Source organism: Paenibacillus ferrarius (assembly GCF_002027705.1).
In the GTDB taxonomy this organism is placed as follows: Bacteria; Bacillota; Bacilli; order Paenibacillales; family NBRC-103111; genus Paenibacillus_E; species Paenibacillus_E ferrarius.
Genome location: NZ_MBTG01000027.1, coordinates 1 through 92,563 on the forward strand (window position 1 = coordinate 1; position 92,563 = coordinate 92,563).

Below are 92,563 nucleotides of genomic sequence, written 5' to 3' on the forward strand. Positions count from 1 at the left end.
TGGCCGCCGTCTAGTGACCTGAAGCGTGAACCTAAGAATCACCGGAAGTCCGGCGGAAAAAAGGGAGGACCTGTCGGCCATAAAGGGCATACCCTTTCTTGCATAGACGATCCCACTACAACCATTATTCATCCGGTTTTAGTCTGTGAGAACTGTGCGGTCTCACTTGAGGACGTCGCATGTCTAGGGTATGAGCGTCGACAGGTTTTTGACATCCCTGTTCCTGTCATGGAGGTGACGGAGCACCGAGCCGAGAAGAAAAAGTGCCCATGTTGCCACACCTTGCAGAAAGGCATCTTCCCTAAAGGCGTCCATGCACGTGCCCAATACGGTGAGCGGTTCACTGCTGTAGCCGCTTATTTGCATACGCACCAAATGCTCCCGCTTGCTCGCACAACCGATCTTCTTCATGTGTTGACGGGGTGTCGGCCAAGTCAGGCAACACTTCTTTCAAGTATCCGTAAAATGGCTGAAAGCTTACTTCCCTACGAAGAGGTCATTCGTCATAATCTCCTTGCCAGTCCCGTAATCCATGCCGATGAAACGGGCGTGCATGTAGACAAAGAGGGACACTGGGTTCATGTGAACAGTACGAAGAACTGGACCTTGCTTGGTGTCCATTCTAGCCGCGGAACCGCGGGGATGAAGTCGCTAAACGTACTGCCTTCCTATACGGGTACAGTGATCCACGACTTTTATGGGCCGTATTTTAAACAGGATAAAGACTTTACCTTCAAACATGCCTTATGCAATGCCCATTTATCTCGGGAGTGCAAAGGGATTGAGGAATATGACGGGCATCGATGGGCCAGCGCTATGCTCACACTGCTGCATACAAGCTGGTCCATCACCCGCAAGACCAGAAAATTAGGTAGGCCACTTACCGAAACAGCCATCGGCAACTACGAACGACGGTATGAGATGATTCTAGAGATGGGAAAGGTCGAGCTCGAAAAGGAGCCCCTGCTCCAATCAGGGCGCAGGGGAAAACCGCGTAAGAGTAAGGCCGCAAATCTTTGGGCACGATTCCGTGACCACAAGGAAAGTATCTTGGGGTATCTTCGAGATGCCAATATTCCCTTTGATAATAACCAAGCCGAACGTGATCTTCGCATGATTGCCGTTAAGCGGAAAATATCCGGCTGTTTTCGTTCGGAAACGACCCCGGGCTTCTTTGCGACCATCCGAAGCTTTATCTCCACGTTGATTAAACAAAATCATCCTATTCTTACATCACTGAAATTGGCTTACGTTGGTGATTTCAGCTTTTTTACTCGGAGTCCTGAGTAGTAACCAATTATGCAGGCTTTTTAAGCTTTTCCATCCTAGAATCGAAAAAAGCTCTCAAAAGGATGTATAATCGCAGGCTTTTCTCCATTTTGCGTATTCCCATGACGAAAAGGATGCATATTTGCAGGCTTTAATTTAACGCTATTATTCGAAGAGTTTCTCCAGAAACCCCTTTTTTCTCTTTCGAATTTTGCTGTAGCTCCGCACTCTGGAGTAGGTTGGCTGCGTGTCCTCAGCGGTTTGTTCCTCTGATTTTATCACTTGCAAAGAGAGCTCGGAGGAATCCTCTTCCTCCAGGTTCTCTTCTTGAATTGCAGACTGCTGTTGTACCACAATGGTGCGGATCAAATCCTCATGGAGCTTGTTCTCGAGCTGGTGCTTGAACTGCCGAAGAAACTGCTCCTGCTGCCTGCTCTGGAGTTCAAAATGCTCATGAAGCTGCAACTGAAGCTCCTCCACCTGCTTGGAAAGAAGCACAACTGCTTTTTGCAAAGAAGTCAGATGCTGGGCCCCGATCGGTTCATTGAATTCAAACTCCTCGGAATGCTCCCCATTCTCAGCTAGCAGGGCATGTAATTCCGCTGGCGTAATGAGATCTTCTTCTTCTTTCTTCATGTGCTTCCTCCATTCCCCGTACATCATGCAGCCTGGACCTAATCTGCTTCTTCATCTTATTGTACATGAAGTTCGGGAAATGTTCACGTTTATCTATTCTAATGAGGCAAACCAGCAGATGGGCTTATTTGTAATCAATCTTCTATCCCCCTTGTTAATCACCCGCGTGGCATACCAAAAGGAGCAGTGTCACTGGGACACGGCTCTCTCCAAAGCTTTATTTCTTTACAACACGCGTACCAGCCATACGGTCATGTAGACTGCGTTTTTCCGAATCAATTCCAGCCATGATATAACCAATACACAAAATGATTGCCGAAACGATCTTCCCTATAATTTCTCGCAACAATATGGAACCCCACGTATTGGGCAATCCATCTTTACGTACGACGCGAATTCCCATAATCATCTTCCCAAGTGTTTGACCAAGAAGAACTGTCAAGATTACAAAATAAGACCAGCTTATCGCATACTGCAGTACAGACATGCCAAAAGATGGCTTGAACGGACTAGAATTCATAATAAAGCTAAGCAACACAAAGACAGCCTGAATTGCAACCCCATCTAATAAAACCGCAACAAAACGAATCCAAAAGCCCGCATACTGCAGCTCCGTGTTGGTCCTAATCTCTGAACTCACACTTCCACCCTTACCTTGGTTTACTTCTATGTTGTGTTCCATATTACTTCCTCCTCTATTATGGTTGAAATAAATATAACAAACGAGGTCCCGCAGTAGATGCAGCCGGCAATACTTGCTCCATCACCTGTGCTGCAGGAGACTTCATCTTTTGGCTAAGCCCGTCCAACACAGAGAACAAAGATAACTTCTGCGAATACTTAATAACTTTCACATCTTCCAATCCTAACTTTTGCTTGGCATACTCCCTAGCATCGTCCAATGTACCAAATTCATCAATAAGCCCCAATGTTTTAGCTTGTTGACCCGAATATACTCGCCCATCTGCCACTTTCAAGACCTCATCACGAGATAATTTGCGGCCTTTTTCAATAACCGATACGAATTGTTGGTAGCTCTCATTTACCAAAGATTGAAAGATATCCTTTTCCGTTGATGTTAACTCACGAAGAGGACTTCCAATGTCCTTAAATTCGCCGCTTTTGATAATGTTTTGCTTATACCCGAGCCATTCTGCAGTTTTCTCATAATTAGGCAGCGCAAAGATAACGCCAAGACTTCCTGTAAGCGTTGAGCGATTGGCAAAAATATAATCTGCTGGCGCGGATATATAATATCCTCCGGAAGCAGCTACGGCTCCCATGCTGATAACTACGATTTTCCCAGCCTTCTTCACATGCTCTATGCGCTGGTGAATTTCATCCGATGCAACCACTTCGCCTCCAGGACTATCAACTCTTATTACCAGTGCCTTTACGTTGGGATCTTTGCTGACTTGTTCTAATTGGGAGAGAAAAGCGCCAGTACTGAAGCTGCTAGAAAAACTAGGCTTCCCAGCAATAACACCCTCCACATCTAATTGAACAAGCTTATTCTTCCCTTTGCCTGAGATAACTTCTTCTTGCCATTTGTTCTTTTCAGTACTAACCGCTTCATTCCAATCTTGTGTTTTAAAAACCAGAATAAGGACCATAATTATTAGCAGAGCACCTACAATTATCAAAGCCCAACCCCTCTTACCCATAAAGCTCCTCCTGTGAACTGCACATTCATTACGTGCCTTCAAATAAACTTTACTACAGTATACTTTCACCTCATTAAATCCAGTAGTTCCAAATTTTATAGTACCTATTGAATTGAAAAGGTAACTTATTCAAAAAACCTCCTACTCTTTACCTTCTCAATAGCTTCCTTAGAACTGCGCACATTAAACTTCTTCAAAATACGGTTGACTTGATTCTTTATCGTACTGCTTGATTTATATAACTTTTTTTCAATTTGAGACTGTGTGAACCCTTGTTCGATAAGACCGAAAACCTCTTTTTCAGCCTGAGTCAGCGCCGCTAGTTGCCCTTCCTTCCTCAATCGCAAATAATCACTCATCAAGGTCTGGATTGGCGTTATCTCACACATCGCAGCTCTGATTACGCTTGGCAATTTCTTATAATCACTCTTTGCCACATAACTCACTGCTCCAGCAGCAAATGAATTTATAATCATTTCTTTTTCAGTAAAAGAAGTGAGCATAATAATCTTCGTTTCCATGAACGTTTTTATTTCGAGCACGGCATCAATACCGTCAAACTTTCCATCAGAAAAATGAATATCCATAAGAACGACATCAGGACATACTTCTCTGCATATCTGAATGGCTTCTTCTTTGTTAGAGGCTCTGTGACACCCCTTCATGTCAGTCTCTCTCTCCAAATAATCACAGATGCACATGAGCCATATTGGATCATCTTCCACAACTAGAATTTTTAGACTTGCCATGTTTTCCCCTTTCTTGCATTCAAAATATTAAGATAAAGGAAGGCTTACCTTTACTGTTGTCCCTTTTTCAAGTTCACTGAAAATTTCAATCTTCCCACCGTGTTTTCGAATGACATTGAGCAATAAGATAATCCTAGTCCAAAATTATTCTTATTCAATTTAGTGGTGTAAAATGGATCAAAAATATGTTCAAGGTGGCTTTTAGAGATGCCTATTCCGCAATCCTTAACTAGGATATATACCTGATTTCTTAATTCAAAAGTTTCAACTCTCATCAATCCACCAGTACTCATCGAATCAATTGCATTAGCTAACAAATTATTAATTACTTCCTTCAAATGAAAGCTGTCATATTCAATTTCCCTTGAAAGAGCATACTGCTCTTCGACGTTGATACTTTTTTTGCTCAAAAGCGCTTGATTCATAGCTACGCATTCATGCAAAAGAGCTGATAAATTATTTCTTTCTTTTCTCAATAAAATATCCTGAATTTGGTGTTGAATGCGATTTATCATTTCTAGCAAATGATCCGTCGATGCAAGAATATGAGACACATTGTCGATAACTTCCTTGTTTTTAAAATCGAAAGTTAAATGTTGAATATTTTCGGCTAATATGTTGATTTTTCCAACTTCATTCTTAATTGCATGGTTGAGAAAACTCGTGCCAGAAGTCACTGCTTTTAAAGTGCTGTCTATTCTGCGCCGTTCAAATCTAAGTTTCACCCTAAAGAAATCGAATTTTATCATCAAAAATATAAACAGTACCAGTAAGAAAAACATCATTATTGCATTGAGTCTCCATACTTCGTCAAAGCGGAAAAAGCGTAAGGTGTAATTGGATACTAATTGAAAGAGGACGGTTGGGAGGGCGATCATATTCGTAAATAGTCTGCTTTTTTTTAGAAGAGGATTCTTTTCTTTATAATAACTGTATATCAACAATCCACTCCCAATAAGTATATAGGGGGCAACCCATATGATAGTTGGGTGATAATTGCGAATGAGCTCAGGTAGTATGAGAGTAATAGAGAACATTAAGATGACGGGTCCCATCAATATAGCTTTTAATAACATTTTTCTTCTTCTTCCAAACAAGTCCGAACTACAAAGACAAAATATTAGATAGCCATAAGGCAGGCAGTAGGTATTGATAAACGATCCTATATTATAAATACTTTGGCATATAGATTCGAGTTCCGCATCCATCCATTGATGCAAAGATAAAAAGTGTGAAAAATCCTCAATTAATGCTCGCGCGAATCCATCGGCGCCCCCGCAAAATATCACAAAGGCCGCCCAGCGGGTAGATTCATTGTGAGGATTATTGATGATAAGAATAATTGCAATTAGCCATAGTACAATGAAGGTAAATATCACCGGTTGCTCGAATCTCCTCTCCTACTTCAAATCTTCACCCCTTGTTCGATCATGTTGGGCTAATAAATTGTAGACAAAGTACGTGCTTTTAGTTTACAAATATTGTACATTCAATATTTGGGAATAACTGTCGAATCATGTCGAAGAATTGTAAAAATTACCTAAAAAAAGATTAATTCTCACTAAGAGATCAAAAAAAAATGAAGGAACCCCATGAGGTTCCTTCATTTTTCTGCAAGTCTATGGCAAATTCGACGATCCCATCAAGTAACGATCAACTTCTCGTGCAGCAGCGCGACCTTCGTTGATTGCCCACACAACCAGGCTTTGACCACGACGCATATCGCCGGCAGAGAAGACACCTTCTACGTTGGTGGCAAACTTGCCGTAATCGGCTTTGGCATTGGAGCGCTCGTCTTTGGCTACGCCAAGCTGATCCAGCACCGTGTTCTCCGGTCCGGTAAAGCCCATCGCGATGAGCACCAGCTGAGCTGGGTAGATTTTCTCACTGCCAGGTACTTCAACTGGCACGAACTGGCCCTTCTCGTTTTTCTGCCACTCAATTAGAACGGTGTGCAGTTCTTTCAGGTTGCCATGCTCATCACCCACGAATTTCTTCGTGTTGATCAAATAGGTGCGCGGATCTTCCCCTTGAAGGGCTGCGGCTTCCTGTTGACCGTAGTCCACTTTGTGGACTTTGGGCCATTCCGGCCAAGGATTGTTGGCTGGACGTGTATCCGGCGATTTTGGCATAATCTCGAATTGCGTGACACTCTTGCACTTGTGGCGCAAGGAGGTGCCTACGCAGTCGGTCCCCGTGTCCCCGCCGCCGATAACAATAACATCTTTGCCTTCGGCGGAGATAAAAGCCCCGTCCGCATGCCCAGAATCCAGCAAGCTTCTCGTATTCTTGCCGAGGAATTCCATCGCCAAGTGAACGCCGTTCAGCTCGCGTCCTTCAATCGGAAGATCCCGGCCCTTGGTTGCTCCGCCGCAAAGCACGATGGCATCGAACTCTTCTTGCAGCTTCTCGATCGGATAATTCACACCAACATGAGCATTCGTTATGAACGTTACACCTTCAGCTTCCAACAGATCCACACGACGCTGAACGTATTTCTTATCCAGCTTCATGTTCGGAATCCCGTACATGAGCAGTCCGCCCACACGATCTGCCCTTTCAAATACGGTGACCCAGTGTCCGGCTTTATTCAGCTGGGCAGCGGCCGCGAGTCCGGATGGACCCGAGCCGACCACAGCAACCTTTTTGCCTGTGCGAGCCTCTGGGGTTTGCGGCGTAATCCAGCCTTCCTCGAAGCCTTTATCGATAATCGCTTTCTCAATACTTTTGATCGTAACCGGCGTGTCCTTCAGACCTACCGTACAAGAACCCTCGCACGGCGCCGGACATACCCGGCCGGTAAACTCAGGGAAGTTGTTCGTCTTATGCAGACGATCCAGCGCTTCTCGCCATTGCCCACGGTAGACCAAGTCATTCCATTCCGGAATTAGGTTGTTCACCGGGCAGCCCGCAGCCATTCCGCTAATCAGCGAGCCCGTGTGGCAGAATGGAATCCCGCAGTCCATACATCTGGAGCCTTGTGTCTGCAATTTATCTTCTGTCAGCGGCGTCGCGAACTCTTTCCAATGGCCGATTCGGACCAGCGGGGAAGCTTCAGACGCGACTTCGCGACGATGTTCTATAAAACCAGTTGGTTTACCCATGACGGATTAATTCCTCCTAAGAGTTTTGCTTCAGCAAAACTTACTTCGTAAGCATCTGCGCTAATTTGTTAGTTTCCACCGACACGTGAAACATCCTTCATATTTGCCTCAAAAGCGACCATGATGGCTTCCTGTTGGCTTAATCCAGATCGTTTTACTTGCTCAATGGCATCAAACATCCGTTTGTAGTCCTTCGGTATCACCTTCACGAACTTCCAAACGTACTCATCCCAGTGCTGAATAACCCGGTGGGCAACGCTGCTATCCGTAAATGTAGCATGATGCTGAATCATCGTTTTCAATTCGTTTATTTCAAACGTTTCCTCAACCTGCTCGAGATACACCATTTCTTTGTTCACTTTGCTGACGAACTCGCCTGACTCATCAAGCACGTAAGCGATCCCGCCAGACATCCCAGCGGCGAAGTTGCGGCCTGTAGGACCAAGTACAACAACACGGCCACCCGTCATATATTCACAGCCGTGATCGCCAACACCCTCGACGACAGCACGCACGCCGCTGTTTCTTACGCAGAAACGCTCGCCTGCCATACCACGAATGTAAGCATCCCCGTCTGTTGCGCCATAGAAAGCGGTATTTCCGATAATTACGTTCTTCTCTGGTTCAAAACCGGACTTGCCGGAAGGGAATATCGCCAGCTTGCCGCCGGACAATCCTTTACCCACATAATCATTGGCGTCGCCTTCTAATGAAAGCGTAATGCCTTTGGGGACGAAAGCGCCAAAGCTTTGACCGGCGGAGCCGTTAAAGTGCAAGCGAATCGTATCGTGCGGCAAGCCGTCCACACCATGACGGCGGGTTACTTCGCTGCCAACAATCGTGCCCACAACACGATTCACGTTTCTAATCGGCAGGATCGCATGCACATGCTCTTTGCGTTCGATAGCCGGCTCGCAGATTTCGAGCAGCTTCGTAACGTCCAAAGAGCGGTCTAAGCCATGATCCTGCGCCATTTGGCAGAAGCGGCCTACGTCTTCGCCCATGTCCGGTTGATGCAGCAGCGGCGTTAAATCGACGCCTTTGGCTTTCCAATGGTCGACTGCTTGCTTCGACTCGAGAATATCTGTGCGGCCGACCATCTCTTCGATGGTGCGGAAGCCAAGCTCTGCCATCATCTCACGTACATCCTGCGCGATGAAAGTCATGAAGTTGACCACATGCTGCGGGTCCCCGGCAAATTTCTTGCGAAGCTCCGGATTTTGCGTAGCAACCCCAACCGGGCACGTATCCAGATGGCAGACGCGCATCATCACGCAGCCGATCGTAATCAGCGGTGTTGTCGCGAAGCCGAACTCTTCTGCACCAAGCAGCGCAGCTACGACAACGTCGCGCCCTGTCATCAGCTTGCCGTCCGTTTCGACGACGATACGGCTGCGCAGGTTGTTCAGCACAAGCGTCTGATGCGTCTCCGCCAGACCAAGCTCCCACGGCAGTCCCGCGTGACGAATACTCGTCTGCGGCGACGCGCCCGTTCCTCCATCGTAGCCGGAGATAAGGACAACGTCCGCTTTCCCTTTGGCTACGCCGGCAGCGATCGTGCCAACGCCAACTTCGGATACCAGCTTCACGCTGATCCGCGCCCGCGGGTTGGCATTCTTGAGATCGTGGATCAGCTCAGCCAGATCCTCGATCGAATAAATATCATGATGCGGCGGCGGCGAAATCAAGCCTACGCCTGGCGTCACACCACGAACCTCGGCTACCCAAGGGTACACCTTGGTTCCCGGAAGCTGACCACCCTCGCCAGGCTTCGCGCCCTGCGCCATCTTGATCTGAATCTCGTCAGCATTGACGAGATAGTGGCTCGTCACGCCGAAGCGGCCGGAGGCCACCTGCTTGATCGCGCTGCGGCGAAGATCGCCGTTCGCATCCGGCGTGAAACGCTCCGGATGCTCGCCGCCCTCGCCGGTATTGCTCTTCCCGCCGATGCGGTTCATCGCAATCGCAATCGTCTCATGCGCTTCTTTACTGATGGAGCCATAGGACATGGCTCCGGTCTTGAAGCGCTTAAAGATGGACTCGATCGGCTCCACCTCTTCGATCGGGATCGGCTGGCGGCCTGCTTGGAAGCTTAGAAGCCCGCGCAGTGCCATATATTTCTCATCTTCCCGTTGGATGAGCTTCGAGAAGTTCTTATACATCGCATAGCTGTTCGTGCGTACGGCTGATTGCAGAGCATGCACTGTCTCCGGCGTATAAAGATGGTCTTCCCCATCCCGGCGCCACTGCAGATCACCGCCGGTATCAAGCACCTTGTCGCGCCCCTCTTGTTCAGAGAAAGCACGGTTGTGGCGCATTAGCGCTTCTTTGGCCACGATATCAATGCCAATGCCGCCAACTGGCGTATGCGTCCACGTAAAATACGTATCAACAAGCTCTTGGCTAAGCCCAATCGCTTCGAAAATTTGCGCCCCACGATAGCTTTGGATCGTAGAGATGCCCATTTTCGCCAGAACTTTAACTACGCCCTTCGTAACAGCCTTGATATAGTTGTACGTCGCTTTCTCGCTATTCACACCAACAAGCTGATTCCGCCGGATCATATCGTCCAAAGTCTCTAGTGCTAGATACGGATTGATAGCACCTGCCCCGTAACCAAGCAGCAGAGCGAAGTGATGCACTTCACGTGGTTCGCCAGACTCAACGAGCAAGCTGACTTTGGTGCGCGTACCTTCGCGAATCAGATGATGATGAAGCCCGGAAGTCGCAAGCAGTGCCGGAATCGGTGCGTTGCGTTCGTCAACGCCACGATCGGAGAGTATGAGCAGCGAAGCACCTTCTGCAATCGCTTGATCAGCGGCTGCATAGAGGGCATGCATCGCGCTTTGCAAGCCTTCCATTCCTTTGGAAGCTTCGAACAAGGTAGGCAATGTAACGGTTTTGAAGCCTTCACGCTGAATATGACGCAGCTTAGCCAGCTCTTCATTCGTTAAAAAAGGTGACTTCAAACGAATCTGACGGCAGCTTTCCGGTTCAGGGTTAATCAAATTGCGCTCAGGTCCAATGGTCGTTCCCTGCGCCGTAATAATTTCTTCAAAGTTCGCATCGATGGGTGGATTGGTTACCTGTGCGAATAATTGTTTGAAATAGTTATACAACAGCTGTGGACGATCGGAAAGCACAGCAAGCGGAGCATCCGTACCCATGGAACCAATCGGATCTACACCCGTTTTGCCCATCGGCTCGAGGGTTTTACGCAGCTGCTCAAAGGTGTACCCGAATGCCTGCTGACGCTGAAGAACTGTGTCATAATCAGAGCCAAGCACGATTGGCGCATCTTCCAGATCTTCCAGGGACACCAGATGCTCATTCAGCCAGTCGCGGTAAGGCTGTTCCCCGGCGATAAGGCTTTTGATCTCTTCGTCAGCCACAATGCGGCCTTCGACAGTGTCCACGAGCAGCATGCGGCCTGGCCTTAGCCGATCTTTGTACAGAATTCGCTCAGGCTCGATGTCCAGAACGCCAACCTCCGAAGCCAGAACGATGAAATCATCCGTCGTTACATAGTAACGTGAAGGACGCAAGCCATTGCGGTCAAGAATCGCGCCGATTTGACTGCCGTCCGTGAAAGCAATCGCAGCAGGTCCATCCCACGGCTCCATCAATGTGCTGTGATATTCGTAGAAAGCTTTCTTCTCATCATCCATCGTCTCATGCTTCGACCAAGGCTCAGGAACCATCATCATTGCGGCATGAGGCAGGGAGCGTCCGGAAAGCATCAGAAACTCAAGCGTATTATCGAACATTTGCGAGTCCGAACCATCTGTGTCAATAATAGGCAGAATCCGTTTGAAATCCTCGCCAAATAAATCAGAATCGCACATCGCCTGCCGTGCATGCATCCAGTTCACATTCCCGCGAAGCGTATTGATCTCCCCGTTATGAATTAAATAGCGGTAAGGATGCGCACGTTCCCAACTTGGGAATGTATTCGTACTGAATCTGGAATGAACAAGCGCAAGCGCAGAATCCACTTTCTCGTCCTGAAGCTCAAGATAATAAGCATCTACCTGCTCAGGCGTCAGCATGCCTTTATAAACAATAGTTCTGCTAGAAAGACTGGAATAATAAAATTGCGACTCGCTTCGAGCATTTTTGACAGCGTTTTCAGAAATCCTGCGAATGATGTATAATTTCCGTTCGAAATCGAGATTGCTTGTCACGCTGGCACTTTGTCCGATAAATACTTGGCGTACGAAAGGTTCCGCTGACTTCGCTGAGTCTCCCAGAGAGCTGTTATCCGTTGGTACGGTTCGCCAGCCTAAGAATTGCTGACCTTCCCTACTCACAATGCGCTCGATCATGTTCTCACATGCTTGACGCGCCTCCAAATCCTGAGGCAAGTAGACCATCCCTACACCATACTGTCCAGCTGCAGGAAGCTTGATATTGTCTGCAGCGCAAGCATCTTGCAGGTACGCATCGGGAATTTGCATTAAAATCCCTGCTCCGTCTCCCGTATTCTGCTCACAGCCTTGACCTCCGCGATGGTCCAAATTGCAAAGCACACGCAGTGCTTGCTTGACGATGTCATGCGATTTAACACCTTTAATATTCGCTACAAAGCCAATACCGCAGGCGTCACGCTCGAACTGAGGATCGTACAATCCTTGCTTGGGAGGTAACCCTTTTTTGGTCATGTTGTGCAACCTTTCTTTTCTGGTTTTTGGATACACTTTTCTCGAGGTACGCTTTAAAGTATTAAATTGTCGAAACGTAGCAGCTCGTATTCCGCTCATTGAAGAAGAATACAAATTGACCAAATAGTCTCAATATTTGTTATATTATATTAACACTTGAATTCGCTTTGTTCAATTGAAATTATTGTAAGGAATAGGTTTTCATTTTAATAGGAAACTGTGTCCGAGCAGCCCTTTTATTGGAACCCCCAGCACCTGCAATAACAAGGCATAGACTGGTTTCCCATGGCATTATTTCCAAGTAAAGTTAACTGCCAAGTGTGATCAAAGCTCTGTTTGGAGTTTCTTTTTCAATTGCGCATGATAGCAAACTTTCTATGTTTCATGCTATGATAGCTAATGCGCTGCAATGTAACATACACCCAGATTCCACAGCCTAGGAGGAACTCTGCTTTGAGTCTACAGCATACTTTTTCGAGTGGGATGATTTGGGAGCCTTTGTACCAGTGGCATATACAGGCCCAACCGGTTGAAGCCGAGCTTTTCAGATCGCAGCCGGTTCGCCGCTTGAAGTTTCTGCACCACTTTGGCGCATCGGCACTATTCTCGCCAATGACCCACTCCAGGTTAGAGCACACGATTGGCGTGTGGTCCCTGATGGCCCATTTTTTCCCGAACGATCTTCATCTTCGCCTTGCTGCACTATTGCATGATATTGGGCACTTGCCCTTTTCGCATGCCGTCGAGAATACACTTGGATACGATCATCATCGACATACAGAGCAATTGATCCTGCATGGAACGGTTGCCGATATTTTAACCAAGCATGGCATTCCGCCAGCTTCGATCGTCGCTATTTTAAACCAAGACAGCCCTTTAACGAACAAAACGTCCATCATGGGACTGGATCATCTAGACAGCTTCCTGCGAGATACGTACTATGCCGGGCAGCAGTTGATGCCGCCTTCCGAGCTTGTCAGAAAGCTGCGCCTGCGCGGTCACTACTTAGAAACGGATGAGGAAACAGCTGCTGCGCTTGTGCATGCGGTTGTAGAAGATCATCGCATCTTCCTTGCACCATCCTTTCTAGCCATGGATGCTCTTCTAGCCAAAGCGGCTGCGCATCACTGCGAATCGACCCCGGGAATGAAGGAGCGTCTTCCTTCTCTTCTCGATCACGAGCTCATTCAGGAGCTGCTGCAGAGCAAGAATCCAACGTCAAGCAGCATTATGCACGTCTTAATGTACGAGCCTCACCGCATTCAAGTTACTGATGAACCGCTGCCCGGCAGTATTGAAGTCAATATTCGTAAAATTTATAAAAAACAGCCGCTTATCGGTGATAAGCCCGCTTCCGAAACAAGCTTCCAAGCCGCTGTCAAACTAGCGGAATTAGATGCCCTGACTGCTACGTATTTTTTTACCATATAAGAGAGATTACGGTTTGTTTAACCGACAACACTTTCTTATTCGCGCTGAAACCTATATCTAAACGGGGTCGCTTATCTTCCAATGGCCTCGATTGGGGTTTTCTCAGTATATAGATATCTTGATTGGATCTTACAACTTCAGAGGGGACTGGCCCAGTTTGGCAAAATTATATTTCCGTTACGGCACAATGAATAGTGGTAAATCCATTGAAGTCCTGCGCGTCGCACACAATTACGAGGAGCAAGGCAAGAAAGCTCTGCTGCTGACATCCGTTGTCGATGACCGTTTTGGGGTGGGCAAAGTCGTCTCCAGAATTGGCATGCAAAAGAACGCGCTCGTCGTAGACGATAAGCTGGATATGGTTGAACTGGCGAAAACCGAGCAGCCCAACTGTATTTTGGTGGACGAAGCCCAGTTTCTAAGCAAAGAACAAGTCGCGCAATTAATCGTGATTGTCGATGATTTGAACATTCCCGTCATTGCCTACGGCCTGCGGGCTGATTTCATGGGACAATTATTCGAGGGAAGCAACGCACTGATTGCCGCCGCGGACACGATCGAAGAAATCAAAACGGTTTGCTGGTACTGCGACAAAAAAGCAATTATGAACATGCGCTGCAAGGACGGAGAGCCTATTTTCCATGGTGAACAGATCCAAATCGGCGGCAATGAAAGCTATGTGCCGGTCTGCCGCAAGTGTTATGCTTCAAAGCGCAAATCTTCTTTGAATGCCTGATGCAGGATTTTACGGCGAATAACGTCTAATCGATCAAGATGGTTACAAAAGAAAGGTGAGTTCCTTGCGAAAAAAACGGATTCTGCTCTTATCCGAGGGCTTCGGGAAAGGTCATACACAAGCCGCTCACGCACTCTCCGTAGAGCTTCGTCAAAGCTCATCGGAAGTCATTACACGTGTTATTGAGCTCGGCGCATTCTTGCATCCTACCATTGCACCTTGGATCTTCTCGGCATACCGCCGCACGGTTACATCACAACCCAAACTTTATGGTATGCTTTACCGCAATCAATATGAAAAATCTTTAAATCGCTTTGCCGGACTTTTCCTGCATCGGATGTTCTACTCGCAAACCAAAGCGATTATCAAGCAATTGAAGCCGGATATTATCATCTGCACGCATCCCTTTCCGAGCATTATTGTTTCTCGGTTGAAACGCGCGGGACTCGCAGTCCCCCTCTTCACCGTCATCACCGACTATGATGTGCATGGCACCTGGATTGATTCTGCTGTGGACAAATATCTGGTCTCCACCCCTTTGGTCAGGGAACGCTTACTGGGGCGCGGGGTGCCGGAGGCGAATGTAGAGGTCACAGGGATTCCTGTGCATCCTAATTTCCGTTTGGAACACAGCAAAGAGCAAACCCGCCAGCAGTTCGGGCTTAACGCCATGCCTACGGTGATGGTCATGGGCGGGGGCTGGGGTGTTTTTAAAAAGGAAGAAAAGGAAGAGCTCCTAACTTACCTAGCCAGCTGGAGCCAAGATATTCAGCTTCTCATCTGTTTGGGTACGAATGAGAAAGCACGTCATCAACTGCTTGAGGAAGAAGTTTTCCGGCGGCCAAATGTGCATCTGATCGGCTATACGAATGAGATTAACAAGCTCATGGATATCTCTGACCTGCTGATTACGAAGCCAGGCGGGATGACCTGTACGGAAGCGATGGCCAAAGGCATTCCCATGCTGTTCTACAGTCCCATTCCAGGACAAGAAGAGCGGAACTGTGAATATTTTCAGGAGCAAGGCTACGGTCAGAAGATTACCTCTATCGCGATGATTGATCATTGGTTCAAGCTGCTGCTTGAGCAGTATCCCGAGCTGTCGAAGCGTCGAACGACGATACGCAACCATCAGAAATACAGTGCTCAGGCCTGTTCCGCAACGATTATGCAATATTTGAAGTTATCCGCCAAACGCCCGTACATACAGGCATCAACAACTGCACCGCTCATACAATGGTATTAACCATGTATAGGGCGGTGTTTTATTTATGGACCCCATTCACCGATTCGGCAAACAGTTCATTTTTGTGTACTTGCTCATCTGGTTCGTTGGCAGTCTGTGGATGATGGCGCTGCTTGGCAGCGGGACGATTCAAGGAAAGCTGCTAGGTGTTGACGTAACTCTGTATCATGAGTATGCTTGCTTCGGATTTGCCGGGGCTTTAGGCGGCTCGCTTTACGGATTGCGGATGTTCCACGAGCATTATCATGATCTCACCACGCAGTGGGTGTACTGGTACCTCATGCGGCCCGTACTCTGCTTCGGCTCAGCCATTATTACTATTATCCTGTTCCAAAGCGGCATTCTGCTGCTTCAGGTGGGCGATTCTATGGCGGCGCGTATCAGCGTTGCGTTCTTGACTGGCTTTGGCTACGGCAAATTTATGGAGAAGATTCGTGCATTAACGACGACTTTTTTCAGTGGCAGTGGGAACAACAGCGGAAATGGCAATGGGAACGGAGATAAACCACAACCTTGAATGCAATTTTTCATGGACATCCAGATTTATCCTGAATTGGTTTTTCATAATTGGAGACCCTAATTTTGCAGTCACAACATCCAAGGAGACCCCATGAAAATTTTTGCAGCTTTGTGTTTAAGTTTACTTTTGATGCAGCCGAGCACGAGTGTCAGTGCAGCCCCGAAAAAAGACCGTGCCTATTATGAAGCACGCGGTGAAATCGTTTGGGAAATAAGGACGGATGAGAAAGTGCTTGCCCTCACATTCGATGATGGCCCTCATCCCGCGTACACCGATCAAATACTAGAGCTTCTCAAACAGTATGAGGCGAAAGCTACCTTTTTCGTTGTAGGCAATAAAATCAAGCTGTATCCTGACGTCCTGAGCCGAACACTCAGTGAAGGCCACGAGATCGCCAACCACACTTACAGCCATGCTTATCTCAGCCAAAGAAACGATATCAAAAAGGAACTGAAGGATACGGAAGCTCTCATATATGCCACGACAGGCCAGAGATCCCAGCTATTCCGCCCACCCGGAGGTTTCTATAATGAAAGGCTTGTTCATATCGTTCGAAATGAAGGCTACAAGATGATCATGTGGAGCTGGCAGCTGGATACGAAGGATTGGGATACACCTGGGGTAAATAAGATTGTAAATCGTGTCCTGAAAAATGCGAAAAACGGCAACATCGTCCTTTTTCATGACTATATTGAGGGGCCTACACAGACGATTGCTGCTTTGAAAATCATTTTGCCAGAGCTGAAAAATCGCGGCTACCGGTTGGTCACCGTGTCGGAGCTGCTCAATTATAATACGGCCATTCCGGCGAAAATTAATTAGAGACTCCGGCTTGTTTGGATGCAGCATGGCAGTGGTCGCGAGCCTGTCTGCTTGTGCGGCAGACTTGTTTGGATATTCGGGGCTGCAGCGGCTGAAGCCCTTAGGATTCGGAAATGCCTGCGTTTGTGCAGGCTTTTTGCGTAAAATCACTTGAAAATAGGAAATGCCTGCGTTTCTGCAGGCTTTTTCTGTAAAATCACTTGAAAATAGGAAATGCCTGCGATTCTGCAGGCTTTTTCTGCTTTTCCCTCGTAAAATTCGATTTGCTGCCAAAAAGCCTGCACTTTTGCAGGCATATATCGGATGAGGGGGATTCGAGGTTGAAAAAGATGCACAATTGCACAATTGCAGGCTTTCTCTGTTGCGCGACGGACTTTAGGCAGCCACCTCCGATTGCCGAGTTTCTCTGTCGCGCAACGGACTCTAAACAGCCACTTCCGATTGTCGAGTTTCTCTGTCGCGCAACGGACTCTAAACAGCCACTTCCGATTGTCGAGTTTCTCTATCCCGCAACGGACTCGAGGCAGCCACCTCCGATTGCCGGGTTTCACCGCCGCCGCCATATCGTCGGCGCAGCAACGCGCGCCCACGATTCGCGCGTGAAGAAACGCCAGATTGCTCCTGACTCTCATCGTCAGGAGCGGCTGAATCCCTCAAGATTCGGAAATGCCTGCGATTGCGCAGGATTTTTTCTGTAAAATCACTTAAAAATAGGAAATGCCTGCGATTGTGCAGGCTTTTTGCGTAAAATCACTTGAAAATAGGAAATGCCTGCGTTTATGCAGGCTTTTTCTGCTTTTCCCTCGTAAAATCCGATTTGCTGCCAAAAAGCCTGCACTTTTGCAGGCATATATCGGATGAGGGGGATTCGAGGTTGAAAAAGATGCACAATCGCAGGCTTTCTCTGTCGCGCGACGGACTTTAGGCAGCCATCTCCAATTGTCGAGTTTCCCTGTCGCGCAACGGACTCTAGGCAGCCGCCTCCGATTGCAGAGTTTCCCTGTCGCACAACGGACTCTAGGCAGCCGCCTCCGATTGCCGAGTTTCCCTGTCGCACAACGACTCGAGGCAGCAACTCCGATTGTCGAGTTTCTCTGTCGCGCAACGACTCTAGGCAGCCACCTCCGATTGCCGGGTTTCACCACCGCCGCCATATCGTCGGCGCAGCAACGCGCGCTCAGGATTCGCGCGTGAAGAAACCCCAGCTCCTGACTCTCATCGTCAGGTCAGCTCCTACACCCGTTCACTCCCGAAGCCGAGTGAACGGAACGAGAAAAAAGCGCCCCACCGGGGCGCTCAGTTTTCATTTCGGTGCATCGAAGGTATGCACCTTGTTCCAGTTCACACCACCGCTTGCGGTGGTGTACATCACACTCGGCTGCTCGCTGTCATTCGTCAGCAGCCAGCCTTGGCTGCCGTCTGCCATAGCCAGCAGCAGCTCGCCATAGCCAGTGAACGTTTCCTTCCCGTTCACCCAGGTTTTGCCGCCGTCCTTCGTTGAACCGACGGAGTTTGGCTTGTCGCAGCTCGGGCACTGCCCACCCATGAAAGCTACGTCGGGACTGACGACGTAGAGAGGTCCGGGCTTCGTGCCCGTATTTTTGGGCCCTGTGTTATCGCCCACCGGGAAACCAGGAGCAGGTCCCCCACCGGCGGTGCTGTTCGCCAGCACCGTCTGCCAGTTCTTCCCGCCGTCTTTGGTGTGAAACAAGGAATAGGAGGTCTGGGTCATCCCTGACTCGCCAATCAGCTCAACCCAAGCATCGTTAGCGCCTGCCGAGCGAATAACAGCGCCAGTTGGCACTACGGCGGATTTACGCGACATAACGCTTTTCCATGTTTTGCCGCCGTCTTGCGTTCGATCAATTTCGATGGAATCTTTCTCCCCTTTGACAACCCAGCCATTATTCGCATCGTGGAAATAAGCATCTCCTACGATACCTTTGGGTACTGGCAAGGTCGTCCATTTGATGCCGCCATCTACGGTATGCGCATTGCCGCTAAAGGCTTCCTGCTTCGTTGTGAAATGCAAAAAAGCAGCATTCGGCACTTGCCCAACAGAACTCCAATGCTGGCCGCCATCCTTGGTATTCAGCAGCTTGGCGTCATCCCCTACCGTTGCCCACGCTTCTTGCCCGTTCAAGGCAAATATTTGCTTGACGTCACCCGCGGCTTTGTATTGAACTTGCCATTTGGCCCCGCCATCATTGGTATGAGCGATAAAGCCTTGCCCACCGATCCAGCCTGATTTGGCATCGGCAAGACGAACAGCGGTTACCCCTTTCATCGGCACGTTAGCAGGTGCATTCGCATTCGTGTTAGGCGCAGTTGTGGCAGCAGCAGTTGGTGTGCCTGCAGGAATTGCTGGCTCGGCGGAAACCGCTGGAGAGGAGGCTGGCGTTGCCGTAGCATTCGCAGCCCCGCTTGTCCCTTCCGAGGCCCCGCAGCCTGTAAGCGCGAAAACGGAAATCGCCAAAATGGGCATATATTTTTTGAACATCATCTTAACTCCTTTCAAATCTGCAATATCTGCAAGTAATCGTTCTATCCTTATAGACGTTGGCATTCGAGCAAAAGTTGACTCGGCGGAAATTTGGACTTTTGGCAAAATTAGTATGTCCCATAATCAGGGAAGACTATTTAACTTATTTGGCGAGATGAGAAAATAGGCATGACTCATCCCCATCGTGAATACAATCCAATCAAGGAGGGGCACTTTGTTACGGAAAGGAAGAGGATCGGTTGAAATTCATCTGGGGTAAAAAAGAGTTCACCTTAATGATCATTCCGGGCGCCAACCGCCGTACCGTAAGATTCAAGCTTCCGCACAGTAGTATTTATATTGTGCCCAGCGTGATCCTGCTTGTGCTGATTGGTTTTTTTGTCACGATTTACTTAATGAATACCCACTCCTATCGAACGAGAAACAACATGCAGCAAGCTTTCGATGGACAAGAGCGTCAACTGGTCGATCAAATTACTCTTAAAAATAGTGAACTGGAACAGCTTCAAGCCAATTTGATTGACTTATCCCAGCAAGCCAATGATTTTAAATTGAAGTTGGAAGAAATTAAGAAAATCGATCACGTGATCGAATTGATGAGCGAAACAGATGGCACAAAGGGAACAAAAGGGACAAGCAAAAAAACCTCTGCAATAAACACTCAGCAGCCTAACGGGAAAAACTCAGATATCGGAGGCAGCGATGTCGCTGTTACTTCGCAAGATGTCTCTCTTTTGGTGAACAGCACCAAGGAAGGACTTTTTTCGTTAGTCGGAGATATTAACGCCCTGCTCCTGCATCTGAATGAATCGGAAGCCAAGTTGAAGGAAGCTCAATATTTGCGCAGCATCACCCCTACTCTATGGCCCACTGTAACACACAGCATCACTTCCGGCTTCGGCGTGCGAATCGATCCATTCACCTCTAAACCGTCGATGCACACAGGCTTTGATCTTGATGGCGAGATGAATGATGACGTCTATGCGACTGCGGACGGCAAGGTCATTGAAGCCAGCTTTGACAACGAACATGGCAATCATCTAATTATCGATCATACCCGCGGCATCCAAACCGAGTACATGCATCTGAATAAAATGCTGGTCAAACGCGGAGAATCAGTAACGAAAGGTCAAAAAATCGGCCTCATCGGTACGACCGGACGAAGCACAGGCTCTCATCTGCATTACGAAGTACAGAAAAATGGCAAACCGATTGACCCCGCTCCTTACCTGATTACCGATAGAAAGGATGAGCTCAAATGATTGGAAGCTCCAAAACAAGGCGCATTGACGCTAAAACAACGGATACCTTGATCGGTGGAAGTACGATCTGTGAAGGCAAAATTATGTCCGAGGCCAGCCTCCGCATCGAAGGCCAACTCAATGGTGACATTGAATGCGCCGGAGATATCACCATTGGCGAGAATGCCGTGGTGCAGTCCAACATCCAAGCCCGTGATGTCATCGTTGCCGGCAAGGTCAAAGGCAACATCCACACCAAAGGCAAGCTCATCGTCACCAGCTCCGGTGTGCTGGTGGGGAATATTGATGTGCGCTCCTTTATTATTCAGGAGGGCGGCATTTTTCAAGGCAGCAGCGCGATGAACATCGCTGCTGGGGGTGAGAAAGGCAGCGCCAAGGTCATCGACGCCAAAGCACACAAGCAGCAGAAAAGCGAGCAGCAGGCTGCTTCCGGTGGAAACTAGACGATGCCCTTCACTTCATAGGCATTCTGATCCAACAAAAACTGCCTATTATCTGGTCTTGTGGGCCAGGTAATAGGCAGTTTTTATTGGTTTTGACCCATGGGCGACGACCGAGTACGTACAAGCTGCGCGAGCAGGCGTGCCCCGTAGCCAGTCGCACCTATCGAATGCCAGCCTTGTGCAGATGACACATCCTTCAATGAAGCCATATCGATATGCGCCCAACGAAGGGAGGAATCAACGAACTTGCGCAGAAATAAGGCAGCGGTCGTAGCGCCTGCTTCTCCTACCCTGCTGACGTTGCATAGATCTGCAAAGTCACTGTGCAGGTAAGCCTCATACTCATCAACAAGCGGAAGCTGCCATACTTGCTCATCTACCAGCTTCCCGGCTTGTGTGATCTCAGCCACCAACGCGTCCTGTCCCCATATTCCGGCATACTTGGAACCCAGCGCAGCCCCGCAGGAATAGGTCAAGGTCGCAATATCGATGGCTTCCGCTGCCCCGAGACGATGCGCATGAATCAGTGCGTCCGCCAGTACCAAGCGGCCTTCCGAATCCGTATTGCCTACCTGCACAGATACGCCGTTCGGGTATTGCAGCAGCTCCCCTGGCAGCAGAGCCCCTCCGTCCGGCATATTCTCGGCAGCAGCGATAAGCCCAACGACATTCGCCTGCACGTTCCCAGCTGCAAGAATATCAAGTGCGCCAATCACGGCTGCCGCGCCAGCCATATCCATTCGCATATCGCTAATATCGAAGTCCTTTTTCAAACTGATTCCACCTGTGTCAAAAGTAATGCCTTTGCCAATGAGGGCCGAAAGCGGCAACGTATCATCCGTGCAATACCGCAGCTCTAGAAGTGCTGGAGGATGCTTGCTGCCTTTGCCCACGGCGATCAAGCCAACCATGCTGTTCTGCTCCAGTCGCTCCCCTTCGTAAACGATCGCCTCGACCTGCGTACCGGCAAAATGATCGACTGCCCGTTCGATGAGCGTTAGAGGACGCAGTTTATTTGGTGGTTCATTCGCCAAATTACGGGCGAGAATGGCCCCATCGGCATAAATGCGTCCCCATCGTATCGCATCGTTCAGCGCAGCCTTTGCTTCCACTTTCTCCTCTGCTTCAGTTACGGTGAGAAACTGCAAGCTTGCTTCAAATGGCTTAGTCTGTTTCGCGCGGTAAATCTCGAACGCATAGGTTCCGAGCAGCCAGCCCTCCACCCAAGCGCTGACGGCTTTCTCTTCGCTAATCGGAGGCGCATGCACACAGCGCTTCAGCAGCTCGCCCAAGTTTATGCCTACTTGCTCCTTCTTATGCTTCTCCGCCGCACGCCCAGCACTGCCTGCCGCTTCGCGGATTCGTTCCGTGCTCAGCCGCGAAGCCTCCCCACAACCGACCAATAGCGCATCCCTCTCTCCAATACGGCCATGAAACCAAGTCAACGCCCCTGGCTCTCCCATATGGGGCAGGAGTGAGTACGCTTGCAGCCATGCCGGGAGCCGAGCGCCTCCCTTCACTCCGATTTCGTCCAAGCAGATGGGGAAGATGAGAGTCTCAATCGGGCTTTCTCCTCCAACCGTGAACATCATCGTAAGATACTCCCATCTTCCAGACGCTGCCAAGTCTCAAAGCTAAGCTCTCCTTCTTGCAGACGAATGACACGAGCCCCTCGCGGCAAGCCTCCATAGGTGTTATAGCCTGTCACTCGGCCGAAACAAAGCCGAATCTCATGCAGTGTTCCACAGAAATCATTGTCATGATCATGACCAACAAAGGTCCCCATGACATCGCCCATTTCCGCCATTGCAGCAAACAGTCCGCTATTGAGCTTGGGGCAGCATACATCTTCGTTCTTGATGCCGCTTACTTTCCCCACCTTCCATACGTCGTTATACTCCGGCAGCGGAATATGAAAAAAAGCGAGGCCGGGAAGGATGGCATCACTGCGCTCACGAAGTGCTAGTGATTGCTGCTTATACCAATGAATCTGATCAGCCTGAATCCACGCATAGCCGCCGACTGAATCCGGCGCCATGGAACCGGAATCGAGAAAATAAAGTACAGCTGCAGGTTCCCCGGACTGCGTGCCTTGTATGGTAAGCGTGTAATTGCCAACCCCACTAAGCTCCTCAGGTCCTGCTTGCGAATAGCAAGCGCTATGCTTAAGCGCAGCCGCCATCAATTCCTCGCGCGTCACATTCTCCTCTGCATCGTGATTGCCAAATACGTGCGCCCAAGGTAAGCCGGATTCAACGGCAGGCGCAATCGCCCGGCGAAAAGATGCCAAAGGATCGGCTGCGCCATAGCTTGAAATCAGATCTCCCGTATATACGATGAAATCCGGCTTTTCCTCCACAAGCAGTGCTCTGACCAAAGCAAGCGTCCGTAAATCCGCTTCATTGTCCTTGTCGCCGCCGATATGCAAATCCGTCAATTGCACAATGGTAAAGGTCCCGTCCTCCCGGAACTTAAGATTGTCAGCCATGCTTTTCCCCCTTTCACATCGCTGGTCACAGGCTTTGTTACGCCCATTCCCCGTTCAAAAAGCTCGGCATGAATCCTCATTTTGCCTAATGAAAGCAGACAGCCCTTCACAATCCGGTGTACCTGTACTCCCGCCGTAAGAGCCAACAGACATAGCTCCGCAGACGTTGCCGTACAGCAAACACGATTCAACACTTTGTCCCGTCAAATAACCGTACAAGTAACCAGCATTGAACGAATCTCCTGCTCCAGTCGTATCTACGACATCGACCACGAATCCGGAATGAGCCAGTTGCAAGCCGTCTTTCATCGTAATGGCGCCTTTGGGTCCAAGCTTGATGACGACATGACGACAGAAGCCGCCCATATATCTTAAACTATCATCTATATGCTCGATGCCCGTGTAATGGAACGCTTCCGTTTCATTCATCAGAAAAACATCGATATAACCCATCAACTCAAACACACCGGAATGCCATTCTCCCGTATCATCCCAACCTACATCGCAGGAAACGGTGACTCCTGTCTTTTTTAGCTTCTTGACCATAGCGACGAATTCATCATGATTGCGCCGCCCGCGATAGCCGGTTACGTGAACATGTCTGCCTAACGCTACTTGCGCGATATCCAGATCGCCTGCTTGCAGCTCCGAATTTGATCCTGCATACGTAATAAATGAACGATCCAGCTCCGGATTAATCGCTATCGTGATGCCGGTATGGCTTGTTGGGCTAGTCCGAATCAAACTGGTATCGATACCATATCGAGCGAACTGCTCTCGGATATAATGACCATAAAGATCATCTCCAAGAACACCGTTGAAGGCTGTATGCAGTCCCAGCTTGGCTAATGAGATCGTGAATAAAGCCGCACCACCGCCAACATGCATCCGTATATTTTCAACAAAAATTTCTTGCCCTGGCTGAGGAATCTGATTACAGCCCACCACTACTAGATCTATATTGACATCTCCGATGACAACTGCATCAAATTTTTTCATTCCGCGCTCCCTCTCCCGCACTGTTCTCTGTCTAATTCTCTACTGGATAGACCTGCAGCTGTCGCGCACGACAAGCTTATGTCCCAATATCAAATCTTCCCTCGGACTGAATGCAGGATCTGAAATTAACTCGATCAACGTATTCACCGTAATTTTCCCCATATCCTGAATAGGCTGCTCCATGGAAGACAAACGCGGACGAACGAGCTCCGTTAATTGGCTTCCGTCGAATCCGATAATGGATATATCGTCCGGAACTTTGAGCTGGTGGTCATGAATGCAGTTCATAGCACCCACCGCCATGTCGTCGCTTACGGCGAATAAAGCCGTAGGGCGAGGTTCACAGGCCAGTAGTTCCTTCATCAAATTGTAACCGCTTTGCGTTTTGTAGTCGCCGAACCGGATATAGTCGTTCACAATGGGCACCCGCTGATCTTTGAGCGCATTGCGATAGCCTACATAACGGTTCTGCCCTGAGGTGATATCTCTCATATCCCCGCCAATAAAGGCAATTCGTTCATGCCCAAGATCAACCAAATAACGGGTAGCATCATAAGCCGCCTCGTAATCGTCGATGATGACAGAAACGAACTTATGATCGACAGGCCTCACACTTGAGAAAATGACCGGAGTGTCCAATTTATTAATGAAATTGCGAATTTCGTCATTTAATTTCTCATGCATAATAATAATGCCGTCTACCCGCATCTCTTTAAACACGTTCAAATATTTCAGCTCTTTATCCGTATCCTCGATAATGTTGCAAACCAGTAAGTTGTAATCGTTCAAGCTCGCCGTTTCCTCGATACTGCTTAATATAGTGGAATAAAAGCTGGAGGTCAGATCGGGAACAATGACGCCAATCAGGTTCGTTTTCTTCCGCACCAAGCTCCTCGCAATATGGCTTGGGGCATAACCCAGCTCGTCAATCACGCGTTTTACTTTGGCCTTCAGATCGTCCTTCACGTATTTTTCTCCGTTCAACACTCTGGACACTGTGGTTACGGATACTCCCGCTTTTTTGGCTACATCTTTAATTTTGGGCGCCATGATTATCATCCTTCCTTACTTGCAACACGAACATTTCCTCTATTATTCGACAAACAATGGCTGGGAGAATGCCCCGAATCCGCCTTCTAAATAGACAGCTATGCGGATATAGCCTTCATCTCCATCATAAGCATACTTCACCTGCTTCATTCTTCCTGTTTCCTCATGAAGTATGCGGCCTTCCTTGCCGATCAGTGTCACATATTTATACATTTTATCATACAATGGGCTTGATCGAAGATCATAAATAATTTGACCTTCTTCAACACGGATTCCATCAAACCCATAGCCCGTAGAAACGTAGAAGCTGCCCTCGCGAATCGCGGCTAAAATGGCCTCGTTCGTCTTCTCTTTCGCCAATACCATATTCCAAGCCCGTTTTTCCTGCCCATAGACGTGAAAGTCATCATTTCCGAAGCCCCATATTTTGCGTCCAGCAGACAAGAGGTAATCCCATTTATCGAAAGCAATATCGTATTCTGGATTCCCATCCCCATTTACAACCTCAATGCCATTGTACCGCTGCATACTGAGCATATCCTCATGCCGCCAATAATGGGAAAAAAAACGATTCGGATGGGCCAGTATAGAAAGACCTCCGTTCTCAACACAGGCATCAGAAAGCCGCTGATAATTGGCGATCGAAAATTCATTCGAATAGCCCTCCATGAGCGTGCTCGGGGGATGGACAAGCAGCATGTGTGTTTGCGAACTGCTCACCTCAACAGCTTCGAATAAAGTCCCAATGGTGTGCTCTCCCTCATGCACAGTAATCCGATCATGATCGGATATGCCTAGAAAATCATAGTCATGATACATGCGGTACACCGTAGAAAGCGGATGATGTCCGTCACTGCACGTCGTGTGATTATGAAAGCTGCCCCGCAGCCAGATGCCTTGCTTATCGTAGGGATTATGGATGTGTGTCACTTACGAATTCCTCCCTTGCTCTTATTCTTTCACTGAACCAATCATAGCTCCCTTAGCAAAATACTTCTGAATAAAGGGGTATACGCAAATAATGGGAGCAACGACCACGATAATAGTTGCCATCTTCAAAGAATCGCCTGTAATTTGAATGCGCTGGAGCATTTGCATTTGCGACGATCCCGCCATCTGCATTAATGACTCCCGAATTGCATCCTGCCTCGTCAGCATTTCTTGGAGCAGCGTAGATAAGGGTCTAATGGAAGCCGTTCTCACAAAAAACGAACCTGTAAACCAATCATTCCAGTGACCAACCGCTGTGAATAGGGAAATCGTTGCCAGTACGGGCTTGCTCAGCGGTAAAATAATCCGCATAAAAATGCCAAAATCGCTGCAGCCGTCCAACTTCGCCGACTCTTCGAGGCTAATGCTGATTTGCTGGAAAAAGGTGCGCAAGATGATGAGGTTCCACGCACTGTAAAGTCCCGGAATAACGTAGACCCATATGGTATTGGTCAGATGCAAGCTTTTCAACAGCATGTAATAAGGAATAATGCCTCCTGAGAAAAGCATGGTGAAGAAGATCATAAGGGTAAAAAAGCGCACCCCTGGCATCGTTTTGCTTTTTAGCGTATAGGCCGCCATCGCGGACAGAAACACGCCTGCCACCGTGCCAAGAACCGTCCGAAATATGGAAATGGCGAATGCTCTGCCAATATTGGCGGAAGTAAACACTTCATGATAATTCTCTAGCGTCCATACGCGGGGCCAGAAGTAAATCCCGCCTCTTTCCGCGTCCTTCCCTGCGTTGAAGGAAAGAGCGAGAATATTCAGAAAGGGAAGTACGATGGACAGACACAATAGAATGATCAGTGCATAATTAACAACCTTAAATATCTTTTCCCCTGCTGAGAGCTTATAGAATTCATTTCCCACGTTCATCTCTCCCCGTACTAAGAAGTGCGCTCCCGTCTGAACTGATCCTTATTCGAAGTGAGCGCTCCCGCCTAATTCATACGATTAATTCAAAATGACCTTCGTTTTGGGATCCTTGTCTTTCTGCTGCAGCAGTTCTTCGAATTTGTCTAATCCGGCAGCTTGCAGCTGCTTTTTGGAGGAATCCAGAATTTTCTGGGCTTCTTCGCTGCTCTTCGCATAGAAGGCACGAATTACACTGTCATTGTAATTATCAAGTGCTGTTTTCAATTGAACGCCATTCGCGAATTCGTTGATAAAGGAAAGCGGTTGGTAACCGTCTGTGAACAAGGCATTTTTCATCTTGTCGGCATATCCCCAGTACTCCGCAATTTTGTTCGCACCCGCATTGGCTTCAGGCGAGACCGCATCGGCATAAGAGCTTTCGCCAAAATCGGCCAATCTGTTTATATCCGTGCTGCCCAAATAACTGCCCCAACTATTTCCTGCGCCATCAAATCCCAGCGCTTTCGCTGCTTTTGGATCTTTGTTTTTCAAATCAAGCACTTCTTTCTTCACTTGAGGGTTCCCTTTGGCATCCAGCGTGTAATCTCTTCCTTCCAGACCATATTGCCAGAGCAGCTTGCCTTCCCGACTAGCTAAGAAATCGGCCAAATTGACGATATCTTGCGGATTTTTCGTTGATTTCGGGACCGACCAAATCATGGACCCCGTTTTATAAGGAACTACCTTTCTGTAAGGTCCATCCACAGCATTGATAGGACCCAGCGGAAGGTAATGCACATCTTTGTTGAAATCCAAATAACTGTGCATGTCGCTAATAATGCCGAAGCTGCCGTTTAGCGCACCCTCTGTCGCCTTGTTTTCCTGCATAGCATAGAAATCAGGAGACATGAGCTTCTCTTTCAGCAGCTTTTGAGTAAGCTCAATGCGTTTCATGACATAATCTGTCTGACTTTCGTGGATGATTTTCCCGTCTTTGTCTTTATAAAACCTCTGATCCGTCGCACCCCAAGTCAGATCGCTGAACAAGAGTCCATTCTCGTGATTCCCGTTCCCCCAGTATCTAGGCCCGATCGGGATAATCTCTTTACCATTGGTATCCTTGAAGTTGCCCGCTTTGATTTTTTGAGCCAGTTCATACACTTGATCGCTTGTTTTTATCGTGCGGGGATCTATGTTTAACGCATCGGCAATATCCTTGCGGATATAAGGCCCTCCAACATATTTGTATTCGTCATAGCCGGCTTCTCTGGGGATATTCATATGAATAAAATAACTTTCGCCATTAAATTCCGGACGAAACATGACGCCATATTTCGTATCGAGCGGCAAATATTTATCATCTAAGTATTTGCTGTAAATCTTTGTGTTTTTAATCAAAGGCGTCAGGTTCGTAAACATGCCTTCTTTGGCGCCTTTGGCAAGTACCGGCATTTCCTTGCGCCCGCTGTTATTCAGATAAGAAACGATAAAATCAGGCAGATCATTGGAAGCAAGTCCCGCATTCAAGCCATCAATCGCATGCTCCGAATTTACACCTTCAAGCTGAAGTGTAATTCCTGTCATTTCTTTGAGCTTTTTAGCAATTTCGGGATTGATTTCTGCGGATAAGTCGTCGTTGTCAATAAACAGAAGCCCTTTTAGCGTCCGATTGGCAACCCAGGTTGCAGGCTTGCCGCTGCTGGACGCAGTTGTTGCAGGCGTTGGATTACTGTCTTCACCCGCCGTTGGATTGGCACTACTTTCGCAGCCAGCAAGCAGTAAGCTTGCTGCCAGAGGCATAGACAACCATTTGACCCATCTTTTGCTCATACTCGACTCCTCATCTCATTCAATTTTTATGAATAACACCTGCTGGTGCTCTTCAACATAGGGAATGCGGTAAACTGGTATCGCTACCATATTGATTCGTCAAAGAACTTTTTCGATGCTCGATTCGCTGTAATGACAAGTACCAAACCAATAACACTCTGCATCAAACCAACAGCGGTGGCATAGCCGTATTGCCCGTTTTGAAGTCCTACTCGAATGATATACGTATCGAGAATATCCGCTAACTCCATATTCCCCGGTGTTCTCATGAGATAAATCTGGTCAAATCCAGCCTGCAGGATGCTGCCCAGCGATAAAATAAACAGAATAGAAATCGTAAGCCTTATGCCCGGCAGCGTGATGTGCCAAATTTCATGCCATTTGTTAGCACCATCCATTTTGGCGGCTTCATGCAGCTCCGGATTGATGCTGGCCATCGCAGCCAAATAAATAATAGAATCCCAGCCTATGCTTTGCCAAATATGGCTTCCGAACATGAGTGAATAGAAGTATTTGCTTTCCATCATGAAAAAAGTGCTGCCGTCTCCCCCGAAGAAACGTATTGCTTCGTTCAGCAGTCCCGTATCAGGAGCCAAAACCCGCTGCATCAAGCCAACGACGATAACCCATGAAAGAAAATGCGGCAAATACGAAATACTTTGCATCATTCCCCGAAATTTCCGATGCTTGATCTCATTGAACATAAGCGCCAGCAGAATGGGAAAAGGAAGTCCCAGAAACACTTTGATACTGCTGATAGCAAGTGTATTCCTGATCAGCTTCCCGCTTTGGTAATCGCTGAAAAAGGCTTTAAAATACGTCAATCCCACCCACGGGCTTGCCATAATGCCCTTGTTGAATTGATAGTTCTTGAAGGCAAGAATAAGTCCGCCCATTGGGATATACGAGAAAATGACGAAGAATACAAGACAAGGAAGGAGCATGAGATACAATTGCTTGTGTTGTAAGATTCTTTTCCCTAAATAGGCATTCTTCTTCTTTGCCGCAACTCCAATTCTGGCTTGCGACAGATCCGTTTCCATGTGACAACCACCTTCCTAAGGTATTTTACATGTTTTTCTGGTATCGCTTCCATATTGCAAAACATAAATGACTTGAATAGCACAACTCCACGCATGTATTTTATGGAATCGCTTTCATGGCGGAATGATTTTAGTATAAATGCTTTGGAATCATTTGACAATACCTTTTTAGCGTTGCAAATCTAAATTTTCTGTTAATTCAAACTTACCTCTTAATGCATGGAAAAAAGCCTGCTTCGTCCAAGATTGGACTCGAAACAGGCTTCCACACTTCATGACTTACTTCCCGCTTTTCACTTCCTCCAGCATCGACAGATCGACGAACTTACGAAGATCAAGTTCCTCTTTATTAATGCCCTTAATATATCGGGCGTCAATGGAGACCTTCGCCATCGTCTCCATCACCTTAACGTCAACGTCTGTCGTGAGCTTCAGCCTGCCTATAGAGGCTTTGATTAAGCTTTTGTCCATCCCTTTGCCGCTGTATTTTTTCAGCTGGTTGTTGATGAGTTCATAAGCTTGCTCTGGGCTGTTCTGGATGAATGCGATGCCATCCATATTGGCTTTGATTGCGCCCTTCACCATATCACGATGGTGGGCGATGAATTTGTCGCTGGCGACCATAATAACCGTCGGGTAATCGCCGTTGTTCGGCGGAATTGCCTGCCAGTCCACGACGACCTTGCCGAGTCCAGCCTTCTCGATCTGTGTTCCCCACGGCTCGGGGACGAGCGCTGCATCAATTTCCTTCTGACGGAAGGAAATTAGCGCATCCGACGGGGAGCGCACGATGAGGTGCGCGCTCTCTGCGCCCCGGCCTAGGCTCACGCCTTCTTGCTGCAGCAGCAGCCGCAGCGAAATTTCATTCGTATTCCCTTTTGCCGGGATGGCGACTGTTTTATCTACTAAATCTTTCACGGCATTAATGCCTGATCCGTTTCGAGCAACCAATACGGCGCCGCCGTTATTGGAGCCTGAGACGACGCGGTAGTTTCCGCTTTTCAAGAAGAAAGTTGTCGCTGGCCCCGGACCTACGAAGCCCACATCAATATCTCCGGTGGCCATTGCGATGGATAAATCCGACCCGTTATCGAAGGCGGTGACTTCAATCTTCACCTCATCCCCCCACTCGCGGGCGAAATAGCCCTTCTCGAGCGCGATATAAGCCGCGGCATGGGTGACGTTTTTGAATACACCAACCCGAACAATCTGCGCCTTTCCTGAAGAAGTCAGTTTCTCCCCGCAAGCCCCAAGCGTAGCGGCAGCGACCACAAGCAGCATAAGCACCCATAAGCGTTTTCTCATCCGATCCGCTCCCTGCTCAAGACTTCGAGCCAGCGAGGCCGTAGCGCTCTAGCACTTTGTCTTCGAGTTTCTTGAAACAGAAGTGGTCGGATACCGTACCAAGCACTGCGATAATGATGACGATACACAGCATCAGCGACGTATCGCCCAGATTCCGGCCATCCTGCAGAAGCTGACCAAGTCCGGCCCCTTTGGCAATCAGCTCCCCGGCAACCAGCGCACGCCATGCGAAAGCCCAAGCGGTCCGCACGCCGTTGATTAAATGAGGGAATGCGGCGGGAATCATCACCTGCACGAACATGTTAAACCCATTTCCTGTGCCCATCGTCTGCGCTGCGCGCAAATAGATTGGCGGAATGTTTTTGATTCCGGTCCGGCTGGCTAACGCCATCGTCCATGTAGCTCCAAGCGTCGTAATAAAAATAACCGAGGATTCGTTAAGACCGAACCAAATGATAGCAAAAGGCAGCCAAGCAATACTTGGAATCGTTTGCAACGATACGACGAGAAACCCAAGCGTATCATCAAGCAGCCGATAGCGGGCGAATAAGAAGCCTAATGTCGTCCCAATCGCCAAAGATAGCGCAAAGGACACCAATAATCGGATCATGCTGGCGAAAGTTGCTTGCAGCAATTCACCGTGGACTAATCCGTCGTAGAACGCTTGCAAGGTTTGTGTGACAGAAGGGAACCTCCAGCCCCATCCAAACAGTCTAAATCCCGCCTCCCAAGCTATCAGAAGCAGTACCAGAAAAATCGTTCTTCTTAATGCGGTACTCATCGCCCGTCTCCTCCCTTACCACTTTCTCCAGCTCATCCGCCAGCGCGTCCATGATTGAATTCTCCACATGATGGAGCAGCGGATCTGCCATATCCCGAGGTCTCGCTGCCTGTACAGCGAACTCCTTTTTAATCGTCCCAGGACGGGTGGACATCACAAGAACGCGATCTGAAAGAATCACCGCTTCGCGGATGTTATGGGTAATGAAGAGAATCGTTTTGCGCGTACGCATCCATATTTCTTCCAATTCCTTATGCAAAATAAGGCGTGTCTGCTCATCGAGCGCGGCAAAAGGCTCATCCATCAGCAAAATCTCCGGGTCCATCGCCAGCGCTCTGGCAATCGCTGCACGCTGCTTCATGCCTCCGGACAGCTCATGCGGGTACCGATCGGCGAAACGACTCAGATGCACAGCTTTGATCTGTTCCATCGCCAGCTCATGGCGCTCTTTTTTGGCCATACCTTTCTGCTTGAGCCCAAAAGCGACATTATCCAGCACGGTCAGCCACGGGAACAGACCATGTTCTTGAAAAACAACAACACGGTCTGCTCCTGCGCCGTTCACCTTTTTCCCAGCAATCTCAATCGTGCCTTCACTTTGTGTATCAAAACCTGCTACCAGGTTCAGCACCGTGGATTTCCCGCAGCCGGATGGTCCTAGCAAAGAAACGAATTCACCTTTTTTAATCGTTAATGTGATATTGTCCAGCGCTTGATAACTGCCGCCGATTCGCTGAACGAACGTCTTGCTGACTCCCTTTATCTCGATCAAAATGCTTACCTCCACTCGGGTATGTCCCGTTGTCGTTCACGCCTTAAAACAACATTTTTAATCCTGCCAAGCCAAGTCCGATGATAAATCCGCAGATGGCCCCGTTCACCCGAATCCATTGCAGATCTTGTCCCAGCTTGTCTTCCATCAATTGGGTCAGCTTCTCATTCGTCAGTTTATCCAGATTCTCTCGAACAAGCTGACCGATTTTACTGTGATTTTGCTCCAAATATGCCGCGATTTGATCTTGGATGAAGTGCTCGCCACGCTGCAGCATATCTGCATTCTCTTTCACAGAGGCAAGCATTTTACGAATAACTGGAACAACATACTGTGGTGCAAAATCGGGCTGATCCACGAAATCCTCTGCCTTGGCCTTCAATCGCTCCAGCAGCCCCGCAAGCTTCTCATCGAGATCCAGAATGCCAGGCAGCTTCGCCTTCAAGCCATCCAATTCAGCCAAAAGCTTCGGATTTCTCTCCAGCTTGTTCAGTTCATTGCGAATAAAAGCGAGAACGGTTTCTCTGCGCGGGTGATTCTTGGTCCGCATTTGCTCGATGTAAGAAAGGACGAAGTTCTGAATAATGCCCCCGATCTTCTCCTCATTAACCATGCCAAGGAACGCATTCACGGCAAAAGCCATGAACCCATTGGATTGCAGCCCCTCGAACGCTTTGATTGCCATCGCACCCAGCTGATCGCGCGTATCCGACTTGATCGCCCATGCCTCTACTTTGTCGATGACGAAGTCGAACGTTTTGCCGTCGTAGCCGCCCTCGACAACCGTATCTACAATTGTACGAACGAGCTTGCTCGTATCTACTTCCTGAAGCGCTTTATGAATTTCATCCGCAAGCAGCGGTGTCAGTTTCTCCAAATCAATCATGCTTAGCGCTTGTTTAGCAAGCGTAGTCAGCCCTTTGTGCAGCGCTGCGTTATCCAAATGGGTCTGTGCAATCTCCAGCCCACGCTCAAGAAAACGAATTTGCTGCAAACGTGCTTTAATTGTCTCTTTGGAAAGCAGTTCATTCTCAACCGTAGAAACAAGCGCTTTCGTAATTTTCTCCCGATTCTTCGGCAAGAGCGCTGTATGCGGAATTGGAATGCCTAACGGATGACGAAATAGGGCACTGACAGCAAACCAATCGGCCAAGCCGCCAACAACCCCCGCTTCAAAACCGCCTTGCAAGAAACCTCCCCAAAGGGTCGAAGAGACGGGCAGCGTGGCCAAAAAGCCTGCTCCCATCACCCCTAAAGAGACCGTCGCTATATACTTTGCTTCTTTTTTCATGGTCATAACATCTCTCTCTGCTCGGATTTGTGAACTCATTCCTTCTATTTTACCACAAAATACGACGAAAGCTGTTCTCGATCCCAGATCTCCTGAATACACATCGGTAATGCGCATATCGGTGGATACTCTGCGAAGTTTTAACGTATAGGAGGAGTCTGAACCATGAGCCTAAATGGGAACATCACACCTTGGCAGGAGCATTTATTTTGGGTGGAAATCTTGCAGGATCACGCCATCTTTGTGGACGAGGCGCTTGCCAACGAAGAAGTGCAATGGATTGCCATTGCCAAACGGTATATCGCTGCCTTCACGGAGCTCCGCAATCGCATCCTGATGACCGATCCCTCCCTGCCTGTTTCCTCGCAAACGATGATTCAGCTCTCTAAGGATGTTTACCCCGTTGTTCACGGTTACTATCAGTTCGAGGGTTATATGCAGCATTTGCGCATTCAAAATAAAGTCGTCATTTCCTTAACGCCTGTTTATTTTAACGGAACCTTGCTCGAAAACGGTGAATATATTCGCATTTTACACTATTGGATGAACGGAGTTCCTTATGAGCCCCTGCCCCTCGTGACATTAATGGAAATGTGGCTGGAGGATCAACTCGGTCACGCTGTGCTCCTCGGCAATCATCTCGATCCTACAGAAATGGAGCTTGTCAAAAGCACCCAAGCCTATGCACAGCTGTTCAGCTCGCATATTGTCAAAAATACAGCCATACGCGGCTTTCTTCGCTTCACTGCGCCCAATTTCCCTGCCCAGCAGAAATTTGCAAGGCAAGTTGCCGAAACCGTTATCGGCTTTTACCATGTCGTCGAAGGCGTCATTCAAGAATACCAACATACCGAGCTGCTCAGCCGGTTAACCCTGCGGTTTCTCGAGCATCATTTGCCAGAGACCTGCTACTTTTTGCGAAAGCTTGCGACCTATGATGTAGAAATTCTGACGTTGCCGAATTGTCCGTTGACGAAGCCTTCTTTTGAATAGTAAAAAGAAGCGGAATTTTTCAGGGCATCAGCTAGATGCCTTAGCCAATATCCAACTAATTTCATATGTTGATAGAACACTTGATATATGGAGGCGAAGGCATTGTCTAATCAATTTCTTGATCTACGATTATCCGAAGCTAGCAATAACAGCTCCGGAGCATCACCCATTCCAACAAGTCCCCTTCTAACAGGAGATATAGGTCTTCAAACGGCAGATGCGGTTGGCACGCCCAATCAAAACAGTGTACGAGTTGCCTTATGGGGAACAATAGGCGTAGGCGTATCTCTCGCAGACACACTAACGATCACCATTGAAAGAAACAGCAACGGATTGCCAGGCACAGGTACGATGATCTATTCCATGGTTACTGACTTGGCAGCTAATTCAGCTGACAACATCATTTCATTCCATGCCGCCGATTTCCCGCCTGCCATAGAAGTCACGTACGAAATCCGCTATTGCATGTTTGCCAGTTCCAACGCTTCAGGCATCATCCTTCAGGGTCCTGTCAGCTTCAGCGGCATTGCAACGGCAGGAACCGCCGACGGCCAACCTATCAACCTCCCATGGGCTATCGGCCCGACCGGCCCGACCGGCCCTGCGGGGCCAGCTGGCGGGGCTGCGGGGGCGACTGGGGCTACGGGGGCTACGGGGGCGACTGGCGGCGTTGGAGCTACGGGAAGTGCTGGGCCGGCCGGCGCTACGGGCGCTACGGGTGATGTTGGACCCGCGGGGGCTACGGGTGATGTTGGACCTGCCGGTGTTACGGGCGCCACGGGTGATGTTGGGCCCGCGGGGGCTGCGGGCACCACGGGCGATGTTGGACCCGCGGGCGCTACGGGGGCCACGGGCGATGTTGGACCCGTGGGTGCCACGGGCGCCACGGGGGATGTTGGGCCCGCGGGGGCTGCGGGTGCCACGGGTGATGTTGGACCCGCGGGAGCCACTGGCGCCACGGGCGATGTTGGGCCCGCGGGAGCCACTGGCGCCACGGGCGATGTTGGGCCCGCGGGCGCTACGGGCGCCACGGGCGATGTTGGACCCGCGGGCGCCACGGGCGCCACGGGTGATGTTGGACCCGCGGGGGCCACTGGCGATGTCGGGCCTGCGGGTGCTACGGGTGCTACGGGTGCCACGGGCAACGTTGGACCCGCGGGGGCCACTGGCGCCACGGGTGATGTTGGGCCCGCGGGCGCTACCGGTACCACGGGTGATGTTGGAGCCGTGGGTGCTACGGGCGCTACGGGCGATGTTGGGTCTGCCGGTGCTACAGGCGCAACGGGCGATGTTGGGCCCGCGGGCGCTACGGGCGCCACGGGCGATGTTGGGCCCGCGGGCGCCACGGGCGCCACGGGCGCCACGGGCGATGTTGGACCCGCGGGGGCCACTGGCGCCACGGGCGATGTTGGACCCGCGGGCGCCACTGGTGCCACGGGCGATGTTGGACCCGTGGGTGCTACGGGCGCCACGGGTGATGTTGGACCCGCGGGGGCCACTGGCGCCACGGGTGATGTTGGGNGCCACGGGTGATGTTGGGCCCGCGGGCGCTACCGGTACCACGGGTGATGTTGGAGCCGTGGGTGCTACGGGCGCTACTGGCGATGTTGGGTCTGCCGGTGCTACGGGCGCCACGGGCGATGTTGGACCCGCGGGCGCTACAGGCGCAACGGGCGATGTTGGACCCGCGGGCGCTACGGGCGCCACGGGCGATGTTGGGCCCGCGGGAGCCACTGGTGCCACGGGCGATCCTGGACCTACCGGCGCCACTGGTGCCACAGGCGTTCCCGGGCCTACCGGCGCCACTGGTGCCACAGGCGATCCTGGACCTATCGGCGCTACAGGCGCCACAGGCGATCCCGGGCCTGCCGGCGCCACTGGTGCCACAGGCGATCCCGGGCCTGCCGGAGCTACTGGTGCCACGGGGGCTACTGGACCCGGATCATCGCTAGCAAGCATCCAAGACAATACAACACCGATAAACGTGCTTGGTACACCAGTATCGGTTCTCTCCTTACCTTTAACAACTACAGCGGGCGAATCTATCCAGCTTAGTTCCATGGTTGAGGTTGATATAACATCAGCAGCAGTTACAGGGGTTACAGTTAGTTACACCATCACCTATCAGCTGCAGCTAGATGGCGTTACGATTGCTCAAACAACATTAGTTAAAGAGTATGACAAAACCTTGACCGCTTCTGCTGCCTCATACTCCGAAATCCCTAGCTTAACTTGGGTAGATAGTCCATCAGCAGATTCACACACGTATACGATTTTGGTTGGAGTTACTGGTTCCGACATTGTTACCGCTAGTGCCGAAACCAGAGCATTAAATGCTGTTCGATTTACCTCGTAACATCGGAAAAGGAACTATGATCCGCTATTTTAAGCAAATAAAGACAATACACGAATATCACGGAACTACAGTCCCTTATTTGTTGCAAAAACACGCTCAAGAAGCAAAAACCAGCCAAATAGCGTACCCCAGTTCCGCCTCAACCCATATTTTGAGCAAAATCATGCAAATAGCGTATCCTAGTTCCCCTAACTAGAAAATTACTAGAAACAGGTTTCCTAAACTGAATTATCTACCAATTTGCTGCAAAAAGAACCTCAACTCCACGAATGAGAAAACGTGGATAGAGGTTCTTTTGTTTACATAACTCACCCATCGCGGCTGAAAATTCCACACAGCCAAAAAAAAAGAAGGCCTAACGCAGGCCTTCCCATTCCAAATCAAACTGCTCCAAATACTGCTCCATGAAGCGGTGCCGCTCCTCAGCCAACTGTCGTGCGTAGGTCGTATTCATAAGCTCCTTCAGCTTCAGAAGCTTCTCATAAAAATGATTGATCGCGGTATCGTTGCCAGCGCGATACTCCGCTTCCGTCATCTGCTCGCGCGCGGTGACGGAAGGATCGTGAATCGGGCGGCCTTTCCAGCCCGAGTAGGCAAAGACGCGGGAGATCCCCACCGCGCCTATGGCATCCAACCGGTCGGCATCCTGCACGACCTGGCCTTCAAGCGTGCGCATCGGGGGACGCGCGCCGCCCTTGAACGACATGGTGCTGATGATTTCCAGCACATGGAGCACGTCCGCCTCCGGCGTGCCGCTGGCGGCCAGCCACGCTTCCAGCTCGCGCTGCGCAGCGGCTGGATCGGCGTTCAGCTTCTCGTCGACGACGTCGTGAAGCAGTGCCGCAAGCTCACAGACGAAAGCGTCGGCGCCCTCCTGGGCGGCGATGCGCTTCGTCGTCTGCACGACGCGATAAATGTGCCACCAGTCGTGGCCGCTGCTGTCGCGCTCCAGCTTTTCCTTCACGAGCGCTTCCGCCGCGAGTAAGATGTGCTCTTGCTGTTCTCTCGTCAAGTATTCCCCGTCACGCTGCGTCATTTCTTCTTCTTCCTCTTTCCTTCGCCAGCTTTGCCTTCTTTCGGCTTTTCTTCGTTAGATTTACTTTCATTGCTTTTACTTTCATTACTCTTACTTCCATCACTTTTGCCTTCATTACTCTTACTTCCATCACTCTTACTTCCATCGCTTTTGCCTTCATCCGCCAGTCCTTCCAGTGCTTTACCTTCGCTAGACTTACCAGCCGGAAACTTACTCTCGCTGCTTTTGCTTTCCTGTGGCCTGCCTTCGGGAACCTTGCTCTCCGTGGACTTACCTTCAGGCGACGTCCCAGCAATCTGACTATCCTTCTCTTTTCCCTCGGTATATTTCTGGATTATCCGCTTGAAATTTTTCCCGTATTTATCTTCCAGTTTCCCGCCCATATCCTGCTGCAGCTCATGGATTACCACATCGCGCCAAAAGCTGTTCAACAGCACCTCCACCATCGCTGGATGCTCCGTCAGCATGGCAAGTGTCGGCTCATCGCCGCCTCGTGTGCCGACTATAGCCAGCTTGCGATCGATAAGCAGCGTGAACTTCCGCCCTTTGCGCTCGCTCCAGCCCGCATCTCGCTTATGCGGGAACTGATGCATCCCGTTCAGCGTTGGGGCATCGCCAGTCGTTGAAACAAGCAGGCGCACGCCTTGCGCCGGCACCTGCTGCAGCTCTTCCTTCAGCAGTTGCGCTTCATGCGCCCACAGGTCACAGAGCACCTCCTCCTTCGCCTTTCTCAGCTCCGCACGGATCCGATCGAGAACCTTGGCATCGCCCTCCAAGCTGAAGTACTCCGAACGATGCGCGCCCTGCTTCGGCATATGCTCTTTCACGTAGCGGATCGACGCCAGCAGCTCCGCCTCCACCCGCTCGCCAATCTCCTCGATTGGCACGCTTTGGTAGTGCGTAGGCTCACCGTGACTGGTGAGCACCGCGCCCTTCTCCGCTAGCTTCAGCAGCGCGGAGTAGACGTTCGAACGTGACACGCCAAGCTGCTTGGCGATTTCATAGCCTGTTTGCGTACCGCATTCGGCAAGCACATGCAGGCACTTGGCTTCCAGATCGGTGAAACCTAAGTTTTTCAAATGCAGATGAATATGCTCCATGCCAGTTCCCCTTTTCCGTAGACTGAGTTAAGTTCATGTTACGATATTGTATCATGATTTCTTCCTCAAAGTCGTATAGTCCTTCCCTGCTGCGCATCCGAACAAAATATATTTATTCTCACTATATTCGCAATTCGGTTAAGCCGAGCTCGGTACGGAGAAAGTGTTAGACCGTTTAAAAATCCGCCCACCTAAGGTGCCGTTTATACAACCCCAATGAGAAAACCTCTATCGAGGCCATTCAAAGATGAGCGACCGCGTTTAAAGGTAGGTTTTATCGCCAAATAGAAAGACGTTTTCGGGAACCGAAAACTTATACTTTCTATTGTGGTCAAAAAGGGATCAGAACGCGCACTTGGCGCTGCTCCAATCCCTATCTTCTATAGCGTCTCAACTTCGGCGAATTCAATATACGTCATGCTCTTAAGCTCTTCATATACTTCCGATGCATACTTACGGTCAATGAAGACGACAAAATTGAGCTCCTGCAGTTCATGATTAAGCTCTTTAATGTGTACGCTTTTCATTTTGTACCCTCTGGCAATAATGTCCTTAATGATAGTCGTTAAATTGCCCTCATGCGACACTACGAGCCTGACGCGCAGATCCTTCATCAACAGCGGTCTTGGTCCCATTTTCTTAATATAGTATGGCAAAACAACCACACTCGCCATAATCAGCAGCAGTCCAAAAAACGCTTCAACAATGAACCCAGCCCCAACGGCAATCCCCAGTCCTGCCGCTCCCCAGATCATCGCCGCCGTCGTTAATCCGATAATGACATCATTATGCTTCCGAAGAATGACCCCTGCGCCAATAAATCCGATCCCGCTGACCACTTGCGCCGCAAGCCGCATCGGGTCCATGACGTGCAGGCCAGGTACCGCATATTTATTCGCAGATTCAATAGATACAATCGTCAGCAAGCAGCTGCTTAGACATATGACCAAAGAAGTTTTGAGGCCAAGAGGTTTATTTCTGATTTCCCGTTCCAGACCAATGATTAAACCGAAAATAGCTGCGATTCCTAATTTCATTAAATCATGCACATCTACAGACAGCATCATCGTTGTTTTCTCCTCTATGTTAGATATCTTTACAATATCTCAACATTTTGAAGTTGTAAATAAATAGATATGCATAATTTACTTTTTTATAACCAAAACAAATAAGCTTGGCCAGAGTTGTGCACTCTTCCCAACCAAATAACTCTATTCATATCTCAGAGATTCATTGGGATCGCACTTCGCAGCCTTATTAGCAGGCAGCATGCCAAACAGAATCCCAATAGACATAGAGAATAATACACCACCAATAATCACAGGTACTGATACTAGCGGCGGCCAATGAGTTAGCATCGACACTAAATAGGCTCCTCCTGTTCCAATGAGTATACCTATACTGCCTCCTAAAGTTGTGAGCATCATCGACTCAATTAGAAACTGAAGTAAAATACTTCCCCGTGTGGCACCTAAGGCTTTGCGTATGCCAATCTCTCTGGTTCTTTCGGTAACGGATACCAGCATAATATTCATTACACCAATACCACCTACAACCAGTGAAATTCCCGCAATCCCACTGATAATAGCTGTCATGGTCTTCGTAATCATCGACAGGGATTCTTGAATTTGTTCCATATTAAAAATATAGTATTCACCATTTATTTTCTTATATCGATATTTTAGATTAAGCAGATCTACTGCCTTTTGTCCGACTTCGTTAAGCTTATTCGGATCTTTGGCTTGAATGGCTAGCGAATGAATGCTATCCTCACCGAACAAAGTAGGCCATACAGCGATAGGAACAAGAATTTTTCTCATTCCAAAATTTAGAAAACTCTTCTTCTTTTCCTTATATATACCTACAACTTTAAAAGAGATTCCTTCCAATTCGATAATCTCTCCTACTATGTTTGTACCTCTATTTAATTTCTCTACTGTGTCTTCACCTAGCAGCGCGACCTTTCGTCCTTGTTCGATCTCATTTTTTGTTATTAGACGCCCTGAAATCAGTTCAAGAGGGTATACGTCATAATATCCCTCCGTCATACCAATCAACTGAGAATTAACAATTTTATTTAAATAATGTAAAACAGAAGGTGCTGAGTTCATCTTTACAATCCTTGATATTTCAGGAAGTTTTTGCAGATCGAAGACATCAGTCTCGTCAAATCTGACAGTAGGCTCATCGTAGTCCAGTTCTACTTCATCATCCGTCTCATGATTGCGATAAAGGATATCTAGTGAGTTATTACCATTGCCGACAAAGTTCTTTTTTAGTGCTGCTTCACCGCCTTGCCCGATTGCGACAATGGTAATAATGGAAGCCACTGCAATAATAATTCCAAGCATCGTTAGCAGCGATCTTAATTTATGCGCATATAACGATGTAACGGCCATCTTTACACATTCCCATAATTCCATCCCTACACCCTCCGGTCCTCTACGACAATTCCGTCTCTAAGAAGGATGGTTCTTTGGGCATACTGAGCTATTTCCGGTTCATGAGTAACTAGAATAATTGTCTTGCCTTCCCGATTACATTCAGAGAAAATGCTCATCACCTGTTCACCTGTCTTAGAATCAAGGGAACCCGTAGGTTCGTCTGCAAGAATCACATCGGGATTATTAATAATAGCTCTGGCTATAGCAACACGCTGCTTCTGCCCGCCTGATAATTGGTTTGGATAATGGTTCATTCGATCACTGAGGCCGACTTTCTCTAAAGCTCTATACGCTTTATCCATTCTTGATCTCTTCTTTTCCCTGGCATAAATCAAAGGAAGCTCTGTATTGGCTAATGCATTCAACCTCGGCAGCAAGTGAAATTGTTGAAAAACGAAGCCGATATGCTTATTGCGGTATTGAGCCAATTCCTTATCCGAGGATGCTGAGACATCCTGTCCATTCAAAAGGTATGTACCCGAGGTTATTGTATCGAGCAGCCCAATAATGCTCATGAGAGTTGATTTGCCTGAACCGGAAGGTCCCATTATAGCAACAAACTCACCTTGTTCAATCAACAAACTTAAATGATGTAAAACAGGGACTTGAATGGCATCCGATTTATATGTTTTATAAACATTATGAAGTTGAAGCATCAACCTTCACCTCCATTCCGTCCTTCCATTCTATTTTCGGATGTCTGACAATAATGTCTCCTTCCTTAACACCCGTAAGCACTTCTTTAAACTCATCGTTCATTAAGCCAATCGTTAATTCTCTCTTTTGCAGCCTGTTATCTACAACAGCAAAGACAAATTCTTTACTATCCTTTGCCAAGATTGCGTCATGAGGCAGGGTAAGCACATTGTCTTTTGCTTTTATTTGTATTTCTACAGATACATGATACCCATCTTCTAATCCTTTATGGTTATCCATCAGAGCAACCTCGAACGGGTAAGGCGTCACCGATGTGCTCTTTTCAAGACCTGAATTCATGACACGTTGAGAAGGATTCAATTGGATACTCTCAATCTTCCCCTCCCACTTTTCACTTGATAATACTTTCGCTCTCACTTTTACGGGCTGACCCACTTTTACAAAAACGGAATCAAACTCCGTAATTGTGCCCTTAACCTTATATGGTTCGTTAGAAACAAGATGAACGATAGGCTCTTGTAAGTCCGCAGCTGTTTTATTCGCATTTCTTGCAACTTTCTTAACAATTCCAGACATCGTACTTTTAACAACTAAGTTATCTTTCTTTTTTAAAAGAGCCGTCATTTCCATCTCATTTTGTTTCAGGGATAACATCGTATACTTTACTTGTCGTTCGAGCTCGTTTTTATTTTTCTCCACTTGGCGAAGAGACTCCTCAACCTGTGATGTATCTTTTAAATTATGTTTAAAATCTGCCTCCAGGCTATCTAGCCTTTCACGATGCTGCTCAAGTTCAAGGGATAAGCGTGTTCTCGCAATTTCCAACAAAGCTATTCTATTGTTGATCTCTTCTTCATCATAGCGGAACAGTTCGCTCCCCTTTTTAACTTCCTGACCGACATAAACAAATATATCTTTGATTGTTCCCATGGTTTCATCTTTAAAAATCTGCTCTTCTTCTCTTGGTGTTACAATTCCTGAAGCAATTAAAGTGTCTGACATTTGCTTCATTTTCACTTCAATTCCCTGTACATTTGTCACCTTGGAGATAGGAATTTTTGATTTTGTTATTAGAAATACATTTACTCCCACTATGCTTAAAATACCAACACCAATAATGGTTACTAACCACTTTTTCTTCATAAATTCCGCCTTTAGCTCTGGATCTATATGCAACGAATATTTGAGACTTAAACCAACCAAGCCTAATGACTCCTTATTTTCTCTTGAATACATTCATAATTGCAGAAGCCATAAAAGCACCTGATAGCATTAAAACTAGTTGTGCCGCTCTAAAATGTATTAATGGAGTATTGAGGATAATTAAAAACATGCAAGTAGAAACAACTAAAATGATTGTGTACATTTTTCGCATTCTATGACCCCTCATTTGAAGTTTTCAGAGCTATCGTTCGATTCGCGAGACTGTTAATAATTGGATCTACGTGACTGACGAAAATAACCGCTTTATTTCCACTAGTGTATTCAGATAATAAATTCATAGCTAGTTTTTGAGAATCAGGATCAAAAGAAACGAATGGTTCGTCCAGTAAGCATACTTCTGTTTCCCTGGCCATCATCGCGATAAAAAACAATTTCTGCTTCATACCCATTGAGTAATCAAGAACTCTTTTGTTTAAAAAATCCGCCAAACCGAATTGATGACACAGCTCAGTGACTTTGTTTCGATAATTCTGATGATTTTCTACTTGAAATAGATTCATTATGAACAGTAAATTATCAGTACCTGTTAATAGCTCGTACAATAATGGTGCATCAGGAATATATGCGATTTTTCTTTTATATGCTGACATATCTACAACAGGACGTCCTTCATAGAACAAAAAATTACGAGCATCAATAAGTCCTGCCATAATTTTTAACAATGTTGATTTACCTGCACCATTCCTGCCCATGATGCACAAACGTTCACCTGCTTGAACTTCCAAATTGAACTGTTTAAATAAGACATGTTCCTCATAAGAAAATTTCAGATCCTGAATATGTAGTTTAGGCTGCATAGCGCATCACTCCAACAAATATGAGGGAAAACTGGCTCAATAAAATGACTACACACAGTATAAGGGCAAAGGTTTTGCTTACTTGGACATACAAGACACTCCCGTAATAAAGCAATCGAAGAGATATAACATTGATAATTAATTGGATGAAATTCATATTAATCACATAATAAATGTTATTATTATTTAAAATTACTAGAAGAATGATTGAGCTAACCATAAAAGGAAGAGCAGTAACGTTAATAAGTAAAGAATACACTCGCTTCATTGATAAGTCGGATTTAACGAAAGTTGCAACTAAGGCATATAACGCAGTTATAATTCCATTAAAAATATAATAAAGCGGGATAACCACGCCTCCAATTACAATAAAGAATAAAATCATTTTAGAATTTATGGGGATCTCCAATAAACTTAATCCAATCATAGCAATAACTACATTAGCAATTAAAATAAGCGGCAAACTATACCACACTAATCTCCTATTGTTTACCTCATTATCAAAAAACTTTTTGGGATGCGTCCATAAATGAAACATATCTTCCCCCGATTTATTGTAATGTGACCCTACTAATATTACCTTCGATAAACCCAGCGATAACAATCATTAGCAATGCACAAGCTAATAGAGTTAATCCATCTTTAATTATTAGCGAAAACTCTTGCGGTTTATTTTTTAACCATTTCCATAAAATCCGAGCTGAAAATGATCCAACTGTGGCACAAAACAAAAGGCCCAGCAGTTCAAAAAAAAAGTGAGGTAGGAGTCCCCTATAAATTGAATCCATCCCATAAAAGGCTGTAACATATGAAATAACGTAGCCAATAAGATAACCGTTGCCCAATATAATAATGTTAGATAGGAGCCCACCTGATATCCAGCCCGCTACAATTATTACTCCACCAATTCTCAAATTATTTAAAATAATATCCTTCGCTGATGCTTCTGAGGGTTGCAGAAAACCAGGAACACTAATTTTGCCGTCACACACACCATAAAAAACACCTACTATAAAGAACACTAAACTAATTAGAGTCAAATATTTTAGGCGTGCCCACATCCCCTTCACTCAATTACAACCGCCTTTCAAATTCCAACTTGGTAGCACCTCTCTTAGAAATGCTATTTGCAATTTTCCCAAAAAGAATAACAACCATAGTAAAATATATTGAAAATACGTATGGAAGCATGTTTATTACCTTCTGTGGAAGATGCAAGAAAACCAACAAGTATAAAGCAATGAGCAACGGCACCACAGCAAATTTCCTTGGGATCGCCTGAAATTTTCGATATATGTCAATTTCCTCAAGAGTCTCTCCAACATCCAGTTTATTCTGGTTTTTAAATTTACTGATATGTGGAGATATATATAACTGACATAACGGCGATATCCAATAAGCTAAACATTGGATCCAAAAAATAATAAATAAATGACTCCACAATCCGTGCAACATCCACCAACTCATCATAATTATGATCAACATTGGCATAATCATTGCTAGTCTCATAAACTTTAGTTTAGCTAGATAAAGACTAAAGATAGGAATGCTAGATAATCGAATTAAATCAATTTGTTTGCCTTCAGAGCTCATAAGAAATAGCAATGGGAATTCTTCTCTTAATTCATAGGCTTGATTCACCATTGCCAAAAGCGAGAATGTAATTATAAATGTAACGATATAACCCACATTTGAAACAGACTTAACCGCAGCTAGGAATACGCCAAAGTAAAAAGAAGATTCATAGGATAAAAACACCAATGAAAAAAATTGTGGCGATATTATCCATCGACTTTCTTTTAATTGTTGAGTATCCTTCCAGAGAAAAACATCTTTTGGAAATAGCACTCCACGAAATTTTTGAAGCATTTCACTATATGCCACCAAGAAATCACTTCCTAAAGACCGATGGATCACGCTTTCAGTGATCTTGTATTGGGGTATTAACTGTTTCACAGACAACAATACAAAACCTCCAAAACAAACTATGCCCATCCAATACAAATTCGAACCCGAGTAGAAGCTTTTCTCAAGCCTAACAAAAAATGAACTCCCCATAAATGCAAAATCGACTATCCAATGAATCTTTAATACGACGTAGTCCTGCACCAGAGGAAATAATTCTTCCCACATTCGGTTATCAATCACTTGATCCCAACTCTTGAACTGCTCTCTGACAAGAAAGATACAAGGGGAAATGACTAAAATGATACTGTAACCTAGTGCGCAAAATATGCTGGAAGTGGTCATATAGCCTACAAACCTGAATATACCTATTGGCTTTGTAGTTTTATGAACCATATACAACCCGTATCCTAAGTTAAAAATAAGGAAACATAATAAAGCAAGAAAAAAGCCAGAAATAATTACAAAAAAACTACCAATTAAAGATAATTCCGGGTGAATGCCAATATAAACAGAAAACGCTAACAAATATACACTTGGATATGTACATAGCAACCAAAACCATTGCTCAGCTAAAAGCATTAAGTAAATAAACCGACCACTTCTTGGAGAGACGTTATATAGATTTGACTCCGTTGGGAAATGCGTTCTTCGATATACGGTCATTCCTTGAATCGCATGGAAAATCAAAAATGCTAAGAGAATACATGCTCCCCAAACGTTCTTTAGCTCCGGTCTATATAAGAAGTTCAGGAATGTAAAAGCTACCCCAACAGCAGGTAAACTCCCCATAAATCTTATGAAAAAAAAGAATCGAACTCGATTCCACTTCTTAATTATTGTGAACAATTCAAATAACCTTATGAATTGATTTTCAATGCGGTTTTTAATTGTAAGACGAATTAAAAATAACCATTGCAGCACTTGAGCCAATCACTCCCTAAGGTATGCGTGTATAAAATAATCAAGAAGGAATGAAGGCACAAGCACCCTCATTCCTTCTAAGATAATTACCAAGCAACGAATGCTTTTGTGCCCATTTCTGTAAGCTTATTTCTAAGATATGTTTTCAATGCGGTTGTGCCTGCTGCAGCAACAATGCTCAAACCACCAGTAATAAAAGCGCCTATAATGGATACAATCGTTGCCGCGGTTAAGCCCCAATCCAATGCTTGGACTAATGCGTTCCCCACAACTGCAGGTATACCAAATTCTTTTGCTAGATCTGCTAATGGCAAAGTGTTCAATAAGAGGGCGTATGCTAAAACAGCTGCAACAGAAACAAGTAGCAAAACAACAGATTTTGAAAAACCTTTTCCATAAGTAATCAACATATGATAACTCCTCCTTTCTTTTATACTAATTACAACTTTAACTATAGATTTTTCTTCCAAAAATGGAAATACCACAAACAGGGTATTTATACCATAAATCTCTTAATAAATCCCCCTCTATCATGACACTTCGTCTTGCTATAAACCTTCTTAAGCGTGTGCCTCAGTAATGCCTAGTGCAAGTGAAATCTGCAAAGCACTTTGGTTCTGCAACCAGCCAAAAGCAATTTCCTTTTCGCGTTTTGTTAGAGAAAATAGATCAAAATGCTCATAGATCAGTGCCTGTTTACTCATTGGGTCAGCTAACATCAGTCGAGATTCTATATCACTTATCAACCGTTTTAATAGCGAGGCAACAAAACTTAGGTTTTCAGTCAGGGAAACGGAAATATTCAGGAAGCCTCTTAGTTCATTCCCAAGCTTAATTGGGGAACACATGCAATTCCATTTCGAAAAAAACGTCATGCTGTGCTCTAATCCCTGAACGGCTACCAACGCATCCAATTGCATAGAAAGAGAAATAGCGTTAATGCCAGCGTGCTCTAATGCAAAGGAGGTCCCCATACCAACATTCACAGACTCCAATATGTTTACTATATTTTCCGGCCCAGTAAAGGCTAGTGCCACTCCGTTCAGATTTGCAAAAATGATTAAATGCGGATTCGATATCGTTTTCGAGAAAGAATCTACCTCTTCTTTAGCTACTACAATAAGAGATTTTTCTTTATTTAGTTGTTCTTGCCTCTGTATCTCTACTAAGCGAAAGGGTAACGTTGCATTATTTCGGTCTATTCCTGTTTTCGTAAATGCCGCATTCCATAATTCTATCTTCTCAGCTTCTATTTCTGATAGATGTATCCACGAATGCTCCGTTTCCCCCCTAAAAATATTCATCTGAATCCCTCCCAGACCGACGTAAATACTCTTATTCCGACAATTTTCATTAATAAAATTTTACATTAACACTATAAAAATTAGCAGGTTTTTCCATTTAATTTTCAAAGAACAAATAGCCCACCTCGAGTTGTGCACTCTGTCTATGCTTCATCTTTAGCAAATTTTCAAATACTTCTGTTTTCCTAACCATCGCCAAACAATAATTGACCGACGGTTCAAAATTATTAGTGACCTATAGTCACTTATCTACTTCAAATATGCTCATCAAATGAATAGGTATCTTAATCATTTATTGTGATGGAACCCTTATATCTCATTCAAACCTAATGAAATATATTGACCAACAGTCATATTTTTTGATATAACTGATCTAGTATAAGTTATTTATTAGATGGGGAGGCCCAATACATGGAGCGTGTGGGAAACATGATTACTCGTCCAAACCGAACGAAAGATCATCTTGTGCGGACAACCGGAAGATTCGTGTCGCGCAAAACGGGTTTTCTTTTAATTTTGACCGCCATTGCACTTGCAGGCTGTTCCAATGAAGCGCCATTATCTTCGGCGACGACTGCCGAGCAAGCAGCCGGGGCAGCGAGCAAACCTGTGAAAACGGCTGCGGTCGCCACACAAGCATGGGCAGGTGCCAAGACACTTACAGCCGATGTGATTCCTTCGCTGGAGTTGAATGTCCTGCTGAAGGTTGATGGCGATGTGAAGTCCGTATTGAAAAAACGCGGGGATCAGGTCCAAAAAAACGATGTGATCATCGAGCTGGATAAGAAAGATTTGCTTCGCCAGAAACAAAAACTGCTTTATGCCAGGGCCAGTCTTGAAGAACAGATGACCAAGGCCAAAAAAGATTGGGACGACGGTATTCTGGAATTAACGAACAATATGGCCATAACCCAGCAATCCTTGGACGATGTCACGAAGCAGTATAACCGGGTTCTGAACGACTATGACACCGGGCAGGCAACGAAAGACCAGAAAGAACAATTGGAATCTCAAGTCAAGCAGTTGCAGCTCAATCTTCAAACTTTGAAACAGAAGCTTCAGACGCTCCAAAGCACCAAGCCGCTAGCCGCCATAGAGTACCAATTGCAGGCTAACGATATCGATCTGCAGGATGCGGACGTTAACCTGTCTTATTTTGAAGTCAAGGCCCCTGCGTCAGGACTTTTGACCGAGATGCCGATTGAGGAAGGAATGACGCTTGCCAGAGGACAAAAAATCGGGGTCGTGCAGCAGCAAGCGCCAATCAAAATTCACGCCGAGGTAACGGAAGCGGACCTGCCGCTCGTGCAGGGCAAACCAAGCCTGTCGTTTCATAATTCGGATTCCCCAGATACATATGAGGGCAAAGTGACTTATTTGGCGAACACGGCCAACACCCAGACGAAAACCTATTCCCTGGAACTTGAAGCCGCGAATGCAAACGGCCGCCTCAAACCCGGAATGCGCGTGCAGCTTACACTTGCTGGAGGCGGCGAACAGCAAGTCATCTCCGTGCCGGCGGACAGCATTCTGCGCGAAGATGGCGAGCCCTATGTATTCATTTTGAATGGCGACCATGCCGAAAAAAGGACAGTCAAGCTCGGCCGCAGCAAGGATGCCATGACTGAAATTACACAAGGGCTTAAGGCAGGCGAGCTACTAATCGTCTCCGGTCAGTACCAGCTTAAACATATGGAGAAAGTAGCGCCCGGCCAGTAGTTTCGGCTTCTAATCGGAACTACTGGACAGAAGGAGGAGTCCGCTTGATTGCCAAACTGATCAAATACCAAAAGATTACGCTTCTATTCTTTGTCGTTCTTGTGCTGCTGGGCACCTTCAGCTTTTTATCGTTAAGCCAGCGCGAAAATCCGGAGATCACCGTGTCCATGGCTACGGTGAAGACGATCTATCCTGGAGCTTCGCCGGAGAAGGTCGAACAGCTTGTCACCAAGCCGCTGGAAGAAAAGATTAGAGAGATGGAGTCGATCAAGTCGATCGATTCGACTTCCTCCACGAACGTGTCCTTCATTACTGTCGAGATGCAGGCCGGGGCCGATAACAAGCGGGCATGGGATACGCTCAGACAGAAGGTGCAGTCCGCGCAAGATAAGCTGCCCGCAGAAGCGCATCAACCCGAAATCAATGATGATCTGGCCAAGACATCGGCGCAAATCATACATATGGTTGTGGAAAACCCTTCTGAGCTGGAGTCTTTGCGGCCCATTTCGGAAACATGGAAGGATCAGCTGCGCACGGTTGCCGGTGTCAGCGATGTTGAAATCGTAGGACTTCCCGATCAGGAAGTGAAGGTGATTCTGAACAAGGAGAAGCTCGAAAGCTTGCAGCTTCCTTGGACGCTGGTTATGCAGGCGCTCACGACCGCTCATGACCGTACGCCGATCGGGAATGTAACTGCCAATAACAATAACGCTTACGTTCAATTGACGGGCGAATGGAAATCCGCCAAAGATATTGCCGATACGGTCGTTTACCGACCGGCAGGGCAAGGCAATTCGCTGAGCATCAAAGATGTCGCAGAGGTGAAAGTAGGCCCCCAGAAGACGGAGGAGGAGGTTTTCTACAATGGCAAGCCTGCTATCGATGTCGTCATTTATCCGGCCAAAGGAGAGAATATTCCTTCCTTGCAAGTTGGAATTGACGCCAAGGTTTCCGAATTACAGGCTCAGCTCCCTTCGCATGTGACGATGGTATCGTTGTTTACGCAAAAGGAGAACGTTGACCATCTGTTTGCCGATTTGTCACGGGAAATGCTGATCGGGATGGGTGCGGTGCTGGTTGTCTGCATCCTGGGACTCACATTCGGAACGTCTATTATTGTCGCGCTCGCGATTCCCGTTTCCATCGCACTTGGCTTCCTCCCGATCAGCATGACGTCCATCGACCTCAATCAGATTTCCATTGTTGCGCTGGTCATTGTCCTTGGCATTCTTGTCGATGATGCCATTGTCGTTAACGATAATATCGAACGCAGATTGTCTCTTGGCGATTCTCCTCTGGATGCGTCGCTGAAAGGCAGTCAGGAAGTTTCGATTTCGATTCTTACCGCAACGATCGCCACAGCGGCCGCTTTTTTCCCGCTGTTTTTCTTGAAAGGCAACATCGGGGACTTTATCAAGCCGATTCCCGTCGTCGTCAGCTTGACTTTAGCGGCGTCGATGGCTATGTCGTTAACCATCATTCCGATTTTCCGCAAATGGAGCAGCGAACGCAGTCTCCGCAAAGGAGTCTCCGCCCAGAATAAGCTGCCGGGACTTTTGGGAAAACCCCTATGGCACCTTAGCGAGTATTACGAAAAGCTCATCCGCCGCCTGCTGCGAAAACCGCTGTTAACCGGCATGATAGGCCTCGTTATCGGCACGGCAAGCTACGGGCTTCTGCCGCTGCTGGGCGTTCAGTACTTTCCAAGTGCGGAACGAAGCGAATTTTTGCTCGATGTGAAGATGCCCGTAAGCGCCGACTATAAACAAACGGCCGATATGATGAAAAGTTTATCCGTTTGGGCGGCTAAGCAGGATGGGGTTCAATCTGTTTCCACCTATGCGGGAAGGACTGCACCCAAGTTTTACTATGCGGAAAACGCTTCTGCCGGAACAAGAACAGGCCAATTGTACGTCAAGGTCGACGAATCCCGAATCCATACAAGCAAGCTTGTAGCCGACTGGCGCGAGCAGCTCAAACGCATATATCCGGACATCGAGCTGCTTCCCAGAGAACTGGAACAAGGCCCTCCCGTCGGAGCGCCAATTGCCGTTCGAATCAGCGGCCCGGATTTGAGCGAATTAACATCACTCTCCAATCAGGTGCAAACGATTCTGAAGAGCATTCCGGGCACATCCAACGTCTCCGACAGTGTTGGTGATAAAACCTTTACCATGGATCTGCAGCTCGATCAGGAGAAAGCGCGTTATTACGGCGTCACCGAGAAGGATTTATCGGGAACTGCCCGACTCGCAACAGACGGAATTGAAGTTTCCAAACTGCAGCTAGGCAACGAAAATATTCCTGTCACATTGTTCAGCGAGGCAAACCAAATGCCGTCCAATGAAACGATAGGAGAACTTCTCGTTCCTTCGCAATCCGGGCAGCTGTACCCGATCAAGCAGTTCATCAATGTACAGTTCGACCGCATGATCACCTCCGTTCAACATCGCAATCTGGTGCGAACGATTACGGTAAGAGCTTACACGGACGGAACATTGCCGTCGGATATTGTCACAGAGCTGCAAGACCAAGTTGGCAAACTGCAAAAACCAAACGCCTATACCATTGAATTTGCAGGCGAAAACGCCGATCGGAACGATGCTTTCTCCTCTATCGGGAAGCTTTCGATCGTTGTCATATGCCTTATTTTCATCATTATTGCGATCCAATTCTATTCCTTATCCATACCGTTCCTAGTCATGATGACCGTTTATCTGGCCATGGGCGGCGCTTTGATCGGATTATTCGTAACGGGTGCGCCAATCGGATTCATGGCGCTTATGGGCTTTGTCAGTCTGGCAGGGATTGTCGTGCGCAACGGCATCGTGCTGGTTGAGTTTATTGAAGACGCCAGACATCACGGCATGGAATTGTACGATGCCATTGCCGAATCGGGCCGTGCGCGGCTTCGGCCCATTCTGATGACGTCGGCTACCGCAATCGGCGGTCTGCTGCCCATGGCTATTATGGGAGGCAGCTTATGGCGACCGATGGCCGTCGTCATTATCTCAGGGCTTATTGTCTCCACGCTGCTCACGCTCATTATCGTCCCTGCCTTCTATCTCCGGCTGGCCCTGTGGAGGGATAACCGCAAGCTGAAGCGCAATAAGGCGGCAACGACAAACCTTCCTGCTCAGGGCAAAACTACTTCTCTATAGATGCCCAACCGATTTTCTTAGGAGGAACAACTATCATGAAAACAATATTCAAGCAAGCGACTTTGAGCTTCGCTTTGGCGTCTTCGCTGCTGATGTCGGGGATCCCCGCAAACGCGAATGGAGCAGCGGAATCAACAAGCGCCGCTGTATATAAGATGAACGCCGATCTCCATGTTAGAGTACAAGGCGTCTTTAATGAAAAGACGACAGGCGGCGTCCGACTCGGCGCAGTGATTCGCATGAACAATACAAGCAACCATACGCTGCGGATACCCGATCATGAGCTCAGAGTAACAACGCCGGACGGTTTCGTATACACCTTGCGTCCCAGCAGCACCAACGAACGCGGTATCCAGCCCGATGCGGAGGTGGAGTTGACCTACATGCTCGTCGTCAACCGCCCAAGTCAAATCAGCATTGCCGAACTTTCGCTCATCGATGTCAATAAAGATGTATATCCAAAGCAGGAAACAGCGATATTCACGGTCCCTATCGATGCAATCGTATGGAACGGAAAGCTTGACGGGTTCAAAGATGCGGCGCTGTTGAAAAAATGGGGGGAATCGTTCACGATCCCCACACTCGAATCGCCTCTTAGCTATCGAACGATAAGCATAAGCACAACCAATTCGAACGACGGTTCCGACTATGTCGTGAAGCTGCTGGCAACGAACCCGTCCGACCGGATCGAAACCGTTCCCGCGCTGGAGCTGGCCGGCAAAACCAAAACTGACGTTTTTACAGGTCAGCAGGTTGAAGCAAACCCAGTAGCCTTGCAGCCCGGCGAAAGCAAATATGTTCATTTCGCTATCCATACGGAGATGGACGCTGTGCTCGCCAGCCTTAACGTATTGACAACCGAAACCTTCACGCAAGCGGAGACAAATGGCACAGTCAAATCGTCAAACTTTGGCATCGGCAAGCTGAACATCGATCTGGCGCAAGACAAACCGGATGTTCCCAGCTACGCCTATAACTCACGCATAACCTTCGATGCGTGGAATGATGCTATCCATCAGGATCTGGAGGTTGCCCTGACGGAACTCCGCGTCTCGGACAATGCAGACCAAGGAAGCAAGCTTGCGGCAGCCAAATTTAAGTTTACGAACAAAGGGTTAACTATGCTTCCGATTCCGGCCCTTCTAACCGAGTTGCAAAGCCCGGCAGGTTACGATTATACAGGGATCAGGCAAAGCGAAGTTCAGAATTCGATTGCTCCGGGAACGTCATCGGTTGTCAACTATACGTTTGCACTGCCGGTATCGGAGACCGGCGAAACGTTTATGATGAAGCTGCAGCAGCAGCTAAGCAGGAATTCCGGCAGCCGTCCCGAATCCGCCTACAAATCGACAATCGCCTCCTTGCAGGTCACCCCGCAGGGAAAGGAAGACAGACATAAGATTTCTCTGTATCCGTATACGCTCGACATTAAAGACTATTTATTGACGCAAATAACGTCACCGGATCAGATGATCGCCATTTCCTATACGTACAAATTGCAAATGTTTCTGGAACTGAACCGCGATCCGCGGGTGTTGACGGACTCTACATTCTCCAAACTGAAGTTCGAACTGGTCGATCCTTCCGGCAGTATCCTTGGTTCCCAATCGTTCCCTTTCACAGGCAATGACCGCTTGGTGAACGGTAAGCAAACGTTAACGTTTCAGCATCTGAGAACAGATCAAATCCAAAATAACGTGAGCGTTAACGTATATGAATCAATCCTTACCCCATCCGGCGAAGTCAATCGACTGATTACGGTATTGAAATAGCAAGGTACAAACAAAAAGCCTGGAAAGAGTGCTGCTTCGCACTTTTCCAGGCTTTTTCCTTAAATACGGAAGCGATATCCCGCTCCCCAGATTGTTTCAATGTATTGCGGATTCGACGGGTCCTGTTCAATCTTCTCCCGCAGCTTGCGGATGTGTACGGTGACCGTGGCAATCTCCCCCATGGCATCCATCCCCCAGAGAAGATCGAACAGCTGCTCTTTGCTGTACACACGGTTCGGGTTCATCGCCAGATGCGTAAGCAAATCGAATTCTTTGGTTGTGAACACAACTTCCTTCTCATTGACGAAGACGCGGCGCGCTGTTTTATCAATCATGAGTCCGCGAATACGCACTTCGTCGTTCTTCGTTTCACGCCGTCCCATCAGCCGCTCGTAACGGGCCAAATGAGCTTTCACTCTGGCGACCATTTCACTCGGACTAAAAGGCTTAATAATATAATCATCTGCGCCCAGACCCAGGCCGCGGATTTTATCAATGTCTTCTTTTTTGGCAGAAACCATGACGATGGGAATATCTTTCTCACTGCGAATGCGCCGGCAAATCTCAAACCCGTCCACCTTCGGCAGCATGAGATCCAGAATAATGAGATCATAGTCAGTCGTTAATGCTCTTTGGAGTCCCTTGTCACCGCTGATTTCAATATCAACTACGTAACCGCTAATCTCCAAATAATCCCGTTCCAGCTCTGCGATGCTTTGTTCGTCTTCAATGATTAAGATCCGACTCATGCTTTGCTCTCCTCCTGCTGACTCAGCGGTAAAGCCATGTACACCGTCGTCCCCCGCCCAATCATGCTGGTCGCGCCGATTCTTCCGCCGTGCTCTTCCATGATTTGTTTGGCGATCGCGAGCCCAAGCCCGCTGCCGCCGGTGGCTGTGTTCCTCGATGGGTCAGCTCGGTAAAACCGGTCAAAGATATGAGGAAGCGCCTCCTCGGATATGCCTTGACCGCTATCTTTTATTTGGATGACGGCATTGCCGTCAATCTCTCTCAATGTAAGGGTGATGCGGCAGCTGCCTTCCTCGCTGTATTTGATAGCATTTTCGATGATGTTCAGCAGAACCCTTCGAAGCTTATCCCGGTCCGCCGTTACAAACAACGGTGATTTCGGCAGCTCGGTAAGTGCAAACTGAACGCCTTTCTTCTCCATATCAAACTGTAATTCCTGCGCGCAATCCTGCACATACTGGCCAAGATCGACGTTCTCGAATTGAAAGGGCACTTTGCCCAAATCCAGCTTGGAAAATAGAAACAGCTCATCAATGAGGCGATCCATATCAGCCGCTTTATTATAGATGGTCCGAATATAGCGGTCCAGCTTATCTGGTGAATTCGTCACGCCGTCCATAATGCCTTCGACATAACCCTTGATGGCGGTGACAGGCGTTTTCAAATCATGGGAAATATTCGATATGAGCTCCTTGCGGTTCTCTTCATATTGCAGCTGAAGCTCCACAGACTTTTTGAGCTTGCGCCGCATTTCTTCAAATGCCGTACTAAGCTCTCCAATCTCGTCATCGGAATGACGAATGACCTCAAAATCCAGATTGCCTTCTTTAATTTCCTCCGCCGCTCGTTTCAGTGATTTTAGGGGTCGGATAATACTGCGTGAAACGAAGTAAGTCAGTACGCCATTGGTCAAAATAAGAATGAGCAGAAACGTAACGATAACGGAATTGGAAAACTGGTGAAGATACTTTTGAAAAGGACCACCGTCCAAAAACACGAAAACGGAACCTTTGCTCTTATCCGGGAACAAAAAATCCTGTTGTCGAGTTATCCACAGAGAACCTTGATTTCGCTGAAATTGACCTGACGAGGTTCCGAAGGAAGGCAGCTTCGAGGTGTTCTCAGCTTCCCCTTGTTTAATATAAGGAGAAATGTACGTAATCTCTTTATCTTTGCGAATAATAAGCCCCATATTGATTTTGTGAAATCTCTCTTCCAAATCCTTGATAAACACGGGATCCAGAAAAGCATTGGGCTCTGTCTCCGTCTTCGCTTTCATATAAGCGACATTTTCCAGCTCCTGATCCACAACTCGTTTGATCGGATTGCCTTGTGAGAAATCGACTTGAAACCCGGATTTCAAACTGCCGAATGTAGCGATGCTGATTAAGATCACGGCTAGCACCGAGAGTACAAGCGGTACGAGCAGCATGGCGATGTAGGAAAGTACCAGCCGTAAACGAATCGACATCCGCATCAAATCTCCTTTTTATCGAACAAATAAAAACCTGCTGTAAAAAACAATATACTACACGCCGCTAGAAACATAAAGATAGTGCTGATCTTGCCTATTGCTATCTGGCTTCCGATCCACAACATATGCCAATCCATATACGCTGTAGGCGAATAGGTGGCAATCTGCGGAATGAAGAAAGCGGCTACTTTAAACGCCAAATACAAAAGTATGCTGACCGTCAAAGCGGAACTGCTGCTGGAAAAAAATTGCGCGAGAAATACTGCCACAATGCTGAGTACAAGCAAGGGCACAAAAGCAGCGCCATAGGCGAGAAACCACTTAACGACCGTGTCAAAGCCTCCAAAGTTTTGGAAAAACAACGCGGATATAACGGAAGCTGCCAAGCCTGCCACCAGAAAAAGCGCAATATACACGCTAAGCGCAATTTGTTTGGAAGCAAACACTTTGAATCGGGTGATAGGCCGCGTGAGCGTGTTTTTCATCGTGCGGTCACCCATTTCACCGGAGAAAACATCCGCGGCTCCCATGAAGACGAAGAGCGGAAGGAAAATGCTTGTTAATAGGCCGAGCATCAGAATCGGAAAATCCTGTGAAGCTATGGCTCCGATCCCAATCCCGCTTTGGAAGCGGGCAAGCAAGAGGCCTGCAAGAACTGGCATCAGCAGCGTAACGGCTAGAAAGAAAATCGTTTTTTTCTTAGCAGCCATTTTGATTGTTTCATTCCAGACGTTGGCAGTTAAACTAGGCATTGGCGGCGAGCCTCCTGACTTCCTTAATTTCGCGCAAATAGGCTTCTTCCAGCGAAGCACTTCCACTGGATATTTCGGAAACGAGACCTTCGCGAACAAGACGCCCCTGATGGATAATGCCCATCCGGTTGCACATCAGCTCCATTTCGTGAATGAGATGGCTGGAGATCAGGAAGGTGATCTTGTCTTCCTTCGCCAAATGCATAATGATCTCGCGAATATGAACCATCCCCTCGATGTCCAGACCGTTCGTCGGCTCATCGAGAATGAGCAGCTCCGGCTTGGACAGCATCGCTGCCGCGAGTCCCAATCGCTGCTTCATCCCAAGGGAATAACCCGCTACCTTTTCCTTCTGGAAAGCCGCAAGCCCAACAATCTCCAGCACTTCGTCCACACGCTGCTTGCTGATCTGCGGATAAAATCTGGCTGCCAGCTCCAAGTTTTTTCTGCCGCTCATGTAGTTGTAAGCCTCGGCTGTTTCGATCAGCACGCCAACCTTGGCCATCGCTTGCTCATAGTGTGTGGACACATTGTGGCCGAACAGCTTCACTTCGCCTTGCTGCGCGCGGGTCAAGCCTGTCATAATCTTCATGACCGTTGTTTTGCCAGCTCCATTGGGTCCGAAGAACCCATAAATATCACCTTGCTGAACCGTCATATTCACTTGATGAATCCCGCGTGTATTCTTAAACATTTTCGTTAAATTCCTTATTTCTACAATGGCATTCATGCTGCGTTCCCCCTTCAAAGAAATGAGGAGGTCAACGGATGTTGATGCCCCCTCTCAGATCATAATTATTTGTTGTCGCCCCAGTTTTTGCGGGAATTCTCGTCGAACTTCACGGTTTCCAGCTTTTTGCCGTTCAAATCAACGGTATCCGGTGTTGTAGAGTTCAAGCTGGACAATGTCATATCGACGCTTAGTACAACGTCATGTGTTTTGCCGCCAGCATCTTTGCCGGAAATATGAATCTGCGCCGTTTGATTCGTGATGTGGTTATCCGCATCCACACTTGCGTTCATTTCAACCTCATCCATCTTGATATCAGAAGTTAATTGGGGCAAGCTATTCTTGAGCGTCGTTACGTCAACACCCAGCGTATCAGCTTTAGTCGGCAGTGGACGATCTTTATTATCAGCTGGGCCATGTTTGATCACCAGTGAGCCAATCGTGTTCACAACCGGAGAGATTTGGCTGCCTGACAGTTTGAAATGAATATCTTTGGCGTTGCCTGCTTTGGCGTCCATCGTGACATAGTTTTTCAGATTGCCCACGAGCGCATCTACCACATTTTCTACTTCACTGATGACTTGCGGGTCTGGTGTGTGGCTGGAACGTTCATGATCTTTGAACTTGCCCTGCATGCCATCGCCTTCTAACACTTTATACACATCAGAATCGCCTGTTTTGACAATTTGTTTGCCATCTTGGTTGTAGAATTGAAGCGTTTGCTGCTCTTCGCCGCTTTGCACGGTTACTTCTGCGCTTCCGGCTTGATTCTTGCCGCTGCTTTTGATCGTCGATTTCACATTGAGCAGTTGAGCGCCATTGTCTTGCAACGATACATTCACTTGGCGGGTTACATTATCCACTTTTGCTGTTTCTTTGAAAGCCGATTTGAAGGCCTCATATCCGGGAGCATCTCCCACACCTGCATACACCGAAGTCACAAGCATCATGCTGCCTACTGCTACACCAAGTCCCATCATTGCTAATTTCTTATTCATATCTGTTTGCCTCCGCGTATTCGTACGCTCTATCTAATTTGGAAACGTTCCTCGCTTCCATGTATTCATCTTATCCCCCCGATCTTAATTGCCTCTAAAACACCTATTAAACTGGCCTAAAACAATTCTTAAAATTTTATAAAGTGAGTGACTGTCTCTACTAATAACGCCAAAAACACATAGCCACCAAAGACTTATAAGAAAGGTCTTTGGCGGCTATAGTTAACTTCTGTAACTTCTGCACATTGAACGAGAACGTTATCAATACTGCGGAGGTTTATCTGTATTCTTCAGCATCCCCGAATGAACGATCTCAACCTTCACGTGAATATCCCCTAATTCATACGATTCAAAATGCTTCTCCCCGTTGGCAGTCACCTTAGACCACTCTGGGAAATCCTGTCGGTATAAGACATGTTCCAACTGATACACATCTATCTTCTTTTTCCTTCCCTGTTCAAACGTAGACTTAATCTCCTCGGCAATCTGTTTGTCTATCTGCTTCTGCAAAGCCTGTTCATCTATCTTTTCAATAACTTCGGCAATCACAGCCTTACATTTCATGTCGATATCAAATACAAGCGGATCCTCTTTACGCGGTTTAATGCGAGCACTTGGCTTCTGAATAGTAACCGATTGAACCGCCTTCCCATCCATATAGACGACAAGCGGCGTGCGAGCCGTACTCTTCTCCAACCATCTTGCACCGATGAATTGATCTTCGGATAGCCATTCCACCTGCCCTTTTTTGCCTAACGCATAGACACCGCTAACTTCCAATTTAGAATCCGGTTTGTCATTTTTCAACCAAACATCCTTCCGAATCGCCAAGTTCGGCATCATGAGATTGTAGCCAGGTTCCCTTAACAAAGCAGCAGCTCTATACAATTTGATAGGGCGAATGACGGAACGTTGGCGATAATTTTCTACGGGCTGCATCATAATGGAGGACATCGGTGACGTATTAAAAAATGGGATGACTGATAAGATATCCTCTATCCGTTCATCCGTGCTATAAACCCATTGTGTAAATCGTGTCTCTCCGAACCTCACAGAACCGTCGGTATATCGGCCTATCCCTTGCTTTAGAGCCTCCTGCGAAAAAAGGTAGGCATTGACATGTCCCCAAAAAACACGCTGCTGGGTCGTTTTGTACAAACGATTGAACGCCTCGCTAACCGTATCCCCCTCCTCATGTCCAACCCAGATCATCGGCGGCTGCCCGGATTTGCCTCCCTCCTGTTTCGCTACGCTTGCGAAGTCAAACATTTGACCATACATAATATATTTCCCTTTTTGATAATCAAAGCCTAAGGCTGTCAAATAATTCGTATCCTGGATGGTTTTCATATCCCAGCAGCCAGTCAGGCTTGCAAGAAGCGTGAAACCACCAGCAAGCTTTCCAATCCCTTTCAGCTTCATGGGGAATCCTCATTTTGCCGTGTGTCATCCCCAACATGCAAAGTATTTGGCCTGCGCTTCATCTTGAGAAACGGTTTTGCCAATATAGCCGGAACTAATTCCCGATATTTGGGCGGAGATAAAGGCGACAGATAGGGTACACCAAAGGACTCTAATGTCGATAAATATAAAATAATCCCAATGAGCGCCACCATGAAACCATAAATACCAAAAATGGTGGACTCAACCAAAATTAGCAATCGTAATATCGTAACCGTCCCGGCCAAGGACTGGTTCACCAAGGTATACATGGCTATCGTCGAAATAGAGGTAATGACTAAAGTGGTGGGGCTTGTAATTCCGGATCGAATAGCCGCATCACCGACAATAAGTCCCCCAACAACGGTAACGGTTTGTCCAACTACTTTGGGCAGCCGTGCGCCTGCTTCACGAAACAACTCGAAGAGCAGCAGCATAATAATAAAATCCATTGGTCCTGACAGCGGCAATCCAAGCCGGGAGGAAGCGATCGTGGCAACTAAAGAATAAGGAATCTGATCTAAATTAAAAACCGATAAGGAAATCCAAAAACCTGGCAATAAGGTGGCTACCACCAGCCCGCCAAGCCGCAGCAAGCGTTCAAAAGCAACATAATAAAAGGGCGCATGCACATCCTCCGGAGATTTCAAAATAAACATCAGATTGGCAGGGGCTATCAGTACCATCGGTGATCCGTCAACGACGACGGCGAATCTGCCGCGAAGCAAGCTGTCAGCGACATAATCCGGCCTCCCCGCATAGTCCAGCAGCGGGAAAAACGAGAATTTATAACCGGACATCGCTTCTTCCAATTGCGTGCTGCTAATCAAGGCATCCACTTCAATTTTCTTCAACCGCTCTCTGGCAACCTTAAGCACATTCGGATCAATGACATCATCTAAATAAAGCAAAGCGACTGTTGTTTTGCTTCTTACCCCAATTTGCGATTTTTCGCAGCACAAACTCCGCGTTAATAGACGCTTGCGTACTAAAGCAATATTCGTCGTTACGCTTTCCGTAAAGCCATCACGCGGCCCCCGAATAGAAGTTTCCGTGTTCGAATCTTCGGGTGACCGGTTAGGAGCCGAAGCGATATCAATTGCGTACAATAGCTGCGTTTCTTCAAAAAATAGGATAAGTGAACCGGCATACAAAGAAACCGTCATCTTTTCTATGGCGTTAGATCCAGTGATTTCCATTAATTGAAGCATCGTATTTACATCCAACTTCGTTGCTTGGCCCGTAACCTCTTGACCATACAAGCCTTGAAGCTTGGGCAAAACCAAATTGTCAATGTGATCCCTATTGATCATACCATCGCAGTACATCAAAAGAACTGGCGTCCTCGGCTCCATATCGGATAACTGATACGACTTGACAATCACATCATCCGACGAGGCAAACAACTCCCGCAAGTCATGCTCATTCATTTTGTCACCTTCCTCTTTGGTCGCACTGGCAAGATCGTTAATACGAGTAAGATAAGCAGCAAACCGACGCCAAACACGAGCATCATGGGATAATACCAATTTTGGATAAAACGTACCATCTTATCATCGGTAAATGGAAATAGACAAACGCCTAAGAAAAACAGACTTAATCCAATCAGGATCCACGTTCGTATAGACTTCTTTTGGATACCCATCACGTCCACACTGAGGAACATCAGCATGCACATTCGAATACAAGCACCGGAAATCCACTGAAAAATCGATAAAAAATCCAAATGCGAAATGTATTTTCCCAGTGTCACCATTCGCCACTGTTCAAAAGCAGGATACCGGAGATCCGCCGCCTCAAATGGACCAAAAATTGCAATAGCCCCCATTAGAGGACCCACGGTAAGTCCAATGACAATGGCTCCTAGAATTAATAAAGCACGCAGCCTGATACGTGTTTCGGCATGGTGCTGCAAGAACACAATACTGATGAGTTCGAAAGAAGATCCGCAGGTAAGCAGCAAGGATTTAATTGCTGGACCGTAACCGTGCGTAAATAACGGCGTAATCAAGCTGTAGTCCTTATATTGAAAATTAGCCCCCATCACAAAATACCCCAAGATCACTACGCCGGGTAACAAAATTCCCGAAGTTATCGCAATCGCCCGCATCCCTTCGCGAGCAGCAAAGAAACAAAAAATCATAAAGGCGAGGCTGATCATGATAGGAGGTGTCCGTGGCAAATAGGAGATATTCGTCCAAGTCACCATATCCCGCAACGTGATAGACGCATGCGCCACCGCGATCACAATAACAGTTGATCTCAGCAGAAACACAATGATTTTGCCATACCTTTGTTTGACCCATTCCATCATGTTTTGTTGTTTGGATCGTTTAATCACAACATACAGGAGACAAATCCATATCAATGTAGGGATCATTGCCATTGATGCGCCAAACCAGGAATCACGTTTACCGTAATGAAGCAGTACCGGAATTAATAAGACATGATTGGTAATGCTGATCGAGAGAATTAAGACAAAATATAATTGAAGCGCGGTAATTTTTCGAGTGCCAGACATAGGTTTTTCTCCCGCATTGGTAGTAGGTGGAAACTTTTATTTGTATGGTTATCTAATCCAGTTGGATTTATGCGCAATTGCTGCGGAATTCGTTCTTGGTGAAAGTAGTCATGAAGTTAATTTTCATTACATAATGTTAGTAAATGATTTTATGTTACTTACGAGGGGTGGGTAATCCATGAATATTGCACTATGGGTTTTGCAAGTCCTATTAGCTTTCATGTTCATCATGGCCGGCGCCATGAAGCTGTTCCAGTATGAGAAGTTTGCAGCGAAAGCGGACTGGGCCAAGAACAGAGGGCTAGCTGTTTTCATCGGGATCGTAGAAGTGCTTGGAGGAATTGGTCTCATTGTTCCAGGATTAGTAGGTATTGCCCCCGTGCTCACAGCTCTTGCAGCACTCGGGATTGCTATTATTATGCTGCTTGCGGTCATCCTTCATATTAGTCGCAAAGAACCCGGCGTGGGCTTCACTATCGTGCTCCTGCTTGTCTCCCTGTTTGTTGCTTATGGCCGTTTCTTTCTGGAGCCTTTTTGAGCGATTCATGCACAAAAAAAGAACCTTCAACACCACGATTCGCGTGGGATTGAAGGTTCTTTGGCCTCTGAATTAGAATGTTGCAAGGATAATAACCAACAGAATGTACAGTACCAAAACGATAGCTGTATTTGAGTATCCAACTCCAGCTCCTGACATGGCGACTCCTCCTTCCTGCCTGCTTCTAGCCTGTTACCTAATGTATCCTATGTCGGGCAGGGCAGATGGGTATGGACGTATGTCTAGTCGTTCGAAAGAAAAGGGGTTAATTCGCCTTGGAAGAACACATCCAAGTGATGAAGCGCGCGCGTACAAGCCGTGTAAAACAGCTTGCGCTCCTTTGCCTCCGCGTAGACGCCAGCCCCGGCGTCGTAGAGAATGACCGCGTCGAACTCGAGCCCTTTGGCGAGGTACGCCGGTAAAATCATGACGCCTGCCTCATAGTGCAGCGTCTCTTTGGTGATCCGCGTGAGGCCCGGCACCAGCGGCTTAAGCAGCACGTGCGCGGACTTCGTCTCGCGCTCGGTCTTGCAAATAATCGCGATGGAGCTTGCGCCGCCATCGCGACGAGCTGCGGCCGCCTCCGCTACGAGGCGGCTGAGCTCGGTCTCGTCCGCCGCGCGCCGCAGGCGCGGGGACTCGCCGCTGCGGCTGAACGGCTCGATCGGCTCGCCGCCGGGCAGCACGCTGCTTGCGAAATCGACGATTTCACGCGTCGAGCGGTAACTCTTGACGAGACGGATCGTCTCCGTCTCCTCTTCCTTCATCAGCTCGCTGATCGAGCTGTATTCGCTCTTGCCTTCCGCAGCGCTTGCATGCGCATTCGCGTGTGTGAAGATCCCTTGATTCCAATCGCCCAGCAGCGTAAAGCGAGCCCGAGGAAACAGCTTCTTCAAGTACGCATAGTGAAACGGCGAGTAATCCTGCGCCTCATCCACAAGACAATAGCGGATAGTTCCTACGCGCAGCTGGCCCTCTACAAGCCCCTTGAGGTAAACAAGCGGAGTCGCATCTTCGTAATGCAGCGTTCCTCCGGCCAGCGCTTCCGCAGTGAAGGCACTGATTGTCTCCCAGAGAGCAGGCAAGTTTTGTTCAGCTCGAAGTGCAAGCTCCTGATGCAGCTCTTTATTGGTATAAAGTTCTTGGTACATGCCCAGAACATCCACGTAGGCGAGCTTGCGCGCCTTTTCCTTGAGCGGACCAATCGCTTTATGAGCTTTGATCTTGCTCATCTTCTTCATCTCGGGCTCAGTGCCCAGATATTTGGGCTCGCGCACCATTTTACGATAAAATCGTTTCTGTGCATCGACTTGAATCTCATCCAGCTTCTCCAGCATCCACTCGGACAACTGCTCCATCCGTTCTCCCAAAGCAAGAATGGATGACTTTTCATAGAACCGTTCGTTCAGCTCTTCCGCTGTAATTAATACTTTCTTGCCGACGGACAGATCTAGGAAACGCAATCCGCCATGTTTAAGCTTCTCGCCATAGGCCTCAATGACGCTGAGGAAAGCTGCTGAGGTTTTGTACTGAATACTTTGCAGGCGGGCTGCATAATGCGGGTCCTGCTCCGTTCCCGTCAAAATAAATTCCAGCTGATCATAAGGATCTTCCAGCTTCAGACCGATATCGCTTAATTTATGAGTTAAATAATCCTGAAACGTCGTCTGCTGCATAGTCGCTTCGCCCAGTTCCGGAAGAACATGCGAAACGTAATCGCTGAACAGCGAGTTCGGTGAGAACAGAATCATATTGTCGGCGCTAAGCGTCGAACGATATTTGTAGAGCAGGTACGCGATGCGCTGTAGCGCGACAGAGGTTTTGCCGCTGCCGGCAGCCCCCTGCACGACCAGCACCTTGTGCCGATCATCGCGGATGATCTGGTTCTGCTCGCGCTGAATCGTCGTAACGATGCTGTGCATCTTCTCGTCGGCACTTCGGCTCAGCATCTGCTGAAGCATCTCATCGCCGATTGAGATTCCCGTATCGAATACATCCTGCAGCACGCCGGCTTTGATGATGTACTGACGCTTGAGCATCAGCTCGCCGCTGACGTCCATCTCCGGTGTCCGGTATGTTGCCGGGCCTGGCGGATAATCATAAAACAAGCTGGCAATCGGGGCACGCCAGTCATAGATCAGAATCTCATCCGTCTTCGCATCAATAAAGGAGGTGAGGCCGATATAGATCTTCTCGCGCTCTTGCTCGCTGCGTTCTCGGAAATCAATGCGGCTGAAATACGGCGCATCCACGACACGCTGCAGCTTGCGCAGCGCATCCTGCGCTAAGCGGTAGCTGCGCTCCTGACCCTGCAGCACATGCTCCTGCTGGGCCATACTCGCCGCCGTTTCGATCAAATCATCATCATTGTCCGCATTAACAGAGATATCATCCCAGAAACTGCGGCCGATCGCAGTCGCTTCCGACCGGCGTTGATCGACCGTCTCCCCAAGATCAATAATCCGTTGTTGTATATGTGCTCGTACAGAGTCAACGCGCTGCGCTTCCCTCTCCCGTTCTTCGTTTTCAATTGGCATTCGTAATCACTCCCAATTAATTATATACGCCATGGATCACCTCTTCGAACTCAGGCTCTTCCATATGAACATCATCCATCTCGCCCCAACTGCTGACGATACGCAGAACATCCATGGCTTTCAGCTCTTGACGGTTGCAAGCAATGGTAAGGACATTCGCCTCCTGCTCTACCACGCGAAATGGCAGCTCCCAGGTTAATGGGACTTTAACAGCTCCGCGATAAGTGACCTTCATCATGGTTGGCAAGCCAATGCGGTTTCTCAACTCGTCAATGGTACCATCATAACCGATTTGTCCGTGATTAATGACAATAACCCTTTGACATAGCTGCTCGATGTCATCCATATCATGGGTGGTTAGCAAAATCGTTTTACCGAATTCCCGATTGAGCGTCTGCAGAAAACCGCGAATGTTCTTCTTGGCGACCACATCCAAACCAATCGTAGGCTCATCCAGAAACAAAATATCCGGATCATGCAGCATGGAAGCCGCCAAATCGGCCCTCATCCGCTGACCTAGCGATAACTTGCGGACAGGCGTATCCAGCAGTTCTCCCAGTTCAAGGAGTTCGGTCAACTCACCTAACCTTCGGCGAGATGTGCTTTCTTCTACACGATACATTGCAGTAAGGATCTCATAAGAATCCTTCACAGGCAAATCCCACCAAAGTTGACTCCGCTGTCCGAACACCACGCCAAGCTGACCTACGACGCGTTTGCGATGCTTTTGCGGGCTATATCCGTGAATCAGCACTTCACCAGACGTAGGGTGTAGAATCCCGGTAAGCATTTTGATCGTCGTCGACTTGCCTGCGCCATTAGGTCCAATATACCCGACGAACTCGCCAGATTCAATCTCGAAGCTAACATCGCGTACAGCCTCCTTCTCTTTGTACGCTCGTGAGAATAACGTGCGAAGGCCTGAGAACCTGCCTTCCTGCACGAGTGGAGTTTGAAAAGTTTTACGTAGATTCCTCACCGTGATCATCTTGCCATCATCCCTCTCTGTATGTGAATTAGATTGGCTTTCTGCCCTAACTCCCCGTGCTTTGATAGCGCGACAGCCCTAATCGCCAGAACCGCATAGCCAGCCATAATGCCACTGCTGCAACGGCTAATGTCCCAAGCAGCATCCCGATGCCGCCCTGATGTCTTAGCAGATATAAAGCTGGAATGTAATTGATAAAACCGACCGGAACGATCAGCAGCAGCGCGCCCTGCAGCCATTTGGGATACAGGGACAGCGGGTATCTGGCCGCCGTTTGGGACGCGTCTTCGGTCATATTTTGCAATGATTCAATACGCGTTAACCAGAAGCCGGCGGCGGCAGTCGCTAGACCAATCGCAAATAAAATCGTTGCCCCGGAGACGATAATTAATCCCGTTAAGGGAATCACGGACCAGCCAATCTGCCCGCTGATCATCAAAGCTTTTATCGCAAGGAAGAGCAAAATGAACCCCTGCCCGAACTCGGCAAATAAAACACGTGCATTTTGTGTCATTAACGCCAGCAGCACCGGCACCGGACGTGTTAGCAGCGCATCCAAGTCACCAGAAACGAGATATTTCTCCAGATGATGCACATCGGAAGCCAACGTGCGGTAGATCGCTCTAGAGATCATCATCACCCCGTACAAATAGCAAACCTCATAGAGCGTCCAGCCCTTGATATTGCCAAAACGCATCATAACCAGCGCCACCATAAGAAATTCAGAAATATGTACGCAAGAGGCCATCGCCGTCGAGAAAAAGAAGTTGAATTTATACTGCATCCGGCTCCGCAGGCTCGCCCTGATCAAGAGCATATAGAGTTTGACCGATATCATCCGCCCTGCACCTCCAGTTTCCTTCGCACGCCTGCTGTAACAGCCAAACAGGCACAAGTAAACCCGATGCTCCATAGAAGGGCGCCGAGTACGACTGAACCATTTTCTAGCTGTAAGTAGATACGAGTTGGGTAGTAGAGTAGATAAGGATAAGGCGTATAGAAGCTTATTGTACGAAGCCAAGCGGGCAGCCACTCGATAGGAATGAAAAAGCCGGACAACAGCATGCTGAAGGAATAATTCACCCAGTAAAACCAACGGGATTCCGTGGTCCAGAGCGATGCAACACCGATTAAATAATTCATACAGATAGAGATGTAGGAAGCCAAGATCAGTGCAACGACTGTCCAGCCATAAACGGAAGCTTGCTTAGGAAGCTGTAAGGAGAAGATGAAGTAATAGAGGACATAAATCGGAATAAATTTGTAAAGAAACTGATACCAGATCTGGCCCCATTCCCGGCTCATCGCCTGATAGAATAAGTGGACCGGCCGCATAAGATCAATCGCGATCTGACCGGTGCGTACCGATTGCTCAAGTCCCAATCCATTCGTCGTGAATTGTGTAATCCACAGAATCGCCTGATTGAACGCAATGTACCCGACCATCCCTTTGGCACCATAGACACCGAGTGAGGAATCACTCCCAAGCCCTGTCCAGATGCTGGCATAAATGAAGCCAAACACCGCACTCACTGCATTATGCAGCAGATGCGAACCGCGATACTGCAAGTTCCGAGCATAGGCCTTGCGCGCCAAAACCGCGAAAAGCATAAAACACCTCCTACGTTTTTACATGCAAAAAATCCTTAAATTCATGCAGCCGCTGCGTAGAGACAGGAGCTTTATATTACCAAAATCCCCATGCTCCTGGCAATGATTATTTTTCACCGCAAAAAAATCCCTATCACGTCGCTTAAAGCAACGAAATAGGGATTTCTTCTACTGTGCGCTCACTGGCTTGGCTTCGGGGGTGCTCTCCCCATTGGCTCGAAGCGATGAATCCGGGTCAGTAAACTCGGCGTTGTAGCTGGCTTGCGCTGTTTTGGACAAATAATCATGATCAATATAGGAGGCTAAGTACTGCTTCCCAAAAAGTAAATCATACTGCACATTCCGGTAATCCTCCAAAAGTGCTTTCGTGGCATCAGGCACCTTCGTATGGAGTGATTGATCCGCGTCTACGACAAGATTGCTTAACAATCCAGGCACTTGCGCGGCTAACTGCGAATTCAAAGCAAAGTTCGCCGGTTTCTCCATATGAAGCATATCGAGCACATGAGCGCCAAGGAAAGAGTCGCTGAGCAGCGGAATGTCCTGCTTCGGCATGTCGAAGTTCGCCCAAGTTACGAGCGGAATGCTGTGCATCTTCTTCACTTCTTCCAGTGACCATTCACTGGTATTGCTGCTGTTGATGAAGCCTGCTTCTTTATACACTTGGTAATCCATACCCAACATAGGCAAATGGTCACCATAGAAGACGATCATCGTCGGTTCGCTTGAATCCTTGAAATGATCAATCAACATTTGCAAGCTTTGATCGGCGTCGTGTGCGCCCTGTGTATAGGTTTCAAGTATGCTTTTGGCATCAGGAGTTAGATTGCCTTCTACTTTGAAATGATTTTCCCCATACCTCGGATCATCATACGGTCCGTGATTCTGCATCGTAACGGTGTAAATAAACATCGGGTCCGCTGTTTTATCTACTTCATCAATGATGTTTCTGGATACCTCAGCGTCTGAGATAAAGTAACCTTTGGTCTCCGGATTCTGGAAATGCTCACTGCTTTTGAAAGTCTGGAAGCCTAAATCTTTATACACCGTATTCCGATTCCAGAACCAGCCTTCATAGGAATGAATCCCCATGCTCTTGTAGCCTTGGTCAGCGAAATAGCTGGCTAAGCTCGGCACGGGCTTGGAAACATATTGCTGATACGGAATAGACCCTCCCGGCAGCATGCTCATCGAATTCCCCGTCAAAACTTCAAATTCAACGTTGCTCGTTCCCCCGCCAAATTGTGGGGAGAGCAAATATCCGGAAGTCGATTCCTTTTGCAGCCTATGGATAGTAGGAAGTGGATCTTCGCTGAATTTGACGTTGGTTAATAACGTCGGATCCCAGAAAGCTTCGCTCATCACGAAGATAACATTCGGTTTCTTTCCGTTCAGTGGATCGGCGCTAACTGATGCCTTTTGCACACCGCTGGTTTGCGATTGTTGTAGATTAGCGGCAACTGCTGCGATAGATTGATCACTGTAGTTTTCCGGTTTAGGAACAATCGAATTTTTGACATTCAGTGTAAAAGCAAGCGCTAACCCATTATTCGTATAGTTTTCTTGCTGATTCCACACGATTTCATTCACACCGGCATGATCGAGAATTTTACCGGCAAGCGGTGTTTTGACCCCAAATGCGTACATCGCATAGAGGGAAAACAGCCCCAAGCCAATTCGGCTGATCAGCGGCAAGGTGACACGCGGCAGGACCCACCTGAGCAGCAGGACGACAATTACCGCGACAAGCACAGCTCCAATTCGGAGCATCGCGGCTTTCCCGGTCACAAGCGAAGCGATATCCATACTTTCTTTGTTAAGCAAAATATCCCAAGGGAAGAATGGCTCCCCAATCATTTTCACCTTCATATACGAAATCAAAGCCATAAGACCAAGCAGCAATGTTGTAATCGAACCCGAGATGGCTAAGGACCCGACTATCGCATAAACAAAAGCAAGCAAGCAAAAAGATAGTCCAACATTTAAGAAAAATAACGTTTGATTGGCTACGATCCATTGGATTGTATTTGTAAAAGAGCCGCGTTCCAAAAGCTCCATGCCGAATACTGAAAGTAAAGGTAAGCCAATCATAAACAATAATAGCGAAATCGTCGCTCCCAGACGGGCTGGTCTCGTCTTCTTCGGATTTTTCGAAAGACGGTTCCGGGGCTTCAAATTCAAGTGCATCTTACATCACTCTCCTCTTGCCCCTATTGTAAACACGAATTGTGAAGAAAATATGTAGCTCACCTGAAAGGAAGCTTAATTGCCATATTTTACCACTATTTCATATCTGCCAACCATGCAGCCAAGGCTTTTAATTCATCTTCTTTGAGCGCAACCTGGAATGGAGGCATTCCCCCGCCACCTTTTTGGATACGTTTAATAAGCTCCTCTTCCGTCAAGCGTTCTCCGACTTTTTGAATATTAGGACCTTGTCCACCCTGCAATTGATTGCCATGACAGGAAATGCAGAAATTTTGATAAATTTTGGGGGCGTCTGCTTTCACTGCCGTCGTGTGCGTTTCATTTTGAGGCTTATTCCCACAGGCGGATAAACTTAGAGCCAGAACCATTAATGCAAGCAGCAATCTCATTTTCATATGCAAGAAACTCCTCAATCGCGTATTTCTCTCATCATACCAGAGCGCAGATTGAAAAATAAAGAATTCCCCTTTTTTAACTCCTGCTGGCTACCGTAACGTGCTGTCAATGTATGTTTGACTATCGTTATTATGCTGCATTATTGAGCTATTTATAGGCTCATTCGATTGGAAAATCCTTAGGAGTGAAATAAAAAAGGGATAAGCTTTCGCTTACCCCCATATTTTTTATAAAGCGTTTGCTCAGGCCGTGTCATGTGTTAGGTCTATACCAATTTTAAACGAATAACATTCCATGAGGCTTTTCCAAGCGTGCTGTGGATTTGACCGCTTGCGGACACAGTTGCATTGCCCCCCGTATGAGGCTTCACTCGATCTTGTGCATCTATCGTATTCGCGGCTTTCAAATCGTCATTCTCCAGCACAATATGCTCGATGATTCGGCAACCGCCAAAACTGCGCAGATCCAGCTCCAAAGGCAACGCCTCCTCTAGATGACGGTTTACCGCGAAGATCGTCACTTCCGCCTTCTCTTCATTATGAACGGCAACTGCTTCCAAATGAGGTACATCAGTGTAGTCTTTGGCATCGTATTTCGAAGACTTGATCAGCGGTACCAACACCGTTCCACGTCCGAATACACTCGCATGCATGTAAGGATAGTAGATCGTTTGCTTCCAAGCTGCTCCGCCATTGGCTGTCATGATCGGTGCAATAACATTCACCAGTTGGGCTAAACAGGCCATTTTGACACGGTCTGCACGCTTAAGCATCGAGATCAGCATACAGCCGACCAAGAGAGCATCCTCATGGTTATAAATATCTTCAAGCTGCGGCGGGGCGATGGACCAAGGTTCAATCTTGCGGTCGGCTTCATTAGAGTGATACCAGACGTTCCACTCATCGAAGGATAGGTTGATTTTCTTCTTCCCGCGCTTCTTTGCTTGTATATAATCAGCTGTCGAAATCACCGTATGAATAAAACGATCCATGCCCATCGACTGCGCTAAGAAATTGGCAGAATCCTTATCCCGATTGCCATAATATTGGTGAAGAGAAATGTAATCGACGTGATCATAGGTATGGTCAAGAACGGTCGCTTCCCACTCAGGAAACGTCGCCATCGTTAGACTGGAGCTGCCGCAAGCAACAAGCTCGATACTCGGGTCAACCCATTTCATCACTTTGGCCGTTTCGCAAGCAGTACGTCCATACTCTACAGCTGTTTTGCTGCCGGTTTGCCATGGACCATCCATCTCATTGCCCAAGCACCAAGTTTTGATGTTATGCGGAGCTTTATAGCCATGGGAAATCCGCAAATCGCTCCAGTAGGTGCCGCCTGTTATATTGGAGTATTCTATAATATCCCGGGCTTCATCAGGACCTCGCGTCCCCAAATTAACAGCCATCATAGCATCTGTATTTGCCTTGCGGCACCAATCCATGAATTCGTTAAGGCCGATTAAGTTTGGCTCAATTGTACGCCACGCCAAATCCAATCTTTTCTTCCGCTGCTCGATCGGTCCAATCCCATCCTCCCAATTGTAGCCGGATACAAAATTCCCTCCTGGATAACGAACGATCGGCACAGCCAATCCTTTGACCAGCTCCAGAACATCCGTTCGAAAGCCTTGGTCGTCCGCATGCGGATGCCCTGGCTCATAGATCCCGCCGTAAACAGCGCGGCCCAAATGCTCGATAAAAGAACCATATAAGCGAGAGTCCACTTCACCAATTGTAAAATCCTTGTCAACAATCATGCTTGCTTTGATAGACATTCGTTTCACCTCATCGTATAATTAATATAAATATGAATCAGTTAATAATTTTATTACTTTATTTGATTCTATTAAACAATAATTCGCGTCGGATTTCAAGCTTTTCATTTGTCCAAATATGAATTAATATTTTCATTAATTAGTCCTATCTTAGGTATGAGGAGCTTGCTATGATGATTCAAACGACAACCGACCGCAAATGGCTTCCGCTTTATGAAGCATTAGCCAGCGATGTGCGGCTTAACATATTGGAGCTGCTTGCTGAGAAAGAAATGAATGTGAAAGATCTAGCGCAAACGCTGGGCTTAAGCAGTGCCATTGTAACGATGCATGTGAAAAAGCTCGAAACCGGCGGCCTCATTCACACCGCACTTATTCGCAAGCAAGGCGGCACACATAAAATATGCACTTTGGCCGTATCCAGCATTGAGATTAAGCTGCCTCAGTTTAATGAGCAGCAGCGGGCTTTTGATGAAGTATCCATTCCCATTGGACACTATACCCGCTTCGATATTCAGCCTACTTGCGGATTAGCGACGGCCGATCATGTCATTGGCCAATATGATGACCCGCGTTTCTTCTTCGAGCCCGAGCGCATGCATGCCAGGATTCTCTGGTTCGGCAGCGGCTTCGTGGAATATCGCATTCCCAATTATGTGCTGCCTGGGCAGCAATTAGAGGAAATTGAGATCTCTCTGGAGCTCGGATCCGAAGCGCCCGGCATTGCCGAGAATTGGCCGTCGGATATTCACTTCTATGTGAATGATACGCTTCTCGGCTTCTGGACAAGTCCCGGTGATTCGGGACAAGGCCGCGGCAAGCTTACTCCTGCCTGGTGGTCGGATTCCGTCAACCAATATGGCTGGTTGAAGGTTATCCGGATCACGGAGCAGGGCACGTTCCTTGATGGACAGCAGCTCTCCGCTGTCACAATCCAGGATATCCGCATGTCCCGCAATGAGTGGACACTGCGCTTGGAAGTGCCGGACACCGCTGCGAATGTCGGCGGCTTGACCTTGTACGGTGAAGGCTTCGGCAACTATGACCGGGATATTATTTTCCGCACCTACCGCAGGTAGGGCTGGTTGGTGTTGAGCATGGAGGCTGCTGAGCCATTGTGGAACCATGATCTTGGGGCGAACATGCGGCTAAAACATTCGTGTGCGTGGGAGTGTGCGCAACAGCGAAGCAACTCAAAGAACCCCAGCCGATGGCTGGGGTTCTTTGTTGATGCGCCTCTTCTGGTGAGGGCAGGTTTGTTTTTTGGGGGCAGGTTTGGGGGCCGAGACTGCTTTTTTCGCTGGCTCAGCAGCCAGCTTGCTGCTTTTCTCTCCGGAGACTGCCTTTTCGGCAGGCTCAGGTGCATTTTCTTGGAATACCCGCTCGCGGCGGGGCCGAGACTGCCTTTTTCGCTGGCTCAGCCACCAGCTTGCTGCTTTTCTCTCCTGAGACTGCCTTTTCGGCAGGCTCAGGTGCTTTTTCTTGGAACACCCGCTCGCGGCGGGGCTGGGACTGCCTTTTTCGCTGGCTCAGCAGCCCTCTGCTCCTCCTCCACTAGGCATGCAAACTAGTACCTGCAGACTCCGTAACGGATGCACCGGTTTTTAAGTTGGCGGCATTCACTTTATTAGCCTCTGCTCGCCGCAGATATTTCATCTGCCGCCAACGAATGACGACCAGCAAGCCGCGCAAGTATTCATCGCAAATCATTGCCACATAGATGCCTGCCAGTCCCCAGCCGCTATGCAATCCTAAGTAATAGGAAAGCCCCGCGGCCACGCCCCACATGGATATCAGTGAAATGATCATATTAAATCGCGTATCGCCAATCGCGCTCAGGGCATTGCCGAATCCCATGTTGATCATCTTGCCTGGTTGCAGAACAAGCGCCAGTCCCAAGCACGAGAAACCAAGCTTTAGGATGTCGACGTCAGAGGTAAAGAAGCTGAGAAAGCTTTTGAACGTGAAAAAGAGAATCAGACTGTTGAAGCAAACCAACCCCAAACCAATCCAAGTGCCTCGATACCCGCTGCGATAAGCTTCTTTCATTCGGCCTGCGCCATACAGATGAGCAATCTGAATTTGCACAGCTAGAGCAATAGAGTAACCCAGCATGAAGCAGATGGATTCAAGTGTATTCAAGTACGTTCTTGCTGCCAACTCCCTTGCCCCCATCGTAGCCAAAACGGTGTATATAGTAAGCTGCGACAGCACCCAAGAGGACATGTTGACGCCCATGGGCCAACCGATTTTCAAAATAGCCCCAAACAGCTTCCGATTAAATACAATCAGGTCCTGCCACGTCATTCTTCGCTCGAAAGCTGAGATGAACATAAATAACAGCAAGCAGGTCGCGAGCAAGCGGCTCACCAAGGTCGAAATGGCGACACCGGTCAAGCCTAATTGAGGGAATCCAAATGCGCCATAAATAAATCCATAGTTAAACAGAATGTGTATGATATTCATGCCAATCGCTGTAATCATGGGACCTTTGGTGTTGCCTGTGTTGCGAATTACGGTGCTTAAGGCTGCTGTCAAAGCTGTTAAAACCATCCCGCTCCCGACAATGGATATGTACGTCTGAGCCAAAGGAAGCAGCCTATCTTCCAATTGAAACAATCTTGCCAATGGTAGGGCCTCTTTGTACAGTACGACACTGAGCACGATTCCTATCAGCCCACTGACGGTAGTTGCCATGATGGCAACTGTACGTGCTTCTTCATTTTGCTTAGCGCCTAATTTCTGGGCAATCAATATCCCAGCACCACTGGCTACAGTCATAAATAAAATCATCATAGCTTGAAACACTTGATTCGCCAGTCCAACCACCGCAACCGCATCATCCGATACACGGCTCACCATTAACGTATCCACCACGCCTAAAAGCAGCTGCAAAAGCAATTCAACAAAAATCGGCCAAGCCAAAAGCCATAAAGTAAACTTACTTTTCTCTGTTTGCACGATTCACCACCATCCGATACCTGTCTCTCTTTTTATGAAAATGAAACTTTGTTGTCTGCTCAAATTATAGATGCTATAGTTGGTCTCATGTATAACTAATGCAACTTAAACTTTCAAAATTCCAACTTCCAATTTAAAGGTATGCAAAGGTGATCCTGATGGCTTTGATCGAAATGACTGTCCCTCCACTTCCGCACTACATTACAAGCGGCTTCAGCACGCTGCCCAAAGGCGGCCACCATCCAAGCAGAAACAACATCCAAGTATTCGACTTGTTAATTACGACCTATGGCTGCTTCTATATTGGCGAAGAGGATGCCCGATTCGAGGTCGCTCCTGGACAAGCCGTTATCCTGAGGCCGGATCGGTATCATTTCGCTACACAATCTTGCGCTGAGCTTACGGGCACCTACTGGATGCATTTCCATGTTGGAGGGCCGTGGAGTATGATCGATAACGCGATAGCTCCCATACCGCTCGAAGACCCCTCGCCTGTTTTTGTGGAGCCGTTTGCTGCCCAGCCATTCACGATTCGAATCCCGCAATACACGCCCCTGCTGCAGCCGGAGAAAACCTATGATCTGTTCGAGCAGCTTCATCAATTGCAGCCGCGGGCGCATGTGAGCAGTGTCCGTTTTGCTCAGCAGCAGCTTTTTCATGAGCTGCTGCGTCAGCTTGCCGCTTCTACTGACAGTGAGCATCCGTCTCCTGCCACAGCCTGTGCGGAGAAAGCAGCCTCCTATTTAAGGCAGCATTATAGAGAAGCTGTTTCTGCCAAAGAGCTTGGCGATCATGTTAATTTCCACCCCGTGTATATCGCCCGCTGCATGCAAAAAGAGTACGGCTGCTCTCCCACGGAATATCAGCTGCGGCTTCGCATCCAGCAAGCGAAGCTGCTGCTGCTGCAAACGGATCTTCCTGTCGCTCATGTAGGGGAGCAGGTCGGTTTCGAGCAGCCTGCCTATTTCGCCACATGCTTCACCCGTATCGAAGGCATTTCTCCCCGCAAGTACAGGCAGCGATTTTCTTGATCCAAGCCAAAGATCGATTTCAAAGGCATATATGGGATAACTGCGAAATACAGTTAACGTATATGACGTGAGAGGGAGTTGAGCTTGAATGGAAGAACAACAAACCGCACCTGTCCTAAGCGTGAAGGATTGGATGATTACGATCCTGCTGCTCGCGATTCCAATTGTGAATATTGTCATGTTATTCGTATGGGCCTTCAGCGGTGGAGTGAACCCTACAAAGGCCAATTATGCCAAGGCCAGTTTAATCTGGGCGGTAATCGGGATCGTGCTCTACATCATTTTCGTTGTCATCTTCTTCGGTGCTGTGATGTCCTCCATGAAATAAAAACTCCATAGCCATGCAGCTATCCTCAACGGCCCTTGCCGATTGGGGATGGCTTTTTTACTTTTCACTCCGATCCAAATGGACATTTAACGAAATATGATATACTGGAAAAAAAATGATAAGGAGCCCTAGCATGCCGACACCCTTACATTGGAAAAAGTCATTAGGGATACTATGGGTGGCCAACTTCTCTATTATGTGCGGTATGAATCTGGTACTCCCCTTTCTTCCGCTCTATATCGGGCAGCTTGGCGTGCACGATGTGGGTGAGGTCGTCCGTTGGACAGGCTGGATTGTTGCGGCCCAATTCATTACTTCGTTCCTCACCCAACCGCTGTGGGGGGCAATTGCCGATCGGCGAGGCAGGAAAATCATGCTGCTTCGCGCCGGAATTGGGATGTCGGTGGTGACAGCGCTCATGGGCATCGTCACAGAGCCTTGGCAGCTGCTCGCGCTTCGGCTGCTCAATGGTTTCTTCTCCGGCTTCATCTCGATGGCGGTATCGCTGCAAGCTTCGCTTACGCCGCCGGAGCACTCGGGCAAGTCACTTGGCACACTGCAAACAGGCGCTATCGCGGGCTCGCTTATCGGTCCCCTGGTCGGGGGCTTACTGGCCAGCTTCATTGGGTACAGCCATGTGTTCTTTTTCACGGGAGGACTGATGCTTTGCGCAAGCCTCATCGTCATGATTTTCATCCACGAGGAGCGAAAGCCCCTCGCCCCGAAAAAAGAACGAAAGCGCACAGAATGGCGCCTGTTCCGGCCCTTGCTCCCTGTCTTCGCCGCTTCTCTGATTACACAGATTGGGATGATGAGCATCGAGCCGATTGTGACGGTTTATGCGAAGACGCTCTATACAGGCAGCCATCTGGAGCTGCTGGCCGGGTTAGTCGTTGCCATTACGGGCATCGCCAATCTGTTCGGCGCGCCCTCCTTGGGGAGAATCGGCGACCGCATTGGCCAGCGGAGAACACTGGTGATCGCCTTGACCATGGCGGCGCTAGCCTTTATTCCGCAAGCTTTTGCCACCAGCATTACCATGCTTCTCGTGGGCAGATTTCTGCTTGGCCTATTCATAGGAGGCATGATTCCTTCGTTAAACGTGCTCGTAAAGAAGCTGGCTCCTACTCAAATTCAAGGAACAGCCTACGGCTTCAACACATCTTCACTGTTCCTGGGCAATCTCATTGGTCCCTTGGTTGGCAGCCATCTTGCTGCAGCCTACGGCTTCCTATCTGTGTTCTATGTCACGATGGGCATCTTGTTGCTATGCGCATTGTTTGTGTATAACAACCCTAGTTTAGATGGCCGATCACAGCCAGACACCGTATAGCGTTTCACAAAAATTTGAATACAAATGGAGGACTTACAATGAAACACGAAATCTTATATAAAGGCGCATTCCCGATGCTGAAAGTACAGCTCGAGCAAGGAGAGAATATCAAAGCGGAGTCAGGGGCCATGGTATCCATGTCGCCCAATGTTGAACTTAAGGGCACTGTGGATGGCGGCATTATGCGTGGATTAGGCCGGATGCTGAGCGGGGAGAAATTCTTTTTCCAAGAACTGACGCCCTCCAGAGGTCCCGGCGAGGTCTTGCTGGCACCTGCTGTCATTGGCGATATTGAGGCGGTCGAGCTTGATGGATCGTACAAGCTTTTAGTACAAAAAGACGGCTTTCTTGCCGGCACCTCGGGCATCCAAGTCAATACCAAAATGCAAAATCTCATGAGCGGATTCATGTCCGGCGAAGGCTTCTTCATCGTTGAAATTAGTGGAAAAGGCACCGTCTTCCTCTCATCTTATGGAGCCATTCATGCCATTAACTTGGGGCCTGGCGAAGAAGTTATCATTGACAACGGACATCTCGTTGCTTGGCCGGATTACACACAATACAAGATCGAAAAAGCCGCCAAAGGCTGGCTCTCCAGCATCACGAGCGGTGAAGGCGTCGTCTGCCGATTCCGCGGCGAAGGTGTCGTGCTCATCCAAACTCGCAACCCGCAGAGCTTCGGCGGTTGGCTGAAACAGTTCATCCCAGGCGGCAGGTAAACATTGGCGGGATTGTAGGGACATGGCTAGAGGACCGGTTTAACCAGTCCAATCTCTACGGAGCAGGCCATATACAAGGTGATCAATATAATGATCGTATAACCACTCCGCTTCTCGGATATGGCCTTCTTGCCTAAACCCTAATTTCTCGGGAATCGCTTTGCTTTTCAAATTGCCAACGCCACATCTGATTTCCACTCTGTTTAAATCTAATTCTTTAAAGGCATACTCCACTAATCTTTTGCAAGATTTGGTCATTATTCCGTTGCCTTGATAGTTTTCGCCTAGCCAGTAGCCTATACTGGTTTTTTGGTTTGACCAATCAATGGCGTGATACCCAATGCATCCTGCGATTTCCCCATTAAACCAAATACCTGTTTGAAACCCATTATTGGATGCTTGTTGATTTTGACAAAATTGGATGAAGGATTTCGTATTTTCTATCTGCTCAGTACCATCAACCCACGGCAGCCATTCTCTGAGATAGTGTCTCGAGCCATCCGTTAGTGCGAACAACGCTGGGGCATCCTCTTGTTCAAGCACTTTAAGCGTAAGCTCCTCATCAATTTTCAAGAACATGGTATCCCTCTTTTCCATATGGATTACTGTCATTATAGCGGGTAAAGAGGCAATTAAACTAGTGATTTCAGCTTCATAAGTTAGACCTGTTCAGCAGGTAGGTTAATGATAAACAGTGCTTCGTTTCAGACATCTGGTTGCTGCATAGGACGCCCTTCACGTAGGGGCTTTTTTGCATATTTAAGCTGACGCTCCAGTTAACTACTTTGCTAGATACGAACATCAGCGGAAGAAAGCGGCTTTTGTGTAAAAGTAAAAGTGCGATTGTGTAACTTTTTCTTATTGGAATCGCCTTTATCCAATAAATCTCTGTTATTGTGTAGGCTTTTACTTGCTGGGACAGCCTTATCCATAAATTCCTGCGATTGTGCAGGCTTTTTCATGCTGAGACAGCCTTTATCCATAAATTCCTGCGATTGTGCAGGCTTTTGAGGTCTATTTTGGATGAAAGGGTGAAAAAGCAGAAAATGCCTGCATAATTGCAGGCTTTTCTACTTTTTAGACGATTTCGCTTGAAAAAGCCTGCACTTTCGCAGGTTTTCACAGTCTTCGAAAGTTTTCGAAGGTCATCGAACCCTACTGATCGCTTGATGGGTGCCCAGAGCCCGGACACTAGGTGGCTGGCCTAAGGGAACTCCTCTTGGCATCATCCGTGAAAGTTGTTCCCGAGCCCAAACGGATAATACAAAAGAACCTGAGACAAATACCTCAGGTTCTTTATAACCCACTTCACATCAGACACATCATCTTACTTACTCTTCACCTTACTTCTTCATCTTACTTACTCTTCATCCTACTTACCCTTCACCTTACTCTTCATCTTACTTACTCTTCACCTTACTCTTCATCTCACTTACTCTTCATCCTACTTACTCTTCACCCTACTCTCCATCTCACTCACTCTTCAGCTTACTCTTCATCTTACTTACTCTTGACCATACTCTCCATCTCACTCACTCTTCAGCTTACTCTTCACCTGACTCATCATCTAACCCTCTGCATCAGCTGCTTCGCACACCACTATTCATCCATTTATAAATCCACGCTGCCAAAGCCGCGCCAATCAGCGGGGCAATAATGAAGACCCATACCTGAGTGAGCGCTTTGCCGCCTATAAGCAGAGCTGGCCCCAAGCTTCTAGCTGGATTCACCGAGGTGCCAGTCAAACCGATACCAAGAATATGTACAAACGCAAGCGTCAAGCCAATGACCAAGCCAGCAACCGCGCTTGTGCTCACCGAAGACGTAACACCTAGAATGGTATAAATAAACACAAACGATAACACAATTTCCACAACCACGGCCATCAGATCCGAAATGCCGATTCCGTATCCGGCGCCAAAACCATTTTGCCCCAGACTAGTCACAGCTTTTCCCGTAGAATGTATGATGCCATACAAGAGCCCGGCTCCAGCGATACCTCCAATGATTTGCGAAACGACATACCCGACAAAATCCTTGCCCGATAATTTACCGCTAAGCAGCATGGCGAATGAAACAGCTGGGTTGACATGGCAGCCTGATATGGGACCAATCACATAAGCTAACGCCACAATCGATAGTCCGAAGGCAAAAGCAATACCTAAGTACCCCAAATCTCCACCTGCCGTAGCCGCCGAGCCGCACCCAAACAAGACTAGAATAAAAGTTCCTAACAATTCAGCCGCATACTTTTTTAATGATGACTTCAAGATAATCCTCCTCTATTTTCTGTTGTTTCAGTCAGATGGAACGGTAATCAGGAAATGTATATTCCGCTCCGACCATTAAATTACATTTATTTCCTAAGGCATAAGCCTAATGTAAGGGACTGAATAAAAACTGAACAAATCATAGAGGAATATTCTTGATTCTCTTCTCTTCTCTTCTCTTCTCTTCTCTTCTCTAACTAGGGAATGAACGGAGTATTCATTTTCAGCCTGTCATATTCATAAATGGCTTGAAGTTTGTACGGACTATTTTTCTCGGATTTCGCAAATACCCCCATATACCCTACATCCCTAAACTGGATATATTCCTTACTCGTCAATTCATCGAATCGGCTAGACTGCCAATAATAATGCAATTCCACAGGGGCTTTATACCATAACCAGTCTAAATCCGTCATTGGAAGACCTTGATGAGAGAGAACCCACAAACTAAATAAAACATGTGGATCCTCGATGTTAATTTCCGATTGCGGATTTTTGTCTTGTAACGCTAAGGCTGATTTGGACAAATGTTCATGAATTTCTGAGTTTGCTGAAAAATGATATACGGCATTAACTTGGTTAAATTCTGCTGAATATTGGATGTCCTGCGAGTGAGCCTTTAATTGGCTCCATGATATTTTCGGTACATAAAAAGTTGAAATGACGCAAATTAATCCAAAAATCAGCGCAGTAGTCAAGATCGGCTTTTTAGCTTTTTTCATGTAAACGAAAGCGATGATAACACCGACAGGAACCAAAAGGCCAAATAAGTTCACGTAAACATTGCAAACCAAATAAACGACAACAATCGTAAGCCACATTGGCTTCGTTATGCTTTGGCGTTGATTAACATACGACAACAAGAGCAGCACAAGTAAGCCGCCCCATAGCAACCATCCCATAGTAGCCTCCTTTACCCCGTAATCCCCCACTAAATATTACCATTACGCAAAATGTAAGGAAATAGTCCAAATTGACTCATAATCAACCGTTTCTATACAAAAAATCCCCTGAAAGCTCAGCTTTCAGAGGATTCTCCCCTTACACTTATTTACACTCGTCTATACACGCTCATACAGAAAATCCACAATATGCACGGCCTGCATATTCATCCCTGCGGCATGTTTATCAATGCCCAGCTTCATCTGCAGCAAGCAGCCAGGATTGCTGGTCACGATGTAATGTGCTTCCGTTGACTTGGCGTGATCCATTTTGCGATCAAGGATCGTGTTCGCCATATCCGGCTCCGTCAGGTTATAAATCCCTGCAGATCCGCAGCAGGAACCGGCATCCTTCATCTCCACAAAGGTTGTGTTCGGCAGCTGTTTCAAGAGCTTGCGCGGGGACTCTCCTGCTTTCATCACGTTGCGAAGATGGCAGGAATCCTGATACGTAATGCGAACGCCCGGCCCTTCCGCGAAGGGGAGAGGACGGCCTTTTTCCAGCAAAATTGTGCTGATGTCCTTCACACGACTTGCGAACCATTTCGCCTGCTCATGCCACTGGGCATCTTCATGCAGCAAATGGTCATATTCGACCAATATAGCGCCGCAGCCGCCCGCATTGGACACAATGTAATCAACGCCAGCGTCTTGAAAGGCGCGTATATTATGACGGGCAAGCTGTCTCGCTTGATCCATCTCTCCGCTGTGAGCGTGGAGCGCTCCGCAGCAGTTTTGCGCTTCGGGGATGACGACATCGAAGCCAGCCTTGGCCAGCAGCTGTACGGTTTTGCGGTTGGTTTCGGTGAACAGCACATCCATTAAACAACCACGGAACATTCCCACCGTTCCTACTTTTTCGCCGACGGCAGGAATTCTCGTGCCAAGCTGATCAATAACGCCATTTCCTGTAGCATCAGGCAAAATACGTTCCATCGCTGACATCTGCTTGGAGAACAGGCCAACCACGCCGGTTTTTCTGACGATGGTTTGAGCGCCTGACTTCTGGTACAAACGAAGTCCCTTGCCGAGCAGCCTCATCCGGTTCTGATGCGGGAAAAGCTGTCTGAAGACGAGCTTGCGCACGCCTTTGACCCATACCCGATGCTGCTTCGTATGATCTTCGATCGCATCCCGCGCCTGCTCGATCAGCTGACCGTACTTCACATCCGCCGGACAGGCCGGTTCACAAGCTCGGCAGCCCAGACAATGGCCCATCTGCTCTTCGAAACGAACATTCGGCTCCATCAGTCCGTCCACGGTCGCTTTCATCAAAGAAATCCGGCCGCGAGGCGACTCGGCTTCCACGCCAGTTTCTTTGAAAGTTGGACAAGCCGGCAGGCAGAAGCCGCAGCGCATGCAGTTCGTTAGCTGATCATAATCGAGCTTCAAACGCAAAGATTCCTGCAGTGATTTCGCTGTTGCGTTAGACACGATCGATCACCACCCTGCGTCTGGACTCCTTGGCGAACATTTTGCCTGGGTTCAAAATATTCAAAGGATCAAAGCCCTGTTTAATGCTCTTCATAATCGCAATCCCGGTGCTGCCAACTTTCCATTCCAGGAAAGGCGCTTTGACAAGACCAACGCCATGCTCGCCTGTTATGGTGCCGCCAAGTCGAATCGCTTCTTCGAAGATTTCCTCGAAGGCGGCTTCAACCCGCTCAATTTCATCGTGGTCCCTCGCATCGGTCGTCGCCGTAGGATGCAGGTTGCCATCTCCCGCGTGGCCGAAGGTGCAGATCTGCACATTGTATTTAAGCGCAATGCGATTAATTTGCAGCACCATCTCGGCAATTTCCGAACGCGGCACGGTTGCATCTTCCAAGATGGTCGTCGGGCGAAGCCTAGCTAGCGCCGTAAAAGCACTGCGTCTAGCTGTAAGCAGCTTCAGCGCTTCCTCTTGATTGCTGGCGATGCTGATCTGATCCGCTTGCTCTTCCTGACAAATCTCCGAGATCCGCGCAATATCCCGCTCCACGGTTTCCATCTCGCCATCTTGCTCAATGAGCAGAATGGCTGCCATATCCAAAGGAAGCCCCAGCTTCGCGAAATCGTTAACGACACGAATCGTCGGGTTATCCATGAATTCCAGTGTCGCCGGAATGATGCGATTTTCAATAATCGCCGACACCGTTCGTGCCGCTCCGTATATATCTTTGAACATAGCCAGCATCGTCTTCTTATATTTCGGCGGTGGAATGAGCTTGAGCGTTGCTTCGGTAATGACCGCCAAGGTTCCTTCCGATCCGATCAGCAGCTTCGTCAAATCGTAACCCGCTACGTCTTTCATCAATTTGCCGCCCGTACGCATAATCTCTCCCGAAGCCAGCACGCACTCAAGACCGATCACATAATCTTTGGTCGTGCCATATTTCAAGCCTCGCAAGCCCCCAGAGCATTCGGCGATATTGCCGCCAATCGTGGAAATAGCCATACTGCTCGGATCCGGTGGGTAAAAGAGCCCAAGACCCTCAATATGCTCAATGAACGTCTTCGTAATGATGCCTGGCTGCACGGTCGCTGTCAGGTTCTGCATATCAACCTCGAGGATCGCATTCATCCGATGCATGACCATCACGATGCCGCCTTGAACAGGAACCGTGCCGCCGCACAAGTTCGTCCCCGATCCCCGGCTGACCAGCGGTATCCGATGCTCGCTTAATACCTTCATTATCGCGGACACCTGCGCGGTGTCCTTAGGGTAAATGACACCCTCCGGGAGCTGCTGCAGCATCGGCGTGCCATCATAGGAATGGGTAACAAGTGTTTCCATGTCATCTTTGAAGTGAGATTCGCCAACGATTTGACGAAGCTTTATTTTTACATCATTTTCAAGCATGTTCATTGTCCTCCTTAACGTAACTAGTCATCATGTCATCTGATGACTTTTTTCTTATAATAGCGTATAATAAAACCATTGTATAGAGAAGATTTTGCGGAGGTATTTCCATGACATTTGAGCGGATCAAGCCGCAAAAAGGCTCTGAGATCGTAATGACGCATATGAAAGAGCAGATTCAAGCAGGCAGCTATCTTCCTGGGAGCAAGCTCCCTACCGTTGATCAGCTGGCCGTTAGCTTCGAAGTTGGCCGATCCACGATTCGCGAAGCGATGAGCGCTTTGAAGGCGATGGGCTGGGTCGATATTCGCCATGGCGGCGGCACTTTCGTCAGCAAAACGCTGCCCTCGGGCGATGGGCTCGACAACGGAGGAGACCTCTTCTACCAAACAGAGTCGTTTCAAGAAGTACTCGAGGTTCGCAAATTTATTGAAGCTGGCTGCGCTTCGCTAGCCGCTGAGCGGCGCACTGAGGATGATCTGCAGCTGCTGGCACAAGCCATCCAAGAGATGGAGGCCGCGATTGACAATGAATCTCTGAGTGAACAAGCGGATATCAGGTTCCATCTGAGTGTTGCCAAGGCGTCCCACAACTCTTTATTTCTAAACATGATGGAATCGTTGACGGATCGCCTGCAGGAAAGCATGAAGGAATCGCGGAGGCTTTGGTTTTTTGCTGAGCGTGCTTCCGTCAAGCTGCTTATTCAGGAGCACAAAGACATTTACGAGGCGATCAAAGATCAGGACGCCAAGCTGGCAGAAGAACGAGTTATGCAGCACATCTTGAAGGTTGATCGGGTTGTCCAAAAGCTGGGAGCGAAAGCTTAAAAACAAAACACGAGAATTTCTCAGCGAAGTTCTCGTGTTTTTTTCCTATTTATGATAATATGGTTTTATAAAATAAACTTGGTTTTGTATATAAAACCACACTTCGAAAGCATCACACTGCCTTTGGTTATCAAAGCAAGGAGGTCCTTGAGTGGATGATAAATATCGCGTTCCCGCGATCGAACGTGCCCACCTGATTCTCAAAGAAATCTCGCTGCACCCAGGAAAGCTGAAGCTCATCGACTTGTCCCGCACCCTTGCCATTAACAAAAGCTCCATGTATTCCTTGCTGTTAACGCTGGAAAATCTGGGATGGGTAGAAAAAGAAACCGGAGAGACCTACCGTTTGGGACGCGAGCTGTCTCGCCTGGGTCATGCTGCATTTCAGCGGAGCAACCTGAATGATGCTTTTCATAAAGAGGGCTCCCTATCCAAGCTGCGACTGGGCGAATCCTTCCAACTTGCCAAACTAGACGGTAGAGAAGTCCTCTATATCGCCAAAGAGGAAGCGCTTACGCCAGTCCGATTAGCATCGGAGCCTGGCATGCGTCTCCCCGCACACGCCACTGCACTCGGGAAGGTTATGCTGGCCGATCTCAGCAATGATGACATTGATGCTCTTTATCCTGCGGACCAAGAGCCCTTTCCTCATTTGACGGTCAATTCCATGACGACTGTACAGGCCCTGAAGCTGAGCTTGGAGCAAATCCGTGAACAAGGCTACGCTCTGGACCTGGAAGAAGCCGTGATTGGCTTTAGCTGCGCAGCCGCACCTATTCGCAATGCCCAAGGCCAAGTTATCGCCGCTGTCAGCTGCTCCATGATGTTGCCGCAATGGGAACAGAAGAAGCAGTCCTGTATAGAAGAAGTTTGTAAGCTGGCTCACCAATTATCCGATTAAAAAGGAGAATTAAGATGCGACTACAAGACAAAGTCATTCTCATCACAGGCTCAGGCTCAGGCATCGGCAGAAGCAGCGCCCTTTTGTTTGCAAAAGAAGGTGCGCAGGTTATCGTCAACGATCTCGATGAAGGCAAAGGGACGGAGACGGTTCAAGAAATAACAGCTGCAGGCGGCAAAGCCCAATTCATCCAAGCTGACGTGACAAACGCAGATTCCGTGAAACAGATGGTAGAGCAAATCATCCAAGAGCACGGCCGTATTGATGTGCTTTTCAACAATGCCGGCATCAGCGGTGTTGGCGCGCTCCATGAGCTGGAGCCTGACTTCTGGGACCGCATCATGAGCATTAACGTCAAAGGCGTGTTTCTGCCTTCCAAATATGTGGTCCCTCACATGATGGAACGAAAGTCCGGCTCCATTATCAATATGTCCTCGTGTGTTGCTGAGATCGGACTCGCCCGCCGGGCGGCTTACGCAGCTACCAAAGGTGCCGTACTGGCCTTGTCGAAATCCATGCAGGTCGATTACGCGGCCTACGGCATTCGCGTCAATGCGCTGCTGCCGGGAACTATTTTGACTCCCTTTGTAGAAAATTACCTCCGTACCTCCTATGATGATCCGGAAGTTGCCATCGCTTCCCTCAAAACCAGACAGCTCAGTAACGACCTGGGACGCCCGGAGGACGTCGCGCAAGCAGCGCTATTCCTTGCTTCCGACGATTCCAAATTCATGATGGGCTCGCCTTTATATATTGACGGAGGCGCCACCTTCGGAAAGAACGCGTAAACGCTAGTCAAGCTATTATTCTCATCATACCCATCATAAATTAGGAGGATTTCACAATGAAGCTGCTTACTTTCCGTTCAAATGATGAACTTAACCTAGGTGTGCAAACCGAATTTGGCGTGCTTAATGTCGTTCAAGCGGTTAAACAACTTTCCCCCAACTACATAGTCCCGACGACCGTACATGAAGCTATTCAAGGAGGAAGCTCGGCTACGGATGCCCTGCTGCAGCTGGTAGAGCAAGCTCTGGCAAGCGACAACCGCGCGTCTTTGCTGCTAAGCGAAACGGACCTGAACTACGGTCCCTGTGTTACAGAGCCAAGCAAAATCATTTGTGTAGGGCTCAATTACCGCAAACATGCTGAAGAAACGAATGCCGCGATCCCGCAGACCCCTATCCTTTTCAACAAATTTAGCAACACACTAACGGGCCACGGACATGATATCGCACTTCCGCGCGTGTCCAAAGAAGTGGACTATGAAGCGGAACTTGTTATCGTTATTGGCAAGCAGGCCAAATATGTCGCCAAAGAGCAAGCCTTGGAGCATGTCTACGGCTACTGCTGCGTAAACGACCTCTCTGCGCGTGATTTGCAAATGCGTACCTCGCAATGGCTGCTCGGCAAATCCTGCGACGGCTTCAGTCCGCTGGGCCCTTATCTCGTCACGGCAGATGAAATCGGCAATCCGAATGATCTTACGATCAGCACCACCGTCAACGGCAAGGTACGCCAGAACTCGAATACCTCGGATATGATTTTCCATTGCGACGAAATCGTCAGCTACATTTCCCAACATATGACCCTGTACCCGGGTGATATTATTTTGACAGGAACCCCTGAAGGCGTCGTGCTCGGAGATCCGGTTGATCAGCGTGTATACTTGCAAGACGGCGATGTCGTGACAATTACGATTGAAAAACTAGGCAGTCTGACGAATCGTCTGGTTAGCGAATAGCTATTTGCCCGCAGATCCATGAAACATCGTTAGCGCGCAGCTAACTGCGACCTGAGCCAGACCCATGAAGCATCGTTAGCGTGCAGCTAACTGCCACCTGAGCCAGACCCATGTAGCATCGCCAGCGCGCAACTAACTGCGATCTGATCCAGACCCATGTAGCATCGTGTGCCAATTCTCTGGCCAATGTGACCAATACGGATGGATCTGTGACCTAACACCACGAAATCAACTTGTGGAGGGAGAAACCCGCCACTACGAAGTCAACTTGTGGACGGGTAACCTGTGAAAGCCTGCGATTATGCATCCTTTTGCGCTCTATATAGCTCTTAAACTAGATATTCCTGCGAAAGTGCATCTTTTTGAGCCAATTGTTTGATTTCGGGAGGTAAAAGCGGAATAAGCCTGCATAATCGCAGGCTTTTCCGCTTTTCACACGATAATATCGAAAATGCCTGCACTTTTGCAGGAATTCAGGTCCGCTGCATCTCACTCATGCTCACTGAAGCTCACATACGCTCACTGTACCACCTCGCCACCTTGCCAGCTCTCAACGCAGGCTCATTGCATCCCGCTAGTACCAACTTGTCGACGGGTGACCTGTGAAAGCCTGCGATTATGGTTACTACTCAGCACCTTATTCAAATTCTAAAATTTGGTTTAATAGATAGTAACCAATACTTTAGAGTGAACGAGGTGAGAGGCATCATGAATATAGAAGAAATTGATCGGATTATGCTCAGTGACTTGGCATCCATTAAGTCACTCATCCTGTCTCTGGTTGCCAAGGTTGAGCACCTCGAAAACGAAAATAAGGAGCTTAAGCGGCAACTTGGCCAAAACTCGCAAAACAGCAGCTGGCCGCCGTCTAGTGACCTGAAGCGTGAACCTAAGAATCACCGGAAGTCCGGCGGAAAAAAGGGAGGACCTGTCGGCCATAAAGGGCATACCCTTTCTTGCATAGACGATCCCACTACAACCATTATTCATCCGGTTTTAGTCTGTGAGAACTGTGCGGTCTCACTTGAGGACGTCGCATGTCTAGGGTATGAGCGTCGACAGGTTTTTGACATCCCTGTTCCTGTCATGGAGGTGACGGAGCACCGAGCCGAGAAGAAAAAGTGCCCATGTTGCCACACCTTGCAGAAAGGCATCTTCCCTAAAGGCGTCCATGCACGTGCCCAATACGGTGAGCGGTTCACTGCTGTAGCCGCTTATTTGCATACGCACCAAATGCTCCCGCTTGCTCGCACAACCGATCTTCTTCATGTGTTGACGGGGTGTCGGCCAAGTCAGGCAACACTTCTTTCAAGTATCCGTAAAATGGCTGAAAGCTTACTTCCCTACGAAGAGGTCATTCGTCATAATCTCCTTGCCAGTCCCGTAATCCATGCCGATGAAACGGGCGTGCATGTAGACAAAGAGGGACACTGGGTTCATGTGAACAGTACGAAGAACTGGACCTTGCTTGGTGTCCATTCTAGCCGCGGAACCGCGGGGATGAAGTCGCTAAACGTACTGCCTTCCTATACGGGTACAGTGATCCACGACTTTTATGGGCCGTATTTTAAACAGGATAAAGACTTTACCTTCAAACATGCCTTATGCAATGCCCATTTATCTCGGGAGTGCAAAGGGATTGAGGAATATGACGGGCATCGATGGGCCAGCGCTATGCTCACACTGCTGCATACAAGCTGGTCCATCACCCGCAAGACCAGAAAATTAGGTAGGCCACTTACCGAAACAGCCATCGGCAACTACGAACGACGGTATGAGATGATTCTAGAGATGGGAAAGGTCGAGCTCGAAAAGGAGCCCCTGCTCCAATCAGGGCGCAGGGGAAAACCGCGTAAGAGTAAGGCCGCAAATCTTTGGGCACGATTCCGTGACCACAAGGAAAGTATCTTGGGGTATCTTCGAGATGCCAATATTCCCTTTGATAATAACCAAGCCGAACGTGATCTTCGCATGATTGCCGTTAAGCGGAAAATATCCGGCTGTTTTCGTTCGGAAACGACCCCGGGCTTCTTTGCGACCATCCGAAGCTTTATCTCCACGTTGATTAAACAAAATCATCCTATTCTTACATCACTGAAAT

Annotated in this window: 79 protein-coding genes and 1 pseudogene; 25 read left to right on the forward strand and 55 right to left on the reverse strand. The window is 47.9% G+C overall.

From position 1 onward, the window contains the following. A partial coding sequence (gene tnpC / locus BC351_RS25880; RefSeq protein WP_079416452.1) for an IS66 family transposase occupies positions 1–1,290 on the forward strand: 1,290 nt, incomplete at its 5' end. Between the two features lie 144 nt (positions 1,291–1,434). Here tnpC (BC351_RS25880) and BC351_RS25885 read toward each other — a convergent pair. The 7 genes from BC351_RS25885 to gltB form a co-directional block, all read right to left on the reverse strand. Continuing rightward, the gene (locus tag BC351_RS25885) at positions 1,435–1,905 is read right to left on the reverse strand and encodes a hypothetical protein (protein ID WP_079416454.1); all 471 of its coding nucleotides are present in this window, start codon (positions 1,903–1,905) and stop codon (positions 1,435–1,437) included. A 217-nt stretch (positions 1,906–2,122) separates the two neighbouring features. Continuing rightward, positions 2,123–2,587 (reverse strand): RDD family protein, encoded by a 465-nt coding sequence (locus BC351_RS25890; RefSeq protein WP_079416456.1) that lies wholly within the window; start codon positions 2,585–2,587, stop codon positions 2,123–2,125. A 16-nt stretch (positions 2,588–2,603) separates the two neighbouring features. Continuing rightward, the gene (sppA, locus tag BC351_RS25895) at positions 2,604–3,611 is read right to left on the reverse strand and encodes a signal peptide peptidase SppA (RefSeq protein ID WP_158082232.1); all 1,008 of its coding nucleotides are present in this window, start codon (positions 3,609–3,611) and stop codon (positions 2,604–2,606) included. Between the two features lie 83 nt (positions 3,612–3,694). After that, positions 3,695–4,318 (reverse strand): response regulator transcription factor, encoded by a 624-nt coding sequence (locus tag BC351_RS25900; protein ID WP_079416460.1) that lies wholly within the window; start codon positions 4,316–4,318, stop codon positions 3,695–3,697. 50 nt (positions 4,319–4,368) lie between these two features. After that, positions 4,369–5,697: a sensor histidine kinase gene (locus tag BC351_RS25905; RefSeq protein WP_079416462.1), complete on the reverse strand. Its 1,329-nt coding sequence runs from the start codon at positions 5,695–5,697 to the stop codon at positions 4,369–4,371. A gap of 240 nt (positions 5,698–5,937) precedes the next feature. After that, entirely contained in the window at positions 5,938–7,422 is a 1,485-nt protein-coding gene (locus BC351_RS25910; protein ID WP_079416464.1) for a glutamate synthase subunit beta, read from the reverse strand. A gap of 68 nt (positions 7,423–7,490) precedes the next feature. Further along, positions 7,491–12,083, reverse strand: a complete 4,593-nt coding sequence (gene gltB / locus BC351_RS25915; protein WP_079416466.1) for a glutamate synthase large subunit — start codon at positions 12,081–12,083, stop codon at positions 7,491–7,493. 453 nt (positions 12,084–12,536) lie between these two features. On the opposite strand from gltB, the gene BC351_RS25920 reads away from it, so the two are divergent. The 5 genes from BC351_RS25920 (at position 12,537) to BC351_RS25940 (ending at position 16,838) form a co-directional block, all read left to right on the forward strand. After that, positions 12,537–13,514, forward strand: coding sequence for an HD domain-containing protein (locus tag BC351_RS25920; RefSeq protein WP_158082233.1), 978 nt, complete (start codon positions 12,537–12,539; stop codon positions 13,512–13,514). 157 nt (positions 13,515–13,671) lie between these two features. Further along, positions 13,672–14,250 (forward strand): thymidine kinase, encoded by a 579-nt coding sequence (locus BC351_RS25925; RefSeq protein WP_079416470.1) that lies wholly within the window; start codon positions 13,672–13,674, stop codon positions 14,248–14,250. A 64-nt stretch (positions 14,251–14,314) separates the two neighbouring features. Next, positions 14,315–15,496 carry an MGDG synthase family glycosyltransferase gene (locus BC351_RS25930; RefSeq protein WP_079416472.1) on the forward strand — a complete coding sequence of 394 codons (1,182 nt, stop codon included), beginning with the start codon at positions 14,315–14,317 and terminating at the stop codon, positions 15,494–15,496. Positions 15,497–15,521: 25 nt separating this feature from the next. Next, positions 15,522–16,013, forward strand: a complete 492-nt coding sequence (locus BC351_RS25935; protein WP_079416474.1) for a hypothetical protein — start codon at positions 15,522–15,524, stop codon at positions 16,011–16,013. A gap of 93 nt (positions 16,014–16,106) precedes the next feature. Continuing rightward, entirely contained in the window at positions 16,107–16,838 is a 732-nt protein-coding gene (locus BC351_RS25940; protein WP_079416476.1) for a polysaccharide deacetylase family protein, read from the forward strand. Between the two features lie 471 nt (positions 16,839–17,309). On the opposite strand, the gene BC351_RS41775 is transcribed toward BC351_RS25940, so the two are convergent. Both BC351_RS41775 and BC351_RS25955 read right to left on the reverse strand, forming a co-directional pair. After that, positions 17,310–17,495 carry a hypothetical protein gene (locus BC351_RS41775; RefSeq protein ID WP_144028538.1) on the reverse strand — a complete coding sequence of 62 codons (186 nt, stop codon included), beginning with the start codon at positions 17,493–17,495 and terminating at the stop codon, positions 17,310–17,312. A 646-nt stretch (positions 17,496–18,141) separates the two neighbouring features. Continuing rightward, positions 18,142–19,341: a YCF48-related protein gene (locus BC351_RS25955; protein WP_079416482.1), complete on the reverse strand. Its 1,200-nt coding sequence runs from the start codon at positions 19,339–19,341 to the stop codon at positions 18,142–18,144. A 239-nt stretch (positions 19,342–19,580) separates the two neighbouring features. On the opposite strand from BC351_RS25955, the gene BC351_RS25960 reads away from it, so the two are divergent. Beyond that, positions 19,581–20,603, forward strand: a complete 1,023-nt coding sequence (locus tag BC351_RS25960) for a M23 family metallopeptidase (RefSeq protein ID WP_244209175.1) — start codon at positions 19,581–19,583, stop codon at positions 20,601–20,603. After that, the gene (locus BC351_RS25965) at positions 20,600–21,046 is read left to right on the forward strand and encodes a bactofilin family protein (RefSeq protein WP_079416484.1); all 447 of its coding nucleotides are present in this window, start codon (positions 20,600–20,602) and stop codon (positions 21,044–21,046) included. Before BC351_RS25960 ends, BC351_RS25965 begins: the two co-directional genes overlap by 4 nt. Positions 21,047–21,129: 83 nt before the next feature. Here BC351_RS25965 and BC351_RS25970 read toward each other — a convergent pair whose 3' ends face one another. The 12 genes from BC351_RS25970 to BC351_RS26025 all read right to left on the reverse strand — a co-directional run bounded on the left by BC351_RS25970 (position 21,130) and on the right by BC351_RS26025 (position 34,453). Continuing rightward, positions 21,130–22,638 carry a leucyl aminopeptidase family protein gene (locus BC351_RS25970; protein ID WP_079416486.1) on the reverse strand — a complete coding sequence of 503 codons (1,509 nt, stop codon included), beginning with the start codon at positions 22,636–22,638 and terminating at the stop codon, positions 21,130–21,132. Then, complete coding sequence (locus BC351_RS25975) at positions 22,635–23,534, reverse strand: metallophosphoesterase family protein (RefSeq protein WP_079416488.1); 900 nt, start codon at positions 23,532–23,534, stop codon at positions 22,635–22,637. Before BC351_RS25975 ends, BC351_RS25970 begins: the two co-directional genes overlap by 4 nt. Before the next feature lie 54 nt (positions 23,535–23,588). Further along, complete coding sequence (locus tag BC351_RS25980; protein ID WP_079416490.1) at positions 23,589–24,533, reverse strand: carbohydrate kinase family protein; 945 nt, start codon at positions 24,531–24,533, stop codon at positions 23,589–23,591. A 39-nt stretch (positions 24,534–24,572) separates the two neighbouring features. Further along, positions 24,573–25,583 carry a LacI family DNA-binding transcriptional regulator gene (locus BC351_RS25985; protein WP_079416492.1) on the reverse strand — a complete coding sequence of 337 codons (1,011 nt, stop codon included), beginning with the start codon at positions 25,581–25,583 and terminating at the stop codon, positions 24,573–24,575. A gap of 42 nt (positions 25,584–25,625) precedes the next feature. Further along, positions 25,626–26,513: a CehA/McbA family metallohydrolase domain-containing protein gene (locus BC351_RS25990; RefSeq protein WP_079416494.1), complete on the reverse strand. Its 888-nt coding sequence runs from the start codon at positions 26,511–26,513 to the stop codon at positions 25,626–25,628. Between the two features lie 21 nt (positions 26,514–26,534). Continuing rightward, positions 26,535–27,446 carry a carbohydrate ABC transporter permease gene (locus tag BC351_RS25995; protein ID WP_244209176.1) on the reverse strand — a complete coding sequence of 304 codons (912 nt, stop codon included), beginning with the start codon at positions 27,444–27,446 and terminating at the stop codon, positions 26,535–26,537. An 84-nt stretch (positions 27,447–27,530) separates the two neighbouring features. After that, positions 27,531–29,261 (reverse strand): type 2 periplasmic-binding domain-containing protein, encoded by a 1,731-nt coding sequence (locus tag BC351_RS26000; protein ID WP_079416498.1) that lies wholly within the window; start codon positions 29,259–29,261, stop codon positions 27,531–27,533. A gap of 83 nt (positions 29,262–29,344) precedes the next feature. Further along, a complete protein-coding gene (locus BC351_RS26005) occupies positions 29,345–30,304 on the reverse strand; it encodes an ABC transporter permease (protein ID WP_079416500.1) in 960 nt (319 codons plus the stop codon). 279 nt (positions 30,305–30,583) lie between these two features. Then, positions 30,584–31,609, reverse strand: a complete 1,026-nt coding sequence (locus BC351_RS26010; RefSeq protein ID WP_079416502.1) for an ABC transporter substrate-binding protein — start codon at positions 31,607–31,609, stop codon at positions 30,584–30,586. 16 nt (positions 31,610–31,625) lie between these two features. Then, positions 31,626–32,390, reverse strand: a complete 765-nt coding sequence (locus BC351_RS26015) for an ABC transporter permease (RefSeq protein ID WP_079416504.1) — start codon at positions 32,388–32,390, stop codon at positions 31,626–31,628. Continuing rightward, positions 32,323–33,162 carry an ABC transporter ATP-binding protein gene (locus BC351_RS26020; RefSeq protein WP_079416506.1) on the reverse strand — a complete coding sequence of 280 codons (840 nt, stop codon included), beginning with the start codon at positions 33,160–33,162 and terminating at the stop codon, positions 32,323–32,325. Before BC351_RS26020 ends, BC351_RS26015 begins: the two co-directional genes overlap by 68 nt. 43 nt (positions 33,163–33,205) lie before the next feature. Next, a complete protein-coding gene (locus tag BC351_RS26025; protein ID WP_158082234.1) occupies positions 33,206–34,453 on the reverse strand; it encodes a DUF445 domain-containing protein in 1,248 nt (415 codons plus the stop codon). 165 nt (positions 34,454–34,618) lie between these two features. On the opposite strand from BC351_RS26025, the gene BC351_RS26030 reads away from it, so the two are divergent. The 3 genes and pseudogenes from BC351_RS26030 to BC351_RS44415 form a co-directional block, all read left to right on the forward strand. After that, complete coding sequence (locus BC351_RS26030) at positions 34,619–35,446, forward strand: DUF2935 domain-containing protein (protein WP_079416510.1); 828 nt, start codon at positions 34,619–34,621, stop codon at positions 35,444–35,446. Between the two features lie 102 nt (positions 35,447–35,548). Next, on the forward strand, positions 35,549–36,967 hold a 1,419-nt coding region (locus tag BC351_RS26035), incomplete at its 3' end, for an NTTRR-F1 domain (protein WP_482811865.1). Position 36,968: 1 nt separating this feature from the next. Further along, positions 36,969–37,385, forward strand: a pseudogene (locus BC351_RS44415) (hypothetical protein); the annotation flags it as partial. Positions 37,386–38,157: 772 nt separating this feature from the next. Here the strand turns inward: BC351_RS44415 and BC351_RS26040 are convergent. The 12 genes from BC351_RS26040 to BC351_RS26095 all read right to left on the reverse strand — a co-directional run bounded on the left by BC351_RS26040 (position 38,158) and on the right by BC351_RS26095 (position 49,193). Further along, positions 38,158–38,838 (reverse strand): HD domain-containing protein, encoded by a 681-nt coding sequence (locus BC351_RS26040; RefSeq protein WP_079416512.1) that lies wholly within the window; start codon positions 38,836–38,838, stop codon positions 38,158–38,160. Then, positions 38,835–39,938, reverse strand: a complete 1,104-nt coding sequence (locus tag BC351_RS26045; protein ID WP_079416514.1) for a TrmB family transcriptional regulator — start codon at positions 39,936–39,938, stop codon at positions 38,835–38,837. Before BC351_RS26045 ends, BC351_RS26040 begins: the two co-directional genes overlap by 4 nt. A 380-nt stretch (positions 39,939–40,318) precedes the next feature. After that, positions 40,319–41,005 (reverse strand): MgtC/SapB family protein, encoded by a 687-nt coding sequence (locus tag BC351_RS26050; protein ID WP_079416516.1) that lies wholly within the window; start codon positions 41,003–41,005, stop codon positions 40,319–40,321. Between the two features lie 144 nt (positions 41,006–41,149). Then, on the reverse strand, positions 41,150–42,361 hold the full coding sequence (locus tag BC351_RS26055) for an ABC transporter permease (RefSeq protein ID WP_079416518.1): 1,212 nt from the start codon (positions 42,359–42,361) through the stop codon (positions 41,150–41,152). A 2-nt stretch (positions 42,362–42,363) separates the two neighbouring features. Beyond that, entirely contained in the window at positions 42,364–43,038 is a 675-nt protein-coding gene (locus BC351_RS26060) for an ABC transporter ATP-binding protein (protein ID WP_079416520.1), read from the reverse strand. Then, positions 43,022–44,242 (reverse strand): efflux RND transporter periplasmic adaptor subunit, encoded by a 1,221-nt coding sequence (locus tag BC351_RS26065; RefSeq protein ID WP_158082235.1) that lies wholly within the window; start codon positions 44,240–44,242, stop codon positions 43,022–43,024. Before BC351_RS26065 ends, BC351_RS26060 begins: the two co-directional genes overlap by 17 nt. Positions 44,243–44,415: 173 nt before the next feature. Beyond that, the gene (locus tag BC351_RS26070; protein WP_079416524.1) at positions 44,416–45,060 is read right to left on the reverse strand and encodes an ABC transporter ATP-binding protein; all 645 of its coding nucleotides are present in this window, start codon (positions 45,058–45,060) and stop codon (positions 44,416–44,418) included. After that, positions 45,050–45,598, reverse strand: coding sequence for a YIP1 family protein (locus BC351_RS26075; protein WP_079416526.1), 549 nt, complete (start codon positions 45,596–45,598; stop codon positions 45,050–45,052). Before BC351_RS26075 ends, BC351_RS26070 begins: the two co-directional genes overlap by 11 nt. Before the next feature lie 13 nt (positions 45,599–45,611). Continuing rightward, positions 45,612–46,121 (reverse strand): stage II sporulation protein M, encoded by a 510-nt coding sequence (locus BC351_RS26080; RefSeq protein WP_244209178.1) that lies wholly within the window; start codon positions 46,119–46,121, stop codon positions 45,612–45,614. Positions 46,122–46,134: 13 nt separating this feature from the next. Then, a complete protein-coding gene (locus BC351_RS26085; RefSeq protein ID WP_079416530.1) occupies positions 46,135–47,889 on the reverse strand; it encodes a hypothetical protein in 1,755 nt (584 codons plus the stop codon). An 86-nt stretch (positions 47,890–47,975) separates the two neighbouring features. After that, positions 47,976–48,299 (reverse strand): uberolysin/carnocyclin family circular bacteriocin, encoded by a 324-nt coding sequence (locus tag BC351_RS26090; protein WP_079416532.1) that lies wholly within the window; start codon positions 48,297–48,299, stop codon positions 47,976–47,978. A gap of 150 nt (positions 48,300–48,449) precedes the next feature. Beyond that, positions 48,450–49,193, reverse strand: a complete 744-nt coding sequence (locus BC351_RS26095) for a hypothetical protein (protein ID WP_079416534.1) — start codon at positions 49,191–49,193, stop codon at positions 48,450–48,452. Between the two features lie 411 nt (positions 49,194–49,604). Between BC351_RS26095 and BC351_RS26100 the strand changes: the two genes are divergently transcribed. From BC351_RS26100 to BC351_RS26110, 3 genes are read left to right on the forward strand one after another with little or no spacing between them, the layout of a single operon-like run. Further along, the gene (locus tag BC351_RS26100; RefSeq protein WP_079416536.1) at positions 49,605–50,912 is read left to right on the forward strand and encodes an efflux RND transporter periplasmic adaptor subunit; all 1,308 of its coding nucleotides are present in this window, start codon (positions 49,605–49,607) and stop codon (positions 50,910–50,912) included. 44 nt (positions 50,913–50,956) lie between these two features. Then, positions 50,957–54,073, forward strand: coding sequence for an efflux RND transporter permease subunit (locus BC351_RS26105; RefSeq protein ID WP_079416538.1), 3,117 nt, complete (start codon positions 50,957–50,959; stop codon positions 54,071–54,073). Positions 54,074–54,108: 35 nt separating this feature from the next. Then, positions 54,109–55,845 carry a hypothetical protein gene (locus BC351_RS26110; protein WP_079416540.1) on the forward strand — a complete coding sequence of 579 codons (1,737 nt, stop codon included), beginning with the start codon at positions 54,109–54,111 and terminating at the stop codon, positions 55,843–55,845. A 59-nt stretch (positions 55,846–55,904) separates the two neighbouring features. Here BC351_RS26110 and BC351_RS26115 read toward each other — a convergent pair whose 3' ends face one another. The 8 genes from BC351_RS26115 to BC351_RS26150 form a co-directional block, all read right to left on the reverse strand. Next, complete coding sequence (locus tag BC351_RS26115) at positions 55,905–56,594, reverse strand: response regulator transcription factor (RefSeq protein ID WP_079416542.1); 690 nt, start codon at positions 56,592–56,594, stop codon at positions 55,905–55,907. Next, on the reverse strand, positions 56,591–58,066 hold the full coding sequence (locus tag BC351_RS26120; protein ID WP_079416544.1) for a sensor histidine kinase: 1,476 nt from the start codon (positions 58,064–58,066) through the stop codon (positions 56,591–56,593). The genes BC351_RS26115 and BC351_RS26120 overlap by 4 nt, the downstream gene beginning before the upstream one ends. 5 nt (positions 58,067–58,071) lie before the next feature. Then, positions 58,072–58,821 (reverse strand): ABC transporter permease, encoded by a 750-nt coding sequence (locus tag BC351_RS26125; RefSeq protein WP_079416546.1) that lies wholly within the window; start codon positions 58,819–58,821, stop codon positions 58,072–58,074. Continuing rightward, positions 58,814–59,551, reverse strand: a complete 738-nt coding sequence (locus tag BC351_RS26130; RefSeq protein ID WP_079416548.1) for an ABC transporter ATP-binding protein — start codon at positions 59,549–59,551, stop codon at positions 58,814–58,816. The genes BC351_RS26125 and BC351_RS26130 overlap by 8 nt, the downstream gene beginning before the upstream one ends. Before the next feature lie 65 nt (positions 59,552–59,616). Further along, positions 59,617–60,549 (reverse strand): hypothetical protein, encoded by a 933-nt coding sequence (locus tag BC351_RS26135; protein ID WP_079416550.1) that lies wholly within the window; start codon positions 60,547–60,549, stop codon positions 59,617–59,619. Between the two features lie 261 nt (positions 60,550–60,810). Continuing rightward, a complete protein-coding gene (locus tag BC351_RS26140) occupies positions 60,811–61,971 on the reverse strand; it encodes a Ger(x)C family spore germination protein (RefSeq protein ID WP_079416552.1) in 1,161 nt (386 codons plus the stop codon). After that, positions 61,968–63,419 carry a spore germination protein gene (locus tag BC351_RS26145; RefSeq protein WP_079416554.1) on the reverse strand — a complete coding sequence of 484 codons (1,452 nt, stop codon included), beginning with the start codon at positions 63,417–63,419 and terminating at the stop codon, positions 61,968–61,970. Before BC351_RS26145 ends, BC351_RS26140 begins: the two co-directional genes overlap by 4 nt. Beyond that, entirely contained in the window at positions 63,416–64,510 is a 1,095-nt protein-coding gene (locus BC351_RS26150; RefSeq protein WP_079416556.1) for a GerAB/ArcD/ProY family transporter, read from the reverse strand. The genes BC351_RS26145 and BC351_RS26150 overlap by 4 nt, the downstream gene beginning before the upstream one ends. 178 nt (positions 64,511–64,688) lie before the next feature. Here BC351_RS26150 and BC351_RS26155 point away from each other — a divergent pair, with 178 nt between their 5' ends. Then, positions 64,689–65,048: a DoxX family protein gene (locus BC351_RS26155; RefSeq protein ID WP_079416558.1), complete on the forward strand. Its 360-nt coding sequence runs from the start codon at positions 64,689–64,691 to the stop codon at positions 65,046–65,048. 242 nt (positions 65,049–65,290) lie between these two features. Here BC351_RS26155 and helD read toward each other — a convergent pair whose 3' ends face one another. From helD to arfA, 7 genes are all read right to left on the reverse strand, one after another. Continuing rightward, complete coding sequence (gene helD / locus BC351_RS26160; RefSeq protein ID WP_079416560.1) at positions 65,291–67,585, reverse strand: RNA polymerase recycling motor HelD; 2,295 nt, start codon at positions 67,583–67,585, stop codon at positions 65,291–65,293. Positions 67,586–67,601: 16 nt separating this feature from the next. After that, on the reverse strand, positions 67,602–68,573 hold the full coding sequence (locus BC351_RS26165; RefSeq protein WP_079416562.1) for an ABC transporter ATP-binding protein: 972 nt from the start codon (positions 68,571–68,573) through the stop codon (positions 67,602–67,604). Positions 68,574–68,619: 46 nt separating this feature from the next. Then, positions 68,620–69,411: an ABC transporter permease gene (locus tag BC351_RS26170; protein WP_079416564.1), complete on the reverse strand. Its 792-nt coding sequence runs from the start codon at positions 69,409–69,411 to the stop codon at positions 68,620–68,622. Further along, the gene (locus BC351_RS26175; protein ID WP_079416566.1) at positions 69,408–70,184 is read right to left on the reverse strand and encodes an ABC transporter permease; all 777 of its coding nucleotides are present in this window, start codon (positions 70,182–70,184) and stop codon (positions 69,408–69,410) included. The genes BC351_RS26170 and BC351_RS26175 overlap by 4 nt, the downstream gene beginning before the upstream one ends. A gap of 168 nt (positions 70,185–70,352) precedes the next feature. Continuing rightward, on the reverse strand, positions 70,353–72,371 hold the full coding sequence (locus BC351_RS26180; RefSeq protein WP_244209177.1) for an LTA synthase family protein: 2,019 nt from the start codon (positions 72,369–72,371) through the stop codon (positions 70,353–70,355). Positions 72,372–72,466: 95 nt separating this feature from the next. After that, positions 72,467–72,787: a c-type cytochrome gene (locus BC351_RS26185; RefSeq protein WP_079416568.1), complete on the reverse strand. Its 321-nt coding sequence runs from the start codon at positions 72,785–72,787 to the stop codon at positions 72,467–72,469. A gap of 266 nt (positions 72,788–73,053) precedes the next feature. Further along, positions 73,054–74,565: an arabinosylfuranosidase ArfA gene (gene arfA / locus BC351_RS26190; RefSeq protein ID WP_079416570.1), complete on the reverse strand. Its 1,512-nt coding sequence runs from the start codon at positions 74,563–74,565 to the stop codon at positions 73,054–73,056. Positions 74,566–74,735: 170 nt separating this feature from the next. Between arfA and BC351_RS26195 the strand changes: the two genes are divergently transcribed. Further along, complete coding sequence (locus tag BC351_RS26195; protein ID WP_425270944.1) at positions 74,736–75,644, forward strand: ArsR/SmtB family transcription factor; 909 nt, start codon at positions 74,736–74,738, stop codon at positions 75,642–75,644. A gap of 475 nt (positions 75,645–76,119) precedes the next feature. On the opposite strand, the gene BC351_RS26205 is transcribed toward BC351_RS26195, so the two are convergent. Continuing rightward, positions 76,120–77,529, reverse strand: a complete 1,410-nt coding sequence (locus BC351_RS26205) for an MATE family efflux transporter (protein ID WP_079416576.1) — start codon at positions 77,527–77,529, stop codon at positions 76,120–76,122. 155 nt (positions 77,530–77,684) lie between these two features. Between BC351_RS26205 and BC351_RS26210 the strand changes: the two genes are divergently transcribed. The 4 genes from BC351_RS26210 (at position 77,685) to BC351_RS26225 (ending at position 80,937) form a co-directional block, all read left to right on the forward strand. Next, positions 77,685–78,557: a helix-turn-helix transcriptional regulator gene (locus tag BC351_RS26210; protein WP_079416578.1), complete on the forward strand. Its 873-nt coding sequence runs from the start codon at positions 77,685–77,687 to the stop codon at positions 78,555–78,557. Positions 78,558–78,645: 88 nt separating this feature from the next. Further along, positions 78,646–78,885, forward strand: a complete 240-nt coding sequence (locus tag BC351_RS26215) for a hypothetical protein (protein ID WP_208629852.1) — start codon at positions 78,646–78,648, stop codon at positions 78,883–78,885. Between the two features lie 133 nt (positions 78,886–79,018). After that, positions 79,019–80,218 (forward strand): MFS transporter, encoded by a 1,200-nt coding sequence (locus tag BC351_RS26220; RefSeq protein WP_079416580.1) that lies wholly within the window; start codon positions 79,019–79,021, stop codon positions 80,216–80,218. Between the two features lie 38 nt (positions 80,219–80,256). After that, positions 80,257–80,937, forward strand: a complete 681-nt coding sequence (locus BC351_RS26225; RefSeq protein WP_079416582.1) for a TIGR00266 family protein — start codon at positions 80,257–80,259, stop codon at positions 80,935–80,937. Positions 80,938–80,976: 39 nt separating this feature from the next. On the opposite strand, the gene BC351_RS26230 is transcribed toward BC351_RS26225, so the two are convergent. From BC351_RS26230 to BC351_RS26255, 6 genes are all read right to left on the reverse strand, one after another. Continuing rightward, on the reverse strand, positions 80,977–81,516 hold the full coding sequence (locus BC351_RS26230; protein WP_079416584.1) for a GNAT family N-acetyltransferase: 540 nt from the start codon (positions 81,514–81,516) through the stop codon (positions 80,977–80,979). A 209-nt stretch (positions 81,517–81,725) separates the two neighbouring features. After that, positions 81,726–81,899 (reverse strand): hypothetical protein, encoded by a 174-nt coding sequence (locus tag BC351_RS42440; protein ID WP_158082236.1) that lies wholly within the window; start codon positions 81,897–81,899, stop codon positions 81,726–81,728. Between the two features lie 618 nt (positions 81,900–82,517). Further along, positions 82,518–83,207, reverse strand: a complete 690-nt coding sequence (locus tag BC351_RS26240; RefSeq protein ID WP_079416588.1) for an MIP/aquaporin family protein — start codon at positions 83,205–83,207, stop codon at positions 82,518–82,520. A 197-nt stretch (positions 83,208–83,404) separates the two neighbouring features. After that, a complete protein-coding gene (locus tag BC351_RS26245; protein ID WP_079416590.1) occupies positions 83,405–84,109 on the reverse strand; it encodes a hypothetical protein in 705 nt (234 codons plus the stop codon). A 159-nt stretch (positions 84,110–84,268) separates the two neighbouring features. Further along, positions 84,269–85,582, reverse strand: a complete 1,314-nt coding sequence (locus BC351_RS26250; protein ID WP_341866024.1) for a (Fe-S)-binding protein — start codon at positions 85,580–85,582, stop codon at positions 84,269–84,271. Further along, positions 85,575–86,990, reverse strand: coding sequence for an FAD-linked oxidase C-terminal domain-containing protein (locus BC351_RS26255; RefSeq protein WP_079416592.1), 1,416 nt, complete (start codon positions 86,988–86,990; stop codon positions 85,575–85,577). Before BC351_RS26255 ends, BC351_RS26250 begins: the two co-directional genes overlap by 8 nt. 110 nt (positions 86,991–87,100) lie before the next feature. On the opposite strand from BC351_RS26255, the gene BC351_RS26260 reads away from it, so the two are divergent. The 5 genes from BC351_RS26260 to tnpC (BC351_RS26280) all read left to right on the forward strand — a co-directional run. Further along, positions 87,101–87,817 carry a FadR/GntR family transcriptional regulator gene (locus BC351_RS26260; RefSeq protein ID WP_079416594.1) on the forward strand — a complete coding sequence of 239 codons (717 nt, stop codon included), beginning with the start codon at positions 87,101–87,103 and terminating at the stop codon, positions 87,815–87,817. A gap of 151 nt (positions 87,818–87,968) precedes the next feature. Further along, complete coding sequence (locus BC351_RS26265; protein WP_079416596.1) at positions 87,969–88,718, forward strand: IclR family transcriptional regulator; 750 nt, start codon at positions 87,969–87,971, stop codon at positions 88,716–88,718. A gap of 14 nt (positions 88,719–88,732) precedes the next feature. Beyond that, entirely contained in the window at positions 88,733–89,506 is a 774-nt protein-coding gene (locus BC351_RS26270) for an SDR family NAD(P)-dependent oxidoreductase (protein ID WP_079416598.1), read from the forward strand. A gap of 56 nt (positions 89,507–89,562) precedes the next feature. Continuing rightward, positions 89,563–90,462 carry a fumarylacetoacetate hydrolase family protein gene (locus tag BC351_RS26275; RefSeq protein WP_079416600.1) on the forward strand — a complete coding sequence of 300 codons (900 nt, stop codon included), beginning with the start codon at positions 89,563–89,565 and terminating at the stop codon, positions 90,460–90,462. Between the two features lie 708 nt (positions 90,463–91,170). Beyond that, the coding region (tnpC, locus tag BC351_RS26280; RefSeq protein ID WP_079417895.1) for an IS66 family transposase at positions 91,171–92,563 on the forward strand (1,393 nt) is incomplete at its 3' end.

What these genes read in the sequence shown, in the direction of transcription:
- arfA (WP_079416570.1), bottom strand. Translation starts at nt 74,565, where the DNA reads ATGTCTATCAAAGCAAGCATGATTGTTGACAAGGATTTTACAATTGGT.
- BC351_RS26220 (WP_079416580.1), top strand. Translation starts at nt 79,019, where the DNA reads ATGCCGACACCCTTACATTGGAAAAAGTCATTAGGGATACTATGGGTG.
- BC351_RS26030 (WP_079416510.1), top strand. Translation starts at nt 34,619, where the DNA reads ATGAGCCTAAATGGGAACATCACACCTTGGCAGGAGCATTTATTTTGG.
- gltB (WP_079416466.1), bottom strand. Translation starts at nt 12,083, where the DNA reads ATGACCAAAAAAGGGTTACCTCCCAAGCAAGGATTGTACGATCCTCAG.
- BC351_RS26100 (WP_079416536.1), top strand. Translation starts at nt 49,605, where the DNA reads ATGGAGCGTGTGGGAAACATGATTACTCGTCCAAACCGAACGAAAGAT.
- BC351_RS26090 (WP_079416532.1), bottom strand. Translation starts at nt 48,299, where the DNA reads ATGTTGATTACTTATGGAAAAGGTTTTTCAAAATCTGTTGTTTTGCTA.
- BC351_RS26130 (WP_079416548.1), bottom strand. Translation starts at nt 59,551, where the DNA reads ATGAATGCCATTGTAGAAATAAGGAATTTAACGAAAATGTTTAAGAAT.
- BC351_RS25885 (WP_079416454.1), bottom strand. Translation starts at nt 1,905, where the DNA reads ATGAAGAAAGAAGAAGAAGATCTCATTACGCCAGCGGAATTACATGCC.
- BC351_RS26140 (WP_079416552.1), bottom strand. Translation starts at nt 61,971, where the DNA reads ATGAAGCTGAAAGGGATTGGAAAGCTTGCTGGTGGTTTCACGCTTCTT.
- BC351_RS25955 (WP_079416482.1), bottom strand. Translation starts at nt 19,341, where the DNA reads ATGATGTTCAAAAAATATATGCCCATTTTGGCGATTTCCGTTTTCGCG.
- BC351_RS25975 (WP_079416488.1), bottom strand. Translation starts at nt 23,534, where the DNA reads ATGGCTGACAATCTTAAGTTCCGGGAGGACGGGACCTTTACCATTGTG.
- BC351_RS26185 (WP_079416568.1), bottom strand. Translation starts at nt 72,787, where the DNA reads ATGAAAATGAGATTGCTGCTTGCATTAATGGTTCTGGCTCTAAGTTTA.
- BC351_RS26210 (WP_079416578.1), top strand. Translation starts at nt 77,685, where the DNA reads ATGGCTTTGATCGAAATGACTGTCCCTCCACTTCCGCACTACATTACA.
- BC351_RS26110 (WP_079416540.1), top strand. Translation starts at nt 54,109, where the DNA reads ATGAAAACAATATTCAAGCAAGCGACTTTGAGCTTCGCTTTGGCGTCT.
- BC351_RS26055 (WP_079416518.1), bottom strand. Translation starts at nt 42,361, where the DNA reads ATGGAATTATGGGAATGTGTAAAGATGGCCGTTACATCGTTATATGCG.
- BC351_RS26270 (WP_079416598.1), top strand. Translation starts at nt 88,733, where the DNA reads ATGCGACTACAAGACAAAGTCATTCTCATCACAGGCTCAGGCTCAGGC.
- BC351_RS26225 (WP_079416582.1), top strand. Translation starts at nt 80,257, where the DNA reads ATGAAACACGAAATCTTATATAAAGGCGCATTCCCGATGCTGAAAGTA.
- BC351_RS26120 (WP_079416544.1), bottom strand. Translation starts at nt 58,066, where the DNA reads ATGTCGATTCGTTTACGGCTGGTACTTTCCTACATCGCCATGCTGCTC.
- BC351_RS26040 (WP_079416512.1), bottom strand. Translation starts at nt 38,838, where the DNA reads ATGACGCAGCGTGACGGGGAATACTTGACGAGAGAACAGCAAGAGCAC.
- BC351_RS26045 (WP_079416514.1), bottom strand. Translation starts at nt 39,938, where the DNA reads ATGGAGCATATTCATCTGCATTTGAAAAACTTAGGTTTCACCGATCTG.
- BC351_RS26150 (WP_079416556.1), bottom strand. Translation starts at nt 64,510, where the DNA reads ATGTCTGGCACTCGAAAAATTACCGCGCTTCAATTATATTTTGTCTTA.
- BC351_RS25970 (WP_079416486.1), bottom strand. Translation starts at nt 22,638, where the DNA reads ATGATGTTCACGGTTGGAGGAGAAAGCCCGATTGAGACTCTCATCTTC.
- BC351_RS26125 (WP_079416546.1), bottom strand. Translation starts at nt 58,821, where the DNA reads ATGCCTAGTTTAACTGCCAACGTCTGGAATGAAACAATCAAAATGGCT.
- BC351_RS26230 (WP_079416584.1), bottom strand. Translation starts at nt 81,516, where the DNA reads ATGTTCTTGAAAATTGATGAGGAGCTTACGCTTAAAGTGCTTGAACAA.
- BC351_RS26070 (WP_079416524.1), bottom strand. Translation starts at nt 45,060, where the DNA reads ATGCAGCCTAAACTACATATTCAGGATCTGAAATTTTCTTATGAGGAA.
- BC351_RS26195 (WP_425270944.1), top strand. Translation starts at nt 74,736, where the DNA reads ATGATGATTCAAACGACAACCGACCGCAAATGGCTTCCGCTTTATGAA.
- BC351_RS26215 (WP_208629852.1), top strand. Translation starts at nt 78,646, where the DNA reads ATGGAAGAACAACAAACCGCACCTGTCCTAAGCGTGAAGGATTGGATG.
- BC351_RS26080 (WP_244209178.1), bottom strand. Translation starts at nt 46,121, where the DNA reads ATGTGGGCACGCCTAAAATATTTGACTCTAATTAGTTTAGTGTTCTTT.
- BC351_RS26255 (WP_079416592.1), bottom strand. Translation starts at nt 86,990, where the DNA reads ATGCTTGAAAATGATGTAAAAATAAAGCTTCGTCAAATCGTTGGCGAA.
- BC351_RS25980 (WP_079416490.1), bottom strand. Translation starts at nt 24,533, where the DNA reads ATGAAAAAATTTGATGCAGTTGTCATCGGAGATGTCAATATAGATCTA.
- BC351_RS26050 (WP_079416516.1), bottom strand. Translation starts at nt 41,005, where the DNA reads ATGATGCTGTCTGTAGATGTGCATGATTTAATGAAATTAGGAATCGCA.
- BC351_RS26000 (WP_079416498.1), bottom strand. Translation starts at nt 29,261, where the DNA reads ATGAGCAAAAGATGGGTCAAATGGTTGTCTATGCCTCTGGCAGCAAGC.
- BC351_RS25935 (WP_079416474.1), top strand. Translation starts at nt 15,522, where the DNA reads ATGGACCCCATTCACCGATTCGGCAAACAGTTCATTTTTGTGTACTTG.
- BC351_RS25890 (WP_079416456.1), bottom strand. Translation starts at nt 2,587, where the DNA reads ATGGAACACAACATAGAAGTAAACCAAGGTAAGGGTGGAAGTGTGAGT.
- BC351_RS26165 (WP_079416562.1), bottom strand. Translation starts at nt 68,573, where the DNA reads ATGATCACGGTGAGGAATCTACGTAAAACTTTTCAAACTCCACTCGTG.
- BC351_RS26145 (WP_079416554.1), bottom strand. Translation starts at nt 63,419, where the DNA reads ATGAATGAGCATGACTTGCGGGAGTTGTTTGCCTCGTCGGATGATGTG.
- BC351_RS25900 (WP_079416460.1), bottom strand. Translation starts at nt 4,318, where the DNA reads ATGGCAAGTCTAAAAATTCTAGTTGTGGAAGATGATCCAATATGGCTC.
- BC351_RS26135 (WP_079416550.1), bottom strand. Translation starts at nt 60,549, where the DNA reads ATGAATAAGAAATTAGCAATGATGGGACTTGGTGTAGCAGTAGGCAGC.
- BC351_RS26260 (WP_079416594.1), top strand. Translation starts at nt 87,101, where the DNA reads ATGACATTTGAGCGGATCAAGCCGCAAAAAGGCTCTGAGATCGTAATG.
- BC351_RS26115 (WP_079416542.1), bottom strand. Translation starts at nt 56,594, where the DNA reads ATGAGTCGGATCTTAATCATTGAAGACGAACAAAGCATCGCAGAGCTG.
- BC351_RS42440 (WP_158082236.1), bottom strand. Translation starts at nt 81,899, where the DNA reads ATGAAAAAGCCTGCACAATCGCAGGAATTTATGGATAAGGCTGTCCCA.
- BC351_RS26175 (WP_079416566.1), bottom strand. Translation starts at nt 70,184, where the DNA reads ATGCTTTTCGCGGTTTTGGCGCGCAAGGCCTATGCTCGGAACTTGCAG.
- BC351_RS26010 (WP_079416502.1), bottom strand. Translation starts at nt 31,609, where the DNA reads ATGAGAAAACGCTTATGGGTGCTTATGCTGCTTGTGGTCGCTGCCGCT.
- BC351_RS26275 (WP_079416600.1), top strand. Translation starts at nt 89,563, where the DNA reads ATGAAGCTGCTTACTTTCCGTTCAAATGATGAACTTAACCTAGGTGTG.
- BC351_RS26155 (WP_079416558.1), top strand. Translation starts at nt 64,689, where the DNA reads ATGAATATTGCACTATGGGTTTTGCAAGTCCTATTAGCTTTCATGTTC.
- BC351_RS25940 (WP_079416476.1), top strand. Translation starts at nt 16,107, where the DNA reads ATGAAAATTTTTGCAGCTTTGTGTTTAAGTTTACTTTTGATGCAGCCG.
- BC351_RS26025 (WP_158082234.1), bottom strand. Translation starts at nt 34,453, where the DNA reads ATGAAAAAAGAAGCAAAGTATATAGCGACGGTCTCTTTAGGGGTGATG.
- BC351_RS25910 (WP_079416464.1), bottom strand. Translation starts at nt 7,422, where the DNA reads ATGGGTAAACCAACTGGTTTTATAGAACATCGTCGCGAAGTCGCGTCT.
- BC351_RS26075 (WP_079416526.1), bottom strand. Translation starts at nt 45,598, where the DNA reads ATGTTTCATTTATGGACGCATCCCAAAAAGTTTTTTGATAATGAGGTA.
- BC351_RS26180 (WP_244209177.1), bottom strand. Translation starts at nt 72,371, where the DNA reads ATGCACTTGAATTTGAAGCCCCGGAACCGTCTTTCGAAAAATCCGAAG.
- BC351_RS26170 (WP_079416564.1), bottom strand. Translation starts at nt 69,411, where the DNA reads ATGATATCGGTCAAACTCTATATGCTCTTGATCAGGGCGAGCCTGCGG.
- helD (WP_079416560.1), bottom strand. Translation starts at nt 67,585, where the DNA reads ATGCCAATTGAAAACGAAGAACGGGAGAGGGAAGCGCAGCGCGTTGAC.
- BC351_RS25985 (WP_079416492.1), bottom strand. Translation starts at nt 25,583, where the DNA reads ATGGCGCCCAAAATTAAAGATGTAGCCAAAAAAGCGGGAGTATCCGTA.
- BC351_RS25965 (WP_079416484.1), top strand. Translation starts at nt 20,600, where the DNA reads ATGATTGGAAGCTCCAAAACAAGGCGCATTGACGCTAAAACAACGGAT.
- BC351_RS26060 (WP_079416520.1), bottom strand. Translation starts at nt 43,038, where the DNA reads ATGCTTCAACTTCATAATGTTTATAAAACATATAAATCGGATGCCATT.
- BC351_RS26245 (WP_079416590.1), bottom strand. Translation starts at nt 84,109, where the DNA reads ATGGGATGGTTGCTATGGGGCGGCTTACTTGTGCTGCTCTTGTTGTCG.
- BC351_RS26095 (WP_079416534.1), bottom strand. Translation starts at nt 49,193, where the DNA reads ATGAATATTTTTAGGGGGGAAACGGAGCATTCGTGGATACATCTATCA.
- BC351_RS26005 (WP_079416500.1), bottom strand. Translation starts at nt 30,304, where the DNA reads ATGGAAACGGATCTGTCGCAAGCCAGAATTGGAGTTGCGGCAAAGAAG.
- BC351_RS26015 (WP_079416504.1), bottom strand. Translation starts at nt 32,390, where the DNA reads ATGAGTACCGCATTAAGAAGAACGATTTTTCTGGTACTGCTTCTGATA.